This is a genomic window from Microbacterium hibisci (assembly GCF_015278255.1).
GTDB lineage: Bacteria > Actinomycetota > Actinomycetes > Actinomycetales > Microbacteriaceae > Microbacterium > Microbacterium hibisci.
In genome coordinates this window covers 228433-324741 of record NZ_JADIJC010000003.1, presented here as the reverse complement: position 1 = coordinate 324741, position 96309 = coordinate 228433, and the positions used below count along the sequence as shown (strand labels likewise).

The following is a 96309-nucleotide window of genomic DNA, read 5'->3' as shown; positions in this document are numbered from 1 at the left end:
TGCCGGTCGTTGAGCGGAGGGCGCTCTGGCGCCCGAAGACGAAACGTCGCGGGTTCGACGACCGGGCTCACGGTGCCGGTCGTTGAGCGGAGGGCGCTCTGGCGCCCGAAGACGAAACGTCGCGAGCTGCGCGGACGACCGGGCTCACGGTGCCGGTCGTTGAGCGGAGGGCGCTCTGGCGCCCGAAGACGAAACGTCGCGGGTTCGACGACCGGGCTCACGGTGCCGGTCGTTGAGCGGAGGGCGCTCTGGCGCCCGAAGACGAAACGTCGCGAGCCGCGGGCGAAAGACTCTCAGGAGTTCACGCGGATGATCTCCTGCTGGTACGGCGCGACCACCGCGCCCGAGATGCGGCAGTCGAGCACGAGGAAGCGGCGGGATGCCTCGGGCTCGGCGGTCCACGTCGCGAGCCGGTCGAGATCCTCCAGGCGACGGACCACGACACCCTCGGCGCCGACGCCCGACGCCAGGGCGGCGAAGTCGACCTCGGGAATGAGCATCGGCTCCTTCGCGAGGCCCTTCAGCCCGTACAGGTTCACCTCGGCGCCGTAGGCGGCGTCGTTCCACACCACCGCGAGCCCGCGGCCGCCCGCGACCCGCACGGCCGACTCGAGGTCGGCGAGAGCCATGAGCCCGCCGCCGTCGCCGGTGGTGAGCACCACGGTGGCCGACGGCTTCGCCAGCGCTGCGCCGGGCACGGAGGGCCAGCCCAGGCCGATCGACTGGAACGCCGTGCCGACCATCGACATGCGGTCGGGTGAGGCGACCGGCCAGTACATGTTCGCCCAGCCGATGAAGTGGCCGCCGTCCGACACGACGACCCGATCCGGGGGCAGGAGCTCGCCGATGCGAGCGGCGACGCTGCGGGGGTCGAGTCGTCCGTCCGCCGCGACCTCGTCGCCGGGCTCATAGGCTCGCAGCGGCAGGAGGTCGACCGACTCCCGCCAGCCGCTCGACCGCACGTGGCGCGCGCGCAGGCCGTCCGCGACAGCACGGGCGACGACGCCCGCGTCGCCACGCACGTAGCCGCCCACGTGCGGATGCGTCGCCGCCGGCGCGACATCGACCTGGAACACGCGCGTGCCGGGGGCGAAGAGGTCGCCGAACCGCATCGTGAACTGATTGAGGGATGCCCCGAACACCACCGCGACGTCGGCTTCGCGGACGAGTTCCATGGCCCCTTCCGCGCCGAAGCCGCCGGTGACCCCGAGGTCGTACTCGGAGCGCGGGAAGATGCCGCGCCCGAGCGCGGTCGAGGCCGTGACCGCACCCACGGCGTCGGCGACCTCGCCGAGCGACTCGCCCGCGCCCGAGATCCACGCCCCGCGCCCCGCCAGGAGGAACGGACGCTCGGCCGAGGCGAGCGCCTCGACGAGCCCTTCGACGGCACCCGCCGCGAACGGACCGGCGGGCGCCAGCGGCTCGGGCAGCCGCGGCTCCGGCGCCTCCGGAAGGGGGCCGGCGTCGCGCGCGGCGACGTCGTACGGGATCGCGAGCACGGTGGGCACCCGGTAGGTGAGGGCGTGCTCGATGGCGATCACGGTCGTGGCCGCGGCATCCGCCCGCCCGACGGTATAGGTGCGCGCGCCGACGGCCGACGCGAGCGCGATCTGGTCGACGTCCCACGGGCGGGGGCCCGAGGTCGGCTCGTCACCGACCACGAGCACCAGCGGCACGTGCGCCTGCACGGCCTCGGCCAGACCGGTCAGCGTGTTCGTGAAGCCGGCGCCGTAGGTCGCGGTCGCGGCGGCGAGCCGTCCGGAGGCGCGGTGGTACGCGTCGGCGGCGACCACACCGCCGGCCTCGTGACGCACAGCGGTGAAGTGCACATCGGTCGAGCGCTCGAGCGCGTCGAGGAAGTACGCGTTGCCGTTGCCCATCACGCCGAAGACGTGGTCGATGTGGCGGGCGAGGGTGAGGGCGACGTGGGCCGAGACGGACGTGGCCGGAGAGACCGCGGGCATGGCGGAACCTTTCGAGACGGAACGGGATCGAATGCCGTATGTGTCTCGCGCGTGCGCGCTGCGTGCCCATTTTTCGAGCACCGGCGGGCGACGATGCCGCCGGACGAGTCGAGTATAGGACTTCGGCCAAGATGGAAGACATGAAGACGATCCAGCTGCGCCGGTACACGCTCGTCGAGGGGGAGTACGACGCGTTCGTCGCGTGGTTCGCCCAGTGGATGCCGAAGGTGCGGCCCGCGGCCGGCTTCACCATCGAGTTCGCCTACGGCCTTCGCGAGACCAACGAGTTCGTGTGGGCGGTGAGCGCCCCCGGCGACGAGGAGGCGTTCGTTGCGCTCGAGAAGGAGTACATGGCCACCGACGCGCGTGCCGAGGCGTTCGCCGGACAGCCGCAGCGTGTCGCCGAGTACAATCTCCGCTACGTGACCGAGTTCCCGACGACGGCCTGAGCGTGCCGGTCTACCGCGCCGCCGACGGCGCCGAGCTGTTCTACGACGAGGTCGGCGAGGGTGCGCCGGTCGTGTTCATCTCGGGCGGCGCCGCCCGCCATCCCTCGTACCTCGGCGACCTCGCAGGGGCCGGCGCCGATCGCCGGCGCCTCACCGTGCACCTGCGCGGTGTCGGCCGCTCGCCGCTGCCGGCCGATGAGACGGCCGCGTCGTGGTGGGCCCAGGGCGACGACCTCGACGCGCTGCGTGTGCACCTCGGTCTCGACCGCCTCGACATCGTGGCCCACTCGGCGGGCACGCGTGTCGCCACGGCGTTCGCCGCGCGGCACCCCGAGCGGGTCGGCCGCCTGGTGCTCGTCACACCCCCGGTGGCGCATCTCGTCGACGAGCCGTCGGACACCGCGGCCATCGCCGCCCGCCGCGCCGGCGACGCCGCCTTCCAGCGCGCGTTCGCCCACCTCTCGACGCCGGCGCCGCTCGACGACGAAGCGGACTTCGCCGCGTGGGATGCCGCAACCGCCGCCGCCGGGTACGCGCACTGGGGCGAGACCGAGCGTGCGCACGCGACGGTGGGCACCCGCGCGGTGCCGGCGGCGCGGGCGTACTTCTCGTCGCCGGCGCCCGAGGCCTTCGCGGCGCTTCTCGCCGAGACCGATGCCCCGGTGCTCGTCATCGCGGGCGCCGAGGACGCGCTCACCGGCTGCGCGCCGGTCGTCGCCGCGGCGAGGCTGTTCCGCCACGGCGAGTCCATCGTGCTCGCGGACTGCGGTCACTACCCCTGGATCGAGCAGCCCGCGGCGTTCCGCGCGGCGGTCGAGGAGTTCCTCGTGCGCTGAGCGCCCGACCGGTCAGGCTCAGCCGCCCAGCGCGTCGCGGATCGCCCGCGCCGACACCGCGAGCCGCGCAGCGATCTCCTCGTCGCTGTGGCTGCTCGCCACGAACACGACCGCGATCGCCGCCGGACCCCGCCCGCGCACCGTGAACGGCACCGCCACCGCGCGCAGGCTCGGGATGACCTCGTCGTGGCTGGTGGCGAAGCCGCGGGTCGCGGCATCCGTCACCTCCTGCGCCAGCTCGGCCGACACATCGGCGGGCCAGGAGGGCCGGGGGAGCAGCGACAGGATGGCCTTGCCCGGGGCGCCGCGCGTGATCGGATGCCGCGTCCCGGGGCGCTGCGCGACCGGATTCACCGCGTGGCGCGGTTCGATGCTCGACAGCGTCACGCATTCGTCGTGGTCGAGCACCGCGAGGAAGCAGGTGACGCCGAGGTCCGCCGCGACCGCGGTGAGCTCGGGCACCGCCTCGGCCTGCAGGTCGTGCGCGACGCCCGCCGCGAGGGCGGCGAGCCGCGCGCCGAGCTCGATGCGTCCGGCGGCGTCGCGCTCGACCAGGCCGTGATCCTCAAGGGTCCGCAGCAGGCGGTACGCGACCGAGCGGTGCACCTCGAGCCGCTCGGCGATCTCGTCGATCGAGAGCGCCCGGCGCGCGTCGGCGAGCACTTCGAGGATCCGGATGCCGCGGCTCAGCGTCTGCGAGGCGGGCGTGGTGGTCGCGGTCGGCGTCATGGAAGCTCATTGTCTCGCCGGCCCACGGTCTTGCCGCTTGCCGACCGGTCGTATACGATCTGTTCAATAGTAGAACGGCGTGTTCGAATATAGAACACGCATCGTTCACGCTCAAGCACCCAGGCCGCAAGCCCTCGACACCGTCGTCCGAGGAGGACACCGATGCAGTTCCACCACCACGGCTACGTCTCGGCCGACCCGCGCGTGCAGGACGCCGCCGGCACCGGTGTCGACCGTCCGGCCGAGCTGCCCGACGAGATGGACGTGCTGATCGTCGGCTCGGGACCCGCGGGCATGCTCCTCGCGGCGCAGATGTCGCAGTTCCCGGACGTGACCACGCGCATCATCGAGCGGCGCGAGGGCCGGCTCGTGCTGGGGCAGGCCGACGGCATCCAGCCGCGCAGCGTAGAGACCTTCCAGGCGTTCGGATTCGCCGAGCGGATCATCGCCGAGGCCTACAACATCGCATGGATGAACTTCTGGGGTCCCGACCCCGAGAACCCCCGCGACATCGTCCGCACCGCGCGCACCGAGGACTACGCGTTCAAGATCAGCGAGTTCCCGCACCTCATCGTCAACCAGGCGCGCGTGCTCGACTACTTCGCCGAGGCGGCGGCGCACGGACCGGGGCGGATCACGCCCGACTACGGCCTCGAATTCGCCGGGCTCACGGTGCTTGAAGAGGGCGAGTACCCCGTCGAGGTGCGCGTGCGGTACACCGCCGGCGAGCGCGCCGGCCAGGAGCGCACCGTGCGCGCCAAGTACGTCGTCGGCAGCGACGGCGCGCGCAGCGGCGTGCGCGAGGCGATCGGCCGCAAGCACGTCGGGCAGTTCGCCGCGCACGCGTGGGGCGTGATGGACGTGCTCGTGAACACCGACTTCCCCGACTGGCGCACCAAGTGCGCCATCAACTCGTCGGCGGGGAACATCCTGCACATCCCCCGCGAGGGCGGCTACCTCAGCCGGATGTACATCGACCTCGGCGAGGTCGCCGCCGACGACGACCATCGCGTGCGCCAGACGCCGATCGAAGAGGTGATCCGCCGGGCGAACGAGATCCTGCACCCGTACTCGATCGACGTGAAGCAGGTGGCCTGGCACAGCGTCTACGAGGTCGGCCACCGCGTCACCGACAAGTTCGACGACGTCGACGTCGACCACGGTCACGACCCTCGCGTCTTCCTCACCGGCGACGCCTGCCACACGCACAGCGCCAAGGCCGGGCAGGGCATGAACGTCTCGATGCAGGACGGGTTCAATCTCGGCTGGAAGCTCGGCCATGTGCTCACGGGCCTCAGCCCCGCGAGTCTGCTGTCGACCTACTCGGCCGAGCGCCAGCCGGTCGCCCAGCAGCTCATCGACTTCGACCGCGAGTGGTCGGCGCTCATGGCGCGCAAGCCCGAGGAGATCTCCGACCCGCAGGAGCTCGCGACCTTCTACCTCGGCACCGCCGAGTTCCCGTCGGGCTTCATGACGCAGTACGGCCCGTCGATGGTGGTGGCAGATGCCGAGTCCCCGGCGTCCCACCAGGCGCTCGCCGAGGGGTTCCCGCTGGGCAAGCGCTTCAAGTCGGTCGAGGTCGTGCGCGTGTGCGACGGCAATGCCGTGCATCTCGGCCACCACGCGAAGGCCGACGGCCGGTGGCGCATCTACGCGTTCGCCGACGCGCCCGCCGCGGGCGAGGCATCCGCTCTCTCGCACTGGGCCGAGTTCATGGGCTCGCCGGCGTCTCCGGTGCAGCGCTTCACGCCGGAAGGCGCCGATGTCGACGCCGTGTTCGACGTGAAGGTCGTGTACCAGCAGCCCCACGAAGAGGTCGACATCACGCGCGTGCCGGACCTGTTCCTCCCGAAGACCGGTCCGCTCGGCCTCACCGACTGGGAGAAGGTCTACGCGGCTGCCCCGAGCGCCTGGACGACCGACGACATCTTCGACGAGCGCAGCCTGTCGCGCGACGGCGTGGTCGTGATCGTGCGCCCCGACCAGTACGTCGCGGCGGTGCTGCCGCTCGAGGCGACCGACGAGCTCACGGACTTCTTCGCGCGGTCGTTCCTGCCGCAGCACGAGCCGGCGGGTGTCGCCCGCTGAGTGTGCAGGGGGGCGAAACCCACCCGTGCTCTGTACATCGCGTATATCGGCCGCGCTGGGCGGCGGCGGGCAGAATTGCCCGTAGACATCGACAGCACGGATGCCGCGGTCCGCAGCATCCGGAACCGACAAGGGAGTCCCCGTGACCACGACGATCACCGAAACCCGTGAGTCCGAACTGCTGGCATCCGTCCCCGACGGTCTGTTCATCGGCGGGCAGTGGCGCGCCGCCGCCGAGGGCAAGACGCTGAAGGTCTACGACCCGTCCAACGGCGAGGTCGTCAAGGAGATCGCGAACGCCTCGCCCGAGGACGGCATCGCCGCGCTCGATGCCGCCGTCGAGGCGTTCCCGGCCTGGGCGGCCACGCCCGCGCGCGAACGCGCCGAGATCCTGCGCCGCGCCTTCGACCTCCTGCAGGAGCGCAAGGAGGACTTCGCGCTCCTCATGACGATCGAGATGGGGAAGCCGCTCGCTGAGGCCCGCGGTGAGGTCGCGTACGGCGGGGAGTTCCTGCGCTGGTTCAGCGAGGAGACCGCCCGCGTGCAGGGCCGCTACGGCGCGAACCCCGAGGGCACTGGCCGCATGATCGTGTCGCAGCACCCCGTCGGCCCGTGCTTCCTCATCACGCCGTGGAACTTCCCGCTCGCAATGGCGACCCGCAAGATCGCGCCCGCGCTCGCGGCCGGCTGCACGGTGGTCATCAAGCCCGCCGAGCTCACGCCGCTGACGACCCTCGCGTTCGCGCAGCTGCTCGAGGACGCCGGCGTGCCGGCGGGTGTGGTCAACGTCTTCACCACCTCGACATCGGGCGCGGTGTCCGAGCCGATCATCCGCGACCCGCGCCTGCGCAAGCTGTCGTTCACGGGGTCGACTCAGGTCGGGCAGAAGCTGCTCGAGCAGGCGGCGCAGGGCGTGCTGCGCACGTCGATGGAGCTCGGCGGCAACGCGCCGTTCGTCGTGTTCGACGACGCCGACCTCGACAAGGCCGTCGACGGCGCGATGCTCGCGAAGTTCCGCAACATCGGTCAGGCCTGCACCGCCGCGAACCGGTTCATCGTGCACCGGTCGGTCGCCGACGAGTTCGCCCGCCGGGTCACCGAGCGCGTGAACGGCTTCACCGTCGGGCGCGGAACCGAGGAGGGCGTCAACATCGGACCCCTCATCGACGACCGTGCGGTCGCGAAGGCCTCGCAGCTGGTCCAGGATGCCGTCGACCGCGGCGCGAAGGTCACCACCGGCGGCAACGAGGTCGAAGGGCCGGGCACGTTCTACGAGCCGACCGTCGTCACCGACGTCAAGCCGGGCTCCGACATCCTCCGCGAGGAGATCTTCGGACCGGTGCTGGCGATCATCCCGTTCGACACCGAGGACGACGCCGTCCGCCTCGCGAACGACACCGAGTACGGGCTCGTGTCGTACGTCTTCACCGAGAGCCTGGCCCGCGGACAGCGCATGATCGAGCGCCTCGAGACCGGCATGATGGGCCTCAACATGGGGGTCGTCTCCAACGCCGCCGCCCCGTTCGGCGGCTGGAAGATGTCGGGCCTCGGCCGCGAGGGCGGCGCAGAGGGCATCCACGAGTACCTGCAGACGAAGTACACGCTCACGCCCAACCCGTTCTGACGCGACGCCATGAGATGAGCGGATGCCGCAGCCCGCGGCATCCGCTCATCCCGTCGTCTCGACGGCCGTGACCCGCGTCGCCCGGCAGTCACCGGACGGTGATGCGGAGCGGGGCCCGGCCTCAGTCGCAGATGCCGCGAGCGGTGTCGTTCTTGCCCTGGCCGCCGAGTGCCTGGACGACGTCACCGACGTTGGTGAACCCGAGGGCGCCTTCGGTGTTGATCGTCTTGTGCACCTGGCCGAAACACGCTGCATCGGCGGGCGCGGCGTTGGCCGTGCCGGCGACGCCGAACACGGCGAGAGCCACGATGGCTCCGGTGGCGAGAATGCGCTTCATTGGACTTTCCCCTCCTCTGTGGCGGATGCGTGTTCACCCGCTACGGAGTACTTCTCGCAGTCCTATGCTCTTGGATGCACTTTCCGGAACCTCTTCCTGGTCTTCGCGCCGCTACCGCTCGCCCGCGCGAAGATCGAGCACTGTCACGGCCTCGACCGGACCGCCGTCCGCGGCGCGCATGACGGCGCGGTGCTCGGCGTCGATCGGCCGCAGGGATCCGTCGGCGACCGCGCGAGCGCGGGACAGATCGTCGGTCTGCATCGCGTAGACGAGGATCGGTCCGTCCGTCGTGTCGACGAGCATCGCCGTCTCGTGGTCGATCCCCTCGGCGTCGAGCGAGGCCAGCGCCTCTGCGCGGCGCGGTCCGTCGACCTCCCCGAGCCAGCTGCTGACACGCTCGCGGTGGTCGGGTCGGATGCGGCGGACGACGAGATGGATCACGACCTCAGGCTAGACAACCGGTCTGCGCCCGGGGGCGAGCGCGACCGGTTCACGGTGGTGCGCAAGCGGGTCTGATCCGGGGAGGGCGATTCACTCGTCGTCGGGCTTGCGCGGCGTCATGAACCACTCGACGAACTTCGTCGCGCGGCCATCGGGCGCGAACCAGACCTCCCAGAGGTTCGAGTAGCTCGCGTGGCCGGGGTATACCACGGTGCCCTTGATGATCCCGACCTCGTCGTTCTCGATGAGCACCGCGAGATCGTGGGTCGGGTCGCTGGCCTCCGGTTCACCCCACATCTCGACGATCGCGTCGATGCCGACCACGGGATCGTCGTCGTCGGGCCGGAACCAGTACTCCGCGTCGTCGGCGAAGATCGCCCGCACGTCGCCTTCGTCCTTCGAGTCCCACGCCTTGATGTAGCCCGCCAGCCAGTCGCTCGCCTTCGTCATACGACGTGTCTACTCCGCCTCGGCGCTACGCGCCACGGACTCGGCCTGGGCGCCCGCAGTGGGGGAGACGAAGCACGGAGAAGGGCGCCGGCGACACGGCGGGACGGGCGGATGCCGCACGGGATGCGGCATCCGCCCTCCTCTCCTCGACAAGGTCGGAACCCGTCGTCAGACTGGGCGCACCGACCGGAGGAGTCCGCCATGACGTCTCACGTGATCAAGCCGCTCACCCCCGAGACCTTCCCTGCCTGGCTCGCGCTCGCGCAGAAGCACAACGGCGTCTGGGGCGGGTGCTACTGCTCGTACTTCCACGGCGACACCGAGCAGACCGTCAAGAGCGAGTACGACGGACCGACCTTCAAGCAGCGGCTCGTGGACGAAGGCGTCGCGCACGCGGCGCTCGTCTTCGACGGCGACGAGGCGATCGCGTGGTGCGAGTACGGGAGTCCGGCCGAGCTGCCGGGCATCTACCACCGCAAGGAGTACGACGCCGGCGAGAGCAATCCGGCGCCCTGGCGCATCACGTGCTTCTTCGTCGACCGCGATCATCGGCGCTCCGGCGTCGCCCGGGAGGCGCTCGACGGCGCGCTCGACCTGATCGCCCAGGCCGGTGGGGGAGAGGTCGTCTCCTTCCCCAACGAGCTGGTCCCCGGCAAGAAGACCTCGTCGTCCTTCCTCCACAACGGCACGAGAGCCATGTTCGAGAAGGCCGGGTTCACGTTCGAGCGGCACATCGGCAAAAGCAAGACCGTGATGCGCAAGACCATCACGCCCGCGAACTGACCCGGCGCGGCGTCGGCGACGTGGGCCATGATGGGGCGCATGGTCCCCTCCACACCGCCCCTGGGAGCCGCCTCCCCCGCCCCAGCGCGTCCGATCGCGGCCGTCCGTCAGGAGCGGCTCCGGTCCCACCGGCTGAGTGCCCCCGCCGGCACGGTCGCCGAGGCGGCCCGCCACATGCTCGCGACGCAGAGCCAGGAGTTCTGGGGCGGACGCTGGGCGCTCGCCGCGCGCACCCGCGGCCGCGCGACGGTGCGCGACGTCGACGCCGCCTACGACCGCGGCGAGATCGTGCGCTCGTGGACGATGCGCGGCACCATCCACACCATCCCCACGGCCGACCTCGAGTGGGTGCTCTCGATCACCGCCGAACGGCAGCGACGGCAGGCGGCTGCCGTCCACCGCGCCGAAGGCATCGACGCCGACGAAGTCGGCCGCGCCGAGCGCCTTGCGCGCGGGGCGCTGGGCGGAGGCAACCGCCTCAGCCGCAAAGAGCTGTTCGAGGTGTGGGAGCAGGGCGGGGTGTCGACCGCCCGCCAGCGCGGCTATCACCTGCTGGTCGCGCTGTCGCTGCGGGCCGTCGTCTGCCAAGGGCCCGTGGTGCCGCGCGAGACGGGGCCGACGCGCGAGCAGTTCCTGGTGCTGGCGGAGGAATGGATCACGGATGCCGCGACCCCGGCCGATCCGCCGGCAGAGTTCTTCGTCCGGTTCATCGCCTCGCACGGGCCCGCCGGTGCGAGGGACTTCGCCTGGTGGACGGGGCTCCCGCTCGGGGTCTCGCGCGCCGCCGCGGAGGCGGCATCCGATCGCCTCACCGTCGTCGCGGACGATCCCGAGCCGCAGTACGTGGTCGCGGCCGGAGCGCCACGGCGCAGCGGTTCCGCGCCGGAGGTCGTCGCCCTGCCGCCGTTCGAGGAGTACTACCTCTCCTACGCCGACCGCACCGTGCCGTGCGCGCCCGAGTTCCTGCGCGCGATCGGCCCGAGCATGAACGGCATCGTGCGGCCCATCATCGTCGTGCGCGGCGAGGTCGTGGGCGTGTGGACCCACTCGGTCGCGGTGGGGCGCCACGCCGATGACCCGATCCCCGAGCTCTTCGCGCCGGGCGCGGCGACGGACGCCGAGATCTCGGCCGCGCTCGACCGGTATCGCGACTTCATCACGGCGTGAGACCGGGCGTTTTCGCCGAGACCGAGGGCGTCGTCCTGTGTCTCGGCCAAAACGCCCGGTCTCGGCGGGGGATGGGGCCGCCCCACGGCTCGACGGGCGGGCGGGTCAGGCGTGGCGGTCGAGGAAGTCGTACACCTCGTTGTCGTCGACGCCGGGGAAGGCGCCGCGGGGCAGCGGCGAGAACATCTGCATGTGCACGCGCGCGCTCGGCCACGCCTTGCCCGACCAGCGCGCCGACACGTCCGGCGCGACCCGGCGGCAGCAGGACTCGTCCGGGCACGTAGACGTGGCTCGCTTCTGGGTCTCGCGGCCGCGGAACCAGCGCGCGTCGTCGAACGGCACCCCGACCGTGATCGAGAACTCGCCCTCGGCCGTGGTGCCGGTCTGCGTCGAGCACCAGTAGGTGCCCGCGGGGGTGTCGGTGTACTGGTAGTGCTCGGTGGTGCGGTTCTGCTCCGAGAACGCGGAGCGGGCCGAGAACTTACGGCACGCGATCTGGCCGTCCACGGCACCCGTGACGTCCATCGGCAGGGGCAGGTCGTCGTTCTCGTACACGCGCGAGATGGCGCCCGACCCGTCGACGCGCAGGAAGTGCAGCTTGATGCCCAGGTGATGCGTCGCCAGGTTGGTCAGCCGCATGCCCGCCGCCTCGTGCGTCACGCCGAACGCGTCGCGGAAGTCCTCGACAGCGAGGTTGCGATCCTTCTTCGCCTGCTGCAGGAAGGCGGCAGACGCCGTCTCGGGCATGAGGCAGCATGCCGCGTAGTAGTTGATCTCGAGCCGCTGCTGCAGGAAGTCCGCGTAGTCGGTCGGCCTCTTGTGCCCGAGCAGCCGGTGCGCCATCGCCTGAAGGGCCATCGAGCGCAGGCCGTGACCGCCGGGAATGGATGCCGGGGGCAGATAGATGCGGCCGTGCTCGAGGTCGGTCACGGACCGCGTCGAGTGGGGCAGGTCATTGACGTAGATGAGCTCGAAGCCCAGCTTCTCGGCCATGATGCTCACGGTGCGGTGCGTGAGGGCGCCCGATACGTGCCCGGCGGACTTGAGCTGCTTCTCGGCGAGCTTCTCGATGTCGGGCAGATAGTTGTCGCGCTCGCGCATCATCAGCCGGAGCTCGGTGTTGGCGCGCCGCGCCTCCTCGGGGGTCGCGATGGCTTCGCGCTCGCGTCGCTGCAGCTCGCGGTGCAGACCCAGGATCGACTCGATCGTGTCGTCGGTCATGCCCTTCGACACCTTGACGGCCGGAACGCCGAGCTGGCGGAAGACGGAGCTCGACTGCGCGCGGTCGAGCTCGATCTCGAGGGCGGCACGGCGATTGGGCGGCTCGGCCGACAGCAGGTCGGCGACCTCGACGCCCGTCGTCGAGGCGATCGACTGCAGCAGCGAGAGCTTCGGCTCGCGCTTGCCGTTCTCGATCAGGCTGAGCTGGCTGCCGGCGACGCCCACGAGCGCTCCGAGCTCGTCGAGCGTGTAGCCGTGCGCGAGGCGCTGATGGCGGATGCGGTGACCCAGGGTCGACAGCTCCAGGGAGGTGGGGGGCATTCCTTGATGCTAGCGAAAGAATCGCAAGTCTTGACACCACATTTCACCGGAAGAGGCATCCGTTACCCCTGAAAGTAGAGGAAGAGCACGAATCTGCATCGTCGAAACCATCTGACGTCGAATCAACGAGGAGCGACACCATGGCCCTTGCCGACATCTTCACCCGAACCGAAGGCTCTTCCGCGCGTCCCACCGTGACCCGGACGTACGGCGAGCTGCCGACCGTTCAGGGCGAGGGCATGGCCGCGCTGCGGGCATGGGTCGATGAGATCGCCGCGCTCACCCAGCCGGCTCGCATCCACTGGGTCGAGGGGTCCCGCGCCGAGAACGACGCACTGCTGCGCGAGATGGTCGACGAGGGCAAGCTCATCAAGCTCAACCCCGAGTGGCGACCCGGCTCGTACCTGGCGCGCTCGCACCCCAGCGACGTCGCGCGCACCGAGGCCCGCACCTTTATCGCGTCCGAGCGCGAGGAGGACGCCGGTCCCACCAACAACTGGGTCGCCCCCGACGAGATCCGCGCGACGATCACGCCGCTGTTCGAGGGTTCGATGAAGGGCCGCACGATGTACGTCGTGCCGTTCTCGATGGGTGCGGTCGGCGGACCCCTGTCGCACATCGGCGTGCAGGTGACCGACAGCGCGTACGCCGTCGCGTCGATCGGCATCATGACCCGTGTCGGCACCGAGGTGCTGCGCGAGATCGCGGCCGGTGCACCGTGGGTGAAGACGGTGCACTCGGTCGGCGCCCCGCTGCAGCCCGGCGAGCAGGATGTCGCGTGGCCGTGCAACGACGAGAAGTACATCGTGCACTTCCCCGACACTCTCGAGGTGTGGTCGTTCGGCTCGGGGTACGGCGGCAACGCGATCCTCGCCAAGAAGTGCTTCGCCCTCCGCATCGCCTCGGTCATCGGTCGCAACGAGGGCTGGCTGGCCGAGCACATGCTCCTCATCCGCGTGATCGACCCGGCCGGCCGGGCGTACCACCTGGCGGCGGCGTTCCCGTCGGCCTGCGGCAAGACGAACCTCGCGATGCTGCGCCCGACGATCCCCGGCTGGCGCGTCGAGACCCTCGGCGACGACATCGCGTGGCTGCGTCCGGGCGAGGACGGCCGCCTCTGGGCCATCAACCCCGAGGCGGGCTTCTTCGGCGTCGCTCCCGGCACCGGCCAGTCCACCAACGTCACCGCTGTCGAGACGCTGTGGGGCAACACGATCTTCACCAACGTCGCGCTGCGCGCCGACGGTGACGTGTGGTGGGAAGGCCTCACCGACGAGCCGCCGGCAGAGCTCACCGACTGGGAGGGCAAGCCGTGGACGCCGGCATCCGGTCGTCCCGCCGCCCACCCGAACTCGCGCTTCACCGTCGCCGCGGCCCAGTGCCCGCAGATCGCCGACGACTGGGACGCCCCGCAGGGCGTGCCGCTGGACGCGATCCTCTTCGGCGGGCGCCGCGCCACCAACGTGCCGCTGGTCGTCGAGGCCACCGACTGGACCCACGGCGTCTTCATGGGATCCAACATCTCGTCCGAGAAGACCGCCGCCCAGGAGGGCACGGTCGGCGAGCTGCGCCGCGACCCGTTCGCGATGCTCCCGTTCTGCGGCTACAACATGGCGGACTACTTCGGCCACTGGCTGAAGGTCGGCCAGAAGCTGCGGTTCGACCGCGCCCCGCGCGTCTTCCAGGTCAACTGGTTCCGCAAGGGCGCCGACGGCCGCTTCCTGTGGCCGGGCTTCGGCGACAACTCGCGGGTCATCGACTGGATCATCCGCCGCATCGAGGGCGAGGTCGGCGCGGTCGACAGCCCGATCGGCCGCCTGCCGAAGTCCGAGGATCTCGACCTCGACGGCATCGAGGTGTCGCAGGCGGATCTCGACGAGCTCTTCGCGGTGGACCCGCAGCTGTGGCTGCGCGAGGCCGATCTCACGGAGGAGTTCTACCGCACCTTCGAAGGACGCGTTCCCGCCCCGCTGTGGGCTGAGCTCGCCGCGCTGCGCTACCGGCTGCAGCGCGCCTGACCCCTCGCGACGGGCGGCAGCGCCCGTCGAAGCGAGGCTCCCCGCAGGGGAAACGGATGCCTCGACCCGCGTCTTCGCAGCGGGTCGAGGCATCCGTCATTCCTGCCACGGACGCGTTCTTCTGCGCCGTGCCATCTCCCAGATCAGGAGATATGGCGGATACAGGACGATCCGCCGACGATCGTCCTGCTCCCGTCAGATTCCCCGATCCCGGAGAAGGCCGGCTCAGACCAGCAGCTGGTGCTTGGCGAGGTCGCGGTAGAGCGGGGTCGACTGCACGAGCTCGGAGTGCGTGCCCTGGCCGACCACCCGGCCGTGCTCCATGACGACGATGTGGTCGCTGTCGACGACGGTCGACAGGCGGTGCGCGATCACGATGAGGGTGCGCCCGGCCGCTACGGCGTCGATCGCCTCGCGCATGCGCTGCTCGTTGAGCCCGTCGAGCGACGAGGTCGACTCGTCGAGCAGCAGGATCGGGGGAGCCGCCAGGAGTGCGCGCGCGATCGCGAGGCGCTGGCGCTCGCCGCCCGACAGCATGACGCCCGACTCGCCCACGGGTGCGTCGACGCCGAGCGGGTTGCGGTCGAGCACCTCGCCGAGGTTCACCGTACGCAGCACCGCTTCGCACTCGGCGTCGGAGGCGTCGGGCGAGGCCAGCCGCAGGTTGTCGCCGATCGTGCCCGCCAGGGTCGGGGCGTCCTGCTCGACGTAGCCGAGCTGCGCGCGCAGCGCGTCGCGGTCGAGCGCGCGCACGTCGGTGCCGTCGAGCAGGATTGCGCCGTCGGTCGGGTCGTAGAAGCGCTCGATGAGCGCAAGGGTCGTGCTCTTGCCGGCACCCGACGGGCCCACGAGGGCGACGCGCGCCCCGCGCGGAACCGAGAACGACACGCCGCGCAGCACCTCGGCGTCGACGGGAGCGGATGCCGCGGCATCCGCTCCCGCGTCGCCCTCGGCGGTCAGCGACCCGTCGCCGAGCACGATCGTCGAGGCCGCGACGTGGGCGCTCTCGAGCACCGCGAGCGCCTCGGACTCGGCCTTGCGGCGCGCGGCGACGACGTTCTCGGGGTACCGGAACCGCACGTCGCGGAACTCGATGGCAGGCGCTTCGAGGGTTTCGCGTCGCGCACTTTGCACCTCTTCGGCCTCGGAATCTGCGAAGTGCGCGATTCGAGACTCGGGGTCAGCGAGGCGGGCGGCGACGGCGGCGTCGTCCTGCTCCTCGGTGGGGAGGTCGAGCACCTCCTGGATGCGGCCGAGCGCGCCGAGCGCCTGGCTCACCGAGGTGATGGCGCCGAAGAACGAGCCGAGCGGCGCGATCAGCATGAAGAGGAACATGATGAAGGTCACGAGGCTGGCGATCGACAGCGCGCCGGTCGCGACGCGGAAGCCGCCGAGTCCGATCACGACGAGCAGCGACACCTGCAGCGCGACGTTCGCGATCGGCACCACGAGCGCCGACACCTTCGCGATGCGCACGCCCACGTCGTAGGCGTCCCTCGCCTGGGCGGTGACCGCGTCGACCTCGCGGGCGGTCGCCCCCGACGCGCGGACGGTGCGGATCGAGCCCACCGCGCGCTCGACCCCGGAGGCGAGCGCGCCGACCTTCTCCTGCTGCTCGGTCGACGCCGCGCGGATGCGGCCGCTCAGCAGCACGACGCCGACCACCGAGATGCCGATCACGAGCACGATGATCGCGAGCAGGACCGGGTCGATGATCGCCATCGCGACGAGAGCGCCGACGAAGAGGAGGGCGTTGCCGATCGAGTCGGCCAGGCCCTGGGTGAGCGCGGCGTAGAGCAGCGTCGTGTCGCTGCCGACCCGCGACACGAGGTCGCCGGTGCGCCGCGCGTCGAACTCGCTGACCGGCAGGTGAAGGATGCGTGCGATCAGCCGCCGGCGGCTCGAGTACACCACGGCGGTGCCGGTGCGCTGGAGCAGGTAGTGCTGCCAGCCCGAGATGAGCGACGCGAGGATGACGAAGCCGACGAGCGCCCAGATCAGCAGACCGAGGTCGAGGTTCTGCTGAACCCGCGTGATGACCTGACCGACGAGCAGCGGCTGGATGAGCGACGCCCCGGCGCTCAGGATGCTGAGGACGACGACCACGGCCAGCGTGCGCTTGTGCTCGAACAGATACGGCAGCAGCTGCGCGAAGGTGGCGCGCGGGCCCTCCTCGTCCTTGCCGCGGCGACCGCGGCCGCGCCGGGCGCGGGTCGGAGAGGTCGCCTCAGGGGCGGCGGGGGCTTCGTCGAGTTCGGCGGAGGGCATGGGTGAACCTCGTTCGTGAAGGGGTTACTTTCGACCGTACTTCTTGTGGACGGCCTGTCGGGACACGCCCAGGGCGCTCGCGATCGCCTGCCACGAGAAGCCGAGGTTGCGCGCCCGGCGCACCTGCACCTCTTCGGCGCGGCTGAGCTCGCGACGAACCTCCGCCAGCCGGTGCAGTTCGGCGAGCGGCTCGCGTTCGCCGGCCGCTCCGATCAGGGTGCGTACCTCGTCACCGCTCACGTTCGCCGCCTCTCCTGATCGCGGACGGATGCCGCAGCTCGCGGCATCCGTCGTCAACCGTAGTTGACGCTCGAAATGGTGTCAACCTGCGTTGACGCCCCCTTCGGGATGTTCGCTTCGCCGGTGCGCGGAGAGGGGAGGTGGGGTGTCGGAGCGGGGCGTTAGGGTTATCCGGTGCCCGCCCCCGTGATCACCGCTGACAACCTCGTCAAGGCCTACAAGGTCAAAGGCAAGCCCGACTTCCTCGCTGTCGACGGCCTCTCGTTCGAGGTGGCGCCGGGCGAGTCGTTCGGCCTGCTCGGCCCCAACGGCGCGGGCAAGTCCACCACGATGAAGATGATCGGCGCGGTCTCGACCCGCACCTCTGGCGACCTCTCGATCCTGGGGCTGGACCCCGACCGGTACGGCCCCGAGATCCGGTCACGGCTGGGCGTCGTGCCGCAGCAGGACAACCTCGACGGCGAGCTCAACGCGCGCGAGAACCTGTACATCTACGGGCGGTACTTCGGCCTGCCGGGCAAGGTGTGTCACCAGAAGGCCGACGAGCTGCTCGCGTTCGCCCAGCTCGAAGACAAGGCCAAGAGCAAGGTGGAGCAGCTGTCGGGAGGCATGAAGCGCCGGCTCACCATCGCGCGCGGACTGATCAACGACCCGCGCATCCTGCTGCTCGACGAGCCGACGACCGGTCTCGACCCGCAGGCGCGCCACGTGCTGTGGGACCGGCTGTTCCGCCTCAAGGAGCGCGGCACGACGCTCGTGCTCACGACGCACTACATGGACGAGGCCGAGCAGCTGTGCGACCGGCTCATCGTGGTCGACAAGGGCCGGATCATGGCCGAGGGCACGCCCGCCTCGCTGATCCGCGAGCACTCGAGCCGCGAGGTGCTCGAGGTGAGGTTCGGCTCCGACCGCAACGAGCAGGTCGCGCCGCAGCTCGAGGGCATCGGCGACCGCGTCGAGGTGCTGCCCGACCGCGTGCTCGTGTACGCGTCCGACGGCGAGGCGGCGCTCGAGCAGGTGACCCAGCGCGGGCTCCACCCCCTCACGAGCCTCGTGCGGCGCTCGAGCCTCGAAGACGTGTTCCTGCGCCTGACAGGAAGGTCGCTGATCGAATGACCTCCTCACCCGAAGCCGCGGCGGCCGGCGGCGAGCCGCCGGCGGCGACCCGCACGCAGCCGTCGCTCGACGAGCTGCGCGCCGAGGCGATGCGGTGGGGCCGCAAGCCCCGCGTCGCCGGCACCTGGTACGTCACCGAGCACATGGTGCGCGCGATGCGCGCCTACGGCTGGACGATCATCGTGGGCGCGCTGGGGCAGCCGATCCTGTATCTGCTCGGACTCGCGGTGGGCCTCGCGGCGCTCATCGACGCCCCGATCACGCAGAACGGCGTCGAGGTCTCGTACCTCGTGTTCGTCGCGCCTGCGCTGCTCATGACAGCGGCGATCTCGGTCGCGTCCGAGGAGTTCTCGTATCCGGTGATCGCCGGGTTCAAGTGGCGCCGGTACTTCTTCGGCTTCAGTGCGACAGGCCTCTCTCCCGGGCAGATCGCGGGCGGCGTCATCGCCGGTGCCTCCGCGCGCATCGTCGTGGTCGTCGTCGCCTACTACCTGTTCCTCTGGCTCTTCCAGGCGGTGCCGAACCCCGAGACCGGCTGGATCACGATCCCGGTGGGCCTGCTCGCGGGCCTCGCGTTCGGCATCCCGTACATGGCCTACGCCGCGTCGATCACCGACGACAAGGGCCAGGTCGCCCTGGTGCAGCGCTTCGCCTTCATGCCGATGTTCCTCTTCTCGGGCACCTTCTACCCGCTGACGACGCTGCCGCTGTGGCTGCAGTGGATCGGGTGGGTCTCGCCCCTGTGGCACGCCACCGAGCTCGGCCGCATCGCCACCTACGGCATGCCGGCCGACCCGTTCGCCGTCGTCATCCACGTCGGGTACCTGCTCGTACTGACGGCCGGGGGCTATCTGATCGGACGACGGATCTTCCAGAGGAGGCTCGGCGAATGACCACCTCGACCGCGACCGAGACCGCGCCCTCCCGCGCGGGCGGCGTGCGCGCGCTGTGGGCGGGCAACCCGCAGTCCGTCGTGCAGCGGGGCCTCATCGCCGCGCGCTCGTCGAGCTGGGCCGTCGTGCTCTCCGGCTTCTTCGAGCCGGTGTTCTACCTGGCCTCGATGGGCATCGGCCTCGGCGCCCTCATCGGCGACGTCCAGACGTCCAGCGGCGTGGAAGTGCCGTACGCGGCGTTCATCGCACCCGCGCTGCTGGCGGTGTCGGCCATGAACGGCGCGATCTACGACTCCACGTGGAACGTCTTCTTCAAGCTCAACTACGGCAAGCTCTACGAGGGCATGCTCGCGACCTCGCTCGGTCCGCTCGACGTCGCGCTGGGAGAGATCCTCTACGCCCTGCTGCGCGGCCTGCTGTACGCGACGGGGTTCATGATCATCATGCAGATCCTGGGGCTGAACCTCGCGTGGACCGCGATCCTCGCCCTCCCCGCGGTGATGCTGATCGCCTTCGGCTTCGCGAGCCTCGGCATGGCCGTCACCAGCTACATGAAGACGTTCCAGCAGATGGACTGGATCAACTTCGTCCTGCTGCCGATGTTCCTCTTCTCCGCGACGCTGTACCCGATCACGATCTATCCCGAGTGGATCCAGTCGATCATCATGGCGTTCCCGCTGTGGCACGGGGTCGAGCTGGTCCGCGGTCTCACCACCGGCATCCTCACCCCGGCGATGTGGTGGCACGTCCTCTACTACGTGGTGATGATCGCGATCGGGCTCCTGTTCACGACGAAGCGCCTTCGCGCCCTCTTCCTCGACTGAAAGACGGAGAAACACGGATGCCTCGACCCGGCCGGGTCGAGGCATCCGTGTCTCTGCGGAGCAGTGGTCAGAGCGAGCCGGTCGCTCCCACGCCGAGGTCGGCGTTGTAGTCGACGTCCTTCGTCTCGGGGGAGAGGATCAGCGCGATGAACGTCAGCACGGCCATCGCCGAGAGGTACAGGCCCACGAGGACGGGGCTGCCGCCCGCCGCCGACCACAGCCACACCGCGACGATCGGCGCGAGGGCCGCACCGAGGATCGACGACACGTTGTACGAGATCGCCGAGCCCGAGTAGCGCACGTTCGTGGGGAACAGCTCCGGGAGCACAGCACCCATCGGACCGAAGGTCGAGCCCATCAGCATGAATCCGAAGATGAGGAACGCCTGCGTCAGCGCGCCGGTGAACTTCGGGTCGAGCTGCGGCGAGAGGAACAGGTTGAAAGTGAGTCCGAACACGATGATGAGGCCGGTCACCCACAGCAGCAGGCGGCGACGGCCGATCGTGTCGGCGATGGGGCCCGACAGCAGCGTGAAGATGCCAAAGAACACCACGCCGATGATCTGCATCAGCACGAAGTCGGTGTAGCCGAACCCGAGACCGGGGTAGAACTGGGCTGCGAACGCCGCAGGGTCGAAGGCCGTGCCCGCGGCCTCGGCTGCCTTCTGTGCGGCGGCGGATGCGGTCTCGAGGTCGGCCGCCTTCGTGCCGTACGACAGCGTGAAGTTGGTCATCAGATAGAACAGCACGTACGTCGCCAGCATGATGAACGTGCCGAGGATGAGGTGCCACCAGTGGTGGCGGATCACGGTGCCGAGCGGGAACTTGCGGATGACGCCCTTCTCCTCGGCCTTGACGAAGGTCTCGGACTCGACGAGGCGCAGGCGCACCCACAGGCCGATGATCACCATGACGGCCGAGAAGAGGAACGGCACGCGCCAGCCCCACGCGAGGAACTCGTCGGAGCGCTGCGCCGCGCCGTCGGGGTGCGGGAGCAGGTAGTTGATCGCCAGGAACACCGAGTTGGCGATGATGAAGCCGAGCGGTGCGCCCAGCTGCGGGAAGGTGCCGTACCAGGCGCGCTTGCCCTTGGGGGCGTTCTCGGTGGCCACGAGGGCGGCACCCGACCACTCGCCGCCGAGCGCGAAGCCCTGGAACAGGCGGAGGATCAGCAGCAGCACGGCCGCCCAGACCCCGATCTCGTTGAACGTGGGGAGGCAGCCGATGAGGAAGGTCGCGACACCCATCGTCAGCAGCGACGCGACGAGCGTGGCCTTGCGGCCGAAGCGGTCGCCGAAGTGGCCGAACACGATCGCGCCGAGAGGGCGGGCGATCATCGCGGCGCCGAACACGCTGAACGACAGGAGCAGCGAGGTCGTGTCGTTGCCGGTGGGGAAGAAGAGGATCGGGAAGACGAGCACCGCGGCGGTCGCGTAGACGTAGAAGTCGTAGAACTCGATCGTCGTGCCGACGAGGCTCGCGAGGATGACGCGGGAACGGGGATTGGCGGGTGCCGCGGGAGTCGCGGCAGTGGTGGGGGAGGACATATTCACCTGGGGCATGCGCGGGGCGGGGCATCCGGGTGGGATGCGGCGGTGGGCATCCGCAAGGCGCAGGGGTGACGCGTCAGGCGGCACTGCACTGGATCACCGTGGTGGCAGGCGTTGTCGCCGGCACGAAGAACAAGCCTACCCCCGCGATTCCACCCTGGTCGCGCAAGGGAATCGGCGGCCGCGCATGCGAGCGCCCCGCCGACTTCCGCCGGCGGGGCGCAGAGCAGGAAGACGGATGCCGCGACCCGGGGCCGCGGCATCCGTTCAGGCGATCAGCGCCAGAGGACGGCGATCGCGGCGTTCGTGAAGGTCAGGATGCCCACGGCCCAGAACATGGCGGCGGGCAGCGAGTCGGTCTTGCGCTGGCGCGCGCGACCGATGCCGAGGAGGGCGCCGATCACCAGCAGGATCACCAGCTTGATGCCGATCTTGACGTAGTTCAGGTCGTACTCGATGCCCCAGGGTGCGGCGAGGATCAGGCCGGCGACCGCGGCGATGGCGAGGCCCCAGTCCATGAGGCGGGTGAACCGCCGCTTTCCGTTGACCGCCTCGACGACCCAGGCGCCGAAGAGGATGGCGAAGCCGACGAGGTGGACGAGCACGACGACGTGACGCAGGATTTCCATGCCATCAGTCTAGCTGAAGGTCATCGTCTCCGACCCGGGGACCTTGTCCGCCGCACCGGTTTCGTCGTGCGGAAATCCACCCCTTCGCGGTTCTGAGGGTGCGGGACTCGCGAAAGGGTGGATCTCGGCCGGCTCAGGCACGCAGGTCGCGGAGCACCAGGGCGGTGCGCAGCGCCGCGTCGGCGGCCTCGAAGCCCTTGTCTTCCTGCGACCCCTCCAAGCCCGCGCGGGCGATGCCCTGGGCCTCGTCGTCGAGCGTCAGCACGCCGAACCCGACGGGCTTGCCGGTGTCGAGGGCGACGCGCGTCAGCCCGTCGGTCGCGGCGTTCGACACGAAGTCGAAGTGGGGTGTGCCGCCGCGGATGATGACGCCCAGCGCCACGACCGCATCGGCGCCCGCCTCGAGGGCCGCCTTCGCGACGACCGGCAGCTCGAACGATCCCGGGACGCGCACCAGGCGCCAGGCTGCACCGGCCCCGTCGAGCGCTCGCTGGGCGCCCGCGATGAGGCCGTCCGAGATGGCGTCGTGCCAGGTGCCGGCGACGATCACGACCTCCAGTCCGCTGCCGTCGATCGCCTCGGTGGCCTGGGGTGCCCCCTTGCCGCTCATCGTTCTGCTCCTTCGCGCAACTCTGCTCCTTCGTGCATTTGGGCCAGTGCATCGGCCAGATCGGCTTCCGCGATGATGTGGCCCATGCGGTCGCGCTTCGTCTCCAGGTACTGGTGGTTGTTGGGGCCGACCCCGACCAGCAGCGGCACCTGCTCGACGATGTCGAGGCCGAGCTGACGGAGCTGGTTGACCTTGTCGGTGTTGTTGGTGAGAAGGCGCACCTTCTCGACGCCCAGGTCGGCGAGGATGCCGGCCGCCGCCGCGTAGTCGCGGGCGTCGGCCGGGAGGCCGAGGGCGAGGTTCGCGTCGACGGTGTCGAGGCCCCGCTCCTGCAGCGAGTACGCGCGCAGCTTGTTGATCAGGCCGATGCCGCGCCCCTCGTGACCCCGCATGTAGATGACGACGCCGCCATCCTGCTCGATCGCGTCCAGCGCGGCCTCGAGCTGCGGGCCGCACTCGCACTTGAGCGATCCGAAGGCCTCGCCGGTCAGGCACTCGGAGTGCACGCGCACGAGCGGTGACTCGGAGAGCTCGCCCGACACGACGGCGATGTGGTCGGTGCCGGTGACGCGGTCCTTGTAGGCGAGGAAGCGGAACTGGCCGTGCGAGGTCGGCACATTGGCCTCCGCGCGCAGGCTCACGCGCCGCTTGTGGGCGTTGCGGATCGCCGGATCGCACGGCTCGTGCTCGTCGAGGTAGGCGGTGAGCTGCTCGATCGTGATCACGGGGATCTGGTACTCGGCGCCGAGCTCTTCGAGCCCGGGCAGGCGCATCATGCTGCCGTCCTCGGCGACGACCTCGCCGATCACCCCCACCGGAGCGAGCTCGGCGAGCTTCATCAGCTCGACAGCCGCCTCGGTGTGACCGGCGCGCTCCCGCACGCCGCCGTCGACGGCACGCAGCGGGAGGATGTGGCCGGGGCGGATCACGCTGGCGGGAGTCGAGTCGGGGTCTGCGAGCACGTTGAGCGTGTGGGCGCGATCGGTCGCGCTGATGCCGGTCGAGACGCGGTCGGCGGCGTCGACGCTCACGGTGTAGGCGGTGCCGCGTGCGTCCTCGTTGTTCTCGACCATCGGCGGCAGGTCGAGGCGGTCGGCCCAGTCCGCGGGCATCGGCGCGCACAGGAAGCCGCTGGTCCAGCGGACCGTCCAGGCCACCCATTCGGGAGTCGCGAGCTGAGCAGACAGGATGACGTCGCCCTCGTTCTCGCGGTTCTCATCGTCGGCGACGATCACGGGCCGGCCGGCGCGCAGCGCCTCGAGGGCCTCGGGGATGGTGGAAAGGCTCACTTCGAGCCTCCTTCCGTCGGTGCGGACGGGTCCGCGGGAGTTGCTGAGGCGGCCGGAGCCGCGAAGGACCACAGTCGCTGCACGTGGCGGGCGAGGATGTCGGTCTCGAGGTTGACGCGGTCGCCGGGCACGCGGGCGCCCAGCGTCGTGGCGGCGAGCGTCTCGGGGATGAGCGAGACCTCGAGCCACCCCTCGCCAGGTCCGGCGGGACTGGCGGCGCTCACGGTGAGCGAGACGCCGTCCACCGCGATCGAGCCCTTGTCGACCACGAGCGGAGCGAGCGCCTCGGGAACCGAGATGCGCAGCACCTGCCACTGCTCGCCGGGGCGCACCTCGAGCACCTCGCCGGTGCCGTCGATGTGGCCCTGCACGATGTGTCCGCCGAGCCGGCCGTGCGCGGCGGTCGCGCGCTCGAGGTTGACGACACGGCCGGGGGCCACGCCCTGCAGCGTCGACATGTCGAGGGTCTGCTTCATGACGTCGGCGGTGAACCAGTCCGCGCCCTGATCGACGACGGTCAGGCACACGCCGCTGACCGAGATCGAGTCGCCGTGCGCGGCATCCGACACGACCTTCGGGCCCTGGACGGTCAGGCGCACGCCGTCGCCCGACGGCTCCACGGCCGTGACCTCGCCGACCTCTTCGACGATTCCGGTGAACATCACGCGTCTCCTTCCGACGACGGGGTTCCCACGCGTTCCCTGCCCGCGCGTACGGCGGGGGTGGGCGGCGGAGAGGTGGGGCGGGCGACGTAGAGAAGATCGTCGCCGAGGGGGATGACGGATGCCACGGCCAGCCGTCGCGCTTCCTCGATGGTCGTGACGCCGATGTCGCCGACTGCGAGCCGATCGCCGCCGATCAGCACGGGCGCGACATACACGAGCAGCTCGTCGGCGAGGTCCTCCCGCAGGAACGCCGCGGCCACCGCGGGCCCGCCCTCGACGAACACGCGCTGCACGCCCCGCCGGCGCAGGTCTTCGAGCACCGCGGGCAGCCCGCCCGACGCGACGTCGCCGTCGTACTGGAGGAAGTCATGGGGGTGCCGGCGAAGGGCCGCCGACGCGGGCACCGCACGGGTTCCCAGCACCACCGGGATGGGCTGGTGCGGGAGCAGCGAGCCGTCCTGGGCGCGGGCGGTCAGCGCGGGGTCGTCGGCGAGCACGGTGCCGGTGCCCGCGACGATCGCGTCGGCTCGGGCGCGGCGACGGTGGACGTCGGCGCGCGCCGCCGGACCGGTGATCCACTGGCTGGTGCCGTCGTCGGCGGCGGATCTGCCGTCCAGGCTCTGCGCCCACTTGACGGTGACGTGCGGACGCCCGAGGCGCTGCACGGTCAGCCACGAGTCGAGGAGTCCGGTCGCCTCGTCCTCCTCCACGCCGGCCTCGACGTCGACGCCCGCGGCGCGCAGCCGCTCGGCGCCTCCGGAGGAGTGGTCGCCGGGGTCGGCCGTCGCGTAGACGACGCGGGTCACGCCTGCGGCGATGAGGGCTTCGGAGCAGGGACCGGTGCGGCCGGTGTGGTTGCAGGGCTCGAGCGTCACGACCGCGGTCGCGCCGCGCGCAGCGTCCGGCGAGAGCTTCGACAGCGCGTCCACCTCGGCATGCGGGGTGCCCGCGCCGCGGTGCCACCCCTCTGCGATCACGTCGCCGGCGGGTGAGAGCAGCACGGCGCCGACCTGCGGATTCACGCCGCGCGGACCCTGGAGCGCGATCGTGAGCGCCCGACGCATCGCGTCCTGTTCCGCCCTGCTCGCCATCCGGCCCCTCGTCTCGTCGTTCTCGACGCTCCGGGCAGGGGAAGCGGGCGTCGCGCATGGCGTCGCCTGTGTGCTGCCTCCCATCCGGACTAGCGATCCGGTTCCCGCAGGAACCTCGTCGCATCACCGTCGGTTCCGGAATTCCACCGGATCGGCCGTGGCGTCATCCGATTCGGATGCTGAAGCCTTGGCTCGCGGACTGTCACCGCCGGTTCGGATTCTCACCGACCCCGGAGCACGTTGATGCTCACGAGTGTAGTCAACGCGGCATCCGTCCATTCATTCCATGTCTTCGCATGAAGTAGCGTCCGCGCAATCCGAGGGTCGCGCGGCTGCATGTCCGCGCGCCCACGTAGCCTGGAAGGGGATGGTGAGGCGATGAGCACGGCACACGCGGCACGCGGATCAGCACGGCCGACGAGGGGGTTCGACGAGCTGGCGGCGCGGCCCTACGCGGACGTCCTGATCGTCGGCGGGGGGATCAACGGGCTCGCGACCTTCCGCGACCTCGCACTGCAGGGCGTCGACGTCGCCCTGGTCGAGCGCGACGATTTCGTCAGCGGCGCATCGGCGGCGTCGTCGCACATGATCCACGGCGGCATCCGCTACCTCGAGAACGGCGAGTTCCGCCTCGTGCATGAGGCCGTCACCGAGCGCAACGCGCTGCTGCGCACCGCGCCGCACTACGTGCGGCCGCTGCAGACCACGATCCCGATCTTCTCGACCTTCTCCGGCGTGCTCACGGCGCCGCTGCGGTTCCTGCGGCACGGCGGCGGCAAGCCGCGCGAGCGGGGCGCGGCCCTCATCAAGATCGGGCTGGTCATCTACGACTCGTTCTCACGCGGCGGGGGCGTGTTCCGGGGCGGCGCCGTTCCGCGGCACACGTTCCACGGGCGCAAGCGCTCGCTCGCGCAGCTGCCCGAGCTCAACCCCGAGGTCAAGTACACCGCGACCTACTGGGACGCGTCCTTGCACGACCCCGAGCGCCTCGCGCTGGACGTGCTGCGCGACGGCGTGGCGGCCGGCGGCGACCGCGCCCGCGCCGCGAACTACACCGCGGCGGTGGGAGTGCGTGACGGCCAGGTGATCGTGCGGGATGCCGAGACCGGCGCAGAGACGCCGTTCGCGGCATCCGTCGTCCTCAACGTCGGCGGCCCCTGGACCGACCTCGTCAATCTGGCGCTCGGCGACCCGACCCGCTACATGGGCGGCACCAAGGGATCGCACATCGTGCTGGACCATCCCGAGCTGCTCGCCGCGACCGGCGGACGGGAGCTGTTCTTCGAGAACGAGGACGGCCGCATCGTCCTCATCTACCCGCTCAAGGGGCGGGTGCTCGTCGGCACGACCGATCTCGAGCACGATCTGGCCGACCCGATCCTGTGCACGGAGAGCGAGGTCGACTACTTCATCGACCTCATCGGCCAGGTGCTGCCGGCCATCCGCGTCGACCGAGAGCAGATCGTCTTCCGTTTCTCCGGCGTCCGGCCGCTGCCGGGCCACGGCGACCTCGCCGCCGGCTTCGTCTCGCGCGACTACCGCGTGGAGTCCGCACGGCTCGTCGGCGGCGACACGACGGTGCTGAGCCTCGTCGGCGGCAAGTGGACGACGTTCCGGGCGTCGGCCGAGCACCTCGCCGATCGTGCGCTGGCACTCCTCGCCCATCCCCGGCGGCGGTCGACCAAGGGCATCCCGATCGGCGGCGGCCGCGGGTTCCCCACGACCGAGCGGGCGCGGCAGCAGTGGATCGCGGCGCACAGCGTGGACCTACCGGCCGCCCGCGTCGCGACGCTGCTCGACCGATACGGAACGGTCGCGTCGGAGGTGGTCGACGCCCTCGCCGCCGACGGGGAGGACGCGCCGCTGGCGCACGCGCCGGGCTACAGCACCGGCGAGCTGCGGCATCTCGCCGCCGCCGAGGCGGTGGTGCACCTCGACGATCTGCTGCTGCGGCGGACGTCGCTCGCCTTCATCGGCGCGGCCACGCGGGAGGTCGCGGCCGAGGTCGCAGAGGCCGTCGCACCGGTGCTCGGCTGGGATGCCGCGCGCATCGGCCTCGAGGTCGAGCGGGGGCTGCGGCGGGTGCATGCCGCCGATCCCGCCTGGGCCGAGGCATCCGCTCGCTGACGACGGGCGATGCGGTGGGCCGGCGGACCGGCGACGCAGCGGCCGGCGGCCCGGGGACGCGGCGGCCCGCGGTCCGCTACGCGGACGGCGGGCGAGCCGGCGGCTCGGCGGCGCAGCGGCCGGCTGCTCGGAGACGCGGCGGCCCGGCTGCTCGGCGAGGTCGAGTCCGGGTGCGCCCCGCCGCGCGATAGCCTGGCGGGCACCGGACCGGCGCCGAGCGGCCGTCCGGCAGTGGACCGCCGCGGCGGGGACAGGGAGACGACGTTGTCGGAGCATGTGCTGGCCATCGATCAGGGCACGACCTCGACGCGCGCCATCGTGTTCGACGGCGCCGGTGCCGTGGTGGCCGTCTCGCAGCGAGAGCACGAGCAGATCTTCCCGCGCGCCGGCTGGGTCGAGCACGACCCGGTGGAGATCTGGACCAGCGCAGAATGGGTCATCGCGTCCTGCCTCTCGCGGGCGGGGGTGCGCGCGTCCGATGTCGCGGCGATCGGCGTCACCAACCAGCGCGAGACTGCGATCGTGTGGGAGAAGCGCACCGGGCGGCCGGTGTACAACGCGGTCGTCTGGCAGGACACGCGCACGCAGCCGCGCATCGACGCGCTCGCCGCGGAGGGTGGCGCCGAACGCTTCGCCGAGGCGACGGGGCTCCCGCTGGCGACGTACTTCTCGGCCTCGAAGGTGGCGTGGATCCTCGAGAACGTCCCCGGGGCGCGCGCGGCCGCCGAGGCCGGCGACCTCCTCTTCGGCACGCCCGACACGTGGGTCGTCTGGAACCTCACCGGCGGCACGCGCGGCGGCATCCACGTCACCGATGTGACGAACGCCTCGCGGACGCTCCTGATGGACCTCCGCACGCTGGACTGGTCCGACGAGCTGCTGGCGGTGTGGGGTATCCCGCGGGCGATGATGCCGGAGATCCGCTCCTCGTCCGACGTGGTGGGTCACTCGCAGCTGCCGTCGGTGCTCGACGGGGTGCCGATCGCGGGCATCCTCGGCGACCAGCAGGCCGCGACGTTCGGGCAGGCCGCGTTCGAGGCCGGCGAGTCCAAGAACACCTACGGCACCGGCAACTTCCTCCTCGTGGGCACCGGCACCGACATCGTGCGGTCGGAGAGCGGCCTCATCACGACGGTCGGCTACCGGATCGGCGACGAGCCCGCCCGCTATGCGCTCGAGGGGTCGATCGCGGTGACGGGGTCGCTCGTGCAGTGGCTGCGCGACAACCTCGGCATCATCCAGCGCTCGGAGGACGTCGAGGCCCTCGCCGCCACGGTGGACGACAACGGCGGAGCCTACTTCGTGCCGGCGTTCTCGGGCCTCTTCGCGCCGTACTGGCGTCCCGATGCGCGCGGCGCACTGGTCGGGCTCACGCGCTACGTCAACAAGGCCCACATCGCCCGTGCCGCGCTCGAGTCGACGGCGTTCCAGACGCGCGACGTCATCGAGGCCGTGGTCGCCGACACCGGCCGCCCGCTCGACGAGCTGCGCGTGGACGGCGGCATGACGCGCGACGACCTGCTCATGCAGTTCCAGGCCGACATCCTCGGAATTGCGGTCGTGCGGCCCAAGGTCGTCGAGACGACGGCGCTCGGCGCGGCCTACGCCGCCGGCCTGGCGACCGGCGTGTGGCGCGACCTCGACGAGCTGCGTTCGCACTGGCAGGAGGACGTGCGCTTCGAGCCGCGCATGCCGGACGACGAGCGCGAGCGCCGCTATCGGCAGTGGCAGAAGGCGGTCTCGAAATCCCTCGACTGGGTCGACGACGACGCCCGCACCCTCATGGGCACGACGGGCACCTGACCGGCTACTTGAGCAGCCGCGAAAGGCGGCGATCCGCGAGGATCTTGCCACCGGTCTGGCACGTGGGGCAGTACTCCAGCGAGTTGTCGGCGAAGAACACGCTCCGCACCTCGTCGCCGCAGACGGGACAGGTTTCGCCCCGCCGCCCGTGCACCTGCATGCCGCGGCGCTTGGCGTCCTTCAGCTCGGCGGGCGGCTTTCCGGATGCCTCGGCGACGGCATCGGTCAGTGTCTCGGTCATCGCGTCGAAGAGCCGTGTCACGTCGGCGTCGGTCAGCGACGAGGCCAGCGCGTACGGCGACATCTTCGCCGCGTGCAGGATCTCGTCGGAGTAGGCGTTGCCGACGCCGGCGATGATCGCCTGGTCGCGCAGCACGCCCTTGATCTGGGTGCGCCGGCCGGCGATCAGCGACGCGAAGACGTCCCGGGTGAACGACGGGTCGAGAGGGTCGGGGCCGAGGCGGGCGATGCCCGGCACATCGGTGGGTTCGCGCACCACGTAGACGGCAAGTGACTTCTTGGTGCCCGCCTCGGTGAGGTCGAAGCCGGCGCCGTCCGACAACGCGGTCCGCAACGCGATCGGGGTCTTGCCCGGCCGGATGATCGTCGCGGGAAGCTCGTCGTACCAGCGCAGCCACCCGGCCTTGGCCAGGTGGAACACCAGGTGCGGGCCGGTGGTGGTGAGATCGACGAACTTGCCGTGGCGCGCGGCGCCGGTGATCTCCTGGCCCTGGAGCGCGTCGATCGGCGGGTCGTACGTCTTCAGCGCCGCGATGTTCGCGACGGTCGCGCGGGTGATCCGCACGCCGGTGAGCCGCTCGCGGAGGAAGTCGACGAGCCCCTGCACCTCGGGCATCTCGGGCATGCGCTCATCCTGCCATGCGGCGGCGACACCCGGGCCGCTCAGTCCTCGAGCACGCTCCACGGCTGCGGGCGGCGGTCGTCGGTCGCGAGCAGGCCGGCGATCCAGCCGTCGTCGCGTCCCTGCGAGCCGGTGAGGGCCTGACGCAGCAGTCCCTCGTAGCGGAAGCCCAAGGTGCGGGCGAGCTTCGCCGATCCGACGTTGCCCACCACCGCACGCCACTCGATGCGCGCCAGGCCGAGTCCGTCGGGCGAGAATCCCCAGTCGATCGCGGCGTCGCTCGCCTCGCGCAGCCGCCCTCCGCCGCGGAAGCGGGGAGCCATCCAGTAGCCGATCTCGCCCGCGCCGCGGCCGTCGACGCGGTAGAAGCCGAGGGTTCCGACGAGGTGCTCGCCCTCGCGGATCGCCCACGTCAGATGCTGCCCGGCCTCCCAGTCGCTGGCCACCCGCTCGACGAAGTCGACCGCGTGCTGCCGCTCGTACGGCACCGGCACCGGTGTGTACCGCTGGATGTCGGGGTCCTGGCATGCCGCGTAGATCGCATCCACATCGTCCGCACGCGGCAGGGAGAGTTCGAGGCGCGACGTGCGAAGGGTCACCGGCTGCACCCGGCCAGCCTACGGCCACGGCGCCGGCGCCCGGCCACCCGGCCCGTGGCACTCCGGGCGCTGCGTCGCCAACTCCGGAGTTCCGCGCGCCTCGAGCTGAGGAAGGCGCGGAGTTCCGCGGCCCGCGGTCGCGAGGCGGCTCAGAACTCCGGAGAACCGAACGCCTGCCGCCCGGGACTCGCGCCCGGCCGCCGGCGCCCGGGCACCCGGCCCGTGGCACTCCGGGCGCTGCGTCGCCAACTCCGGAGTTCCGCGCGGCCTGGGCTGAGGAAGGCGCGGAGTTCCGCGGCCCGCAGTTGCGAGGCGGCTCAGAACTCCGGAGAACCGAACGCCTGCAACCAGAGCCGGCGCGTGGCGGTTCCTCCCCAGTGGCTCCAGCAGACCGGGATTTCACAGATCACTCCCTGACCGCGGAAGCCACATGAGAGTACGGGCCAGCCTCTCGATATGCACCAGCACCGCACCCGTGTCGACCTCATGGGCGCCGGATTCACGAGCCGCGACATCACCCGAGCTGTTCGCAGCGGTGAGCTCATCCGTGCGCGACGGGACCGGTATCTGGCGGGTGACACCCCGGACGTCGTCGTCCGAGCCGTCAGGGTCGGAGGACGACTGACCTGCCTCTCGCTCCTCCAACTGCTCGGTGTGTTCGTGCTCGTCAATACGTCGCTGCACGTCCACCTCTCACCCAAGGCCACCAGGATGCGCACACCGCACAGCCGAGCCAAGCGACTGCGGCCCGCGCGATCGCCGAAGACGCGGCTCCACTGGCGCGAGCTGCCCGCGTCGGCGGGGGATGCTGCGTGCGTCGACATCGTTGTGGCGCTCGCACACGCCGTCAGATGCCAGGCGCCGCGCGCCGCGGTCGCTTCCATCGACAGCGCGCTCAACAAGCAGCTGCTGCCCGCCGATCGTGTGAGCGCCGTGTTCGATCTGCTGCCCGCCAAGTACCGCGTCCTGCAGCGACTCGTCGATGGTCGCGCGCAGTCCGGACCGGAGACCCTCGTGCGGTTGATGGTCCACGCCCTGGGCTTCGGCTTCGATCTGCAGGTGCCGATCGAACGCGTCGGATTCGTCGATCTCGTGGTCGACGGATGGCTCGCGATCGAGTGCGACAGCAAGCAGTTCCACTCGGACTGGGCCCAGCAGTTGAAGGACTACCGCCGCGACCTGGAACTGGCGAAGCAAGGCTACGGCGTGCTGCGGCTCACGGCCGAGGACATCCTCTACCAGCCCGAGTCGGTGCTCGCGGCCCTGCGCGGACTGCTCCTCACCGGCCGTCGATAGCCGTTCCGCCGGCTCACCCGTTCGGTTCTCCGGAGAACCGCTGGCGGCTCTCCGGTCAGGCGGCGATTCCGCCCGCCCGCGACGTGAACTCCGGAATACCGAACCCCACGCCGGCCCCGACGGAGTCCTGAACGGGCGGAATCGCCCACCCCGGGGAGCAGGGGACGGATGCGGCGGGGCCGCGTCAGCGGCTGCGACGCAGCAGGCCGATCTTGTCGTAGACGTCGGAGAGGGTGCGGTCGGCGACCTCTTCGGCCTTCGCCGCGTTGACGGCGAGGACGCGGTCGAGCTCGGCCGGGTCGTCCAGCAGCTGCAGGGCGCGCTCGCGCACGGGACCGAACTCCTCGACGACGACCTCGGCGAGGCCCTTCTTGAAGTCGCCGTAGCCGCGGCCCGCGTACTCGTCCTCGATGGCGGGGATCTGGCGGCCCGTGAGGGCGGCGTAGATCACCAGCAGGTTCGACACACCGGGCTTGGCCTCGCGGTCGTACCGCACCGAGCCCTCGGAGTCGGTGACGGCACGCATGACCTTCTTCGCCGACACGGCCGGGTCGTCGAGCAGCCACAGGACGCCCGCGTCGGACTCGGCGGACTTCGACATCTTCGACGTCGGGTTCTGCAGGTCGTAGATGCGCGCGGTCTCGTGCTGGATGACGGGCATCGGCACGGTGAACGTCTCGCCGAAGCGGCTGTTGAAGCGCTCGGCCAGGTCGCGCGTCAGCTCGACGTGCTGCTTCTGGTCGTCGCCGACGGGCACGATGTCGGTCTGGTACAGCAGGATGTCGGCGGCCATCAGGACGGGGTAGGTGAACAGGCCGACCGAGGTCGCGTCCGAGCCGTAGCGCTGCGACTTGTCCTTGAACTGGGTCATGCGCCCGGCCTCGCCGAAGCCCGTGATGGTCGAGAGGATCCACGCGAGCTCGGGGTGGGCGGGCACGTGCGACTGCACGTACAGCGTGGACTTCGACGGCTCGATGCCCGCGGCGATGTACTGCGCCGCGGTGCGCCGCGTCTTCTCGCGGAGGTGCTCCGGATCCTGCGCGACCGTGATCGCGTGGAGGTCGACCACCGAGAAGAACGCGTCGTACGACTCCTGCAGATCGCGCCACTGCATGAGGGCCCCGATGTAGTTGCCGATCTGGAGCGAGTCGGCGGAGGGCTGCATGCCGGAGTACAGACGCGATTTGCTCATCCGACCAGTCTATAAAGCGGATGCCGGCGCCCAGTGCCCGATGGACCGCTGGGGCGTTTCGTCTCGCTCGTTCCTCGCTCGCTCAACGGCCGGGTGGGCGGATGCCGGGGCCCAGTGCCCGACCGACCGCCGGGGCGTTTCGTCTCGCTCGTTCCTCGCTCGCTCAACGGCCGGGTGGGCGGGTACCCGCGGCTCAGTGCCCGAGCGTGTAGTCCGCGACGACGGGGGAGTGGTCGCTCCAGCGCGTGTCCCAGGAGGGCGCGCGCACCACCCGATAGTCGGCGACCCGTGCACCGAGTTCCGGCGTCGCGAGGTGGTAGTCGATCCGCCAGCCGGCGTCGTTGTCGAACGCCCGCCCGCGCATCGACCACCAGGTGTACGGCCCGTCCACGTCGCCGTGGAAGCGCCGTCCGATGTCGACCCAGCCGAGGCCCCGACCGGTCGAGCCGTCGGCGCCGGTGACCTGCGCGCCCTCGGCGCCGAAGAACCGGTCGAAGTAGGCGCGCTCGCGCGGGAGGAAGCCCGCCTTCTTGACGTTGCCCTTCCAATTGCGGATGTCGAACTCACGGTGACCGACGTTCAGATCGCCCATCACGAGTGCGAGCGGGGAAGCGGCCTGGAGCTCCGGCATCCGCTTCTCCATCGCATCGAGGAAGGCCCACTTGGCGTCCTGCTTCGGCGTCTCGGCCTCGCCGGTGTGCACGTAGGCGCTCACGACGATGAGGCGCTCGCCGTCGATGTCGAAGTCGGCCTCGATCCAGCGGCCCGCGCTGTCGAGCACTTCGGCGGCGTCCTCTGCCGCCGGCCCCAGCACACGGCGCACCTCGACAGAGGGGATGCGGCTCGCGACGGCCACCCCGGCGCGGCCCTTCGCGAGCGCCTCGTCATTGACGATCTCCCAGCCAGGGAGGGCCGCACGCAGCTCCTCCTCGGTGGCTCGGACCTCTTGCAGGGCCATCACGTCGATGTCGGCCGCGTCGAGCCATTCGTGCATGCCCTTGCGCGTCGCCGCGCGGATCCCGTTGACGTTGACAGAGGCGATGCGAACACGACGAGACACGCCCGCCAGACTATCCGGCGCCTCCGACATCCCCCGGACGCGCGGAGATCGTCCGGCGCCCGCGACATCCGTCGACGCGCGCGAGATCGTCCGGCGCCCCCGCCGCGCCCGGCACCCCCCGCCGCGCCCCGGCGCCTCGGCGAGCCCGAGAGCGCCCGGCGCCCCGGCGAGGGACGCCTCACTCGAAGAGGCTGCCCGCCCTCTTCGCCGGTGCCGGGGGAGTGGCCGCCTCGACCTGCGACAGCTCCTGTTCGGCGGCGCGCACGGCGCGGTCGGCGGCGAAGACGCGGTACCAGGGCGCGGTGTCGCGCGCCTGCTGGGCGGTGCGCAGCCGTACGCGCGCGGCGACGAGCAGCGCGGAGTGCTCGGCAGCGAGCCGCTGGGCCTCGGTCTGCGGAAGGAGCGGCACCTCGTCGTCCTTCGCCGACACCGCGATCCACGCCGCGGCGACCAGCATGATGATGCCGATGATGCGGAACCACAGCAGGAGGCCGACGAAGATCGCGAACGTCGCCAGCAGCGCGTTGGTGGGCGTGTAGACGAAGAGCCAGCCGGTGAACAGCTGCAGCACCGTGATCGCGCCGCCGCCCAGGAGTGCGCCCGGCCAGATGCGCCGCCACGGCAGCTTCGTGCCCGTGAGGAACCGGATGAGCGCGCCGAGCGCGGCGCTGAAGATCACGAACGAGATGAGGATCGAGCCGAGGGTGGTCGCCACGCCCGCCCAGCTCGAGGCTTCGGTCCATCCGAGGAGCCCGAACAGCCACGTCAGCGCGTAGGTGCCGATCGTCGTGGCGGCGAAGCCGACGACCAGTGCCAGGGCGAACAGGGCGGCGCCGAACAGATCCCGCGCTTTGAGGAAGAAGTAGCTCCGGAGGTCGGGTGGCAGCCCGAAGATGTCGCGCACGGCACGACGCGTGAAGGTGACGAACCCGATCGCGGTCCAGATGAGGGTGCCCAGGGCGATGATGCCCGTGATGCCCAGCACGCCGGCGTTGTCGGTCGCGATCGCCTCCACCTGGTCGGGTGTGAACAGACCGCCCTCCGGGGCGATGAGCCCCGGAATGTAGCTGTTGATGAGGTTGATGAGGCCCTGCACGGCGTCCGAGCTGCCGCCGAGCCACAGCCCCGTGATCGCGAACGCGACGTAGATCGCGGCGAAGGTGGCGAAGAGCGCCTGGTAGCTGACGCCCGCGGCGAGCAGGAAGCCGTTGTGCTGCAGGAAGTGCCGCCACACACGGATCGGGAACCACGCCATGGTGCGCTGGGTGAGCGCGGTGGCCCTGCTGATCGGCTCGTCGAACCGCTGGCGCAGGCTCTCCTGCGTGGACTCCCACCGCGCCCGGAGCGACTCCTCCTCGCGCTGCGCGGCGTCTGCCTGATCCCGGTCCTGCTCGTGACCCTGCGCGCGCGTCGGCTTCTTCGCGCCCACGTCCCGTTCGCTCACGAAGTTCAGAGTAGCGACAGACGGATGCCGCATCGCTCAGCGATGCGGCATCCGTCTGCGTAGAAGTGAATCGCGGTTACGGGCGGCCGCGGAGGACCGCCTGCTTGACCTCGGCGATGGCCTTCGTGACCTCGATGCCACGCGGGCAGGCCTCGGTGCAGTTGAAGGTCGTGCGGCAGCGCCACACGCCTTCCTTGTCGTTGAGGATGTCGAGGCGCACGTCGCCCGCGTCGTCGCGCGAGTCGAAGATGAAGCGGTGCGCGTTGACGATCGCGGCCGGTCCGAAGTACTGGCCGTCGGTCCAGAAGACGGGGCACGACGACGTGCACGCGGCGCACAGGATGCACTTCGTGGTGTCGTCGAACACCTCGCGGTCGACGATCGACTGGATGCGCTCCTTGCCCGCCTCGGGCTTGGAGTTCGCGATGAGGAAGGGCTGCACCTCGCGGTACGACGCGAAGAACGGCTCCATGTCGACGATGAGGTCCTTCTCGAGGGGCAGGCCCTTGATCGCCTCGACGTAGATCGGCTGCGAGATGTCGAGGTCCTTGATCAGCGTCTTGCACGCCAGGCGGTTGCGGCCGTTGATGCGCATCGCGTCGGAGCCGCAGATGCCGTGGGCGCACGAGCGGCGGAACGACAGCGAGCCGTCGACCTCCCACTTGATCTTGTGCAGGGCGTCCAGCACGCGGTCGGTGGAGTACAGCTCGACGTCGTAGTCGACCCAGCGCGGCTCCTCGTCGACTTCGGGGTCGAAGCGGCGGATGATGAAGGTGACCAGGAACGACTGGATGCCGGTGTCGTTCGCGGTCTCCTCCGCGCGCGCGGGGGCGTCGGCGTCGGTGCGCTCGATGACGTCGGTGACCGAGGTCGCCATCAGTACTTCCTCTCCATCGGCGGGTAGTTCAACTCGCCCTTCTCGTTCTTGGTGAAGACGACGGGCTTCCAGCCCAGACGGATGTGGTCTTCGGCGTTGGACGAGTGCGGGTCGCCCGACAGGTACGCCATCGTGTGCTGCATGTAGTTGTCGTCGTCGCGCTTGGGGAAGTCGTCGCGCATGTGACCGCCGCGGCTCTCCTTGCGGTTCTTCGCCGTGACGACCACGACCTCGGCGATGTCGAGCAGGAAGCCGAGCTCGACGGCCTCGAGCAGGTCGGTGTTGAACCGCTTGCCCTTGTCGTCGACGTGCACGTTCTTGTACCGCTCGCGCAGCTCCTCGATCGTGAGGAGCACCTCGCTCAGCGACTCGTCGGTGCGGAACACCTGCGCCTTGCGGTCCATCTCGTCCTGCAGCGTCTTGCGGAGGACGGCGATGCGCTCCGTGCCCTGGTTGCTGCGCAGGCCCTCGATGAGACCGCGGACCTCGGCGGCCGGGTCGTCGGGGAGCGGCACGAACTCGGCGGTCTTGACGTACTCGACGGCGTTGCGCCCGGCGCGCTTGCCGAAGACGTTGATGTCGAGGAGCGAGTTCGTCCCCAGGCGGTTCGAGCCGTGCACCGAGACGCACGCGCACTCGCCGGCGGCGTAGAGGCCGGGGACGACCGTCGTGTTGTCCGAGAGCACCTGCGCGTCGTTGTTGGTCGGGATGCCGCCCATCGCGTAGTGCGCGGTCGGCATGACCGGCACCGGCTCGACGACCGGGTCGACGCCCAGGTAGGTGCGGGCGAACTCGGTGATGTCGGGGAGCTTGGTCTCGAGCACCTCGGCGCCGAGGTGCGTGCAGTCCAGCAGCACGTAGTCGCGGTGCGGTCCGGCGCCGCGGCCTTCGGCCACCTCCTGGACCATGCAGCGGCTCACGATGTCGCGCGGCGCGAGGTCCTTGATGGTGGGGGCGTAGCGCTCCATGAAGCGCTCGCCCGAGACGTTGCGCAGGATCGCGCCTTCTCCGCGGGCGCCTTCGGTGAGAAGGATGCCGAGCCCGGCGAGGCCGGTCGGGTGGAACTGGAAGAACTCCATGTCTTCCAGCGGCAGGCCCTTGCGCCAGATGATGCCGACGCCGTCGCCGGTGAGCGTGTGGGCGTTCGACGTCGTCTTGAAGATCTTGCCGAAGCCGCCGGTCGCGAAGATCACGGCCTTCGAGTGGAAGACGTGGAGGTCGCCGGTGGCGAGCTCGTACGCCACGACGCCCGCGATCTCGGTGCCGCCCTCGGCCTTGTTCACGGTGATCAGGTCGAGCACGTAGAACTCGTTGAAGAAGTTGATCCCGAGCTTGACGCAGTTCTGGAACAGCGTCTGGAGGATCATGTGGCCGGTGCGGTCCGCGGCGTAGCACGCGCGGCGCACCGGCGTCTTGCCGTGGTCGGCCGTGTGGCCGCCGAAGCGCCGCTGGTCGATCTTGCCGTCGGGCGTGCGGTTGAACGGCAGGCCCATGTTCTCGAGGTCGATGACCGCGTCGATGGCCTCCTTCGCGAGGATCTCGGCCGCGTCCTGGTCGACGAGGTAGTCGCCGCCCTTGACGGTGTCGAACGTGTGCCACTCCCACGAGTCCTCTTCGACGTTGGCGAGGGCCGCCGCCATGCCGCCCTGCGCCGCACCGGTGTGCGAGCGCGTGGGGTAGAGCTTCGAGATGACGGCCGTCTTCGCGCCGGGACCCGCCTCGATGGCCGCCCGCATGCCGGCGCCGCCGGCGCCCACGATGACGATGTCGAACTGGTGGTAGTGGACGCCGTCCTTGACGTAGGAGTCCGCGGTCTGGGTGCTCACGTGTCGATTGCCTCGATTGTCTCTAGCCGGGGGGTCGCGCTCAGCCCTGGGCGCTGCAGATGTCGATGATGACGTTCGAGGCCGTCTCGGCGTCGAAGCCGAGGCACGGGTCGAACGTGAACACCACCAGCGTGCCGAGCACGATGAGGAAAGCGGCGGCGAGCCACAGCGCCCACACCAGCACGCGGCGGGTGCCCTGGTGGGTCACGTAATCGTTGACGATCGTGCGCATGCCGTTGGCGCCGTGGATCAGTGCCAGCCACAGCATCAGCACGTCCCACCACTGCCAGAACGGCGACGCGAACTTGCCGGCCACGAACGCGAAGTCGATGCCGTGGATGCCCTCGCCGAGCATGAGGTTCACGAACAGGTGGCCGAAGATGAGGACGACCAGCAGCACGCCCGACGCGCGCATGTAGATCCAGCCCCACTTCTCGAGGTTCGGACCCTTGCGGCGGACGGCGGCCCGGGGTGCACGGGGTTCGGCGATGGCGGTCATCAGTGGCCCCCTCCCGGAGCGAACGCGAGCATCAGGTGGCGCGGGACGAAGCCCAGCATCGTGACGACCCACAGGCCCAGGACGCCCCACCACAGCTGGCGCTGGTGGCGTGTGGCCCACGACCAGAAGTCGACCAGGATGATCCGCAAGCCGTTGTAGGCGTGGTACGCGATGGCGCCGACGAGGGCGACTTCACCGAGTGCCATCACCGGGTTCTTGTAAGTGCCGATGACCGCGTCGTACGCCTCGGGCGACACCCGGATGAGTGCCGTGTCGAGGATGTGCACGAGCAGGAAGAAGAAGATGGCGACGCCGGTGATGCGGTGCAGCACCCATGACCACATGCCCTCGTTCCCGCGGTACAGCGTGCCGCGGGGAACTCGGGAGGTGGTCTCGGATACCGACGGTGTGACGCGTGCTGGTGCAGACACGTCCGTCCTCCTTGGATCGAAACACGGTGGGGTGCCCTCGGACTGTGAGGTCGACCCCCGAAGAGGGCCCGGAGCGGTGCGCTTCGGGCCGTCGGCGTCACGCGGGCGCTGTGTCCATCCTATTCCCGCATCTCGCGTGGGGGCGACGAAGGGCATCCTTACGGTCCCCTCTTCCGGAGGGATCTTCGCCCCCGGCAAGAACCGGGGTTGTTTCGGCGGGCGGCTACTCTGTGAGGCATGTCCGGACCCATCGACGACTTCTACGCCGTCATCCCGGCGGGCGGCATCGGCAGCCGGCTGTGGCCGCTGTCGCGCGCCGACGCCCCCAAGTTCCTGCACGATCTCACGGGATCGGGGCAGACGCTGCTGCGCGACACGTGGGATCGCCTGGCACCCCTGGCGGGGCCCGACCGCATCGCCGTGGTGACGGGCCGTGCCCATCGCGCGGCGGTCGAGAAGGAGCTGCCCGGCATCGCGGACGAGAACGTCGTCCTCGAATCGGAGCCCCGCGACTCCACCGCCGCCATCGGCCTCGCCGCGGCGATCCTCGCGCGCCGCGAGCCCGACGTGATCATCGGCTCGTTCGCCGCCGACCACGTCATCCGGGTGCCGCAGCTGTTCGAGTGGGCGGTGAACCAGGCGGTCGCCACAGCCCGCCAGGGCTACATCTGCACCATCGGCATCCAGCCGTCCGAGCCGTCGGTGGGCTTCGGCTACATCAAGAAGGGCGCGGCGCTGCCGGTCGACGGCGCCCCCGAGGCGGCGCTCGTGGAGAGCTTCGTCGAGAAGCCCGACCTCGAGACCGCGAAGGACTACTTCGCCGACCGCAACTACCTGTGGAACGCAGGCATGTTCATCTCGCGGGCCGACGTGCTGCTCGGTGAGATCGCCGAGAACGAACCCGAGCTGTACGCCGGGCTGATGGAGCTCGCCGACGCGTGGGACGACCGCGAGCAGCGCGGACCGGTCGTGGACCGCGTATGGCCGACGCTCAAGAAGATCGCGATCGACTACGCCGTCGCCGAGCCGGCGGCGGCGAAGGGCCGGCTCGCCGTCATCCCGGGCCACTTCGACTGGGACGACGTGGGCGACTTCGCGAGCCTCGCGAAGCTCAACTCGCACGGACGCAAGAACGACCTCGCGATCCTCGGCGAGAACGCGCGCATCCTCTCCGACGCGGCGAGCGGCATCGTGGTCAGCCAGACCCGCCGGGTCATCAGCCTCATCGGCGTGCGCGACATCGTCGTCGTCGACACCGAGGACGCACTGCTCGTCACCACCAGCGAGCACGCCCAGCGGGTCAAGGGCGTCGTGGACGCGCTCAAGCTCAGCGGGCGCGGCGAAGTGCTGTGACGGATGCCGCGGCCCGCGGCATCCGTTTTCCCTGATCGCCTGCTCATCTGAGCGGGATATTGCGTCTTTGTAACCTTTCGCGAACGGCGCCCCGCCGAGCATGCAACCGCGCCGTCACAGTGGGTAACTTTGTGCAGTCCCCGTGAAGGACGCGGGGTCACGAGTGGAGGCTGAGTTGACCATCTCACGCACCAAGAAGCTCGCCGGCCTTGCCGCCGCTGCGAGCATCGCGCTGGCCCTCGCGGGCTGCGGCAGCGCACCCGAGCCCGACGCCACCGGCGACGCGGGCGGCAGCGACGTCGTCGAGGGCTTCCAGCCCTGCCTCATCTCCGACGCGGGCGGCTGGAACGACAAGTCGTTCAACCAGTCCGCCAAGGAGGGCATGGACCGCGCCGCCGAAGAGCTCGGCATCGAGCCCCTCGAGCTCGAGTCGACCTCGGAGAACGACTACGCGCCGAACATGGAGACCGCCGTCGCCGAGGGCTGCACGCTCATCGTCGCGGTCGGCTTCAACCTCGCCGCCGCCACCGTCGAGTCGGCGACCGCGAACCCCGACGTGAACTACGCGATCATCGACGACTTCGCCGACACCGACTTCGACGGCACGACGGATGCCCCGAACATCAAGCCCCTCGTGTTCAACACCGCTGAGGCCGCTTACCTCGGCGGCTACGCCGCGGCGGCGTGGTCCGCGCAGAGCGGTGTGAACAAGGTCGGCACCTTCGGCGGCATGCAGATCCCGTCGGTCGCAGTCTTCATGGACGGCTACCAGCAGGGCGTCGAGAAGTACAACGAGGACAAGGGCGGCGACGTCCAGGTCTTCGGCTGGGACGCTGAGGCGCAGACCGGCTCGTTCACGGGCGGCTTCGAGGCGAACGACACCGCCAAGCAGACCGCACAGGGCGTGCTCGACCAGGGCGTCGACGTGATCCTCCCGGTCGGCGGGCCGATCTACCAGAGCGCCGCGGCCGCGATCACGGACGCCGGCTCGGGCGTCGTCATGCTCGGTGTGGACAAGGACCTCGTGGTCGCCGACCCCGACGTCGCCGACCTCACCCTCGTCTCGATCATGAAGGCGATCGACGTCGCCGTCTACGACGCGACGGTGGCCGCCGCGGCGGGCGACTTCGACCCGGAGCCCTACGTCGGCACGCTCGAGAACGAGGGCGTGAAGCTGTCGAGCTTCCACGACTTCGAGTCGCAGCTGCCCGAGGGACTGCTCGACGAGCTGACGGCTCTGCAGGAGCAGATCATCGCCGGTGACATCGTGGTGGAGTCGACCAACTCCCCGTGATCTCGGTGCACGCTTCGGGGCGGGCAGCGGTCATCCGCTGTCCGCCCCGAAGCGTGCGGAGACCGTTCGCGGGGCGCGGCGTCCCGCGCAGCGGCGCGCATAGCGCCGCAGCCGAGCCAATCTATAGGGTGCACATATGAAGCTGGAACTCCGCGGGATCACCAAGAGATTCGGCAGTCTGGTCGCGAACGACCACATCGATCTCGTCGTGGAGCCCGGGCGGATCCATGCCCTGCTCGGTGAGAACGGCGCGGGCAAGTCGACCCTGATGAACGTCCTCTACGGTCTCTACCAGGCGGACGAGGGCGAGATCCTCCTCGACGACGCCATACAGCACTTCCGGGGGCCCGGCGACGCCATGGCCGCGGGAATCGGGATGGTCCACCAGCACTTCATGCTGATCCCCGTCTTCACCGTGGCCGAGAACGTCATGCTCGGTCACGAGACCACCAAGGGTCCCGGCATGCTCGACCTCAACGCGGCCCGCCGGCACGTGCGCGACGTCGCCGACCGATTCGGGTTCGAGATCGATCCCGACGCCGTCGTCGGCGACCTCCCCGTCGGCGTGCAGCAGCGCGTCGAGATCATCAAGGCGCTCTCGCGCGACGCCCAGGTGCTCGTGTTCGACGAGCCGACGGCGGTGCTCACCCCGCAGGAGACCGACGAGCTCATGGCGATCATGCGCCAGCTGCGCGACGAGGGCACGGCGATCGTGTTCATCACCCACAAGCTGCGCGAGGTCCGCGAGGTCGCGGACGACATCACCGTCATCCGCCTCGGGAAGGTCGTCGGCCAGGCCGAGCCCACGGCTACGAACGCCGAGCTCGCCTCTCTCATGGTGGGGCGCGCGGTCGAGCTGCGCGTGCACAAGGACGCACCCCGCATCGGCGAGGGCGGGCTGAAGGTGTCGAACCTGCGCGTGCTCACGCCGGCCGGAGCGATCGTCGTCGACGACGTGAGCTTCGAGGTGCGCCCGGGCGAGATCCTCGCCGTGGCCGGCGTGCAGGGCAACGGCCAGACCGAGCTCGTCGAGGCCATCGTCGGCCTCGCGCCGCGGGTCGAGGGGTCGATCGTGCTCGACGGCGTGGAGCTCGCCGGCAAGAGCGTCAGGGCGATCCTCGACGCGGGGGTCGGGTTCGTCCCCGAGGACCGCAACGAGGACGGCCTGGTCGGAAACTTCTCCGTCGCCGAGAACCTCATCCTCGACCGGTCGGGCGACGCCGAATTCGTCCGCGGCGGCACCATCCGGCGGCAGACCGTCGAATCCTTCGCGAAGGAACGGATCGCCGAGTACGACATCCGCACCCAGGGTCCGGCCACTCCGGCGGGCGCCCTGTCGGGCGGCAACCAGCAGAAGGTGGTGATCGCGAGGGAGATGAGCCGCGACCTGCGCCTGCTCGTCGCCGCCCAGCCCACGCGCGGCGTGGATGTCGGCTCGATCGAGTTCATCCACAAGCGGATCGTCGAGACCCGGGATGCCGGCATCCCCGTCATCGTCGTCTCCACCGAGCTCGACGAGGTCGCGGCGCTCGCCGACCGGGTCGCGGTGATGTACCGCGGCACGATCGTCGGCGTCGTGCCGGGCGACACCTCGCGCGAGGCGCTCGGCCTCATGATGGCCGGCGCGACGGACACGGAGACGGCGGCATGAGCGGCGCGACCCCCGGCGCCGACCAGGCGGCGCGACCCGGCGACGAACAGCTGCCGAGCATCTCCAGCCCGCTGACCGGTCAGCAGCCGCCGGCCCCGCCGCGCGCGAACGTCTTCCTCAGAGAGCTGATGCGCGGCAGCGTCGTCACCACGATCCTCGCCATCGTGCTCGCGATGCTCGTGGGCGGCATCCTGATCGCCCTCACGGACGAGGACGTCCAGGAGGCATCCGTCTACTTCTTCGCCCGTCCGGGCGACACGTTCGCCGCCGCGTGGGCGGCTGTCTACGGCGGCTACGAGGCGCTGTTCCGCGGCGCGGTGTTCAATGCGCGCGGCGCCGACTTCGCCGCGCAGATCAGGCCGTTGACCAACGCGCTCGGCTTCGCCGCGCCGCTCATCGCGGCGGGTCTCGGCGTCGCCCTCGCGTTCCGCGTCGGGCTGTTCAACATCGGCGCCCGCGGCCAGATGCTGATGGGCGCCATCTTCGCCGCCCTGTTCACGTTCCACATCGACCTTCCGATGTGGCTCCACCTGCCGGCGACCCTGCTGGCGGGCATCGTGGGAGGTGCGCTGTGGGGCGGCCTGGTGGGCGTGCTGAAGGCCTACACCGGCGCGCACGAAGTGATCCTCACGATCATGTTCAACTACGTCGCGTACTACCTGCTGCTGTGGATGATCCGCACCCCGGGCCTGCTGCAGAAGGAGGGCACGAACCAGCCCATCAGCTCGGCGACGCCGGAGACCGCGCAGTTCCCCGACCTGTTCGGCCCGCAGTTCCCCTCGCTGGACTGGGGATTCGTCATCGTCGTGCTCGCCACCGTGCTCGTGTGGTGGCTTGTGGAGCGCTCGAGCCTCGGTCTGCGGATGCGGGCGGTCGGCGAGAACCCGCACGCGGCCCGCGCCGCCGGCATCAGCGTGCGGCGCATCTACATCTACGCCATGCTGTTCGCGGGCGGGCTCGCGGGCCTGGCCGCCATGAATCAGATCCAGGGATCGGTGACCACCGGCTTCACCGCGACGATCGACGCGGGGATCGGGTTCGACGCCATCACCGTCGCCCTCCTCGGCCGCAGTCGGGCGTGGGGCACGTTCGCCGCCGGCATCCTGTTCGGCATGCTGAAGGCGGGATCGTTCTCGATGCAGGCCCAGGGGATCCCCGTCGACATCGTCCTGGTCGTCCAGTCGCTGATCGTGCTGTTCATCGCGGCGCCGCCGCTGCTGCGGACGATCTTCTTCCTCCCGAAGACCGACGCCGAGAAGGCGGCCAAGGCGCGAGCCAAGGCTTCGAAGAAGGCGGTGACCTCGTGAGCGCTCTGGCACCGACGACGTCCCAGGACGGGACGATCCACCTGGCCACCGTGCGCCAGCGTCACTTCAAGACCTCGATCGTGCTCGGCGCGGTCACGCTGCTGCTCGCCGCGCTGTTCCTCCTGGTGCCGCGCGACGGCGTCAGCACGTTCCGTCTCGGCGGGCGGGATTCGGCGTTCGCGTTGCCGGACGTCGTGCTTCCCACCGCGCCGACCTGCTGGATCCTCGTCGCCGTCCTGGTGCTGCTGACGGCCTGGTCGGTGTGGGACACGTGGTCGTACCGATCGCCGGGCCTGTGGCTGGTCATCGTGTTCGGAGTGCTGGCGGTCTTCGCCTTCCTGGTGTGGGCCGGAGCAGGCGGCCTCGTGCCGGTCTCGAGCCTGCTCGTCGGTGCGGTGTCGCTCTCGGTGCCGCTCGTGTTCGGCGCCCTCGGCGGCGTCATCGGCGAGCGCGTGGGCGTCGTCAACGTCGCCATCGAGGGGCAGCTGCTGCTCGGGGCCTTCACGGCGGCCGTGCTCTCGAGCATCACGCACAACCCGTTCGTCGGTCTGATCGGCGCGATGATCGGCGGCGTGCTCGTTGCCTTCGTCCTCGCGGCCTTCGCGATCAAGTACCTCGTCGAGCAGGTCATCGTCGGCGTCGTGCTGAACGTCCTCGTGACGGGTCTCACCGGCTTCCTCTACGGGGCGCTGCTGGCGCCGAACGAGTCGCTGCTGAACAACCCGGTGCGCTTCACCCGCATCAAGATCCCGCTGCTCAGCGACATCCCGATCATCGGCCCGGTGCTGTTCAACCAGACGTTCATCGTGTACCTGATGTTCATCACGGTGGCGCTGGTGGCCTGGGCCCTGTACCGCACCCGCTGGGGCCTGCGCCTGCGCGCGGTCGGCGAGCACCCGCAGGCGGCCGACACCGTCGGCATCCGCGTGAACACCTCGCGCTTCTGGAACGTCTCGCTCGCGGGCGCGGTCGCCGGCATCGGCGGCGCGTACTTCACGCTCGTCTCGGTGCCCCAGTTCGGCAAGGAGATGACGGCGGGCCTCGGCTTCATCGCCCTCGCCGCGGTCATCTTCGGTCGCTGGGATCCGATCCGCGCCACCCTCGCCGCGCTGATGTTCGGATTCGTGACGAACCTGCAGAACCTGCTGACGGTGCTGAAGACCCCGATCCCGAGCGAGTTCATGCTGATGCTCCCGTACCTCGTGACGATCCTCGCGGTCGCCGGGTTCGCGGGGCAGATACGCGGCCCCGCAGCGGCGGGCAAGCCGTACATCAAGGGGTGACGCGGTGCCCGCCGCGCAGATGAAGGGCGACGGATGCCGGGCCGCGGCATCCGTCGACCCTCCTGATACCCGACCCGACGTGAATGGAGCGCGCTCGTGACCGACATCGACTGGGATGAGCTGCGCGCCGCGGCGACGGAGGCGATGCAGCGCGCCTACGCCCCCTACTCGCGCTACAAGGTCGGGGCCGCCGCGCTGGTGACCGACGGCCGCATCGTGACCGGCTGCAACGTCGAGAACGCGTCGTACGGCGTGACGCTGTGCGCCGAATGCGGACTCGTCAGCGAGCTCGCGGCGTCGGGCGGCGGCGGGCTCGTCGCCTTCGTGTGCGTGAACGGGCACGGCGACACGATCATGCCGTGCGGTCGCTGCCGGCAGCTGCTGTACGAGTTCGCGATCCCGGGCATGCTGCTCGAGACGGTCTCGGGCATCCGGACGATGGACGAGGTGCTGCCCGACGCCTTCGGACCGCGCGACCTCGAGGACGCCGGGCGATGACCGGCGAGCAGGGCGTCGAGCCGTTCGACGCCGTCGACGTCATCCGGGCCAAGCGCGACGGGGGAGCGGTGCCCGAGCCCGCGCTGCGATGGATGGTCGACGCCTACACGCGCGGCTACGTCGCCGACTCGCAGATGGCCGCATTCGCGATGGCCGTGCTCCTCAACGGCATGACGCGCGACGAGATCCGCGTCATGACCGACGCGATGATCCGATCCGGGGAGCGGATGGGCTTCGCCGGGCTCGGCAAGCCCACCGTCGACAAGCACTCCACCGGCGGTGTCGGCGACAAGATCACGCTGCCGCTCGCCCCGCTCGTGGCCTCGTTCGGCGTCGCGGTGCCGCAGCTCTCGGGCCGCGGTCTCGGTCACACCGGCGGCACGCTCGACAAGCTCGAGTCGATCCCCGGCTGGCGCGCCGCGCTGTCGAACGACGAGATGTTCGCGCAGCTGCGCGACGTCGGCCCCGTCATCTGCGCCGCCGGCTCGGGCCTCGCGCCCGCCGACAAGAAGCTCTACGCGCTGCGCGATGTCACGGGCACCGTCGAGGCGATACCGCTCATCGCCTCGAGCATCATGTCGAAGAAGATCGCCGAGGGCACCGACTCGCTCGTGCTCGACGTGAAGTTCGGCTCGGGCGCCTTCATGCGCGACGTCGACCGCGCCCGCGAGCTGGCTCGCACCATGGTGGAGCTCGGCACCGACTCGGGAGTGGCGACCACCGCGCTCCTCACCGACATGAACACGCCGCTCGGCCTCGCCATCGGCAACGCCAACGAGGTGCGCGAGTCGGTCGAGGTGCTCGCCGGCGGCGGACCCGCCGACGTCGTCGAGCTGACCGTCGCGCTGGCGCGCGAGATGCTCGCGCTCGCCGGGCACCCCGACGCCGACGTCGAGGCGGCGCTGCAGGACGGCCGCGCGATGGACGTCTGGCGTGCGATGATCCGCGCGCAGGACGGGGACCCGGATGCCGCGCTCCCGGCCCCGAACGAGACGCACACCGTCACCGCCACCGAAGCCGGCTTCGTGACCGGGATGGAGGCGCTGCCCTTCGGCATCGCGGCGTGGCGCCTCGGTGCCGGCCGTGCCCGCGCCCAGGACCCGGTGCTGCACGCCGCGGGCATCGACCTGCACGTGAAGCCGGGCGACCAGGTGTCGGCCGGTCAGCCGCTGTTCACCCTGCTGGGCGAGGATGCGACGCGGTTCGACCGCGCGCTCGAGGCCCTCGAGGGCGCGTGGACGATCGGCGCGGATGCTCCGGCGTCCGCTCCACTCGTCCTCGAACGCATCACCGCCTAGGCTGGGGCAGTCCCGCACCGGGCGCCGGCGCGGCCCCGCTCCTCATGCCGTAGGGGCCGCGGCATCCATCCTCATCCCATCCGCGATCCCACCAGGAGAACTCATGCCCATCGATCAGCACGGCGACGCCATCCTCGACGGCCTGTCGATCCGCGGCCTTCCCAAGGTGTCGCTGCATGATCACCTCGACGGCGGCGTGCGCCCGGCGACCATCATCGAGCTCGCCGACGCGATCGGGCTGGAGGTGCCGGAGTCCGACGCCGACGACCTGGGCGACTGGTTCGCCGAGAAGAGCGACTCGGGCTCTCTGGTCGAGTACCTGAAGACCTTCGACCTCACCACCGCGGTGATGCAGACCCGCGAGGGCCTCACGCGGGTCGCCCGCGAATTCGTCGAGGACCTCGCGGCCGACGGCGTCATCTACGGCGAGGTGCGGTGGGCGCCGGAGCAGCACCTCGGCCGGGGGCTGTCGCTCGACGAGGTCGTCGCGGCGGTGCAGGAGGGCATCGAGGAGGGCGAGGACGCGGCCGAGCGCCGTGGGCACGACATCCGTGTCGGCCAGCTCATCACGGCCATGCGCCACGCCGACCGTTCGCTCGAGATCGCGCGCCTGGCCGTGGACTGGCGCAGCCGCGGTGCGGTGGGCTTCGACATCGCCGGCGCCGAGGACGGGTTCCCGGCGTCGAACCACCGCGAGGCGTTCGACTACCTCGCTTCGGAGTTCTTCCCCGTGACCGTCCACGCGGGCGAGGCGGCGGGGCTGGACTCGATCCGCTCCGCGCTCATCGACGGACGCGCGCTGCGCCTGGGGCACGGCGTGCGCCTGGCCGAAGACCTCGAGGTCGTCTCGCGGGCCGGCGAAGAGGTGCTCGTGCAGTTCGGCGACCTCGCGCGCTGGGTGCGCGACCGCGAGATCCCGCTGGAGCTCTCGCCGTCGTCGAACCTGCAGACCGGCGCCATCGAGCGCTGGGGCACGACCCTCGAGGATCACCCCTTCGACCTGCTGTACCAGCTCGGCTTCGCCGTCACGGTGAACGTCGACAACCGCACGATGAGCCGCACGTCGCTGACGCGCGAGCTCGCCCTGCTGGCCGAGACCTTCGAGTACGGCCTCGACGACCTCGAGGCATTCCAGCTCAACGCCGCCGCCGGCGCCTTCCTCCCGGTGGAGGAGCGCGAGGAGCTGATCGACCTCATCGCCGACGGCTTCGACGCGTAGTCGACCCGCCGGCTCGGCGGGGCGTCAGCGGCGGGCGACGCCGGGGTGCGTCTCGAGGTAGGCCTCGAAGGCCTCGGATGACGTCTTCGAGGGCGTGAAGCCGAAGTCGCGCTTGAGGGCGTCGTTGGCGAGCACCGGGCGGTAGCGGAGGAAGCCGACCTGCTCGGGGCCGTGCGGGGTGAGGTGCAGCATCCGTCCCATCCGCAGCGCGAAGGCGAGCACGCCCGCGGGCACGGTGACGACGGGCTTGCCGAGGCGCCGCGCGATCTCGGGCACCGTCACGCGGCCGTCACCGGCGACGTTGTAGACGCCGGGGGGTCCGTCGGTCGCGGCTCGGGCCATCGCCCCGGCGACGTCGTCCACCCACACGAAGACGAACGGCGACTCGGAGCCGCGCACCTTGAGGAGCGCCCGGCCGTCCCAGAGTGCGGTGATCTGGTTCTGCACGGTCGGACCGAGGATCGTGCCGATGCGGAACACCACCTGCTCGAGCTCGGGATGGGCCTCGCGGCAGTCGGCGAGGAGCTGCTCGACGAGGCGCTTGTGCTTCGAGTAAGGGAACTCCTCGTTGCCGCGCACCGGGTCGCTCTCGCGCAGCCACTCCGGGCTGTCGGCGTGATACCCGTAGGCGGCTCCGGACGACGACACCACGATGCGGCTCACCCCGGCCTCGATGCAGGCGTCGAGCACGCGCCGCGAGCCGTCGACGTCGACGCGGTACTCGAGGTCGTGGTCGCGACCGGGGTTGACGATGGCGGCCAGGTGCACCACGACATCGATGTCGTGGCGTCGCAGCAGGGGCACCAGACCGTCGGGACGGGTCACGTCGCAGTCGTCGTAGACGACGCCGTCGACAGGATGCTGCGGCCGCCGCACATCGCCGGCGACGACGAGTTCGACATCGGGGCGGGCGACCAGCGCCGCTGCGACGTGGGAGCCGAGGAAGCCGGCGCCGCCGGTGACGAGGACGCGCCGGCTCATGCGACAGGCCCCGCGGCATCGGGGGCACCCGAGGGCGTCGGCCCGGCGCCGCCGGCATCGGACCCCGCGCCGGGAGCATCGGCGGCCTCACCGCCGGACGCACCGCGCAGCGCGTGGCGGGACGCGTCGCCCTTCGCCGAGCCGGTGCGGCGCTTCGTGTGGCGCGCCCAGAGGGCGGCGACGATGAGGCCGGCGATGATGTCCCAGATGCCCCACCACCCGGCGACGATGGCCATGCCGCCCAGTCCGCCGAAGAACGCGAAGACGAGGCCGAGACCGAGGCCGGCGTTGCGGATGCCGACCTCGAAGGTCATCGCCTTGCGCTCGCGCGTGCCGAGGCCGCCGACGACCGCCGTGCCGTAGCCGATCGCGAGGGCGACCGCGTCGTGGATCGTCACGACGAGCACGATGATGCCGAGGAACGCGACGAAGTACGCCCAGTTGCCGGCCAGTGCCGCGACGATGAAGCCGACGAGGGCCAGCAGCGAGAACCACTTCACCCATGGCTGCACGCGGGTCGCGAAGCGCGGGAAGCGATGCCGGATGAACAGGCCGAGCGCGAACGGCAGCCCGATGATCAGGAGGATGTCGCCGAGCATCGCCCACGGGTTGAGCTCGACCGCGACCAGGAGCTCGCGCGCCGTCGGGTGCAGGGAGCCCCAGAAGGCGACCGACAGCGGCAGCACGAAGATGTAGATGAGATTCGACACCGCCGTCATCGACACCGACAGTGCGACGTTGCCCCCCGAGCGGTGCGTGAGCACCTGCGAGATGTTGCCGGGCGGGCAGCACGCGACGAGGATCATGCCCAGCGCCATCGACGGCGTGACGGGCAGGATGAGGGTCAGGCCGAAGGTCACGGCGGGCAGCACGACGAGCTGCGCGAGGATCGCGATGACGAACGGCTTGGGCTTGCGGGCGACGACCTTGAAATCGTCGAGCGTCGTGTCGAGCGCGATGCCGAACATGATGAGGCCCAGCACCACGTTGAGGATCACGAGCGTGCCCGGGTTGAAGTTGAGGAGGACGTCGTCCGGATTCATGCGTTCACCTTCTCGGAAGCCGTCGGGCGAGGCGCGGTCCGGGCTCGGCGGCCTGTGCCGCGCCGCCCGCCGTTCGTGGCGGCATCCGTTATCAGCGTCTGGGCCGCGGCGCGCACCGCCGAGCGATAGGCGTCCTTGTTGACGTAGTACGACATGCGCTCGAGTCCCAGATACTTGTAGCCGCCGGTGAGGTCGGGCCAGCGCTCGCCGGCCACGCGCCGCCGGAAGGCGGCTGCCCGCTCGGGGTGGCGTTCGACGGCGGCGAGGTAGGCGGCGATGAGCTCGGCCTGCTCATAGCGGCCCTGCCAGCCGATTCCGGATGCCTCGATCATGCCCATCACGAACAGTCCGTTGAACGACGGCGGGAAGGCGTTGAGGAACAGGCGCGGGGCCATGCCGGACCACGCGAGCTCGGTGCGGTCGACGAAGGGGTAGTCGAGCTTGTAGCCGGTCGCGAGCAGCACGGTGTCGTACTCGGCCGACGAGCCGTCGCGGAAGTGCACCGTGGGGCCGTCGAAGCGATCGATGTCGGGCATGACCCGCAGGTCGCCCTGCCCCAGGTGGTTGAGGATCAGTGTGTTCACGATCGGGTGCGACTCGTAGATCCGGTAGTCCGGCTTCGGGAACCCGAACCGCACCGGATCGCCGGTGAAGGCGCGCAGCACGCGGGTGTCGACGAACTGCTTGAGGCGGGCCGGGAGCGGCCGGCCCTGGTTGAGCGTGTCGGAGGGGCGGCCGAACAGATAGCGCGGGACGAAGTAGTACCCGCGGCGCACACTCATGTCGACGGATGCGGCGTGGTGGACCGCGTCGACCGCGATGTCGCAGCCCGAGTTGCCCGCGCCGATGATGAGCACGCGTTTGCCCGTCAGCTGCGACGCGGCCTTGTAGGCGCTGGTGTGGAGCAGCTCGCCGGTGAACTCGCCGCGGAAGGCCGGCACGTTCGGCTCGGCGAGGGTGCCGTTGGCGAGGATCACGCCGTCGTACCGGCGCTCGATCACCTCGGCCGCGGTGGCCGGGTCGGTCGGTTCCGGAGAGGCGGTGGCGCCGGCCGAGAGCTCGGCGCGCAGCGTCCATCCTCCGTCGTCCGTGCGGTCGAGCGCCGTGACCCTCGTGTCGAAGCGGAAGTGCCCCGTAAGCCCGAAGTGGTCGGCGAAGTCGCGGAAGTACGAGATCAGCTCGCGATGGCTGGGATAGTCGGCCGTCGTGCGCATCGGGAACTCGGTGAACTCGGTCGTCGTGCGCGACGAGATCAGGTGGGCCGACTCGTACATCGTCGACCGTGGGTTCTCGATGTCCCACAGGCCGCCGACGCCGCGCGACGCCTCGTACCCGTCGAAGTCGATGCCCGCCTGCTGCAGTGCTCGTGCCGCTGCGAGTCCCGACGGACCGGCGCCGATGATGGCATAGCGGTGGTCGCTCATTGATCCTCACGTTCGTCAGCCGGCACGTCCTCGTGCCGATTCCGCCGGAGAGAACACTAGGCGTGAGTCGGCATTAACCGAAATCGCGCCGTGACCCTGCCCGCCGGCCACCGGACGACGGGCGTCTGCGACGGTGCGCTCAGAAGAAGAGTGCCAGGATGCCGCGCACCAGCACCACCGTCGCGCCGGCCCACGCGAGCACCAGCATGGCGCCGCGGGCGATCCGGGGCGAGACGTTGCGCGAGAGGACGGTGCCGATCCCGATGCCGGCGACCGTCGCGACCGCGAGCGTGCCGACGTCTTCGATGGGCGAGACGGGAAGCCCGCGCAGCGCCACCGACACCACGCCGAACACCAGGAAGATCAGCTGCGCGCTCGCGGCGAACCGGCGCTGCGGCCACCGGTCGCCCACGGCGTAGGCGGCGAGCGGTGGCCCCGACAGCCCGCTCGCGACGTGCATGAAGCCGGCCGCGGAGCCCGCGACGACGGCGCCGGTGCGCCCCGTCAGCGTCGCCGACAGCGCGGGAAGGTGCCCGGCGACGAGAGCGAAGTACGCCATGGCGGCGATGAGCAGCAGGAGCGCGGCGTCGGGCAGCAGCCGCACGAGCAGCGCGCCGAAGGGCGCGGCCACGAGACCCGGCCAGATCAGCCACCACGAGCGACCCCAGTCGATCTGCCGCCACACCAGCGGGATCGCGGTGAGCGAGGCCACGAGCGCGAGGAGCACGCCGAGCGTGACGCCCTCGACGGGGCCGTAGAGCAGCACGATGGGGCCGACGAGCACGAGCACGAAGCCGAGGCCGGTGATGCGCTGGATCACCGCGGCGACGAAGGCCGCGATCGCCGCGAGGATGACGGTCACGGGATTCGAGTCTAGGTCGGGGGCGCGGGCGCACCCGCCGCCCGGGTGCTTCGTATGGCGCACACGCGGAATGGCTCGCGCGATCCCGCGTGTTGCGACAACCGAACGGCACCCGACCGCGCCGGCCCGGGGGTCAGCGAGCGGGGACGGCGAGCGCGAACGGGCCGACGAGCTCGGTGAGCTCGTCACGCATGTCCTCGTCCGAGATCGTGGGCGTGTTGTCGCCGGCCTGCGGTCCGTAGTCGCCGAACGAGGAGTGGCTGGCGCCCTCGATCTCGTGCAGTTCCGCGTCGGCGGGCAGGAGGTGGCGTGCGTCCGCGATCTTCTCCGGCGTCGACAGTCCGTCCTCGCTGCCCGAGACGCTGACCACCGGCAGGCCCGACTCCGACAGGTCGTTCGAGCAGTACGAGCCGAAGAGGGCCAGGCCGTCGGCATCCGTCGCCAGCTGGCACGCGCGCACTCCGCCGAGCGAGTGACCGCCGACGAGCCACGTGCCGACGTCCGGCGCGAGGCCGGTGAAGGCCGACAGCGGCCGCAGGTCGAAGAAGGCGAGGTTGAGCCACGGCTTGGTGATCACGACGGTCATGCCGTCTTCGGCGACGAGGTCCGACACCTTGGAGGTGTACGCCCACGGATCGACCTTCGCGCCCGGGATGTACACGAGCCCGACGTCGGCGGACTCGCCGGTGGGGGACAGCACGATGCCCGCATCGGAGTCGGTGATGGAGATCGCAGGGTCGGCCCGCACCTCGGCGAGCGGCCCGGGCTCGGCGGCCATCACGCCGACCTGGCTCCAGATGACGATGCCGGCCACCGCGATGCCGATCAGCGCGCCGACCGATCCCAGCACCCACCAGAGGATCCGCAGGCCCTTGCCACGGGGGCGCGGCGCGGCGGTGTTCGCAGCACCCGCGTCCGGAGCGGCGGCGTCGGAGGTGGGCGAGAGGGCGGTGTCGGGTGCGGTCACCACATGAGCGTAGACGCGCCGGTGATCAGTCTCCTGGGAGCCCCAGGTCGGCCTGGCGCGCGGCCACGACCGCCTGCACCTTCACGAAGAGCGGATGCCCCGGCTCGAGGCCCGTGACCGACTCGGTGAACGAGGCCGCATCCTGCTCGCGCAGCATCCGCTGCAGGTCCACGGCCTGGGCGTCCTCGGTGTCGTCGAACTCGAGCGCCGCGCCCATCGCTGCGACCAGCGCGTCGACGCTCAGGCCGCGTTCTGCCGCCTCGGCGGCGGGCCCCACGAAGCGCTCGTGCCGCGACAGCTTCCGCAGCGGCTGGCGACCCACCCGCCACACCGTGTCGGGGAGCGCCGTGTTGCGGAAGCGGCCCAGGATCGTCGCGCGGTAGTCCGCCAGCGACGACGCGTCGAGCCCGTGCTTGGCCTCCAGCAGCGCCGACGTCTCCTCCAGCGCCGCCTCCACGCGTGCGGCGACGCCCGCGTCGGCGAGCGCGTCGGCGATGGCTTCGATGCCCGCCTGCGCGCCGAAGTACGCCGCCGTCGCGTGCCCGGTGTTGACCGTGAACAGCTTGCGCTCGATATACGGGTCGAGGTCGTCGACGAAGTGCGCTCCAGGGATGTTCGGCGGGTCGTCGCCGAACGGCGGCCGCTCGATCGCCCACTCGAAGAACGGCTCGACCGTGACGTCGACCCCCGCGCCATCCGGCTGCGCCGGGACGATGCGGTCCACCGCGGTGTTCGCGAACACCGTGCGCGACGCCAGCGCGTCCCACGCTTCGCCGGCGAGCGCCTTGATCTCGTCGCGCAGCAGGTCGGTCGCGTTGATCGCGTTCTCGCACGCCATGATCTGCAGCGGCGGTTTCGCCGGGTCGCGCAGCGCGAGGCCCGCCACGATGTGCGGCGCGACGAACTTCAGGATCGTCGGACCGACGGCCGTCGTCACGACGTTCGCGCCGGCGATCTCGTCGATCACCTGGTCGGGGTGCTCCGCGCTGTTGATCGCGCGGAAGCCGGTGACGACGGTGTCGTGGCCGCCCGCGCCCACCTCGTGCACCGTGTAGCGGTCGACGCGGTTGATCGCGTCGACGAGCGGGGCGGCCACGTCCGAGAACACCAGCTGGTACCCGCCCTGGTGCAGGAGCAGTCCGACGAACCCGCGCCCGATGTTGCCGGCGCCGAAGTGGACCGCTTTCATCACACGCCCGCCGCAGACACCAGGCTGAACAGCTCCTCGGGGGTCTGCGCCTGCTTCAGGCGCGCCACGTCGTCCTCGTCCGAGAACAGGATCGCGATCTGCGACAGGATCTCGAGGTGCTCGTCGCCCTTGCCCGCGATGCCGACCACGAACGTCACCGGGTTGCCGTCCCAGTCGACGCCCCCGTCGTAGCGCACGACCGACAGGGCGGACTCGAGGATCTCGGCCTTGGTCTCGTTCGTGCCGTGCGGGATCGCGAGCTCGTTGCCCATGTACGTCGACACCGTCTGCTCCCGCTGCAGCATGGCGTCGTAGTACCGGCCGGTGACCGCGCCGGCGGACTGCAGGATGTCGGCCGCCTCCCGCATCGCGTCGTCGCGCGTCGCGCCGCCGGAGTGGATGCGCACCTGTCCGATGCTGAGTACGTCGCGTGCCATGTTCTCGCCTTTCTCGTCGTTCGTCTTCGCTCGTGTCATCAGGGGACGCATGCCGCGGCCTGCGCCGCGGCCGGGTGGCGAGCGATGGGACCGGAGGCGCGTGCGCCGCCCGGCCCCATCGCCGTCAGCTACGCCCCATCCTCATGCTGGGCGCGCACCAGGTCCACGACCTCGTCGTAGCGCGGCGAGTTCATGAAGTTGTCGACCGAGACGTGCACCGAGTTCGGCGTCTTCGCCCGCGCGCGGTCGGTGAGCTGGTTCTGCGTGATGACCAGATCGGCCGACGGGTCGAGGGCGGCGATCGCCTTGTTGGTGACCGTGACGTCTTCGATGCCCGCCTTCTTGATCTTGTTGCGCAGCACGCTCGCACCCATCGCGGAGGAGCCCATGCCGGCGTCGCACGCGAACACGATGCTCTTGATCTCGCGCTCGGTCATGGTCGCCGGCTCGATGCCCGCGTCGGCACCCGTCGCGGCTCCGCCGCGAAGGCCGTCGAGGTGCGACGAGGACTTCCCCTTGGCCGCGGCGGTCTGCGTGATCGCCGCGCCGAACGCGTCATCGGTCGCCGCCATCGCCTCGAGGTCCCGCTTGCGCGAGGCTCGGAGGATGACCATGGCGATGAGGAACGTCACGGTCGCCGACAGCACGACCGACAGGATCACCGCGAAGTAGGCGCCCGGTGCCGTCTGGAGGAGCACCGCGATGATGCTGCCCGGGGCGGCTGGGGCCCGCAGCGCACCGCCGAGCAGCATGTTGGTGGTGACACCGGTCATGCCGCCGGCGATGAGCGCGAGGATCAGGATCGGCTTCATGAGGGCGTACGGGAAGTACACCTCGTGGATGCCGCCGAAGAACTGGATCACCGCGGCGCCGGGGGCCGACGCGCGCGCCGCGCCGAGCCCGAAGAAGGTGAAGGCCAGCAGCAGGCCGACGCCCGGTCCGGGGTTCGCCTCGAGCAGGAACAGGATCGACGAGCCCTCCTCCGAGGCCTCGGCGATACCCAGCGGCGTGAGCACGCCGTGGTTGATGGCGTTGTTGAGGAAGAACACCTTCGCCGGCTCGATCAGGATGCTGGTGAGCGGCAGCAGGTTCAGCTCCACGAGCCAGTTCACGGCGAGACCGAGTGCCCGCATGATCTCGTTGACCACCCAGGCGATGGGGTAGAAGCCCACGATCGCCATGACGAAGCCCCAGATGCCCGCCGAGAACATGTTGACGAGCATCTCGAAGCCCGCCTTGATCTTGCCCTCCCACAGACTGTCGAGCCACTTCATCGTGTAAGCCGCGAGCGGAGCCATGATCATCGCGCCGATGAACATGTGCACTTGGTTCAGCGGGGCGGCGCCTTCGGCGAGACCCTCGTTGAACCGGGCGACCAGCAGGTCGGAGCCCGCGATCGCGCCCATCGTGCCGATGGAGGCGACGACGCCGCCGCGCACCCCGTACACGATGCTGCCGCCCGTGTACGCGATCAGGATCGGCAGCAGGTAGTGGATGAACGGCCCGACGATCGTCGCGAGATCCGCGTTCGGAGTCCATCCGACGTCGATGAAGAACGCCGTGAAGATGCCCCACGCGATCAGCGCGGGGATGTTCGGCATGATCATGCCGGAGAGGAACGTGCCGAAGCGCTGGACTCCGACCCGCGCCCTGCTGGTGCCCGATGCGGGCACTGACGCCGTTGTCATTTCACTGTCTCCCTTGTGTGTGGGTGTGCCGGCCGCCGCAGCGGCCTATCGGGTGGCCGCCTGCTGGGCAGCGGATCGGGCGGATGCCGCGTCGTTCGCGGCGAGGGCGGCCGAGGCGATGTCGCGCGCCTGATCGAGGGTGTGCTGGAGCAGAGTGGCGCGCACGTCGGCGAGGGCCGTGGGCGCCATGGACAGGCTCGTGGCGCCGAGGCCCACGAGCACGACGGCGAGCAGCGGATCCGCTGCCGCCTCGCCGCAGATGCCGACCGGCTTGCCGTTCGCGCGGCCGGCGTCGCCGACCTCGCGGATCAGGCGCAGCACCGCGGGGTGCCACGGATCCTGGAACGACGCGACCGACCCGAGCAGGCGGTCGGCGGCCAGCGTGTACTGCGTGAGGTCGTTGGTGCCGATCGAGGCGAAGTCGGCGTCCACGAGGATGCGGTCGGCGAGCAGCGCCGACGACGGCACCTCGACCATGACGCCGGCGGTCTTGATGCCGTAGTCGCGCGCGAGGGCCGTGAAGTAGTGCGTCTCCTCGACCGTGGCGATCATCGGCGCCATCACCCACAGGTCGGCGGAGGTCGCGGCATCCGCCTCGGCCAGCGCCGTGAGCTGCTCGCGCAGGATGTCTTCGCTCGCGCGCAGGGCGCGGATGCCGCGGAGACCGAGCGCCGGGTTCTCCTCGTGCGCGTCGTTGAGGAACGCGAGCGGCTTGTCGGCTCCGGCGTCGAGCACCCGCACGACGACCTTCTTGCCCGGGAAGGCGGCGAGCAGCTTCGTGTACGCCTCGCGCTGCTGCTCCACGGTGGGCGCCTGGTTGGAGCTCAGGAACAGGAACTCGGTGCGGAAGAGCCCGACGCCCTCGGCGCCGAGCGCGACGGCGTCCGTCGCGCCCTCGGGGTTGCCGAGGTTCGCGAGCAGCGGCACGGCCGTGCCGTCGGCGAGCGCCCCGTCGGTGATGGGGGCGGATGCCGCGGCGGCACGTGCGTCGGCGCGGTTCTGCGCCCGCTCGAGCTCCTGAGGCGTCGGCTCCGTGGTGACCACGCCGGCGGCGGCATCCACGATCACCGTCTCGCCGTCGCGGAGCCCCGTGGCGTCCACCGCGCCGACGATCGCGACGATCGACTTCTCGCGCGCGAGGATCGCGGTGTGCGAGGTCGGGCCGCCCTCGGTGGTGACGAGCGCCAGCACCTTGTCGAGGTCGAGGAGGGCGGTGTCGGCCGGCGCGAGATCCTTCGCGACGAGGACGAACGGATGCCCCGGGTCGGGCACCCCCGGAGCCGCGACCCCGCGCAGCCGCGCGATGACGCGCTGGGCGACGTCGTCGAGGTCGGCCGCGCGCTCGCCGAGGTAGCCGCCGAGCGCCGTCAGCTGGTCGCGGAACGAGGCGAACGCGTCGAACACCGCGAACTCGCCGGTCTTGCCCTTCTCCAGGCGGGCACCGACCTCGTCGGCGAGCGTCGGATCCTCGGCCATCATCGCCTGGGCCTCGAGCACCTCCTGCGCGGCGCCGCCGGCCTGCAGGCCGCGGGACTCGAGCTCGCGCGCGACGGCGGCGACGGCATCCGTCACCCGCGCCTTCTCCTCGTCGATGCTCAGCGTGCTCGGCGCGTCCGACGGCGCGGGCGCCGGCTCCGCCATGCGCGCGACAGGACCCTGGGCGACGCCCAGCCCGATTCCGACGCCCCTCAGCTCGCGCGATACCAGCTGCTCGGTCATCTTCAGGCCTCCGCGTCGTGGTCGGTGGTGAGCAGTTCGGCGAGCTTGTCGAGCGTCGACTCGGCGCCGTCGCCGTCGGCGGTGAGGGTCACGTAGTCGCCCTGTTCGACGCCGAGCGCGATCACGCCCAGGATGCTGGCGGCGTTCACCGGGCCCCCCGCGTCTTTCGCGATGGTGACCGGGATGCCGGCATCCTTCGCCGCCTGGGCGAACAGCTTCGCCGGGCGCGCGTGCAGCCCGTGCGCCGATCCGATCCGGACGGTGCGGGAGATGGGTGGCATGTCGTGACCTCTCTGTCTGGTCGTCTCTGTCTAGGCCGGCGGTTCGGAGATGGGCGGGGGATTCTCGGCCGGCGCCGCGTCCGCGGCCGGGAGCGGCCCCCCGGGGCTCCCGGTCGCGGCGTGGACCAGCGCGAGTGTCCGTGTGCCGTCCCGGTCTCCGAAGATGTCGGGGGGCAGCAGCACCACCGTCGTGCCGCGGGCGGCGGCGTCTCGTTCGATGCGGGCGAGCGCATGACCGAGGTGCGGACCGACCAGCACGACGTCGGCGGCATCGAGGTCGATCGGAAGCGACTGCTCGGTGCCGGCGAAGGCGGAGTAGTCGAGTCCCTCTGCGTGGGCCGCGTGACGCACACGCTGTGCGACGAAGGTGCTCGAGGCACCCGCTCCGCAGACCACCAGGATCCTCATCGATCCGCCTCCTCTTTCCGCCATTCTTGTGAGAACGCTGGGAGGGGACAACCACTCCTTCTTCCGCGGGGGCGGAAACGGCGCCGCCTCAGGGCGTCCGCACCACGGCCGCCGAGCGGGCGAGAACCCCGCGAGACGAACCGCCGAGCGGCATCCGGACCACCCCGCACGTCACCCGCGTGGTTGACTGGACGCGTGACCCGAGCCCGGCAAGATCGCGTGCTCGGACTGCTCCTGCGCGACGGCGACTGGGTGACGGCGGCCGCTCTGGCCGACTCCCTGGGCGTGACGCCGCGCAGCATCCGCTCGTACGTCACCGCGGCGAACGCCCGCGTCACTCCCGGCACCGCGGTCGAATCGGGTCCGCAGGGCTATCGTGCGGGGACGGATGCCGCAGCCGCCCTGCGCGCCGGCAGCGACGTCGGCACGCCCCGCGACCGGCTCCACACCCTGGTGCGCACCCTGCTCGACGCCCCGGACGGCGTCGACGTGTTCGAGACCGCCGACGCGCTCCACGTGTCGCCGGCGACGCTCGACGCCGACCTGGCCCGCGTGCGCGGACTGCTCGGCGGCACCGAGCTGACGTTGGAGCGCTCGGCGTCGCGGGCCCGGCTGCGCGGCACCGAGGGGGCGCAGCGGCGGCTGCTGAGCACGCTCGCGCACGACGAGATGGATGCCGGATCCTTCGACCTCGCGGCTCTGCGGCGCACCCTCGGCGAAGGCTCCGTCGGCGCGCGTGCCTTCGGCCCGTTCAAGACCGAGCTCGTGGCGCGCCTGGGGCAGCTCGGCTGGTTCGTCAACGAGTTCGGCATCGCCGACGTCGTGATGCACATCGCGATCGCCGCCGACCGCACCGCCCGGGATCGCCCGCTGGATGCCGCAGGCGCCGAGGGCGGAGCGGCGGCACAGCGCCCGACCCAGACCCAGGTGGCGGAGATCATCGAGGAGCTCTCCGAGCGCCACCTCGACGTGCGGCTCGGCAGCGCCGACCTGCAGCACCTCGCGACCCTGGTGCTGACGCGCGTCGTCGCTCCGGACGCACCGGCGGGCGCGGCATCCGTCACCGCTCCTTCCAGCCTCGACCCCGAGGTGCACGGGGTCGTCCGCGAGGTCGTGACCGCGGCCGCCGAGGAGTTCCTCGTCGACATCGCTCACGAGGACTTCATCGCGCGCCTCGCGCTGCACGTCCAGAACCTGCTGCACCGCGCCCGTGAGCAGGCGTGGTCGCGCAACCCGCTCACGCGCTCGCTCAAGTCGACGTACCCGATGATCTTCGAGGTGGCGGTGTTCATCGCGAGCCGTCTGCAGCAGCGACTCGGCATCCCGCTGCCCGACGACGAGATCGCCTACATCGCCATGCACGTCGGCGGCCGGCTCGAGCGCAGCCGCCGCGCCGATCAGCTGCTGACCGCGACGATCGTCTGCCCCGGCTACTACGACCTGCACGAGCTGCTGCGCTCGAGCGTCGACCGCTCGCTCGGGCAGGCGATCGAGGTGGTGGGCGTCGAGACGCGGGTCGATCCCGACTGGGCCTCGATCGACACCGACCTCGTGCTGACCACCATCGACCCGCCGGCGTCCGGCGACAGGATCGTGCGGATCCAGCCCTTCCTCACCGACCCCGACGTCGAGCGGGTGCAGGCCGCGGCCGGGCGAATCCGCCGCACGCGGCGACTCGCCCGCCTGCGCGCGGAGCTCGAGCGGTACTTCGAGCCCTCGGCCTTCGCACGCGGGCTCGACGACGCCGCGGGCGAAGAAGGCGTCATCCGTACGCTCGGCGCCCTGCTCCGCGACCGCGGGGTGATCGACGCCGACTACGTCGAGCGCACGATCGAGCGCGAGCGCCTGTCGTCCACGGCGTTCACCGATGCCCTGGCCGTGCCGCACGCGCTCGAGATGACGGCATCCCGCACGGCCATCGCCATCGGCATCGCCGACCCGTCGATCCCGTGGGGCGACGGCCGCGTGCAGGTCGTGGCGCTCGTGGCGTTCTCCGAGACCGATCGCGAGGCGTTCCAGACGGTGTTCGAGCAGTTCGTCGAGGTCTTCAGCGAGCGCGACAGCGTGCAGCGGATCGTGCGCCGCGGCACCGACTTCAACGCCTTCCTCGACGAGCTCGTCGCGGTCATCGACGGCTGAGCCGCGGCATCCGTCAGCCGCGCGCGAGGCGCTCGGTCAGGTCGAGGCGCACCGCCGGCCACTCCGAGGGGAGGATCGAGAAGACCACGGTGTCGCGGAGGGTGCCGTCTGGCCCCAGGCGGTGGTTGCGCAGCACGCCGTCCTGCTTGGCGCCCAGGCGCGCGATCGCCGCGCGGGACTGGCGGTTGTGCCAGTGCGTGCGGAACTCGACCGCGATCGCATCGCACTGCTCGAACGCGTGGCCGAGCAGCAGCAGCTTCGACGCGGTGTTCACCGCCGTGCGCTGCGCCTCCAGCCCGATCCAGGTGTGGCCGATCTCGACGTGGCGGTTGGCCTGGTCGATGTTGCAGAAGGTGGTCGTGCCGATGACCTTCCCGGTGTCGAGGCGGCGCACCGCCCACGGGTTCATGTGTCCCTCGTCGCGCCACGCCAGCCGCCGCGCGATGTCGGCGGCGACCCCCTCGGGTCGGGGCACCGACGTGTACCAGGTGTGCTCGAGACCGGTCGCCGCGGCGGCCAGGTCGTCCTCGTGGTCGGGGGCGAGCGGTTCGAGGCGCACGTAGGCGTTCTCGAGGGTGGCGGGGGAGGTGAGGAGCATCCTCCGAGCGTAGAACGTCGGCGCCCGCCCAGCGGACGCCGGCGGCGACGGGTCAGGAGTCCTTGGCGTGCATGTCGGCCTCGACCACCGCGGCCGCCGCACCGGGATCCTTCTCGGCGACCTCGGCCGCGTGACGAGCGGCGACGACCGCGCGCCGGCCCGCCGGCAGCCAGACCGCGAGGCCGACCACGACGAACGTCAGCAGGCCGGCCGCGATGAGGAGCACCTCGATCGGCACCAGGTCGGCAAGCGGGCCGAACACCACCATGCCGATGGGCATCGCCACGGCCATCACGATCCCGACGAACCCGAAGACACGGCCCTGCCGCTCCGGCTCGATCGTCTCCTGGAGCAGGGTCATCGACGGCGTGGAGAAGAACGGCACCGCGAGGCCCACGAGGAACATGAAGCCGAAGAAGACCCAGACGTTCGGCGACAGGCCCAGCCCGATCGACAGGACGCCGAAGACCAGCGACGACACCACGATGAGCCCGATCCGGCTGCGCTTGGCGAAGAAGGACGCCACGAGGATGCCGCCGAGCACCATGCCGATGCTGAACGCGATCTCGAGCACCGCCAGGTTCACGACATCCTGCGCCTCGCCCGCCGGGAAGGAGCGCACCAGCATCAGCGGGGTGAGGTTGGACGGGGCGACCGTCAGCAGGAAGATGATCGCGTACAGCACCAGCAGCCAGCGCACGAACGCGTGGTGCACGATGTACCGCACGCCGTCGACGAGGTCGGCGAAGTACCCCGTGTGCGCGTCGGCGGCGCGCCGCAGCGTCGCCACCGGGATGAACGCGAGGATGCCGATGCCGATGACCGCGGTCACCACGTCGATGAAGAAGATCGGGATGAGCGAGGCGGCCGTTCCGCCCGATGCCGCCGAGGCCCACGCGTACAGCGCACCCGCCGCAGCGGGTGCGAGGAGGGCCATCGCGGACTGGATCGAGCCGTTGATGCCGTTCACGCGGATCAGGTTGCGGGTGGGGACGATCTGCGGGATGAGCGCCGAGACCGCCGGCATCTGGATGCCGGCGCCTGCCGAGCGGACCGCCATCGCCACGAACAGCAGCCACACGGCGTCGTAGCCGGTCATCATGATCAGCGCGAGCGCCAGCGTCGCCGCGGCGATCGCGGCATCGGCGCCCATGATGAGGTACTTGCGGTTGTGGCGGTCGGCCCACACGCCGCCGAAGATCGACACGACCGCCTGCGGGAGGAATCCGAACAGCGCCGCGAGCGTCATGATCATGCCGGACTGATACGTGATGGTGAGGTACCAGAACACGGCGTACTGCACGAGCATCGACCCGAACAGGCTGACCGTCTGACCGCCCAGGAAGAGGACGACGTTCCGCATCCAGCGGGGCGGATCGGCGGGCTCCGCCGGATCCGCGGGCCTGTCGCCGGTCTCGCTCGCCGACGGCTCGGCGCCCGCCAGGCTCGCGGCACCGAGCGCGGAGCCCGGGGCGGGCGGCGGCGCCGGGGTCTCGGCATCCGTTCGATCCTGCTCGCGCGCGCCGCTCATCATCGCTCCTCGTGTCCACGCCCCCGTGCGCACCCGCGAACCGCCGGATCACAGCGAGGCTCGCGATATATCGCGAGCCGACTCTAGCACGGGGGTCGGACACGCACGGCGCGCCCGACCCCTCGCAGGCCCTCAGCCGCCGTACTCGGCGAGCAGCGCGCGGGCGCCGTCGGCGAGCGCCCGGATGCGCACCACGGCGTCGTCGCGATCGTCGCCCCGCACGTCGAGGTAGAGCTTCAGCTTCGGCTCGGTGCCGCTCGGCCGCACGATCACGCGCGAGCCGTCGACCAGCCACAGTCGCAGCACGTCGCCGGGCGGCAGGTCGCCGAAGCCGCCGAGCAGGTCGTCCACGCGTTCCACCGCGACATTCCCGACGGATTCCGGATGCCGCGACCGCAGCGCCGCCATGAGGTCGCTGATCTGCGACACATCGTCGACGCGCACCGACACCTGATCGCTCGCGAAGGAGCCGAACTGCTGGTCGAACTCGACCAGCAGGTCGGCGAGCGTCGCACCGCGCTCACGGGCCTCGGACACCATCCCGAGGATCGCGACGGCCGCCGAGATCCCGTCCTTGTCGCGCACCGTGCCGGGGTTCACGAGGTAGCCGAGGGCCTCCTCGAAGCCGAAGACCATGCCCGGCGCACGCGAGATCCATTTGAAGCCGGTGAGTGTGGCGTGGAAGTCGAGACCGTAGTGCTCGGCGACCGTCTGCAGACCGGGAGACGACACGAGCGAGCACGCGAGCGAGGCGCCGGGCGCCGCGCCCTTCGCCGTCGCGAGGCGCGCGGCCCGCCAGCCCAGCAGCAGTCCGATCTCGTTGCCGGTGAGCCGTCGCCATCCGCCGTCGACGGCGTCGTCCGGAAGTGCCACCGCCAGACGGTCCGCGTCCGGGTCGTTCGCGATCACGAGGTCGACGCCTGCGTCACGAGCAGCCTCGAACGCCAGGTCCATCGCCCCCGGCTCTTCGGGGTTCGGGAACGCCACGGTCGGGAACGCGCCGTCGGGCTCGAGCTGTGCCGTGACCGGCACGGGCGCCGGGTAGCCGGCGGCCTCGAGGATCCGCGAGAACGTCTCCCAGCCCACGCCGTGCATGGCGGTGTAGACCCACGTGAGGCCCTCCGCCCCGGTGGGGGCGGGCGCGACCGCGGCGGTCGCGGCGATGTAGGCGTCGACCACCTCCTCGGTCGCGAGCTCGAAGCCCAGCGACCGGGGCAGGGTGCTGATGTCGCCGGCGTCCGCGACGCGGGTGATGTGCGCCGCGATCTCGGCGTCGGCGGGCGAAACGATCTGCGAGCCGTCGTCGGCGCCGCCGAGGTAGACCTTGTACCCGTTGTCGTCGGGCGGGTTGTGGCTCGCGGTGACCATGACGCCGGCGGCCGCGCCGAAGTGACGGACCGCGAAGGCCAGCACGGGCGTCGGCAGGAGGCGCGGCATCAGGATCGCGCGCAGCCCCGCGCCGGCGAAGATCTCGGCGGAGTCGCGCGCGAACACGTCGGAGTTGCGTCGTCCGTCGTACCCGATCACGACGATCGGCGCGTCGTCCAGGATGCCCGGCACCTCCGGACCCTCGGCCTCGAGCGCGTCCGCCGACGGGGTCTCGGTGAGCTCGGGCGCCGACGGCTCCGACAGGGGGGAGTCGTCGGATGCCTCGACCCCGGCGCCGTCGCCGTCTCGGGCGCCGTCGCCGTCCCCGGCGCCGTCCTCCCCGGAGGCGTCGGCCGGGGGTGCGTCGGCCACGCCGTCGCGCTCGGGTGCCGAGGAGTCGTCCCCCGAGGCGTCGCGCGCGGGCTCACCCTGCGAGGCGACAGGCGCGGGCTCACCCTGCGAGGCGTCCGTCTCGCCGCCCGCGCCTTCGGCAGCGGAGCGCTCGGGCACGGCATCCGTCGACGCGACGATCGCCGCGTCGTCCTCGGCGTCGTGCCGTGCCGATGCGCGCTCGTCGCGCGCCGACTCGGTGGCCGGCGCGTCCGGACCGACCGGCGGCAGCCCGGCGCTCTCGCGCACGTATGCCGCGAGGCCGGCCGCGGCCTGGGCGACCAGAACGCGGTTCATCCGGTTGCTGCCGGCGCCGAGCGCCCCGCGCAGCCCCGCCGTGCCGAACGCGAGGCGGGCCGAGAAGCGGTCGGCGAGCTCATCGGCCGCAGCGTTGTCGCCCGATTCCGCCGCCTCGATCAGCGCGCGCAGCTCGGCGCGGGTCTCACCGTCGGGATCCTGCGCCAGCCACGCGTGCGCGCGCGAGAGCACCTCGGCTGCGGCATCCGCGCCGGTCGGCACCTCGTCGGGCGCCGGCTCCTGGACGTCCGGCCTCGCCGCCGGAACCTCCGGGCCGTTCACAGCGCCCCGATCACGCGGGCCAGCAGCGACGAGATGACCGGCTCGGCCTCGCGGCCGGCGTCGATCACCTCCTGGTGGCTGAGCGGGGTCTTCTGGATGCCCGCCGCCATGTTCGTGATGAGCGAGAAGCCGAGGATCTCCATGCCCGCCTGGCGTGCGGCGATCGCCTCGAGCGCTGTCGACATGCCGACGATGTGGCCGCCGAAGGTCTTCACCATCTGCACCTCGGCCGGCGTCTCGTACTGCGGGCCGCGGAACTGGCAGTAGACGCCCTCGTCCAGGCTCGGATCGATCGAGCGTGCAAGGTCGCGCAGGCGCATCGAGTAGAGGTCGGTGAGGTCGATGAAGGTCGCGCCCTCGAGGGGGGTGTCGCCCGTGAGGTTGATGTGGTCGCTGATGAGCACCGGGCGGCCGGGGGTCCACGAGTGCTTGATGCCGCCCGCGCCGTTCGTGAGCACCATGGTGCGAACGCCCGCGGCGGCGGCGGTGCGCACGCTGTGCACCACGCGGCGCACGCCGTGGCCCTCGTAGTAGTGGGTGCGTGCGCCGATCACGAGCACGCGGCGGCCCTTCGGGGTGACGACGCTCCGCAGGGTGCCGACGTGGCCGGCGAGCGCCGGGGAGCTGAATCCCGTCACCTCGGTGGCGGGGAAGGTCGAGGTGGTCTCGCCGAGCAGGTCCGCTGCCGCCCCCCAGCCGCTGCCGAGCGTCAGTGCCACGTCGTGACGCTCGACCCCGGTGATGCGGGCGATGTCCTCCGCGGCGGCGGCGGCGACCGCGAAGGGGTCTGCCGTGGGGTCGTCGAGAGGATTGGCGGTGGTGTCAGACATGTCACCACTTTAGGAACCGGCGGGCAGGAGGGCCAGCGAGCCCTGTCGGCGGGACCGTGTGTCGCGCGCGTGTCGTGCCCGCGGCATCCGGCAGGGAAGAATGGAATCCATGTCGATCAGCTTCGAGACCACCCAGAGCGTGGCCATCCTCGGCGGCGGACCCGGAGGCTACGAAGCGGCGCTGGCCGCCGCCCAGCTCGGAGCCGAGGTGACGGTGGTCGAACGCGCGGGCATCGGCGGATCGGCCGTCATCACCGACGTCGTCCCGTCGAAGTCGCTCATCGCCACCGCCGACGCGGCCGTCGCGATCTCCGGCGCCGGCGATCTGGGGGTGCAGCTGTTCGCGAAGGGCAAGGACGGCAAGCCGCTGAAGCCCGAGATCGCGATCAACCTCACCGCCGTGAACAAGCGCCTCCTGGCGCTCGCGCGGCAGCAGTCCGACGACATGCGGGCCTCGCTCGCCGAAGCGGGCGTGCGCATCATCTCGGGCCACGGGCGCCTCGAGGGCGACAACGCCGTCGTCGTGTCGACCGGCGTGGGCGGCACGGACTTCGACCGCATCGAGGCCGACACCCTCGTCGTCTCGACCGGGTCGTCGCCGCGCGAGCTGCCGCACGCCAAGCCCGACGGCGAGCGCATCCTCACGTGGACCCAGCTCTACAACATGACGGCGCTGCCCGAGCACCTCATCGTCGTCGGCTCGGGCGTGACGGGCGCCGAGTTCGCCGGCGCCTACATGAACCTCGGCGCGAAGGTCACGCTCGTCTCGAGCCGCGATCAGGTGCTGCCCGGCGAGGACAAGGACGCCGCAGCGGTGCTCGAGCGCGTCTTCAAGCGCGGCGGTATGAAGCTTCTGTCGAAGTCGCGTGCCGACCGGGTCGAGAACACCGGCGACGGCGTCGTGGTCACCCTGTCGGACGGGCGCACCGTCGAGGGCAGCCACTGCCTCGTGGCGGTCGGCTCCATCCCCAACACGGCCGGCATCGGCCTCGAGCAAGCGGGCGTCCAGATGACCGACTCCGGCCACATCCAGGTGAACCGCGTCGCCCGCACGTCCGTGCCCAACATCTACGCGGCCGGCGACTGCACCACCTTCGTGCCGCTGGCGTCGGTCGCCTCGATGCAGGGCCGCACCGCGATCTTCCACGCCCTCGGCGACATCGTGATCCCGCTCGAGCGTCGCCGCATCACCTCGAACATCTTCACCGCGCCCGAGATCGCGACGATCGGCTGGCAGGAGAACGACATCACCGACGGTCACATCAACGGCGTCGTGTACAAGATGCCGCTCGCGGCCAACGCCCGCGCCAAGATGATGGGCATCAAGGACGGCTTCGTCAAGCTCATCGCCCGCGAAGGCAGCGGCACCGTCATCGGCGGCGTCATCGTCGGCCCCCGCGCCTCCGAGCTCATCTACCCGATCGCCATCGCGGTCGAACGCCGGCTGACGGTCGACCAGGTCTCGCGCGTCTTCGCGGTCTACCCGTCGCTCTCGGGCAGCATCACCGACGCCGCGCGCGCGATGCACGTCGTCGACCACAACGTCTACGGCGGCTGACCCCGCGCGGAAGACGGATGCCGCGACCCGCGGCATCCGTCCCGCTGCTCGTCCCCGCACCCCCGCCCGCGCGCCCGCGCCCCCGCGCCCCCGCGCCCGCGCCGCGCCGTGCCGCCAAGTGCTGTCGAGATCGCGGATACTCGGCGAGATACCCGGTTGTCGCCGCCGAGGTCGTGGTTGTTCGCCGAGTAACCGCGTTGTGGGCGATGTTGCGGTGACGTCAGGTGAGGCCGGTGTTGGCGGCCCAGAGCGCTGCGGCGCGGTTCGCGGCGGCGTCCACCAGGGCACGCAGCTCCGGTCGGTCGGGCATCGCGAACGACACGTAAGCGCCGCGTCCGCCCGCGGTCGGGCGGCCGTACGCCTTGACCGCGACGGAGCGGTCGGGCAGCAGGCGCACGGTGAGCGAATGCAGCTCGAACTCCTCGCCGCGCCGCACGTCTGTCCAGCGCAGCTCGGGTGGGATCACGACGTTGATCGCGAGCGCCGACACCTCGGGATCGCCCGCGTCAGGAGGGGAGGCCATGCCGCCATCCTGCCGCGTGCGTCCCAAGCCGTCGAGATCGCGGTCACTCGGCGAAGAACCCCGTCGTCGGCGCCGAAAGCGCGGTCGCTCGCCGAGAAACCGCGTCGTCGGCGAAGTAGGAGCCCGGCAGGCGGGAGGAGGGATGAACGACGGATGCCTCGGGGCGAGGCATCCGTCCGCGTCAGGAGATGGTGAGGAGCTGGTGGCCGGCCGACACGGTGGTGCCGGGGTCGGCGTTGATGCCGCCGATGACGCCGTCCTTGTGGGCCTGGATGGGCTGCTCCATCTTCATGGCCTCGAGCACCACGACGAGGTCGCCCTTCACGACCTGCTGGCCCTCCTCGACGGCGACCTTGACGACGGTCGCCTGCATCGGCGACTTCACGGCGTCGCCCGAGGCGCCCGCGACCACCGACGGGGCGTGCGAGCGGCGCGACGGCGGGACCGCGGCCGGGCGTCCGGCGACGCCGGGGGCGGCCACGACGCGGTCGGGCAGGCTCACCTCGAGGCGCTTGCCGGCCACCTCGACGACGACGGTGTGACGCGCTTCGGCGGGGGCGGTCTCGCTGAGCTCACCGTCCCACGGGGCGATGTCGTTCACGAACTCGGTCTCGATCCACCGCGTGTAGACGCCGAACCGGCCGTCCTCGGCGGTGAAGGCGGGGTCGCGCACGACGGCGCGGTGGAACGGGAGCACCGTCGGCAGACCAGACACCTCGAACTCGTCGAGGGCGCGCCGCGAGCGCTCGAGCGCCTCGGCGCGATCGCGGCCGGTGACGATGATCTTCGCCAGCAGGGAGTCGAAGGCTCCGGAGACGCTGTCGCCGGCGGTGACGCCCGAGTCGAGACGGATGCCGGGACCGCCGAACGTCTTGAACACATGGATCGGGCCGGGCTGGGGGAGGAACCCGCGACCCGGGTCTTCGCCGTTGATGCGGAACTCGATCGAGTGCCCGTCGGCCACGGGGTCGTCGTAGCCCAGCTCCTCGCCCTCGGCGAGGCGGAACTGCTCGCGCACCAGGTCGATGCCCGTGACCTCCTCCGACACGGGGTGCTCGACCTGGAGGCGGGTGTTCACCTCGAGGAACGAGATCGTGCCGTCGGCGCCGATGAGGAATTCGCAGGTTCCCGCGCCGACGTAGCCGACCTCCTTGAGGATCGCCTTGGACGCCTCGTACAGCACGCGGTTCTGCTCGTCGCTGAGGAACGGCGCGGGCGCCTCTTCCACGAGCTTCTGGTGGCGGCGCTGCAGTGAGCAGTCGCGCGTCGAGATCACGACCACGTTGCCCGCGGCATCCGCCAGGCACTGGGTCTCGACGTGGCGCGGCTTGTCGAGGTACTTCTCGACGAAGCACTCGCCGCGGCCGAACGCCGTGATCGCCTCGCGGGTGGCCGATTCGAAGAGCTCGGGCACCTCGTCGAGCGTGCGGGCGACCTTGAGGCCGCGGCCGCCGCCGCCGTACGCGGCCTTGATGGCGATGGGAAGACCGACCGACTCGGCGAACGCGACGACCTCGTCGGCGCCCGCGACCGGGCCGGGCGTGCCCGGGGCGAGCGGGGCGCCCACCTTCTCGGCGACCGCGCGGGCGGTCACCTTGTCGCCGAGGGCCTCGATCGCCTCGGGCGAGGGGCCGATCCAGACGAGGCCGGCGCCGATGACCGCACGCGCGAAGTCGGCGTTCTCGGCGAGGAACCCGTAGCCCGGGTGGACGGCGTCGGCGCCCGACCGGCGGGCGACCGAGAGGATCTTGTCGATGGACAGATAGGTCTCGGCGCTCGTCGAGCCCTCGAGAGCGTATGCCTCGTCGGCGAGCCGGGAGTGCATCGCGTCACGGTCCTGGTCGGCGTAGACGGCGACCGAGGACTTTCCCGCGTCGCGGGCGGCGCGGATGACGCGGACGGCGATCTCGCCGCGGTTGGCAACGAGAACCTTGGCGATCTGAGGCATGGATGTCAGCCTACCGACGGCATCCGTAGGGCTTTTGAGCGGTTCGTACAAGAACCGACGAGAAACGTGGGCTTCCTACTACAAGCGCGAGCGCCGACATCCGACCCGAAGGGCGGCCATCTGGGGTCGTTTGCCCTAGCTCTCCGGGGACCCGAGGGACGGGTCGGTGGAGTTCCACAGCGCCGCCCAGTCCACGCCGACCTCGCGCACGAGGCGGCGCAGCGTCGACACCGACATGCCGACCACGGTGGAGGGGTCGCCCTCCACGCGCTCGATGAACGCGCCCCCCAGGCTGTCGACCGTGAAGGCGCCGGCCACGTGCAGCGGCTCGCCGGTCGCGACGTACGCCTCGATCTCGGCATCCGTCACATCCGCCGCGAACGAGACGGATGCCGCAGCCGTCGCGTGCACCTCGCGCGGCGGCGCGTCGGGGGCGATGCGCACCACGGCGTGGCCGGAGTGCAGCACGCCGGTGCGCCCGCGCATCGCGCGCCAGCGCGCGACCGCGTTCTCGGGCGTGTAGGGCTTGCCGAGCACCTCGCCGTCGAGCTCGAACATCGAATCGCCGCCGATCACGATGCCGTCGAAGCCGGGGATGTCGTCGCGCAGGCGCGCGGCCACGTCGGCCGCCTTGCGGCGCGCGAGGAGGAGCACGTGCTCGTCGGGGGCGAGCGTGCGCTCTTCGGCGGCCTCGACCGCGGCGATCACCGCCTCCTCGTCGACATCAGGGGCGAGCGTGAGGGGACGGATGCCGAACTGCCCCAGCAGCATGAGCCGGGCGGGCGAGGTCGAGGCAAGGCAGACGCGCATGGCTCCACCGTACCCACGGCGCGTAGGCTCGTCGGGTGAGTGGAACCGGCGACATCCTCGACCTCGACATCACGGGCGTCGCCCACGGCGGGGTGTTCGTCGCCCGGCATGAAGGACGCGTCGTGTTCGTGCCCGACACGATCCCCGGCGAGCGGGTCCGCGTGCGGCTCACCGACACCGCGAAGAAGTCGTTCTGGCGCGCCGAGACGCTCGAGGTGCTGGAGGCGTCGCCGCACCGCCAGCTGCACGTGTGGCGGCAGGCCGACGTCGACGTGCCGCCCGAGCAGCGCCCCGGCGGGGCTGATTTCGGCCACATCTCCCTCGCGCACCAGCGGCGGCTCAAGCTGGAGGTGCTCCTCGACGCGCTGCACCGGTTCGGCGGCATCGAGGTGCCCGCCGCGACGATCTCGGAGGCCGCTCCGACCCTGTCCGACGAGCTCGAGCCGCTCGACGAGGAGACCGTCGACGGCACCGGCTGGCGCACCCGCGTGAGCCTGCACGTCGACGCGGAGGGCAACGTCGGCCAGTACGCCGCGCGCAGCCACCGCGTCGTCCCGCTCGAAGACCTGCCGCTCGCGACGGCCGAGGTCGAACGCGCAGCGCTGGAGCTCCGCGGCGGCGAACCGGGCCGCATCGATCTCGTGCAGCCGGCCGACGGCCGCGTGCGCGTGCTGCCTCGCCCGCAGACGTCGCGCCCTGCCGTTCCCCGCGGCGGCCGGGGTCGGCCCGCGCCCGGGCGGCGTCCTGGCAGGCCGGCGGGCAAGGCGCCCGCGCCCGAGGTGGTCGTCGAGCGCGTCGACGGCCGCGACTTCCAGGTGGACGCCGGCGGGTTCTGGCAGGTGCACCGACTCGCGGCCCACACGCTGACAGCCGCCGTGGCCGCGGCCCTCCGCGGCCAGGCCGGCGACGGTCCGGCCGTGGATCCCGACGCGTGGCACCTCGACCTCTACGGCGGCGTGGGCCTGTTCGCGGCGACGCTCGGCGATCTCGGCGGGCCGTCCACGCGCGTCACCAGCGTCGAGTCCGACGCCCGCGCGACCGACCACGCGGGCGAGAATCTGGCCGAGTGGGTCGGGGCGCGCGCCGAGACCGGGCGCGTCGACCGGTGGCTGGCGCGGCTGGCTGCCGAGGCATCCGCCACCGAGCGCGAGCGGCTCTCGCGGGGGGTCGTGCTGCTCGACCCGCCCCGCTCGGGAGCCGGACGCGAGGTGGTCGAGAGCATCGTGTCGCTGTCGCCGGCGACCGTGGCGTACGTCGCCTGCGACCCGGTGGCGCTCGCCCGCGACATCGCCACGTTCCGCACCGGGGGATACGAGGTCGCGCGCGTCGACGCCCTCGACCTCTTCCCGAGCTCTCATCACGTCGAAGCCGTGGCCGTCCTGACCCGGAGCGCCGCACGTCGCTAGGCTGACGGCATGACGCGGGTGGCCTTCATCGACGACCACGAGTCGGTGCGGCTCGGTCTCGAAGCCGCGTGCGCGCGCGCCGAGTCCATGAACGTCGTGTTCTCGGGCAGCACGGTCACCGAGTACCTCGATTGGCGCGCGTTCTCGCGGCAGTCTCCCGCCGACGTGGTCGTGCTCGATCTGACGCTCGGCGACGGCACGACCGTCACCGAGAACGTGCGGCGGCTCGTGCTCGACGGGTCGAGCGTGATCATCCACAGCGTCGCCGACCGCCCGGCGGCCGTCCGCGAAGCGCTCGCCGCCGGCGCGGCCGGCGTCGTGAGCAAGTCGTCGCCGATCGGCGACGTGATCTCGGCGGTGCGCACCGTGGCACGGGGTGAGCCGCTCAACAACGTCGAGTGGGCGAGCGCGGTCGAGGGCGACCGGGCGTTCGCCGACGCGTCGCTGTCGGCGCGCGAGCGCGACGTGCTGCGGCTCTACGCGGCCGGGCTGCCGCTCAAGGTGGTCGCCGACCGGCTCGGGGTGGCGTACTCCACCGCGAAGGAGAACATCACGCGCATCCGGGTGAAGTACGTGGAGGTCGGCCGGCCGGCACCGACCAAGATCGACCTGCTGCATCGGGCCGTCGAGGACGGGATCCTCGTCGAACCGTCGGCGGACGCGGGAGACATCACGCGTGGCCGGTGACGGGCAGACCGCGGTGCTCGACACCGCGTGGGCCCAGATCCCGCACTCGCCCCAGGCGACCGCGGGGATCGGCTCATTCACGCGCTCGCGCGTCGAGCGCATCATCTCGCTCGTGGCCGGCGGGCTCGGCTCGGTCATCGTGGGGCTGCAGGCGTTTCTGACGGCGCTCGGCTCCACCGACGAGCGACCGGGCTGGCACGCCGGCCTGATGATCTCGGTGTTCGGCTCGCTCGCGGTGATGATCCTCGCGTGCGTCATCGGCCGCGGGGTGCGGGCGGCCGCCGGCGTCTTCGCCTTCGTCTACGTGCTCGCGCTGGTGGCATGGCCGATCGCCACGGCGGGGGTTCCGCCGGACGCGCTCGACGAACCGTGGATCTGGTATCTCCTCAACCTCGCGACGCTCGCCGCGGTGCTGGCGTTCCCGTTCCCCCTGCAGATCGTATGGACGATCCTCGCACCCGTGCTCTTCGGGCTGGTCCGTCTCGTGCAGGTCGGCTTCGCGCAGGAGTACTGGGTGGCGGTCGGGCTGGACGTGTCGTTCGCCCTCATCCTCGGCGGGGTCATCCTGACCCTCGGCTGGCTGTTCCGCTCCATGGCGGTGAACGTCGACGAGACACGCGCGCGGGCGGTCGCCTCGTACGCCAAGGCGGCGGCCGCGGACGCCGCGGAGCAGGAACGCGTCGCCGTGGCCGCGCTCATGCACGACAGCGTGCTCGCCGCGCTCATCGCCGCCGAGCGAGCCGGCACGCCTCGCGAGCGCACGCTGGCGGCGACGATGGCGCGTGAAGCGCTGACACGGCTGGCCAACACCGAGCAGGACGCGCACGAGGGCACGGACGAGCCGTGGGATGCCGCGGCCGTGGCGGCCGCGATCGCCGAGGCGGCCAGTGAGCTCGGCGTCGACGTCGACGTCCAGCGCGACATCGACCCGCACGGCACCCCGATCCCCGGCCGCGTGGCCCGCGCCCTGGCCCTCGCCGCGACGCAGGCCGTCGCCAACGCCGTCCAGCACGCCGGCGGCGCAGGGCTCGGCGTCGCGGTGACGGCGGTCGGCGGACGTGTTCGCGTGGAGGTGCACGACGCCGGCGAGGGATTCGATCTGGAAGCCGTGCCCGACGACCGCCTGGGCATCCGCGCGTCGATCGTGGCGCGCGTCGCGGCCGTCGGCGGCAAGGCCGACCTCGAGACGGGGCCGCACGGCACGGTGGTGCGCCTGGACTGGCAGGAGCCGCCGGCGTGATCAGCGTCAAGAACGTCCTGATCGTGCTCGCCGTGGCGTTCACGGCCTACCTCGCGGCGCGCGGCCTGTCGTGGACCGCGCCGGTGCCGCAGCCCCTCATCGTCGTCACGACGCTCGCGCTCTACCTCGCGACCACGTGGCTCTGCATCTTCTGGGAGCCCGCTTCGGTCCGAGCGGTCGCGCATCCCGCGGTCCCGCATCACGAGGCTCCGGCGGGCCACCCCGACGACGCCGCGCAGGCACCGGTCGACGGCATCCGCGGTCCGCTTCCGCTGCCGGTCATCGCGCAGCTGCTGGCGCTGGCGTGCGCCGTGATCGTTCCCAGCGCCGTCTCGATCGCCGTCGGAGCGGCCTCGCGCACCGCCCCGTTCGCCACCTGGTACCTGGGCGGCATCGGTGCGCTGATGACCATCGTGATGGTGCGGCGGCGGCCGTGGACGGCGTGGTCGGGGATCGTGGCGCTGACCGTCGCGTCGATGATCTGGATGGGGCCCGTCACCGCGCTCGCACTCGGGCTCGTCGGCTCGATCGTGTGGGTGGCGTGTGCGCAGCTGCTCGTACTGTCGATGGACCGCGCCGCTCGCGACACCTCGCGGCTCACGCGGCTGCAGCGCGCCGCCACCGGGTGGCAGACCGCGCAGGTCGTGCGCCAGCGCGAGCGGCGCGTGCAGGTGCAGCGGGCGCTCGCCGTGGCCGGACCGGTGCTCACGCGCACCGTCGCCCACGCCGGCGTGCTGACCGACGCCGATCGGCTCGAGGCGCGCATCGCCGAGGGGCGCCTGCGCGACGAGATGCGCGGTCCGCGGCTGCTCGACGACGAGGTGCGCGCCGAGCTCGAGCGCGCACGCCGGCGCGGCGCCAACGTCACCGTGCTCGACGAGGGCGGCCTGGAGGGCGTCGACGACGAGACGCTGGGCGTCATCCGCGCGCAGCTCGCCGAGGCGCTGCGTTCGGCGAGCTCCGACCGGCTCTACATCCGCACGTCGCCGGACGAGCGGATCGCCGTGACCGTCGTGGGGCGGTCGACGTCAGTGGGCGCCCCGAGCGACGAGGACGCGGTCGACCTCTGGCGCGAGATCCCCCATCCAGGCCGGGGCTGACCGCGGCGCCTCTGCGGACTCCGCCCGTGCGCGGACTCGGTCGCCACAGCGGGTGACGGATGCCGCGACCGCGGCTGTCGGCGGGCAGGCTCGCTCCCCGCCCAGTAGGGGGAGGGGACACCAGGCGGGGAACGGGGATGAAGGAGGCGAGGGGCGGCGAAGCCGCCCGCCCCTCGCCTGGCGGACGGTTACCCGAAAACCGTCCGCATGGCCGGACCCGGGGATCCGCAGTGCGGAGCCGGATCGGCCGAACGCAGAAGCGTTCCAGCGAGACAAGTATCTCCAGGTCGCAAGGTCGGTGTCTGTAGGTATTTCGGGGGACAAAACGCGGCCGTGCCGGCCGTCGTCGCTCAGCCGAATCGTCCCCAGCCGAGCTCCCGGTCGAGCGGGCGGCGCAGGTCGCGCTGCGAGAGCGACCAGGCGCTCCGCCGGATCTCGTCCGGGGCGACCGCCTCGGCGGCTTCCCCGGTGTATGCCTCGCTCACGACGGCGAGGAGCGCCGCGAGCTCCTCCTCCGTGGGCGTGCCCCGGAGGACGTCGATCGTGACGCCGTCTGCATCCGTCCCGTCGTCGGCGATGCTCACAGCGGGATGTTCCCGTGCTTCTTGGGCGGCAGGCTCGCGCGCTTGCCGCGCAGCGCGCGCAGCGCCTTGGCGATGGAGACGCGGGTCGCCGCCGGTTCGATGATGCCGTCGAGCTCGCCGCGTTCGGCCGCGAGGAACGGCGAGGCGACGTTGTAGGTGTACTCGTTGGCCAGGCGCGTCCGCACTGCCGCCACGTCTTCGCCCGCCTCCTCGGCGCGCTTGATCTCGCCGCGGTAGAGGATGTTGACCGCGCCCTGGCCGCCCATCACCGCGATCTCCGCCGTCGGCCACGCGAGGTTGACGTCGGCACCGAGCTGCTTGGAGCCCATGACGATGTACGCGCCGCCGTACGCCTTGCGGAGGATGACGGTCACGAGCGGCACGGTGGCCTCGGCGTAGGCGTAGAGGAGCTTCGCGCCGCGGCGGATGACGCCCGTCCACTCCTGGTCGGTGCCCGGGAGGTAGCCCGGCACGTCGACGAGCGTGACGATGGGAATCGAGAACGCGTCGCAGAACCGCACGAAGCGGCTGGCCTTCTCGCCGGCCTCGATGTTGAGCGTGCCGGCCATCTGCGACGGCTGGTTGGCGATGATGCCGACCGAGCGGCCCTCGATGCGGCCGAAGCCGATCACGATGTTCGGCGCGAAGAGCGGCTGCACCTCGAGGAAGTCCTCGGCGTCGACGATGCCGCGGATCACCTGGTGGATGTCGTACGGCTGGTTCGGCGAGTCCGGGATGATCGCGTTCAGCGCGCGGTCGGCATCCGTCGTCTCGAACTCGAACCCGGTCTCGTAGACGGGAAGCTCCGCCATGTTGTTGTCGGGAAGGAAGCCGAGCATCGTGCGGACGTAGTCGATCGCGTCCTCCTCGTCTTCGGCGAGGTAGTGCGCGACGCCCGAGCGGGTGTTGTGCGTGTGCGCACCGCCGAGCTCCTCCATGCCGACGTCCTCGCCGGTCACGGTCTTGATCACGTCGGGGCCGGTGACGAACATCTGGCTGGTCTTGTCGACCATCACGACGAAGTCGGTGAGGGCGGGGGAGTACACCGCGCCGCCCGCGGCCGGGCCCATGATGATCGAGATCTGCGGGATGACGCCCGAGGCGCGCGTGTTCAGGCGGAAGATCTCGCCGTACTTGCCGAGGGCGACCACGCCCTCCTGGATGCGCGCGCCGCCGGAGTCGAGGATCCCGACGATCGGGATGCCGCTTCTCAGCGCGAACTCCATGACCTTGATGATCTTCTCGCCGGCGACCTCGCCGAGCGAGCCGCCGAAGGTGGAGAAGTCCTGCGAGTACACCGCGACGGTTCGGCCGTGGATCGTGCCGACGCCGGTGACGACCGAGTCGCCGTAGGGACGCGAGCGGTCCATGCCGAAAGCGGTGGTGCGGTGACGCACGTACTCGTCGAGCTCGACGAAGCTGCCGGTGTCGAGCAGCTGATCGATGCGCTCGCGCGCGGTGCCCTTGCCTTTCGCGTGCTGCTTCTCCTTGGCGACCTCCTCGGGATCGAGGACGGCCTCCTGGAAGCGGGCGCGGAGGTCGGCGATCTTGCCGGCGGTCGTCGAGAGGTCGGGCTGCTCGGTCACGGATTCCACCCTATCGGCGGCCTTCCGCGATCTGTTGGAGGGTTCGTACAAGGGGTCGCGGCATCCGCTGTTCATCCCCTGCGCCTCATGGTGACGGCGTAGCGTGAGGCCATGTCGATCTCGCCAGAGGGGTATCCGCTCGCCGCCGCCGTGAGCCCGCGCGTGCAGGTGGTCGAGTCCACCGATTCCACGAACGCCGACGTCGTACGCCACGTCGTCGACGCGCCGCACGACTGGCCGCACCTGTCGCTGCTGCTCACCGACGACCAGCGCGCCGGACGAGGGCGGCTCGATCGCACGTGGGTGACGCCGCCGGGCTCGGCGCTGGCGGTGTCGGTGGTGATCGACGCCGCCGCGATCCCGGTCGCGGCACGGGGATGGATCCCGCTCCTGGCGGGGGCCGCGATGACGCGTGCGATCGCGGCGCAGCTCGCCGGCACCGTCCACTCGGCGACGCTCAAGTGGCCGAACGACGTGCTGCTCGACGGCGCGAAGGTGTGCGGCATCCTGGCCGAAGTCGTCCCGGGACACCCCGACATCGTCGTCGTCGGATCGGGCGTGAACACGCGGATGCCGCGGGTCGACCTCCCGGTCGACACGGCGACCTCGTTCGCCGCTGCCGGTCTCACGTGCGACGACGATCGGCTCCTCGCCGACTACCTGTCGGCCTTCGACGAGCAGCTGCGGGCGCTCGCCGCCGCGGGCGGGGATGCCGCGGCAGCCGGCGTGGTCGCCGAGGTGGAGGCGCTGTGCAGCACCCTCGGTAGCGACGTCGCCGTGTCGCTGCCCGACGGCGCGACGCTGTGGGGCCGCGCGCAGCGCATCGATCCCGACGGCCGCCTCGTGGTCGTGCAGGACGACGAGTTCGAGAGCGTGGTGTCGGCGGGCGACGTCGTGCACGTGCGCAGCCGGCCGACCGGGGTCTGATCCGGGGGTTTCGGCCCGTCGCGCATGACGCAATACGGCGGGTGCGCACCGGACTGTCAGAAGTGCCCCGCACAATGGGGACATGACGCAGCCGACGAGCTACGGCGGCAGACCGCTGACGCCGGCCCCCGGCGCGCCCACGCCCGAGCTGCTCGTCGCCCGCTTCCGCGCCCACGCGCGCCGGCTCGCGTGGTCGGCGCTCGTGCTGATCGCCGTCGCCGCGGCCTGCGGCTATCTCTACGGCAACCTGCCGGCGCCGTTCGAGAACTGGATGCTGCTCGCCGCGGCGGCCGTGGTGGTGCTGCTGCTCGTGGTGCTCCCGTACCTCGCGTGGCTCGCGCATGTCTACACGATCACCACGCGGAGGGTGATGGAGCGTCGTGGGCTGTTCTCGGTCAAGCGCCGCGAGCTCGCGCACGTCCGCGGCTACACGCTCAAGGTGCACCGCGGCCTGCTGCCGCGCATGTGGGGCGCCGGGACCATCACGCTGACCAACGGCATCGACGAGCCGCTGCAGCTCGCGAACATCCCGAGCGTCGAGCTCGTGCACGAAGCGCTCGTCGACCAGGTCGAGGTCAATCAGATCCTCGCCCACCGCGACGCGCAGCCGCTCCCGCCCGGCGCGCCGCCCGTCCCGCCCCGCCCGGTCGCCCCTCCGGCGTGACCCGGCTCGTCAGCCCTCCGGCGTGACCCGGCGCGCGTCGGTCGCTCCGCGTGTGCGGGATGATGGACGGAGTATCCGGTCGAGAGGGAGTGGCATGGCACTGCGAGTCGGAGTCGTCGGGGGCGGGCAGCTCGCCCGCATGATGATCGCACCGGCGGTCGAGCTCGGGGTCGAGATCCGCGTGCTCGCCGAGGACGAGGGCATGTCGGCATCCCTCGCCGCCACCGCGGTCGGCGACTACCGCGACGCCGCAACCGTGCTCGCCTTCGCGCGTGACGTGGACGTCGTCACCTTCGACCACGAGCACGTTCCGCAGGATGTCCTCGCTGCGCTCGTGGGCGAGGGCATCGCCGTGCACCCCGGCCCCGACGCGCTGCGATTCGCGCAGGACAAGCTGCTCATGCGCGCTCGGCTGCAGGAGCTCGGGATGCCGCAGCCCGATTGGGCGCCCGTCACCGACGCCGAGGATCTGCAGGCCTTCATCGACGACCACGGCGGCCGGGCCGTCGTGAAGACGCCGCGCGGAGGCTACGACGGCAAAGGCGTGCGGGTCGTGTCGGCCGGGACCGAGGCGGAGGACTGGTTCGCGACGCTGGCCGAGGACGCGCACGGCGGCGCACTCCTGGTCGAGGAGCTCGTCGACTTCACGCGGGAGCTCGCGCAGCAGGTCGCCCGCCGGCCATCCGGCGCGGTGCGGGCCTACCCGGTCGTCGAGACCGTGCAGCGCGACGGCGTGTGCGCCGAGGTGATCGCCCCGGCGCCGCATTCGAGCGAGCGCCTGCAGCAGGTCGCCGCCGAGATCGGCGTCTCGATCGCCGAGGGGCTGGGCGTGACCGGCATGCTCGCGGTGGAGCTGTTCCAGACGACCGACGAGCGCCTGCTCGTGAACGAGCTCGCGATGCGCCCGCACAACAGCGGTCACTGGAGCCAGGACGGCGCCGTGACGAGCCAGTTCGAGCAGCACCTGCGTGCGGTGCTCGACCTTCCGCTCGGCGACACCGACCCGCTGGCCGGATGGTCGGTGATGGTGAACATCCTGGGCGGCCCCGCGGAGGACTCGCTCGACGCCCGGTTCGCCACGGCCATGGAGGAGCACCCGCAGGCCAAGGTGCACACCTACGGCAAGTCGCCCCGGCCGGGGCGCAAGGTCGGGCATGTGAACGTCGTGGGCGACGAACTCGACGACGTGGCCTATCAGGCGCGGGCTGCGGCATCCGTCTTCCTCGATTGACGTCGTTCTTTCGGGCGTGCGCTTCCGCCCGCTGACCTTGCCGCAGGGTCCGCGCCGTTGCGGCGAGTTTCCAGCCTCGCCCGCTAGCCTCGACGAGTGACTGCGCCCCTCCACTCTTCCGAGTCGCCGCTCGTCGGCGTCGTCATGGGATCCGACTCCGACTGGCGCGTCATGAGCGATGCCTCGCAGGCGCTCACCGACTTCGGCATCCCCCACGAGGTCGAGGTGGTCTCGGCCCACCGCACCGTCGACAAGCTGATCCGATACGGGCGCGAGGCGCGTGAGCGCGGCCTGCGCGTGATCGTCGCCGGTGCCGGCGGCGCGGCGCACCTCCCCGGCATGCTGGCATCCGTCACCGCGCTCCCCGTGATCGGCGTGCCGGTGCAGCTCGCGACCCTGGACGGCATGGACTCGCTCCTGAGCATCGTGCAGATGCCCGCCGGCATCCCCGTCGCCACCGTCTCCATCAACGGCGCGAAGAACGCCGGACTCCTCGCCGCCCGCATCCTCGGCGCGTCCGACCCCGAGGTCGCCGACCGCGTCGAGACCTACGCCCGCGACCTGGAAGCCCAGGTCGAGCAGAAGAACCGGCGGCTCAAGGAGTCGCTGTGAGCGTCCTGAGCCCGCCCAGCCCACGCACGAGCGGTGCGCGGGGCTCGAGCGTCGTCCAGGAGCGGCCGATGCGGTATCCGGATGCCTCGTCCCGGGCCGTGATGACCCGCCGGGGCTGGTGGCTGATCGGGCTGAACTTCCTCATTCCGGGCTCGGCACAGGTGCTCGCCGGCAATCGACGGCTCGGTCGCTTCGGCATCGCGTGCACGATCCTCATGTGGGTGCTCGCGGTCGTCGCGCTCCTGTTCGCGCTGCTGGCGCCGACCGCGGGCCTCGGCGTCGTGACCGGCGCGTGGATTCCGGACTGGCTGGGGCTGCTGCGCCCACTGCCGCTCCTGATCGCGCAGGGACTGCTGATCGCGTACGCCGTGCTGTGGGCGGTGCTCTCGGTCGACACGCTCCGTCTCGTCCGGCTGGTCAAGACCGGGCGGGGGGCGCGCTTCGGCATCGCAGTCGTCGCCGTCGGCCTCATGGTCGTGGCGAGCGGAACCGCGGCCTACGCATCGAACGCCGTCGGCACGGTCCGCAGCACGATCAGCACGATCTTCGGGGTGAGCGGTCCGACCGTGGATCCCTCGGACGGCTACTACAACATCCTGCTCCTCGGCGCCGACAGCGGCGAGGGCCGCGACTCGATGAGATTCGACAGCATCTCGGTGGTCTCGGTCAACGCCGACACGGGGGCGACCACGATCACCGGCATCCCGCGTGACATGCCTCACTTCCCGTTCTCGGCGGGACCGATGCAGGACCAGTATCCGAACGGCTTCGAGGGTCACGGCGACGCGACCTGCGGGTGGGGAAGCGGAATCAACCAGCTCACCAACGCCGTCCAGCAGTGCCGCGAGGACCGCGGCGCCGGCCTGTACCCGGACGCCGAGAACGTCGGTTCGACGCCGGCCATCGAGGCCACGAAGGCCGCGGCGGAGGGGATCCTGGGCATCGAGATCCCGTACTACGTCTTCATCGACATGCACGGTTTCGCGGCCCTCGTGGACGCGCTCGGCGGCGTCGACATCAACGTCACCGAGCGCCTGCCCAAGGGCGGCCCACCGGAGGGCGTGGACCCGCACGATGTCGACAGCTGGGCGACCGGGTGGATCGAACCCGGTCAGCAGCACATGGACGGCGACACCGCGCAGTGGTACGCGCGGTCGCGGTACACGACGAGCGACTTCGATCGCATGGAGCGCCAGCGCGAGCTGCAGCAGGCGATCCTCGCGCAGTTCACCCCTCAGGTGGTGCTCACCCGGTTCCAGGAGGTGGCGGCGGCCGGCGCCGACATCATCCAGACCGACCTGCCGCAGTCGTTCATCCCGACACTCGTCGACCTCGGCATGAAGGCCAAGGAGCAGCCGGTTCAGACGATCGAACTGACCCCCGACGGGGGCATCGACGAGCTCGATCCCGACTACGCGTACATCGCCGAGCTCGTCAACGGCACGCTGCACCCGCCGACCGAGACGCCTTCGGGGGAGTGACCGTGGTCGCCACGCTCCGCGTCGTGCTCGATCAGCTCGTCGCCCCCTCCGAGCCCGAACTCGCCGAGGCCTCGCGCGAGCTCGCGCGGTCGCTGGTCGTCGCGGCGCCGGCGGGGTGCGAGGTCGAGGCGATCGCTCCGGCGGGCGGTGCCGACGGCGCGCTGGACGCCGTGGCGGGGCTGGCCGGCGTCCGCCGCACGGCGCTTCCGCGGCGAGAGCTGTCGGCGGCACTGCAGCTCGGCGTCGGAACCGGCATCGGCGGCGGCATGATCCACTCGCCATCGCTGTTCGCGCCCCTGGTGCGGCACGACCGCGTGCACGACCACGATCAGACCGTGGTGACGATCTGGGACCTCCGCCCCTGGGAATCGCCGTCCGAGCTTCCCCGCGCGGTGGTGTCGTGGCACAAGGCCATGCTGAAGCGCGCCGTGAAGCACGCCGACGCGGTGGTGGTTCCGACGCACTCCCTCGCGGCGCGGCTGCTCGAGATCGCACCGCTGGGCGGTCGCGTGCGCGTGATCGCGGGCGCCGCGCCGACGGGTTTCGCGGTGCCGGTCGACGAGATCGGGCGCCGGCGCGAGCTGGGCCTCCTCGAGGGGTTCGTCCTCCTGGCCGGCGGACCCTTCGGGTCGGAGGGATTGGATGCCGGACTCGCGGCGGTCGCGGCATCCGGTGTCGATCTGCCCGTCGTCGTCATCGACGTCGAAGAGGGGCACGAGCCCGCCGTGGCCGACCTCGCCTCGGCGGCCGGGGTGCCCGAGCGCGCCCTCCATGTGCGCGGGGTGCTCTCCTCGGAGGATCGGGCGGCCGTGTTCGGGGCGGCTGTCGCGTTCGTGGCGCCGTCGCGGCGGGCGGCGTTCCCGTGGCGGGTGGTCGATGCCCTGACACTCGGCGTGCCGGTGATCGCGGCGTCGTCCGCCGTGCACGACGAGGTCGTCTTCGACGGGGGAGTGCTGGTGTCGGCGGCCGGTGCGGGGGAGCTTTCGGAGGGGCTGGGCGCGGCGCTGGCGTCGGCCGTGGGGTCGACCGCGTCGGCCGAGCGGCTCGGTGTGCTGGCGGGAGACCGGGGGCGCTCGTTCTCGTGGCGCGAGGCGGCCGACAAGGTGTGGGCGCTGCACGCCGAGCTCTGACGAATCGCCGTGCCCGTTCGTGCCCGCCGTCCGCGGGCCGACGGCGGGCGACGGATCCGGATCAGTGGTTCACGGGTTGGGCGCGGGAGCGCTGGACGCTGCGCCGAAGACCTGCCCGCATTGCCGACAAATCCACGGTCCCGCGTCTTCGCGCGACAACTGGTCGTGTGGGCACGGCATCGTGACAGCGTAACCGGGGCGCGGACCGTCTCCAGGCCGGCCGTCGATCCGGTCGACCCGCCCCTCGTGCCCCCGTGGCGAAGACTCGCGCATCCGACGCCCGTCGCGGTCGGCGCTCTGCCTGCGCGGGTCCGCCATGCGGGCGACGGACCTCGCGAGCCTGTGCGCAGGACGCTCCACGCCCTTCCAGAAGCACCAGGCGATGACGAGGCAGATCGGCAGCGCGAGGAGCGGCGCCACCCACGAGCGGTCCGGCGGAACCATCACCGCGAGGCTGACGACGATGGGCTCGTGCGTGAGGTAGAGGCTGAACGAGATCGTGCCGAGGCCGGTCAGCGCGCGCGTCGAGAGCAGGCGTCTGGCGCCGGGCGAGCCGATGGCGAGAACCACGACCAGCACCACGCCGACGACGACCGGGATGGCGCGCAGCGCGGTGCCGACCGATCCGGCAGACGTCGGACCCCACCACGAGAAGGTGATGAGGAGCGCGGCGACCGCGCCCAGAACGACTTCCGCGATCTGGCCGCGCCTGCCGGCGAAGAATCGCTGCGCGCTGTTCGCGATCTCCGGCATGTTCACGGCGATGAGGGCGCCCAGGCCGAAGTAGGGGAGGTACCGCATCTCGTCCGAGCCGACGGCCGAGCCGATCGCCGAAACGGCACAGAGCCCGGCGGCGATCACCGGCCACCAGCGCCTTCCGAAACGGACGGCGACCCATACGTACACGGGGAGCAGGAGGGAGAAGACGACCTCCCAGCGCAACGACCACAGCGGGCTGTTCAGCCAGGAGGTGCCGTTCAGGAGCACCATGTCGCGTACCACGGTCGCGGGGCTGATCTGCTCCCCGTGCGCACGCACCCATTCGCTGTATTCCGCACCGACGAAGCGGGGCCACACGAGCGCGCAGACGACGGCGAACAGCACCGCAGCCACCACCGGGACGTACAGTCGGAGGAGCCTGCTCGGGTAGTAGGCGCGCCAGCGCGCTGCGCGCCCGTTCGCCGCGGGGAGTGTCAGGACGACGCCGCTCAGCACGAAGAAGACGAGCACGGCTTCGCCGCCCGCCCAGACCACGTGCAGCGGGGTGTGCGCGAAGGGCGTGACGAACCACGGTTCGGGAAGCCCCCAGTAGACGGCCGAGAATCCGGACATCGTGAGGAGCGCGTGGTGGATGACCACCAGAAGTGCGGCGAGTCCTCTCAGTCCGTCGAGGCTCACCACACGGGGCGGGGCCATCAGCCGGTGCGGAGGGAGTCGCGGGCCCGGTCCGGAAGCGTGGCGGTCCAGTCCGGGACGGAGAACCCTGTCGCCTCGATCTTCGAGAGGTCCAGAACGCTGTTGTGCGGCCGCGGCGAGACCGGTCCCGCGGAGCCCGCGAGGTACTCCGCCGTGGTCACATCGGCGACCCTGGCGGGATCGTGGCCCACCGCAGCGAACACGGCGCGCGCAACGTCGGACCATGCCGCAGAGGGCCCGCCGCTCGTCAGGTTGTAGACGCCGGGCGCGGCTCCGGCCTTCAGCAGGTGCCGGATGCCGCGCGCGATGTCGTCCGTGAACGTGAGACGCCCGATCTGGTCGGAGACCACCTTCGGGTCGGTTCCTCGCTCGGCGAGCGTCGCCATGGTGCGTACGAAGTTCTTGCCTGCGCCGATCACCCACGACGTCCGGATGATGTAATGCCGCGGCACCGTGGACACGATCGCGTCCGCTGCCGCCTTCGTCTGCCCGTACACCCCGAGAGGGCTGACCGGATCGTCTTCGCGATACGGGCGCGTGCTCGTGCCATCGAACACGTAGTCGCTGGACACGTGCACCAGCGTGATGCCGTGGTCGGTGGCGATCCGTGCGAGGGCCGAGACGCCCGCAACGTTCGCGGTCCAGGCATCCGACCGCCCTGCGGGCGTCTCCGCCGTGTCGACGGCGGTGTACGCGGCAGCGTTCACGATCGCCTCGTAATCGCGCCAGCGTCGCGCGGACGCCAGGTCGGCCGAAGCGAGGTCGAGATCGGCGCGCGACGCGAACTCCACGTGCGGGCTGTCCGCGAACTCGCTGCGCAGCGCGAGACCGAGCTGGCCAGAGGCCCCGGTCACGAGGATCCGCTTCGGCGGGATCGGCACGACGTCTGCGAGCCGGGGGTGCGCGAGGTCCTTGGCGCTGATCTCGACGTCGGCCAGCGGGATCGGCCAATCGATCGCCACGGTCTCGTCCGCCAGGTTCAGGAAGCTGTACGTCGCGTTCGGCGACCAGTGGTCGTTCACCAGGTAGCTGTACGCGGTGTCGGGCTCGAGCGTCTGATAAGAGTTGCCCACGCCGCGAGGGACGAAGATCGCGCGCGACGGGTCGATCTCCGCCGTGAACACGGCGCCGAACGTCGGGCCCTCGCGCAGGTCGACCCAGGCGCCGAAGATGCGTCCGGTCGCGACCGACACCCACTTGTCCCAGGGTTCGGCATGGATGCCGCGCGTCGTTCCGGCGGCGTCGTTGAACGAGATGTTGTTCTGCACCGGCCCGAAGTCCGGCAGGCCCGCCGCGAGCATCTTCTCGCGTTGCCAGTTCTCCTTGAACCATCCGCGACTGTCGCCGTGCACGGGGAGGTCCCAGAGGATGAGACCCGGAATCGGCGTCTCGGTGGCACCGAGCGCCTTGCCGAACTCCGTCATCACTGACCCTTCGACGCGTAGAACGCCTCGACGCCGTCCTTGGCGGGGGCCCACCAGTCCTCGTTGTCGCGGTACCACTCGATCGTCGCGGCCAGGCCTGCTTCGAAGTCCTGGTACCGGGGCGTCCAGCCCAGCTCGGTCCGCAGTCGCGTGGAGTCGATGGCGTAGCGCAGGTCATGCCCGGCGCGATCGGTCACATGCTCGTACGCGTCGGCCGGTTGACCCATCATCTGCAGGATGAGTTCGACGACCGTCTTGTTGTCCTTCTCGCCGTCCGCGCCGATGAGATAGGTTTCGCCGGTCGCGCCCTTCTCGAGGATGGTGAGCACGGCGCTCGAGTGGTCGTCGGCATGGATCCAGTCACGCACGTTCTCGCCCTTGCCATACAGCTTCGGGCGGATGCCGCGGATCACGTTCGTGATCTGCCGCGGGATGAACTTCTCGACGTGCTGGTAGGGGCCGTAATTGTTGGAGCAGTTGCTGATCGTCGCGCGGACTCCGAACGAGCGCACCCAGGCACGCACCAGGAGATCCGATCCCGCTTTGGTGGACGAATAGGGCGACGACGGGTTGTACGGCGTGGTCTCCGTGAAACGCGCCGGGTCGTCGAGTTCCAGATCGCCGTAGACCTCGTCGGTCGAGATGTGGTGGAACCGGCGATCATGCTTGCGCGCCGCCTCCAGGAGCGTGTACGTGCCGATGATGTTCGTGTCCAGGAAGGGACGCGGGTCGTGGAGGCTGTTGTCGTTGTGCGACTCCGCCGCGTAGTGCACGACGGCGTCGACGTCGGCGAACAGCCGGTCCACCAGCTCCGCGTCGGCGATGTCGCCGACGACCAGCTCGACGCGGTCCGTCGGAAGGCTCGCCAGCGACTCCCGGTTGCCGGCATACGTCAGCTTGTCGAGCACCGTCACGTGGTCGTCGGTGTTCGCCACTACGTGGTGCACGAAGTTCGAGCCGATGAAACCGGCGCCGCCAGTGACGAGGAGTTTGCGCATCCCCCCAGATTACCTGGAGCGCTGATTGGGGGTTTGCGCGCACATCAGCGAGACTGGAGGGCATGCGTGGCATCATTCTGGCGGGTGGAACCGGGTCGCGACTGCACCCGATCACTCTCGGCATCTCGAAGCAGCTCGTCCCGGTGTACGACAAGCCGATGATCTACTACCCGCTGTCGACCCTGATCCTCGCCGGGATCCGCGACATCCTCATCATCACGACGCCCCAGGACTCCGACCAGTTCCAGCGCCTGCTCGGTGACGGCAGCAGGTTCGGGATCTCGCTGACGTATCGATCCCAGCCGTCGCCCGACGGTCTGGCTCAGGCATTCATCCTGGGCGAGGAGCACATCGGCAGCGACTCGGCCGCGCTGGTCCTCGGCGACAACATCTTCTACGGCCAGGGGATGGGTACCCGTCTGCGCCAGTACACGAACCTCGACGGCGGCGTGGTGTTCGGCTACTGGGTCGATGACCCCACCGCCTACGGCGTCGTGGAGTTCGACGACGCAGGCCGCGTGGTCTCGCTCGAGGAGAAGCCGGCGGAGCCCAAGAGCCAGTACGCCGTGCCGGGTCTCTACTTCTACGACAACGACGTGATCGAGATCGCCAAGGCCCTCAAGCCGTCTCCGCGCGGAGAGCTGGAGATCACCGACGTCAACAAGGAGTACCTGCAGCGCGGGACGCTCAAGGTCGAGCTCCTTCCCCGCGGCACCGCATGGCTCGACACCGGGACCTTCGACTCGCTCAGCGAGGCGACGGAGTTCATCCGGACGGTCGAGAAGCGCCAGGGACTGTCCATCGGCTGCCCTGAGGAGGTCGCCTGGCGCATGGGCTTCCTCTCCGACGACGAGCTGCGCCAAAGGGCCGAGCCCCTCGTGAAGAGCGGGTACGGCGCCTACCTGCTGAAGCTGCTCGCCCAGCAGGCATGATGGTCGCGGAGGCGCCTCAGACCATCCCGGCTCCTGCCCCCTTCCCGGAGGATGGGCGCCGGGTCATCCTCTACCTCATCGACGACCGTCGCGACGAAGTCGGCGATGATGCGATCGCATCGCTGCGCGCGCTGCGTCCGTGGGCGACGGAGATCGTCGCCATCGTCCGTGCGGGCACCGATGCCGCAGGTGCGGACCGGCTCTCGACGGTCGCGGACACGATCGTGGTCCATTCCGCTCCCAGCATGGACATGCTCGCGTTCTCGACGGCGATCCGCGAGGCGCGGATCAGCATCGAGCGCGCCGACGAGGTCGTCTTCACCGGAAACAGCTGGTACGGACCCGTACGAGATCTCGGACCGGTCTTCGAGCGGATGGACGCGCAGGCGCTCCACGCGTGGCAGATGACGGGCAACGTCGACGGCAGGCCCGAGACCTTCCCCGAGGAGGGCTTCCCCGGACGCGTCTTCTCATGGCTCTGGCTCGCGGTCCGAGGTGACGTCGTGCGCTCGCGCGGGTGGGCTGAGCTCTGGCCGACGTCGATCGTCCCGCAGCACGAGTTCGCCGCGGCGCTCGAAGGCGCCGGCTACCGCACGGGCGAGGCGTTCGCCGCGGCGGACTACCCGCGCGGCGACCCCGCCCTGTTCGCGCCCGACCTGCTCATCGAAGACGGGTTCCCTTTGCTCAGCAAGGCCGTCTTCGCCCAGTACCCGCCGTTCCTCGACCGCCACGCCGTCCTCGGTCGGGAACTGCTCGAGGTCGTCGATGACTACGGCTTCCCGGTAGCCGGCATCCTCAAGGACCTGGCACGCAACGTGCCGCCGAAAGCGCTGAACGCCATCGGCGGGATGCTGGAGGTCCTGCCCGACGTCTCGCTCGGCTACGACCCGTCGAAGCCGTTCCGCATCGCTGTCATCGCCTACGTGCCCGACGTCGCGTTCATCGCCGAGCTGAAGGAGCGTCTGGTCAATCTCCCCACCGGGTTCGACCTGGTCGTGACGACCGGCGACGGAGGCCGCGCCCGCGCGATCGAGCGGGCGTTGGCGGCGTGGCAGGACGCACCGTTCGCCCGCTTCGAGACGCGGGTGTCGTGGTTGCGTCGTGGCCGGGACAAGGCCGCCCTCTTCATCGCATGCCGCGACCTCATTCTGGGCGACGACTACGACCTGCTGGTCGCGGTCCACGGCCGGGTGTCCCCTCGCAAGACCGACAACATGCAGAACTACTCGCGACGACACCAGCTGGACAACCTGCTGGGCAGTCCCGGATACGTCGAGAACGTCCTCGGGCTCTTCCAGCGCGAGCAGGGGCTGGGGCTCGTCTTCCCTCCGATGGTGCACATCGGCAATGCCATCATGGGGCGGGGCTGGGGTGCCTATCGCGAACCCGCGCTCGCGTTGTGCAAGCGCCTCGGAGTGAAGGTGCCGCTGGATCGGGTCACGCCGCTGGCGCCCTTCGGCGGGATGTGGGTGGGCCGGCCGGACGCGCTCCGCCCGCTCGCCCGCGAGCGCTGGTCCGACAACGACTACGGCAAGCAGGGGCGACGGACGCACGTCGAACTCGGCCGCGTGCAGGAGCGTCTGATTCCGCTCGTCGCGGCCGAGCAGGGGTACCACTGCCGCACGGTCCTCAACAGCGAGCACGCGGCGATCAGCCACACCTCCCTGGAGTTCAAGGCCGATCAGATGTTCTCGACGACCCGCGGATACCCGGTCGAGCAGATCCGCTTCATGCACCGGCTCGGCTTCACCGGCCACGGCGGCGTCGTGGCGCTCACCCGCATGTACCTGCGGCTGAACCATCCGAAGCTCGCCCGCGCGACGGCCCCGCTGTACCGAGTGCTCTTCCGCACCTTCACGATCGCGCAGCGCATCCGGCAGGGATTGGGGCGCCTGATCAACGAGTACGGAGCCGGGGCATGAGCAAGACCAGCGACCTCATCGTCTTCCCCGCTCGTGCGGCGGAGCCCTTCCCTGCGAACGGGCGGCGTCTTCTCGTCTACGTCGTCTACGACACCCGAGGTGATGTGGAGGGCTACATCCCGCACGCGCTCCGCGCGCTGCGGTCGCACGTCGCCCATATTCTGGTCGTCGTCAACGGCACCCTGACGGAGCAGGGTCACGCGGCGCTCGCGCCCGTCGCCGACGAGGTCCTCGAGCGCGACAACAGCGGGTTCGACATCTGGGGATACAAGGCGGGCCTCGACCATGTCGGCGATGCCATGGGCGACTACGACGAGGTCATACTCGCCAACGACACCTGGTTCGGCCCTATCAAGCCGTTCGCGCCGGTCTTCGACCGGATGGACGCCCAGGCGCTGCACTTCTGGGGAATGACAGACCACGGGCGCGTCGAGCCGCACCCGTTCACTCAGACCGGCTACCTGCCGTATCACCTGCAGTCGTACTGGGTCGCGGTCCGCCGCCAGATGTTCCTGTCCGAGCCCTGGATCGAGTACTGGCGCGACCTGCCGGAGATGAAGTCGTATTCGGATGCCGTGGTGAAGCACGAGGGCGTCTTCACCGAGCACTTCACCGAAGAGGGGTTCGTCGGCGAGGTCGCCTTCCCGATCCTCACGGGGGTCGCCGAGAACTACCCCGTCCTGTATGCCAGGCAGCTTCTCGAAGCGGGGTGTCCGACCCTCAAGCGGCGCCCGTTCTTCCAGTGGCCGGTGTACCTCGATCGACTCGGAGTCGTCGGGCGGTGGACGCTCGATGAGGCCGAGCGGTCCGGGTATCCGCTCGATTTGATCTACGAGGATCTGGCGCGGAACGTGCAGCCGCGCGTGCTGAACACCGATGCCGCCATGCTGTCGGTGCTGCCCGAGCAGGACATCTCGTACGACCCGGACGCCCCGTTGCGCACAGTGGTCCTGGCGCACGTCTACTACGACGAGATGGCGGCCGAGATGCTGGACCAGGCCGACACCCTCCCGGGCGACTACGACCTGATCGTCACCACGTCGGACGCGCAGAAGGCCGAAGCGATCGAGAAGATCATCGCGTCGCGGCCGCGCCGCGGCCATTCGGAGGTGCGCGTCGTGCGCTCGAACAACGGGAGGGACCAGGGCGCCTTCCTCATCGACTGCCGCGATGTCGTGCTCGACGGCGGATACGACCTTCTCGTCAAGATCCACTCGAAGCGCACGCCGCAGAGCATCCTCCACGTCGGACGGCACTTCCGCCGGCAGCAGTTCAGCAACCTGCTGAACAGCCCCGGCTACACCGCCAACCTCGTCGCGCTCTTCCAGAAAGAGCCGGGGCTCGGCCTCGCGTACCCGCCGACGGTGCATCTCGGGCACCCGACCATGGGACACGGCTGGTGGTCCAACAAGCCGGGGTTCTACGAGTACTGCAAGCTGCTCGGCATCCGCGTCCCGCTCGATGACATCTCGCCGCTCGCCCCCTACGGATCCATGTACGTCGCCCGCCCCGAGGCTCTCCGGCTGCTCGTCCAGCACGAATGGACATACGACGACTTCGGCGGCGCCGAGGCCTACCAGGACGGCGGGCTGGCCCACATCCTCGAGAGGATGCCCTCGTACGCGGCCGGCGAGCTGGGCTACCACACGCGGACCGTCGCGAACGCGGAGTACTTCGCGATGAGTCACACCGCTCTGGAATACAACCTCGACCAGATGTCGGAGACCGTACCGGGAGCGTCGGTCGAACAGATCGGGCTGCTGCACACACTGGGACCGATGGAGAAGGGTGCCTTCGGCGACTTCGCGCGGATGTACGTCCGCCGTCATCGACCGGACTCCGAGGACTCGCTGCGAGCCTGGTACGCGCGGAGCGAGCGGGCGCGCGGCCTCCTGTGGCGGCTCCGTCATCCTCGTACCTGGCTGCGCCGCCCAGCCTGACGCTGGACGGTTGCCCAGGCACGCCCGAGTTAGGATTCTGCATATGTCTGCGCAGGAAAACCCGGCCGGCGAGGCGCGGTTCCAGCGTCTTTCCGTCATGCCGATGCGAGCGGTGGGTGGTCTGTACCCCTTCACACCGCAGGGGATCACCCGTTCGATCAAGGACGTCACCGATCAGCGCGAGATGCTCGGGCTGCTCGTCAAGCGGGATCTCAAGTCGAAGTACAAGGACTCCGCACTCGGGTTCCTGTGGTCGCTGGCGCGGCCGCTCGTTCAGCTGCTGATCTACTTCATCGTCCTGGGACAGTTCCTCGGGGCCGCGCGCGGCATCCCGGACTTCGCTGTGTACATCTTCACCGGACTGACGGCGATGGGTCTGTTCACGGAGATCGCGGTCGGCGGCACCGGCTCGATCCTCGCCAATGCGGGCTTGGTCAAGAAGGTCTATGTCCCGCGCGAGGTGTTCCCGCTCGCCAGCGTCGGGTCGGCACTCTTCAACTTCGCCATCCAGCTGGTCGTCCTGCTCGCCGCCACCATCGCGTCGGGTCACCCGCCACTGCATGCGGGCATCCTCTACGCGATCCCCGCCCTGCTGATCATCGTGATCTACGGTCTGGCGTTCGCGCTGTTCTTCGGAGCGCTCAACGTCTACCTGCGTGACATGCAGTACCTCGTGGAGGTCTTCACGATGCTGCTGTTCTGGGCATCGCCGGTCGTCTACTCGTGGCAGATGGTCACCGAGCTCGTCCAGAACCCTGTGGTGATCGACATCTACACCAACAACCCCCTCACCCTCGCAATACTCGGTTTCCAAGAGGCGTTCTGGCTTGCGGGGGCCGACATGGCCCAGCCTGACAACCTCCTGGCCAGGATGCTGATCGCGATCGCGGTCGGTCTGGTGCTGCTGCTGGGCAGCCACCGAGTCTTCCTGCGGCTGCAGGGCAACTTCGCGCAGGAGCTGTGACACCCGCCATGACCATGTCCCCAACGCCTGCCGCCCCTCCCGTCGTGATCGAGGCCGAGTCCGTTTCGAAGCGATTCACGGTCCGTCGCGACACCTCGCTCAAGGAGCGCGTCGTCACTCTCGGACGCGCGGGCCGCCGTCACCGCCAGGACTACTGGGCGCTCAGCGACGTCAGCCTCGACATCTATGCCGGCACCACGATCGGCCTGATCGGCCATAACGGGTCGGGGAAGAGCACGCTTCTGAAGGTCATCGGGGGGATCATCCTGCCGACGACGGGCGAGGTGCGCCACCGTGGCCGGGTCGCCGCGCTGCTGGAGCTCGGAGCCGGGTTCCATCCCGACCTGACCGGTCGCGAGAACGTCTATCTCAATGCCGCCGTGCTCGGACTCAGTCGCGCCGAGACCGACGAGCGATTCGACGACATCCTGGAGTTCTCCGGCGTCGCCGACTTCATCGATACGCAGGTCAAGTTCTATTCGTCAGGCATGTACGTCCGCCTCGCCTTCGCGGTGGCTGTCCACACTGATCCCGACATCCTCCTCGTCGACGAGGTCCTGGCGGTCGGAGACGAGCAGTTCCAGAAGAAGTGCCTCGACAAGATCAAGGAGTTCCAGGAGGAGGGCCGCACGATCATCATCGTGAGTCACGCCCTGGACCAGATCGAATCGCTCTGCGACCGTGTGATCCTTCTCAATCGGGGCCAGGTCGTCCTCGACGGCGCGGCCGACGCGGCGATCGACCGATTCCGGGAGCTGCTCGCCAGCGGCGAGGGGACGCGCGGGCGACAGGCGGAGCAGGCGTCCCACAGCCTCGAGGTCCAGCGCATCGAGACCCGCAACGCTCAGGGAGATGTCGCCACGCGGTTCGCGGTCGGTGAGACGGTGGATCTGCGACTGCACATCGAGGCGCTGCGGCCGGTCGACAAGTGGGCCGTCGGCTTCAGCATCAACACGATCCATTCGCAGATGGCCCTCGCCTCGAACACGGACGTCCTCGGCGTCACGTTGAGCCCGATCTCCGAGTCGGCCGTCGTCCGGTTGGTGCTGTCGAGCGTCGGCCTCGGCCCGGGCGAGTACTTCGTCAACGCGAACGCCGTCGGCCTCAGCGTTCCGTCGTCCCATTCGCTCACACGCGGCGCCACTTTCGTGGTCGAGGGTGGCAACGAGACCATGGGACCGGTGGCAGCCGCGATCGAGTTGGCAGAGCTTCCTCCCGTGTCCGGACGCTGATTCCCGCGCTTCAGACGGGATCTTCGACTGCGGCCGGCG

The 96309-nt window shown here is 70.7% G+C and carries 84 protein-coding genes and 1 riboswitch; of the genes, 38 read left to right on the top strand and 46 right to left on the bottom strand.

Going from position 1 to position 96309, the window contains the following annotated elements:
• Positions 1–293 precede the first annotated feature (293 nt).
• Entirely contained in the window at positions 294–1964 is a 1671-nt protein-coding gene (locus IM770_RS08335; protein ID WP_203580662.1) for a thiamine pyrophosphate-binding protein, read from the bottom strand.
• Positions 1965–2104: 140 nt separating this feature from the next.
• Here IM770_RS08335 and IM770_RS08330 point away from each other — a divergent pair, with 140 nt between their 5' ends.
• Both IM770_RS08330 and IM770_RS08325 read left to right on the top strand, forming a co-directional pair.
• Entirely contained in the window at positions 2105–2413 is a 309-nt protein-coding gene (locus tag IM770_RS08330) for a hypothetical protein (RefSeq protein ID WP_203580661.1), read from the top strand.
• A 2-nt stretch (positions 2414–2415) separates the two neighbouring features.
• Positions 2416–3249 (top strand): alpha/beta fold hydrolase, encoded by an 834-nt coding sequence (locus tag IM770_RS08325; RefSeq protein ID WP_203580660.1) that lies wholly within the window; start codon positions 2416–2418, stop codon positions 3247–3249.
• An 18-nt stretch (positions 3250–3267) separates the two neighbouring features.
• Here IM770_RS08325 and IM770_RS08320 read toward each other — a convergent pair whose 3' ends face one another.
• Positions 3268–3978, bottom strand: coding sequence for an IclR family transcriptional regulator (locus tag IM770_RS08320; protein WP_203580659.1), 711 nt, complete (start codon positions 3976–3978; stop codon positions 3268–3270).
• 162 nt (positions 3979–4140) lie between these two features.
• On the opposite strand from IM770_RS08320, the gene IM770_RS08315 reads away from it, so the two are divergent.
• Both IM770_RS08315 and IM770_RS08310 read left to right on the top strand, forming a co-directional pair.
• The gene (locus IM770_RS08315; protein ID WP_203580658.1) at positions 4141–6066 is read left to right on the top strand and encodes an FAD-binding monooxygenase; all 1926 of its coding nucleotides are present in this window, start codon (positions 4141–4143) and stop codon (positions 6064–6066) included.
• 154 nt (positions 6067–6220) lie between these two features.
• Positions 6221–7690, top strand: a complete 1470-nt coding sequence (locus IM770_RS08310) for an NAD-dependent succinate-semialdehyde dehydrogenase (protein ID WP_203580691.1) — start codon at positions 6221–6223, stop codon at positions 7688–7690.
• Positions 7691–7811: 121 nt separating this feature from the next.
• Here the strand turns inward: IM770_RS08310 and IM770_RS08305 are convergent, their stop codons facing one another.
• The 3 genes from IM770_RS08305 to IM770_RS08295 form a co-directional block, all read right to left on the bottom strand.
• A complete protein-coding gene (locus IM770_RS08305) occupies positions 7812–8027 on the bottom strand; it encodes a hypothetical protein (protein ID WP_203580657.1) in 216 nt (71 codons plus the stop codon).
• Between the two features lie 111 nt (positions 8028–8138).
• Positions 8139–8468 (bottom strand): DUF6176 family protein, encoded by a 330-nt coding sequence (locus tag IM770_RS08300; RefSeq protein ID WP_203580656.1) that lies wholly within the window; start codon positions 8466–8468, stop codon positions 8139–8141.
• A 90-nt stretch (positions 8469–8558) separates the two neighbouring features.
• Complete coding sequence (locus tag IM770_RS08295) at positions 8559–8918, bottom strand: nuclear transport factor 2 family protein (RefSeq protein WP_203580655.1); 360 nt, start codon at positions 8916–8918, stop codon at positions 8559–8561.
• Between the two features lie 201 nt (positions 8919–9119).
• Between IM770_RS08295 and IM770_RS08290 the strand changes: the two genes are divergently transcribed.
• Both IM770_RS08290 and IM770_RS08285 read left to right on the top strand, forming a co-directional pair.
• Positions 9120–9701 carry a GNAT family N-acetyltransferase gene (locus IM770_RS08290; RefSeq protein WP_203580654.1) on the top strand — a complete coding sequence of 194 codons (582 nt, stop codon included), beginning with the start codon at positions 9120–9122 and terminating at the stop codon, positions 9699–9701.
• Between the two features lie 39 nt (positions 9702–9740).
• Positions 9741–10868, top strand: coding sequence for a winged helix DNA-binding domain-containing protein (locus IM770_RS08285; RefSeq protein WP_203580653.1), 1128 nt, complete (start codon positions 9741–9743; stop codon positions 10866–10868).
• A 105-nt stretch (positions 10869–10973) separates the two neighbouring features.
• Here IM770_RS08285 and IM770_RS08280 read toward each other — a convergent pair whose 3' ends face one another.
• On the bottom strand, positions 10974–12410 hold the full coding sequence (locus IM770_RS08280; protein WP_203580652.1) for an XRE family transcriptional regulator: 1437 nt from the start codon (positions 12408–12410) through the stop codon (positions 10974–10976).
• Positions 12411–12550: 140 nt separating this feature from the next.
• Between IM770_RS08280 and IM770_RS08275 the strand changes: the two genes are divergently transcribed.
• On the top strand, positions 12551–14428 hold the full coding sequence (locus tag IM770_RS08275) for a phosphoenolpyruvate carboxykinase (GTP) (RefSeq protein ID WP_203580651.1): 1878 nt from the start codon (positions 12551–12553) through the stop codon (positions 14426–14428).
• Positions 14429–14653: 225 nt separating this feature from the next.
• On the opposite strand, the gene IM770_RS08270 is transcribed toward IM770_RS08275, so the two are convergent.
• Positions 14654–16696, bottom strand: a complete 2043-nt coding sequence (locus tag IM770_RS08270) for an ABC transporter ATP-binding protein (RefSeq protein WP_203580650.1) — start codon at positions 16694–16696, stop codon at positions 14654–14656.
• A 24-nt stretch (positions 16697–16720) separates the two neighbouring features.
• Positions 16721–16936, bottom strand: coding sequence for an AsnC family protein (locus IM770_RS08265; RefSeq protein ID WP_307785405.1), 216 nt, complete (start codon positions 16934–16936; stop codon positions 16721–16723).
• 174 nt (positions 16937–17110) lie between these two features.
• On the opposite strand from IM770_RS08265, the gene IM770_RS08260 reads away from it, so the two are divergent.
• From IM770_RS08260 to IM770_RS08250, 3 genes are read left to right on the top strand one after another with little or no spacing between them, the layout of a single operon-like run.
• Positions 17111–18052, top strand: coding sequence for an ABC transporter ATP-binding protein (locus IM770_RS08260; protein WP_203580649.1), 942 nt, complete (start codon positions 17111–17113; stop codon positions 18050–18052).
• The gene (locus tag IM770_RS08255; protein ID WP_203580648.1) at positions 18049–18945 is read left to right on the top strand and encodes an ABC transporter permease; all 897 of its coding nucleotides are present in this window, start codon (positions 18049–18051) and stop codon (positions 18943–18945) included. The genes IM770_RS08260 and IM770_RS08255 overlap by 4 nt, the downstream gene beginning before the upstream one ends.
• Entirely contained in the window at positions 18942–19769 is an 828-nt protein-coding gene (locus tag IM770_RS08250) for an ABC transporter permease (RefSeq protein ID WP_203580647.1), read from the top strand. The genes IM770_RS08255 and IM770_RS08250 overlap by 4 nt, the downstream gene beginning before the upstream one ends.
• Positions 19770–19836: 67 nt before the next feature.
• Here the strand turns inward: IM770_RS08250 and IM770_RS08245 are convergent, their stop codons facing one another.
• From IM770_RS08245 to ribD, 6 genes are all read right to left on the bottom strand, one after another.
• The gene (locus IM770_RS08245) at positions 19837–21315 is read right to left on the bottom strand and encodes an MFS transporter (RefSeq protein WP_203580646.1); all 1479 of its coding nucleotides are present in this window, start codon (positions 21313–21315) and stop codon (positions 19837–19839) included.
• A gap of 278 nt (positions 21316–21593) precedes the next feature.
• Positions 21594–21947, bottom strand: a complete 354-nt coding sequence (locus IM770_RS08240) for a Fe-S protein (protein ID WP_203580645.1) — start codon at positions 21945–21947, stop codon at positions 21594–21596.
• Between the two features lie 133 nt (positions 21948–22080).
• The gene (gene ribH / locus IM770_RS08235; protein WP_203580644.1) at positions 22081–22557 is read right to left on the bottom strand and encodes a 6,7-dimethyl-8-ribityllumazine synthase; all 477 of its coding nucleotides are present in this window, start codon (positions 22555–22557) and stop codon (positions 22081–22083) included.
• A complete protein-coding gene (ribA, locus tag IM770_RS08230) occupies positions 22554–23846 on the bottom strand; it encodes a GTP cyclohydrolase II (protein ID WP_203580643.1) in 1293 nt (430 codons plus the stop codon). The genes ribH and ribA overlap by 4 nt, the downstream gene beginning before the upstream one ends.
• Positions 23843–24508, bottom strand: a complete 666-nt coding sequence (locus IM770_RS08225) for a riboflavin synthase (RefSeq protein WP_203580689.1) — start codon at positions 24506–24508, stop codon at positions 23843–23845. Before IM770_RS08225 ends, ribA begins: the two co-directional genes overlap by 4 nt.
• On the bottom strand, positions 24508–25602 hold the full coding sequence (gene ribD / locus IM770_RS08220; protein ID WP_203580642.1) for a bifunctional diaminohydroxyphosphoribosylaminopyrimidine deaminase/5-amino-6-(5-phosphoribosylamino)uracil reductase RibD: 1095 nt from the start codon (positions 25600–25602) through the stop codon (positions 24508–24510). The genes IM770_RS08225 and ribD overlap by 1 nt, the downstream gene beginning before the upstream one ends.
• A 68-nt stretch (positions 25603–25670) precedes the next feature.
• A riboswitch (FMN riboswitch) is annotated at positions 25671–25843 on the bottom strand.
• 137 nt (positions 25844–25980) lie between these two features.
• Between ribD and IM770_RS08215 the strand changes: the two genes are divergently transcribed.
• The gene (locus IM770_RS08215) at positions 25981–27729 is read left to right on the top strand and encodes a glycerol-3-phosphate dehydrogenase/oxidase (protein WP_203580641.1); all 1749 of its coding nucleotides are present in this window, start codon (positions 25981–25983) and stop codon (positions 27727–27729) included.
• 264 nt (positions 27730–27993) lie between these two features.
• Complete coding sequence (gene glpK, locus IM770_RS08210; protein WP_203580640.1) at positions 27994–29532, top strand: glycerol kinase GlpK; 1539 nt, start codon at positions 27994–27996, stop codon at positions 29530–29532.
• Between the two features lie 4 nt (positions 29533–29536).
• On the opposite strand, the gene IM770_RS08205 is transcribed toward glpK, so the two are convergent.
• Together IM770_RS08205 and IM770_RS08200 are read right to left on the bottom strand one after the other, a co-directional pair.
• Positions 29537–30397: an Fpg/Nei family DNA glycosylase gene (locus tag IM770_RS08205; RefSeq protein WP_203580639.1), complete on the bottom strand. Its 861-nt coding sequence runs from the start codon at positions 30395–30397 to the stop codon at positions 29537–29539.
• Between the two features lie 38 nt (positions 30398–30435).
• Positions 30436–31002, bottom strand: a complete 567-nt coding sequence (locus IM770_RS08200; protein WP_203580638.1) for a GNAT family N-acetyltransferase — start codon at positions 31000–31002, stop codon at positions 30436–30438.
• Between the two features lie 447 nt (positions 31003–31449).
• On the opposite strand from IM770_RS08200, the gene IM770_RS08195 reads away from it, so the two are divergent.
• Positions 31450–32289, top strand: coding sequence for an endonuclease domain-containing protein (locus IM770_RS08195; protein WP_239065911.1), 840 nt, complete (start codon positions 31450–31452; stop codon positions 32287–32289).
• 184 nt (positions 32290–32473) lie between these two features.
• Here IM770_RS08195 and trpS read toward each other — a convergent pair whose 3' ends face one another.
• From trpS to sdhC, 7 genes are all read right to left on the bottom strand, one after another.
• Complete coding sequence (gene trpS / locus IM770_RS08190) at positions 32474–33481, bottom strand: tryptophan--tRNA ligase (RefSeq protein ID WP_203580637.1); 1008 nt, start codon at positions 33479–33481, stop codon at positions 32474–32476.
• Between the two features lie 193 nt (positions 33482–33674).
• A complete protein-coding gene (locus IM770_RS08185; protein WP_307785404.1) occupies positions 33675–34541 on the bottom strand; it encodes an exodeoxyribonuclease III in 867 nt (288 codons plus the stop codon).
• A gap of 178 nt (positions 34542–34719) precedes the next feature.
• A complete protein-coding gene (locus tag IM770_RS08180; protein ID WP_307785403.1) occupies positions 34720–35985 on the bottom strand; it encodes a YihY/virulence factor BrkB family protein in 1266 nt (421 codons plus the stop codon).
• Between the two features lie 76 nt (positions 35986–36061).
• Positions 36062–36862 (bottom strand): succinate dehydrogenase iron-sulfur subunit, encoded by an 801-nt coding sequence (locus IM770_RS08175; protein ID WP_203580634.1) that lies wholly within the window; start codon positions 36860–36862, stop codon positions 36062–36064.
• The gene (gene sdhA / locus IM770_RS08170) at positions 36862–38688 is read right to left on the bottom strand and encodes a succinate dehydrogenase flavoprotein subunit (RefSeq protein WP_203580633.1); all 1827 of its coding nucleotides are present in this window, start codon (positions 38686–38688) and stop codon (positions 36862–36864) included. Before sdhA ends, IM770_RS08175 begins: the two co-directional genes overlap by 1 nt.
• Positions 38689–38728: 40 nt before the next feature.
• Positions 38729–39187 (bottom strand): succinate dehydrogenase hydrophobic membrane anchor subunit, encoded by a 459-nt coding sequence (locus IM770_RS08165; RefSeq protein ID WP_203580632.1) that lies wholly within the window; start codon positions 39185–39187, stop codon positions 38729–38731.
• The gene (sdhC, locus tag IM770_RS08160) at positions 39187–39618 is read right to left on the bottom strand and encodes a succinate dehydrogenase, cytochrome b556 subunit (protein WP_203580631.1); all 432 of its coding nucleotides are present in this window, start codon (positions 39616–39618) and stop codon (positions 39187–39189) included. The genes IM770_RS08165 and sdhC overlap by 1 nt, the downstream gene beginning before the upstream one ends.
• 237 nt (positions 39619–39855) lie before the next feature.
• Between sdhC and IM770_RS08155 the strand changes: the two genes are divergently transcribed.
• From IM770_RS08155 to IM770_RS08120, 8 genes are all read left to right on the top strand, one after another.
• A complete protein-coding gene (locus IM770_RS08155) occupies positions 39856–40971 on the top strand; it encodes a mannose-1-phosphate guanylyltransferase (RefSeq protein ID WP_203580630.1) in 1116 nt (371 codons plus the stop codon).
• Between the two features lie 175 nt (positions 40972–41146).
• Positions 41147–42265 carry a BMP family lipoprotein gene (locus IM770_RS08150; RefSeq protein ID WP_203580629.1) on the top strand — a complete coding sequence of 373 codons (1119 nt, stop codon included), beginning with the start codon at positions 41147–41149 and terminating at the stop codon, positions 42263–42265.
• A gap of 136 nt (positions 42266–42401) precedes the next feature.
• Positions 42402–43916, top strand: coding sequence for an ABC transporter ATP-binding protein (locus IM770_RS08145; protein WP_203580628.1), 1515 nt, complete (start codon positions 42402–42404; stop codon positions 43914–43916).
• Positions 43913–45223 (top strand): ABC transporter permease, encoded by a 1311-nt coding sequence (locus IM770_RS08140; RefSeq protein ID WP_203580627.1) that lies wholly within the window; start codon positions 43913–43915, stop codon positions 45221–45223. The genes IM770_RS08145 and IM770_RS08140 overlap by 4 nt, the downstream gene beginning before the upstream one ends.
• Entirely contained in the window at positions 45220–46506 is a 1287-nt protein-coding gene (locus IM770_RS08135; protein ID WP_203580626.1) for an ABC transporter permease, read from the top strand. The genes IM770_RS08140 and IM770_RS08135 overlap by 4 nt, the downstream gene beginning before the upstream one ends.
• 96 nt (positions 46507–46602) lie before the next feature.
• Positions 46603–47004, top strand: a complete 402-nt coding sequence (locus tag IM770_RS08130) for a cytidine deaminase (protein ID WP_203580625.1) — start codon at positions 46603–46605, stop codon at positions 47002–47004.
• A complete protein-coding gene (locus tag IM770_RS08125; protein ID WP_203580624.1) occupies positions 47001–48302 on the top strand; it encodes a thymidine phosphorylase in 1302 nt (433 codons plus the stop codon). The genes IM770_RS08130 and IM770_RS08125 overlap by 4 nt, the downstream gene beginning before the upstream one ends.
• 103 nt (positions 48303–48405) lie before the next feature.
• Positions 48406–49521: an adenosine deaminase gene (locus IM770_RS08120; protein WP_203580623.1), complete on the top strand. Its 1116-nt coding sequence runs from the start codon at positions 48406–48408 to the stop codon at positions 49519–49521.
• 24 nt (positions 49522–49545) lie between these two features.
• On the opposite strand, the gene IM770_RS08115 is transcribed toward IM770_RS08120, so the two are convergent.
• The 11 genes from IM770_RS08115 to IM770_RS08065 all read right to left on the bottom strand — a co-directional run bounded on the left by IM770_RS08115 (position 49546) and on the right by IM770_RS08065 (position 60520).
• Positions 49546–50502 carry an SDR family oxidoreductase gene (locus IM770_RS08115; protein ID WP_203580622.1) on the bottom strand — a complete coding sequence of 319 codons (957 nt, stop codon included), beginning with the start codon at positions 50500–50502 and terminating at the stop codon, positions 49546–49548.
• Entirely contained in the window at positions 50499–51545 is a 1047-nt protein-coding gene (locus IM770_RS08110) for a bile acid:sodium symporter family protein (RefSeq protein WP_203580621.1), read from the bottom strand. The genes IM770_RS08115 and IM770_RS08110 overlap by 4 nt, the downstream gene beginning before the upstream one ends.
• Positions 51542–52969 carry a flavin-containing monooxygenase gene (locus IM770_RS08105; protein WP_203580620.1) on the bottom strand — a complete coding sequence of 476 codons (1428 nt, stop codon included), beginning with the start codon at positions 52967–52969 and terminating at the stop codon, positions 51542–51544. Before IM770_RS08105 ends, IM770_RS08110 begins: the two co-directional genes overlap by 4 nt.
• A 139-nt stretch (positions 52970–53108) precedes the next feature.
• The gene (locus tag IM770_RS08100; RefSeq protein WP_203580619.1) at positions 53109–53831 is read right to left on the bottom strand and encodes a TSUP family transporter; all 723 of its coding nucleotides are present in this window, start codon (positions 53829–53831) and stop codon (positions 53109–53111) included.
• A gap of 133 nt (positions 53832–53964) precedes the next feature.
• Complete coding sequence (locus tag IM770_RS08095) at positions 53965–54798, bottom strand: alpha/beta hydrolase (protein ID WP_203580618.1); 834 nt, start codon at positions 54796–54798, stop codon at positions 53965–53967.
• Between the two features lie 25 nt (positions 54799–54823).
• On the bottom strand, positions 54824–55987 hold the full coding sequence (locus IM770_RS08090) for a mannitol-1-phosphate 5-dehydrogenase (RefSeq protein ID WP_203580687.1): 1164 nt from the start codon (positions 55985–55987) through the stop codon (positions 54824–54826).
• Positions 55987–56424, bottom strand: a complete 438-nt coding sequence (locus IM770_RS08085) for a PTS mannitol transporter subunit IIA (protein ID WP_203580617.1) — start codon at positions 56422–56424, stop codon at positions 55987–55989. Before IM770_RS08085 ends, IM770_RS08090 begins: the two co-directional genes overlap by 1 nt.
• A gap of 128 nt (positions 56425–56552) precedes the next feature.
• Complete coding sequence (locus IM770_RS08080) at positions 56553–58112, bottom strand: PTS mannitol transporter subunit IIBC (protein ID WP_203580616.1); 1560 nt, start codon at positions 58110–58112, stop codon at positions 56553–56555.
• Positions 58113–58157: 45 nt separating this feature from the next.
• Positions 58158–59831 (bottom strand): phosphoenolpyruvate--protein phosphotransferase, encoded by a 1674-nt coding sequence (ptsP, locus tag IM770_RS08075; RefSeq protein ID WP_203580615.1) that lies wholly within the window; start codon positions 59829–59831, stop codon positions 58158–58160.
• Between the two features lie 2 nt (positions 59832–59833).
• Complete coding sequence (locus tag IM770_RS08070) at positions 59834–60112, bottom strand: HPr family phosphocarrier protein (protein WP_203580614.1); 279 nt, start codon at positions 60110–60112, stop codon at positions 59834–59836.
• A 30-nt stretch (positions 60113–60142) separates the two neighbouring features.
• Positions 60143–60520, bottom strand: coding sequence for a PTS sugar transporter subunit IIB (locus tag IM770_RS08065; RefSeq protein WP_203580613.1), 378 nt, complete (start codon positions 60518–60520; stop codon positions 60143–60145).
• 195 nt (positions 60521–60715) lie between these two features.
• Between IM770_RS08065 and IM770_RS08060 the strand changes: the two genes are divergently transcribed.
• The gene (locus IM770_RS08060; RefSeq protein ID WP_203580612.1) at positions 60716–62659 is read left to right on the top strand and encodes a BglG family transcription antiterminator; all 1944 of its coding nucleotides are present in this window, start codon (positions 60716–60718) and stop codon (positions 62657–62659) included.
• A gap of 13 nt (positions 62660–62672) precedes the next feature.
• On the opposite strand, the gene IM770_RS08055 is transcribed toward IM770_RS08060, so the two are convergent.
• The 4 genes from IM770_RS08055 to IM770_RS08040 form a co-directional block, all read right to left on the bottom strand.
• Positions 62673–63257 carry a GNAT family N-acetyltransferase gene (locus tag IM770_RS08055; RefSeq protein ID WP_203580611.1) on the bottom strand — a complete coding sequence of 195 codons (585 nt, stop codon included), beginning with the start codon at positions 63255–63257 and terminating at the stop codon, positions 62673–62675.
• A 52-nt stretch (positions 63258–63309) separates the two neighbouring features.
• On the bottom strand, positions 63310–64788 hold the full coding sequence (locus IM770_RS08050) for an MFS transporter (protein ID WP_239065909.1): 1479 nt from the start codon (positions 64786–64788) through the stop codon (positions 63310–63312).
• Positions 64789–64920: 132 nt separating this feature from the next.
• Entirely contained in the window at positions 64921–67065 is a 2145-nt protein-coding gene (locus IM770_RS08045; RefSeq protein WP_307785406.1) for a phospho-sugar mutase, read from the bottom strand.
• A 56-nt stretch (positions 67066–67121) separates the two neighbouring features.
• A complete protein-coding gene (locus tag IM770_RS08040) occupies positions 67122–67955 on the bottom strand; it encodes a purine-nucleoside phosphorylase (RefSeq protein ID WP_203580610.1) in 834 nt (277 codons plus the stop codon).
• Between the two features lie 100 nt (positions 67956–68055).
• Between IM770_RS08040 and IM770_RS08035 the strand changes: the two genes are divergently transcribed.
• Positions 68056–69513 carry an NAD(P)H-quinone dehydrogenase gene (locus IM770_RS08035; RefSeq protein ID WP_203580609.1) on the top strand — a complete coding sequence of 486 codons (1458 nt, stop codon included), beginning with the start codon at positions 68056–68058 and terminating at the stop codon, positions 69511–69513.
• A 220-nt stretch (positions 69514–69733) separates the two neighbouring features.
• On the opposite strand, the gene IM770_RS08030 is transcribed toward IM770_RS08035, so the two are convergent.
• The 3 genes from IM770_RS08030 to IM770_RS08020 all read right to left on the bottom strand — a co-directional run bounded on the left by IM770_RS08030 (position 69734) and on the right by IM770_RS08020 (position 72794).
• Positions 69734–70036, bottom strand: a complete 303-nt coding sequence (locus tag IM770_RS08030) for a hypothetical protein (protein ID WP_203580608.1) — start codon at positions 70034–70036, stop codon at positions 69734–69736.
• 181 nt (positions 70037–70217) lie between these two features.
• Positions 70218–71984, bottom strand: coding sequence for an acetyl/propionyl/methylcrotonyl-CoA carboxylase subunit alpha (locus tag IM770_RS08025; RefSeq protein ID WP_203580607.1), 1767 nt, complete (start codon positions 71982–71984; stop codon positions 70218–70220).
• A 135-nt stretch (positions 71985–72119) separates the two neighbouring features.
• Positions 72120–72794: a Maf family protein gene (locus IM770_RS08020; protein WP_203580606.1), complete on the bottom strand. Its 675-nt coding sequence runs from the start codon at positions 72792–72794 to the stop codon at positions 72120–72122.
• Positions 72795–72829: 35 nt separating this feature from the next.
• On the opposite strand from IM770_RS08020, the gene IM770_RS08015 reads away from it, so the two are divergent.
• Genes IM770_RS08015 through IM770_RS08000 form a run of 4 tightly spaced genes read left to right on the top strand, consistent with a single transcriptional unit; the run spans position 72830 to position 77227 of the window.
• Positions 72830–74200, top strand: coding sequence for a class I SAM-dependent RNA methyltransferase (locus tag IM770_RS08015; protein ID WP_203580605.1), 1371 nt, complete (start codon positions 72830–72832; stop codon positions 74198–74200).
• A gap of 9 nt (positions 74201–74209) precedes the next feature.
• Positions 74210–74887 carry a response regulator transcription factor gene (locus tag IM770_RS08010; RefSeq protein WP_203580604.1) on the top strand — a complete coding sequence of 226 codons (678 nt, stop codon included), beginning with the start codon at positions 74210–74212 and terminating at the stop codon, positions 74885–74887.
• A complete protein-coding gene (locus IM770_RS08005) occupies positions 74877–76127 on the top strand; it encodes an ATP-binding protein (protein WP_203580603.1) in 1251 nt (416 codons plus the stop codon). The genes IM770_RS08010 and IM770_RS08005 overlap by 11 nt, the downstream gene beginning before the upstream one ends.
• Positions 76124–77227 (top strand): hypothetical protein, encoded by a 1104-nt coding sequence (locus tag IM770_RS08000; protein ID WP_203580602.1) that lies wholly within the window; start codon positions 76124–76126, stop codon positions 77225–77227. Before IM770_RS08005 ends, IM770_RS08000 begins: the two co-directional genes overlap by 4 nt.
• 350 nt (positions 77228–77577) lie before the next feature.
• Here IM770_RS08000 and IM770_RS17905 read toward each other — a convergent pair whose 3' ends face one another.
• Positions 77578–77811, bottom strand: coding sequence for an acyl-CoA carboxylase subunit epsilon (locus tag IM770_RS17905; RefSeq protein ID WP_203580601.1), 234 nt, complete (start codon positions 77809–77811; stop codon positions 77578–77580).
• Complete coding sequence (locus IM770_RS07990; protein ID WP_372430663.1) at positions 77808–79397, bottom strand: acyl-CoA carboxylase subunit beta; 1590 nt, start codon at positions 79395–79397, stop codon at positions 77808–77810. Before IM770_RS07990 ends, IM770_RS17905 begins: the two co-directional genes overlap by 4 nt.
• 111 nt (positions 79398–79508) lie before the next feature.
• Here IM770_RS07990 and IM770_RS07985 point away from each other — a divergent pair, with 111 nt between their 5' ends.
• The 6 genes from IM770_RS07985 (at position 79509) to IM770_RS07960 (ending at position 85442) form a co-directional block, all read left to right on the top strand.
• Entirely contained in the window at positions 79509–80324 is an 816-nt protein-coding gene (locus IM770_RS07985) for a biotin--[acetyl-CoA-carboxylase] ligase (protein ID WP_203580599.1), read from the top strand.
• An 82-nt stretch (positions 80325–80406) separates the two neighbouring features.
• Positions 80407–80988 carry a PH domain-containing protein gene (locus IM770_RS07980; protein WP_203580598.1) on the top strand — a complete coding sequence of 194 codons (582 nt, stop codon included), beginning with the start codon at positions 80407–80409 and terminating at the stop codon, positions 80986–80988.
• Positions 80989–81082: 94 nt separating this feature from the next.
• Positions 81083–82219, top strand: a complete 1137-nt coding sequence (locus tag IM770_RS07975; RefSeq protein WP_203580597.1) for a 5-(carboxyamino)imidazole ribonucleotide synthase — start codon at positions 81083–81085, stop codon at positions 82217–82219.
• A 144-nt stretch (positions 82220–82363) separates the two neighbouring features.
• Complete coding sequence (gene purE, locus IM770_RS07970) at positions 82364–82831, top strand: 5-(carboxyamino)imidazole ribonucleotide mutase (protein WP_203580684.1); 468 nt, start codon at positions 82364–82366, stop codon at positions 82829–82831.
• Entirely contained in the window at positions 82828–84312 is a 1485-nt protein-coding gene (locus tag IM770_RS07965) for an LCP family protein (protein WP_307785401.1), read from the top strand. The genes purE and IM770_RS07965 overlap by 4 nt, the downstream gene beginning before the upstream one ends.
• 2 nt (positions 84313–84314) lie before the next feature.
• Positions 84315–85442: a glycosyltransferase gene (locus IM770_RS07960; protein ID WP_203580596.1), complete on the top strand. Its 1128-nt coding sequence runs from the start codon at positions 84315–84317 to the stop codon at positions 85440–85442.
• Positions 85443–85511: 69 nt separating this feature from the next.
• Here IM770_RS07960 and IM770_RS07955 read toward each other — a convergent pair whose 3' ends face one another.
• The 3 genes from IM770_RS07955 to rfbB are packed head-to-tail and all read right to left on the bottom strand — an operon-like array spanning position 85512 to position 89280.
• Positions 85512–86858 (bottom strand): acyltransferase family protein, encoded by a 1347-nt coding sequence (locus IM770_RS07955; RefSeq protein WP_203580595.1) that lies wholly within the window; start codon positions 86856–86858, stop codon positions 85512–85514.
• Positions 86858–88282, bottom strand: a complete 1425-nt coding sequence (locus tag IM770_RS07950) for a sugar nucleotide-binding protein (protein WP_203580594.1) — start codon at positions 88280–88282, stop codon at positions 86858–86860. Before IM770_RS07950 ends, IM770_RS07955 begins: the two co-directional genes overlap by 1 nt.
• Positions 88282–89280 (bottom strand): dTDP-glucose 4,6-dehydratase, encoded by a 999-nt coding sequence (rfbB, locus tag IM770_RS07945; protein WP_203580593.1) that lies wholly within the window; start codon positions 89278–89280, stop codon positions 88282–88284. The genes IM770_RS07950 and rfbB overlap by 1 nt, the downstream gene beginning before the upstream one ends.
• Before the next feature lie 62 nt (positions 89281–89342).
• Between rfbB and rfbA the strand changes: the two genes are divergently transcribed.
• Genes rfbA through IM770_RS07920 form a run of 5 tightly spaced genes read left to right on the top strand, consistent with a single transcriptional unit; the run spans position 89343 to position 96270 of the window.
• On the top strand, positions 89343–90212 hold the full coding sequence (rfbA, locus tag IM770_RS07940) for a glucose-1-phosphate thymidylyltransferase RfbA (RefSeq protein ID WP_203580592.1): 870 nt from the start codon (positions 89343–89345) through the stop codon (positions 90210–90212).
• Entirely contained in the window at positions 90209–92134 is a 1926-nt protein-coding gene (locus tag IM770_RS07935; RefSeq protein WP_203580591.1) for a rhamnan synthesis F family protein, read from the top strand. The genes rfbA and IM770_RS07935 overlap by 4 nt, the downstream gene beginning before the upstream one ends.
• Positions 92131–94074 carry a rhamnan synthesis F family protein gene (locus tag IM770_RS07930; protein ID WP_203580590.1) on the top strand — a complete coding sequence of 648 codons (1944 nt, stop codon included), beginning with the start codon at positions 92131–92133 and terminating at the stop codon, positions 94072–94074. The genes IM770_RS07935 and IM770_RS07930 overlap by 4 nt, the downstream gene beginning before the upstream one ends.
• A 43-nt stretch (positions 94075–94117) precedes the next feature.
• Positions 94118–95038 (top strand): ABC transporter permease, encoded by a 921-nt coding sequence (locus IM770_RS07925; RefSeq protein WP_239065908.1) that lies wholly within the window; start codon positions 94118–94120, stop codon positions 95036–95038.
• An 8-nt stretch (positions 95039–95046) separates the two neighbouring features.
• Positions 95047–96270: an ABC transporter ATP-binding protein gene (locus IM770_RS07920; protein WP_372430662.1), complete on the top strand. Its 1224-nt coding sequence runs from the start codon at positions 95047–95049 to the stop codon at positions 96268–96270.
• Positions 96271–96309: the final 39 nt, after the last annotated feature.

Excerpts from the sequence above, each read along its gene's own strand:
- IM770_RS08335 (WP_203580662.1), bottom strand. The coding sequence starts at position 1,964 with ATGCCCGCGGTCTCTCCGGCCACGTCCGTCTCGGCCCACGTCGCCCTC.
- IM770_RS08330 (WP_203580661.1), top strand. The coding sequence starts at position 2,105 with ATGAAGACGATCCAGCTGCGCCGGTACACGCTCGTCGAGGGGGAGTAC.
- IM770_RS08320 (WP_203580659.1), bottom strand. The coding sequence starts at position 3,978 with ATGACGCCGACCGCGACCACCACGCCCGCCTCGCAGACGCTGAGCCGC.
- IM770_RS08315 (WP_203580658.1), top strand. The coding sequence starts at position 4,141 with ATGCAGTTCCACCACCACGGCTACGTCTCGGCCGACCCGCGCGTGCAG.
- IM770_RS08305 (WP_203580657.1), bottom strand. The coding sequence starts at position 8,027 with ATGAAGCGCATTCTCGCCACCGGAGCCATCGTGGCTCTCGCCGTGTTC.
- IM770_RS08295 (WP_203580655.1), bottom strand. The coding sequence starts at position 8,918 with ATGACGAAGGCGAGCGACTGGCTGGCGGGCTACATCAAGGCGTGGGAC.
- IM770_RS08290 (WP_203580654.1), top strand. The coding sequence starts at position 9,120 with ATGACGTCTCACGTGATCAAGCCGCTCACCCCCGAGACCTTCCCTGCC.
- IM770_RS08285 (WP_203580653.1), top strand. The coding sequence starts at position 9,741 with ATGGTCCCCTCCACACCGCCCCTGGGAGCCGCCTCCCCCGCCCCAGCG.
- IM770_RS08280 (WP_203580652.1), bottom strand. The coding sequence starts at position 12,410 with ATGCCCCCCACCTCCCTGGAGCTGTCGACCCTGGGTCACCGCATCCGC.
- IM770_RS08275 (WP_203580651.1), top strand. The coding sequence starts at position 12,551 with ATGGCCCTTGCCGACATCTTCACCCGAACCGAAGGCTCTTCCGCGCGT.
- IM770_RS08270 (WP_203580650.1), bottom strand. The coding sequence starts at position 16,696 with ATGCCCTCCGCCGAACTCGACGAAGCCCCCGCCGCCCCTGAGGCGACC.
- IM770_RS08255 (WP_203580648.1), top strand. The coding sequence starts at position 18,049 with ATGACCTCCTCACCCGAAGCCGCGGCGGCCGGCGGCGAGCCGCCGGCG.
- IM770_RS08250 (WP_203580647.1), top strand. The coding sequence starts at position 18,942 with ATGACCACCTCGACCGCGACCGAGACCGCGCCCTCCCGCGCGGGCGGC.
- IM770_RS08245 (WP_203580646.1), bottom strand. The coding sequence starts at position 21,315 with ATGTCCTCCCCCACCACTGCCGCGACTCCCGCGGCACCCGCCAATCCC.
- IM770_RS08240 (WP_203580645.1), bottom strand. The coding sequence starts at position 21,947 with ATGGAAATCCTGCGTCACGTCGTCGTGCTCGTCCACCTCGTCGGCTTC.
- ribH (WP_203580644.1), bottom strand. The coding sequence starts at position 22,557 with ATGAGCGGCAAGGGGGCACCCCAGGCCACCGAGGCGATCGACGGCAGC.
- IM770_RS08225 (WP_203580689.1), bottom strand. The coding sequence starts at position 24,508 with ATGTTCACCGGAATCGTCGAAGAGGTCGGCGAGGTCACGGCCGTGGAG.
- ribD (WP_203580642.1), bottom strand. The coding sequence starts at position 25,602 with ATGGCGAGCAGGGCGGAACAGGACGCGATGCGTCGGGCGCTCACGATC.
- IM770_RS08215 (WP_203580641.1), top strand. The coding sequence starts at position 25,981 with ATGAGCACGGCACACGCGGCACGCGGATCAGCACGGCCGACGAGGGGG.
- IM770_RS08205 (WP_203580639.1), bottom strand. The coding sequence starts at position 30,397 with ATGCCCGAGATGCCCGAGGTGCAGGGGCTCGTCGACTTCCTCCGCGAG.
- IM770_RS08195 (WP_239065911.1), top strand. The coding sequence starts at position 31,450 with ATGCACCAGCACCGCACCCGTGTCGACCTCATGGGCGCCGGATTCACG.
- trpS (WP_203580637.1), bottom strand. The coding sequence starts at position 33,481 with ATGAGCAAATCGCGTCTGTACTCCGGCATGCAGCCCTCCGCCGACTCG.
- IM770_RS08175 (WP_203580634.1), bottom strand. The coding sequence starts at position 36,862 with ATGGCGACCTCGGTCACCGACGTCATCGAGCGCACCGACGCCGACGCC.
- IM770_RS08165 (WP_203580632.1), bottom strand. The coding sequence starts at position 39,187 with ATGACCGCCATCGCCGAACCCCGTGCACCCCGGGCCGCCGTCCGCCGC.
- IM770_RS08155 (WP_203580630.1), top strand. The coding sequence starts at position 39,856 with ATGTCCGGACCCATCGACGACTTCTACGCCGTCATCCCGGCGGGCGGC.
- IM770_RS08145 (WP_203580628.1), top strand. The coding sequence starts at position 42,402 with ATGAAGCTGGAACTCCGCGGGATCACCAAGAGATTCGGCAGTCTGGTC.
- IM770_RS08140 (WP_203580627.1), top strand. The coding sequence starts at position 43,913 with ATGAGCGGCGCGACCCCCGGCGCCGACCAGGCGGCGCGACCCGGCGAC.
- IM770_RS08125 (WP_203580624.1), top strand. The coding sequence starts at position 47,001 with ATGACCGGCGAGCAGGGCGTCGAGCCGTTCGACGCCGTCGACGTCATC.
- IM770_RS08120 (WP_203580623.1), top strand. The coding sequence starts at position 48,406 with ATGCCCATCGATCAGCACGGCGACGCCATCCTCGACGGCCTGTCGATC.
- IM770_RS08115 (WP_203580622.1), bottom strand. The coding sequence starts at position 50,502 with ATGAGCCGGCGCGTCCTCGTCACCGGCGGCGCCGGCTTCCTCGGCTCC.
- IM770_RS08110 (WP_203580621.1), bottom strand. The coding sequence starts at position 51,545 with ATGAATCCGGACGACGTCCTCCTCAACTTCAACCCGGGCACGCTCGTG.
- IM770_RS08105 (WP_203580620.1), bottom strand. The coding sequence starts at position 52,969 with ATGAGCGACCACCGCTATGCCATCATCGGCGCCGGTCCGTCGGGACTC.
- IM770_RS08090 (WP_203580687.1), bottom strand. The coding sequence starts at position 55,987 with ATGAAAGCGGTCCACTTCGGCGCCGGCAACATCGGGCGCGGGTTCGTC.
- IM770_RS08085 (WP_203580617.1), bottom strand. The coding sequence starts at position 56,424 with ATGGCACGCGACGTACTCAGCATCGGACAGGTGCGCATCCACTCCGGC.
- IM770_RS08080 (WP_203580616.1), bottom strand. The coding sequence starts at position 58,112 with ATGACAACGGCGTCAGTGCCCGCATCGGGCACCAGCAGGGCGCGGGTC.
- ptsP (WP_203580615.1), bottom strand. The coding sequence starts at position 59,831 with ATGACCGAGCAGCTGGTATCGCGCGAGCTGAGGGGCGTCGGAATCGGG.
- IM770_RS08070 (WP_203580614.1), bottom strand. The coding sequence starts at position 60,112 with ATGCCACCCATCTCCCGCACCGTCCGGATCGGATCGGCGCACGGGCTG.
- IM770_RS08065 (WP_203580613.1), bottom strand. The coding sequence starts at position 60,520 with ATGAGGATCCTGGTGGTCTGCGGAGCGGGTGCCTCGAGCACCTTCGTC.
- IM770_RS08055 (WP_203580611.1), bottom strand. The coding sequence starts at position 63,257 with ATGCTCCTCACCTCCCCCGCCACCCTCGAGAACGCCTACGTGCGCCTC.
- IM770_RS08050 (WP_239065909.1), bottom strand. The coding sequence starts at position 64,788 with ATGAGCGGCGCGCGCGAGCAGGATCGAACGGATGCCGAGACCCCGGCG.
- IM770_RS08040 (WP_203580610.1), bottom strand. The coding sequence starts at position 67,955 with ATGTCTGACACCACCGCCAATCCTCTCGACGACCCCACGGCAGACCCC.
- IM770_RS08035 (WP_203580609.1), top strand. The coding sequence starts at position 68,056 with ATGGAATCCATGTCGATCAGCTTCGAGACCACCCAGAGCGTGGCCATC.
- IM770_RS08030 (WP_203580608.1), bottom strand. The coding sequence starts at position 70,036 with ATGGCCTCCCCTCCTGACGCGGGCGATCCCGAGGTGTCGGCGCTCGCG.
- IM770_RS08025 (WP_203580607.1), bottom strand. The coding sequence starts at position 71,984 with ATGCCTCAGATCGCCAAGGTTCTCGTTGCCAACCGCGGCGAGATCGCC.
- IM770_RS08020 (WP_203580606.1), bottom strand. The coding sequence starts at position 72,794 with ATGCGCGTCTGCCTTGCCTCGACCTCGCCCGCCCGGCTCATGCTGCTG.
- IM770_RS08010 (WP_203580604.1), top strand. The coding sequence starts at position 74,210 with ATGACGCGGGTGGCCTTCATCGACGACCACGAGTCGGTGCGGCTCGGT.
- IM770_RS07985 (WP_203580599.1), top strand. The coding sequence starts at position 79,509 with ATGTCGATCTCGCCAGAGGGGTATCCGCTCGCCGCCGCCGTGAGCCCG.
- IM770_RS07980 (WP_203580598.1), top strand. The coding sequence starts at position 80,407 with ATGACGCAGCCGACGAGCTACGGCGGCAGACCGCTGACGCCGGCCCCC.
- IM770_RS07975 (WP_203580597.1), top strand. The coding sequence starts at position 81,083 with ATGGCACTGCGAGTCGGAGTCGTCGGGGGCGGGCAGCTCGCCCGCATG.
- purE (WP_203580684.1), top strand. The coding sequence starts at position 82,364 with ATGGGATCCGACTCCGACTGGCGCGTCATGAGCGATGCCTCGCAGGCG.
- IM770_RS07955 (WP_203580595.1), bottom strand. The coding sequence starts at position 86,858 with ATGGCCCCGCCCCGTGTGGTGAGCCTCGACGGACTGAGAGGACTCGCC.
- IM770_RS07950 (WP_203580594.1), bottom strand. The coding sequence starts at position 88,282 with ATGACGGAGTTCGGCAAGGCGCTCGGTGCCACCGAGACGCCGATTCCG.
- rfbB (WP_203580593.1), bottom strand. The coding sequence starts at position 89,280 with ATGCGCAAACTCCTCGTCACTGGCGGCGCCGGTTTCATCGGCTCGAAC.
- rfbA (WP_203580592.1), top strand. The coding sequence starts at position 89,343 with ATGCGTGGCATCATTCTGGCGGGTGGAACCGGGTCGCGACTGCACCCG.
- IM770_RS07935 (WP_203580591.1), top strand. The coding sequence starts at position 90,209 with ATGATGGTCGCGGAGGCGCCTCAGACCATCCCGGCTCCTGCCCCCTTC.
- IM770_RS07930 (WP_203580590.1), top strand. The coding sequence starts at position 92,131 with ATGAGCAAGACCAGCGACCTCATCGTCTTCCCCGCTCGTGCGGCGGAG.
- IM770_RS07925 (WP_239065908.1), top strand. The coding sequence starts at position 94,118 with ATGTCTGCGCAGGAAAACCCGGCCGGCGAGGCGCGGTTCCAGCGTCTT.
- IM770_RS07920 (WP_372430662.1), top strand. The coding sequence starts at position 95,047 with ATGACCATGTCCCCAACGCCTGCCGCCCCTCCCGTCGTGATCGAGGCC.